Genomic DNA, 115,343 nt, shown 5'->3' with positions numbered 1-115,343 from the left:
TACCGACCAGGTTCAGAAAGTCGTAATACTGATCGACACTGACCAGCGGCCCCGTGCCCAGATCGTAATTGAGCGTGACGGCTTGAACGCCAGGCGAATGCACAGCAGCACACACAGAAAGCGCCAGCAGAGAGCGGCGCAGGCAAGACGAAATCACTGAAGAGTCCCTTCCGAAACGAAAAAAATTCGGGCAGGGCTCAACGTTTCAATCAGGCATCCCTACCACCCGCCAGCTCGCCTGGTTCGGGCGCGGAGAATTTACCTGAGCCATCACTTTGACACCACTAAAAAGTCAAAGCCATGACGTCAATTTTTCGATGGGTGTGAAAGGACGTATTCAGGTCCACGTTAAGAAACGTTGACCTTGGGCTTGGGAAACAGGTTGTCCAGCGTCTCCAACAATCTCACGTGGTAAATCGGCTTGCGGAACAGATCCAGAACCTGCAGGCGCAACATATCGCTGACATCCTCCATATCGGCATGGCCCGACGTCACGATCACCGGCAAATGCTGGCGCGACGTGTGCTCGCGCAACCGCTTGATCAACGACATGCCCGACTCCTCCGGCATGCGCAGATCAGTAATCACCAGGGCAATATCCGGATGCCGCGTCAGATGATGCAGAGCGAGCTTCACCGACGTCGCGGTGTGACAGACAAAGCCCTCGCCTTCCAGCAACTCCGCCAGTTCCAGCAACGCGTCCTCCTCGTCATCGACCAGGAGCAATTGTTGACGGGAACTGGCTGAGGAATTCATGGGCAATACCTGCAATGGACTAAGCCCTGACGTTAGAACCCCTTGGGTGCATGCGCAAGTTGCCGGCCATGCCAGCTCACCCGTTCAGAGTGCGTTCTGGATGGTGGTGAACATGGTTGTAATGGCGGTGGAAATCGGTGTCACGAATGCCGCGAGCGCCACTGCGACCATGCCGGCGATGATGGCGTACTCGATGCCTGACGCCCCTTCGGTGTCTTTGGCCAGGCCTTTATAAAAGGCGATTTCCGATTTGATTTTCAGCAATGCTTTCTTTGCGAAGGACATGTCGACTTCTCCTTGAAGGCCCGGGTGTTGCGCGCTCGCAACATGATTCCCCTGTGCCAGCATCAGCATTGTCGGCATTCCCGGCACCTACAACTGTAAGAACGCATTAACACTTAAGTAGTAGTTGCCCGAATAACGGCAAAAAACCCTGTTTGGCGCTTTAGCCTCCTACTTTGGCTAGTTATTTGCGCGGCGTTAATGGCGTTTTGTTCGGCCTGCGCTACCGTCAAATAGCGAAATAGTTACTTGTTCATAGCTGCCTGATTGCGAAGTTGTCTCGTTGGAAGTTACGGGTCATTGCAGAGACAGAAAGCACAGCTGGAAAGGGAGAGCCGTCATGAACAGTCGCGTCACCCTGGGCCTGGCCGGCGTGTTGTTGCTGGGTGCCATTCTCGCCGGTTACTGGGGCCTGACACTGAGCCGCCAGGCACCGGCCGCCGAACCCGTGGCGCCTGCCCCCGTTGCCGAGACACCCAGCGCCGTCGCCCCGGCACCGGTGGACGATCCGACCCGCCAACCGGTGGTGGTGCTGGTGCGTGACATCGCCCCGTTCGTGACCATCACCGCCGCCGACGTCGCCGTGGAAAAACTGCACATCGCCCCGACCGGCAGCCTCGGCAACGTCGATCAGGTGATCGGCCGGACCCCATGGCGCGCCCTGTCGGCCGGAAGTTGGCTGAGCGAAGACAGCTTCGCTGCCGGCAGTCCGCTGGCGCGCATGATCCGCCCTGGCGAGCGCGCGTTGGCAGTGGCGGTGGATGAAGTGATCAATGCCGGCGGGCAACTGGCGCCGGGCGATTACGTCGATGTGCTGCTGTTTCTGCGCAAGGACGACAGCAACCCGCAACCGTCCGCGCAACTGGTGGTGCCGGCGGTGCGCGTACTCGGGGTCGGCAGCCAGATGGGCCTGACCAACGACGGCCAACCGGCCAGCCCGGCGCACAGCGAAGAAGAAAAACTCAAACAGGAACAGTTGCGCAACGCCGCGCGCAGCGTGGTGCTGGCGGTGCCCGAGGCACTGACCAACCGCCTGATGCTGGCCTCCAGCGCCGGCGTGTTGCGCCTGGCCGTGCGCAGTGCCGACGAACAGCAACTGGCGCGGTACTGGGCCGGTGACAACAACGTCGCCGCCGGGCTCGACACGCCGCGCCGCGAACTGATCGAGTTCAGCCAACTGTCGCTGACGGCGCCGCCCCGGCCCCTCACCGTGGCCAGCCAGCCGGCGCCGCGCAAAACGCCGGTGGAAGTGATCCGCGGCACCGAAACCGTCCAACCCACTCCCTGAAATTCCGAGCAAGGACGCACGTACATGCGCAAACGCCTCACGCCCCTGTTCCACGGTTTGCTCCGGGTCACGTTGCTGAGTGTCGCTTCCATCGGCAGCGCCGTCGCCGCTGCTGGCAATTGCAACGCGCTGGCGGCGCTGCCGGCGGTCCTGGAAGTCGGCGAAGGTCTGCAACAGGCGCTGCAGTCACCGGTGGCGATCACTCGGGTGGCGGTGGGCGATCCGAAAATCGCCGACGTGCGGGTGACCGGTGACCAGGGCGTGCTGCTGACCGGTGTCGGCCCCGGCGCGACCACGCTGATGATCTGGAGCGCCTGCGCCAGCGCCCCGCGCCAGAGCATGGTGTTCGTCCAGGGCAAGGCCAGCACGGCGATGACCCCGGTAGCGCTGCCGGCCGGCGACGACCCGACCCTGCCCTCGCAGGTGCAGACCGATATTCGCTTCGTCGAGGTCAGCCGGACCAAGTTGAAAGAGGCCGGCACGCAGATTTTCGGCAAGGGCTCGAACAACTTCCTGTTCGGCGCACCCGGCACCGTACCCAATACCGGCGTGACCCCGGGCGTGGTGCCGCTGCGCAACCTCGACCCGCGTATCGCCGTGCCGAGCATCCCCCTGGCCAACGACATGTTCAACATCGTCTGGGGCGGCGGCAGCAGCAAATTCCTCGGCATCGTCAACGCCCTCGAAGGCAGCGGCTTCGCCTACACCCTGGCGCGGCCGAGCCTGGTCGCCTTGAGCGGGCAGAGCGCAAGCTTCCTCGCCGGCGGCGAGATTCCGATCCCGGTGCCCAGCGCCAACAGCAACAGCTATTCGATCGAATACAAGGAATTCGGGATCCGCCTGACCCTGACCCCGACCGTGGTCGGCCGCGACCGTATCACCCTCAAGGTCGCCCCGGAAGTCAGCGAGCTGGACTACAACAACGGCGTGACCATCGGCGGCACCACCGTGCCGGCGTTCACCATTCGCCGCACCGACACCAGCATCTCCCTGGCCGATGGCGAGAGCTTCGTCATCAGCGGCCTGATCAGCACCAACAACGCCTCCGAGGTGAACAAATTCCCCGGGCTGGGCGATATCCCGGTGCTCGGCGCGTTTTTCCGCAATTCCTCGATCAATCGCCAGGAACGCGAGCTGTTGATGATCGTCACACCGCACCTGGTGCAGCCGCTGGCGGCCAACGCACCACTGCCGTCGCTGCCGGGGGAGAAACTGCGCAACTACGATCCGAACTGGTATCGCCTGTACTTCCTGGAGAACGGCAACTTCGATAAACGCAGCGGGTTATCGCAATGAGCCAGAGCCTGAGCCAGACCTTCCTCGCCATCACCCGCAACAGCACCGACCTGGAGTGGCTGCAAGGCGCACTCGCGCCCCTGGGCCAGGTGGTCAGCGCCGGTGGCGGCAGCCTCGACGAGTTGCTGGCGCTGGTCGACGTGACCTTCGCCAGCCTGGTGTTCGTCGGCCTCGACCGTGAACATCTGGTCGCGCAGAGCGCGCTGATCGAGGGCGTGCTCGAGGCCAAGCCGATGCTGGCGATCGTCGCCCTCGGCGACGGCATGGACAATCAACTGGTCCTCAACGCGATGCGCGCCGGTGCGCGGGATTTTGTCGCCTACGGTTCGCGCTCCAGCGAAGTCGCCGGGCTGGTACGACGCCTGAGCAAACGCCTGCCGGCCGTGACGCCGAACACCCAGCTCGGCGGCCTGACCGTGCTCTACAGCACCCAGGCCAACGCCGACGGCGCGTTGCTGGCCAACCACATGGCGCTGGTGGTGCAGAAGAGCGGCCAGCAAACCCTGCTGCTCGACCTCGGCCTGCCCCGCGGCGACAGCCTGGCGCTGCTCGGCCTGGAAAGCTCGTTTCATTTCGGCGACGCCCTGCGCCACTTGCGCCGGCTCGATGCAACCCTGATCGACAGCGCCTTCACCAGCGCCGAAGCCGGCCTGCGCATCCTCGCCTATGCCCCCGGCGACGAACCGCTGGAGCGCACCAGCGCCGCCGAGCTGTACATGCTGCTCAGCGCCTTGCGCCAGCACTTCCAGCACATCGTGGTGAACCTTACCGGGCAACCGGACAGCGAAGCGCTGCGCACCTTCGTCAGCCATTGCGACAAGCTGCTGTGGTACACCGACCAGAACGTGCTCGATTGCCGGCGCAACCTGGCGGTGCTCAATCTGTGGCGCGAGAAAGGCATGAAGCTCGATCACGGTCGCCTGCTGGTCGATCGCTATCTGCGCAACGTCGCGCCGGATTCCGACACCCTCGGCAAGACCTTCGGCCTGGAAGTCATCGCCGTACTCGCCTACAGCCCGGAGGTGCGCCTCAATGCCAAGAACCAGGGCGTGAGCCTGTTCGAACTGGCCCCGCGCGAAGCCATCAGCCAGAGCCTGCGCACCCTCGGCGAGCGCCTGGCGAAACGCTCCGAAGGCCTGGCCAAACCCAAGGTCACCTGGTTCGACCGTCTGCGGGGCAACTCATGAGCAGCGAACAACTGTTCGGCGGCCCGCAGCGCCAGGCCACCGGCAACAGCGATCACGACGGTCTGAAACTGGTGCTGCACCGCTACATCATCGACGCCATCGAAGAGTCGGGGAAGAACCTGCTCGAGGGTTCACGGCAGGTGCTCTCGCAGTTCGTCATCGACAAGGTCGGCGAATACATCGCCCGCCTGCACCTGGCGATCTCGCGTTACGAGATGGAGCGCCTGGCCGAGGAAATCGTCGATGAGCTGACCGGTTTCGGTCCGCTGGAAGTGCTGCTGCGCGACAGCGCCGTGACCGAAATCCTGGTCAACGGCCCGCACCGGGTGTTCATCGAGCGCGATGGCGTGCTGCACCTGAGCGACCTGCGTTTCATCGACGCGCACCATGTCGAACGGGTCATGCAACGCATCCTCGCCCCCCTCGGTCGACGCCTCGACGAGTCATCGCCGATGGTCGACGCGCGCCTGCCGGATGGCAGCCGGGTCAACGCGATCATCCCGCCGATCGCCCTCGACGGCCCGTGCCTGTCGATTCGCAAATTCCGCAAGGACATGCTCAAGAGCAGCGACCTGATGGCGATGCAGACCATCGACCAGGCGATCTTCGACTTCATCGCCGAGGCCGTCGGCAAGCGCTGCAACATCCTCATCAGCGGCGGCACCGGCACCGGCAAGACCACCCTGCTGAATATCCTCAGCCAGCTCATCAACCCTCATGAACGCCTGGTGACCATCGAAGACGTCGCCGAACTGCAACTCGGCCACCCGCACGTGGTGCGTCTGGAAACCCGACCGCCGAATGCCGAGGGCCACGGCGAAGTGAAGGCCAGCGACCTGATCCGCAACGCCCTGCGGATGCGCCCCGACCGCATCATCCTTGGCGAGATTCGCGGCGTCGAAGTGGTCGACGTGCTCACGGCGATGAACACTGGCCACGATGGCTCGATGAGCACCGTGCACGCCAACAATGCCCAGGACGCCCTGCTGCGCCTGGAAACCCTGGTCGGACTCACCGGCCGCACCATCGCCGAACGCACCCTGCGCCAGATGATCTGCGCCGCGCTCGACGTCATCATCCAGTTGACGCGCCTGCCCGATGGCCGCCGCTGCGTCAGCGAAGTGGTGGAAGTGGTGGGCGTGCGCGACGACGTTTACGTGACCAACACCCTGTTCCGTCTCGACCGCCGCAGCGGCTTCGGCTTCCTGCGCGAAGCGGTGAACCCGGCCGGCGACAAGCTGCGCCGCGACAGCGTGCTGGCGCACTGAGGAACGGCCCATGCTCAAGCCATTGCTGTTGATCCTGGTCTGCCTGGCACTGCTCGGGCTGTCGCTGCGCCTGTTCTACAACGGCTGGCGGCAGAGCGGTTCCGAGCGCGTGCTGGAGCGTTTGAATGAGGGCCAGCCACAGCTCGCCCCGGCCACACCGCGCTGGGCCGGACTGGAACGGGCATTCCTGCGCGCCGGCCTCGGCCGTCCGACCGAACGCCTGGGCCTGTGGCTGATGCTGTGGGCCCTGGGCATCGTGCTCGGGTTCGTCCTCGGCAAATGGCTGGGACTGCTGCTGTTGCTGGTGCTGCCGCCACTGGCCGTGCGCCTGTATGTCAGCTGGCGCTACCAGCGCCGGCTACGGCGGATGATCGAACAACTGCCGCAACTGCTCGACCATACGGTACGCAGCCTGAAATCCGGGCGCACCCTTGCCGATGCGGTGCTCGGCGCCATCGAGGCCAGCGAGGATCCGCTGAAAAACGCCATGGCCCGGGTGCAGCGCAACGTGCAATTGGGCATCAGCCTGGCGGACGCCGTGTCGGACATGGCCGAACTCTATGAAAAGGACGAACTGCGCCTGTTCGCCCTCGGTTTGAAGGTCAATCACCGCTATGGCGGCAATGCCAGCGAGCTCCTGGAAAACCTGATCAAGATGATCCGCGAGCGCGACCAGGCGTCCCGCCAGCTACGCGCCATGACCGGTGAAACGCGCATCACCGCGTGGGTCCTGGGGCTGCTGCCGATCGGCCTGGCGGGCTACTTCCTGTTGTCCAATCCGCGCTACCTGGTCGCCATGTGGAACGACCATTCCGGGCAGATCATGCTCGCCACTGCCTTCGGCTTGCAGGTGCTCGGCAGCCTGCTGCTGTGGCGGATGTTACGCAGCCTATGAGCACGCCACTGGTGATCAGCGCCCTGTTCCAGCTGGGGGCCGCCGCGTTGCTGTTCAGCAGCCTGTTCGAGCAGCGGCGGCGGGCGCGGCAGGTCAGTCGTCGGCTGGACGGCGACCTGGTGCGCAGCAATCGTCTCGGCCATCTGCTGCGCTTTCTTGGCGAAAGCAAGGTCGGCCAGCACAGCGTCAGGCTCGACAACGAAACCCAGACCCTGCTCAACCGTCTCGGCTGGCGCAGCGCGCGCCAGCGCTCGCTGTTCGCCGCGTGCCAGATCGGCTCGCCGCTGCTGTTGCTCAGCGTGGCGCTGCTGTTGCAAGGCGTGCTGTTCCCGCATGCCGAACGGCAATGGATCGCCCCGCTGTTCGCTGTCGGTCTCGGTTATCTGCTGCCCAAGCGCCTGTTGGCGTGGGCAGCCCAGCGCCGGCAGAAACAGCTGGCCACGGAAATTTCCACGTTCATTCCGCTGCTGCGCATCCTGTTCGAATCGGGCATGGCCGTCGAGCAGGCGCTGCGCGTCCTGAGCCATGAAGCCAAGGCCTTGTTGCCGGTACTGACCCAGGAATTGCGCCTGGTGCTGGCCCGGGTCGACTCCGGTCTGGAACTGGGCGAAGAGCTGAACAAGGCCACGCGCCTGCTCGCCGTGGACGAGTTCACCGACACCTGCGTGATCCTCCAGCAACTGTTGCACCAGGGCGGCGGCGCGATGAAATCGCTGCTGGCGCTCAAGCAATTGCTCGATGACCGGCGCCTGACGCGCCTGCAGGAATACATCTCGAAAATGTCCGCGAAAATGTCCGTCGTGATGATGATGTTTCTCTTCCCGGCGCTGTTGATCGTCCTGGCCGGCCCGGGCTTCACCGCCCTGGCACGGGCCCTGGGTTCTTAGAGGGAGTGGTATGAAAGCACTGATTGCCGGTTTGACCTTGCTGATGCTCGGCGGCTGCGCCAATACCGGGCAGACGCCCTGGGCAGCCCTGACCAACCAGGCCAGTTGCGCCAAGCTGAGCGCGGATCAGCAACTGTCGCTGAACCTGGCCGACGACATGGCCAAGGACGGCAAACTGCACGCCAGCCTGGCCAACCTGCAGAGCCTGCCGGACAACCTCGCCGACGTGCGCCTGCGCAAGGCCAGGGTCTATCGCCTGCTCGGCCGCAGCGAAGCCGAACCGCTGTACCGCGGCCTGCTCGGCAGCTGCCTGGCCGCCGAAGCCGAACACGGCCTCGGCCAGCTCGCCGCCGCCCGCAACGATTTCGGCCAGGCCCAGGCCCACCTGCAACGCGCCGCCCGTCTGGCGCCGACCGATGAAAAAATCCGCAACGACCTCGGCGTGGTCTACCTCAACCAACTGCGCATCGAAGATGCCCGCTTCGAATTCCTCACCGCCATGGAGCTCAAGCAGAGCGATCAACTGGCCGCCGTCAACCTGGTGACGCTGCTGCTCTACCAGGACGACTGGACCCGCGCCGCCGAACTGGTCAGCCGCCTCAACCTCAGCCCCGAACAATTCAGCGAGGCCCAGGCCCGCGCGGAAAAACTCAAGACCCCGGGCCCCGCCAACCGCCTCGCCGCTGCCACGCTCAAATAAGGAGGCCCGCGATGAAAACCACCCTGCTCTGCCTGACCCTCCTGACCCTGCCACTCACCAGCCATGCCATCGACGCCGGCCCCGCCTCCGCGCAACAACAGGAAACCGAAGGCTGGCTGCTGCTGCAAAGCCGCAACAAAGTCGCCTCGCCGAAACCCCAGACCAGCACCCCGACCGAACGCGAATTGAGCCTGCAACGCTGGCTGAAAAGCTACACCCACGAAATCCCCGAATTCTTCGACCAGCAAGAGGGCGGGAAAGTGGACAGTGGCACGGGCGGGTAAGCGCAAGCCTGCGAGATCGGCAGCGCGAGGAGGCAGTGGGGGATGGCTGACAGAGGCGCGCCGGTGGTCAGCTCGCTGCGCCGGCAAGCCGGCTCCCGCAGGGGAATTGGATGATAGGTTCGGCCGGCTGTGAGGCCACCAGCCGGCCGCTACGCCGGGATCACACCCGACAGGTCGGGCCGGCTGTCAGGCCGCGCAGGCAGGTCAATGCGCCGTAACCCGCTGGCGCCCCGCCGAAGCGCTGGGCGACAAGGCCAACGCCAACTGCGTCCGATTATGCATATGGGTCAAGCGCAGAACCTGCGACACATACAACTTCACCGTGTTTTCGGTAATGCCCAACTCACAGGCGATCTGATAATTGGTCTGGCCCTTGCCCACCAGCCGCGCAACGTCGAGCTGGCGCGGCGACAGCTGATTGAAAATCGCCGGCATCTCCAGCCCGTCCACGTCACCCGGCGCCTCGTCACTCGCCGGCGCAGGCCCGCGCCGTACCTTGTCGAGGTCCTGGTACAGATCATCGATCGACTCGGAAAGGTATTGCAGCTTCTGATTCAGATGCCCCAGTTGCAGAGTCTTCTGCCGCTCCTGCAACGCCGCTTCCTGGCGCTGCAGGCCTTCGAGCAATTCGTCCAGTTCGATGGGCTTCTGGTAATAGTCGGCAATCCCTGCGCGCAACGCCTTGATCACATCCTGTTTGTCGGCGCGGCCGGTGAGCATGATTGCTTCGAAGACCCGCTGCTTGCCCGCCAGCCGCTGCAGCTCCTGGACCAATTGAATGCCGTCCATCTCCGGCATGTGCAAATCGCACAGCACCAGACCGATGCCAGGGTCTTCCACGAATTGCTCGATGGCCTGCCGACTCGATTCGCAAGGCACACACCGGTACCCGCTGCTTTCGAGAAATTCGCACAGTTCTTCGACAATCAGCGGCTGATCATCGACCACCAGCACTTTCACAGCAGACATAAGCTTGTTCACTTGCCACTCCATGCTCGATCAAAGCTGACCGTTCCTGTACTGACAGCTCTAGGCTGTATAACCCTTGAATTGAAAGTAGACCCACTTTCCGACTATGTACATAGCAGTAGTGACAGCCTGCGACTAATGGATCCAAAACAGCGTCAGGCCCATGCCAATCAGCACGAACGGCGCAAATGGCAGCTTTTTTGACATTCCTGGCGCGAAGTTGTGCAGAGGCCGCCTAAGCCCTTGACGCATATGCAGCCAGAGTTTTGGCACCAGCAGCGACCACAGCGCCATACTCAACCCGGCCCCGATAAAGGCGCCGAGCAGGTGCATACCGTCCGTCGCAAGAGCCAAAGCTGTCATTAGTTTCACATCGCCGCCGCCCATGCGCCGCAGCGCGTAACCGGGCAGAGTGAACGCCAGCGCCAGCAGCAGGGCGCAGGCCGCCTGCACCGCGTCGGCGCCCAGCCAGGTGTTGCCGGTGCCGAGCAGATAACCGAGGGCCAGGCCGCCGCCGCCGAGGGTCAGGCTGTTGCCGATATGCCGCTGGCGGGCATCCTGCACCGCGCAGAGCGACAGCCAGAGCAGTAGGACAAAGCTGTGCATCCGGTAAAAAACGTCCGTTTTGGCTGAATGATTCTATGCTGATATTACGTAGTGATTGTCAGGGTAGACGCACTCATGAAAACCGGCCTGCCGCGCAAACAAAAAGGCGCCGTCGCGATCGAGTTCGCGCTGGTCTTCGTCATTTTCTTCGCCGTGTTCTACGCACTGGTCAGCTACAGCCTGCCGCTGTTGCTGATGCAGGCGTTCACCCAGTCGACTGCCGAGGCCGTACGCCGCAGCGTCGCCCTCGACCCGGCGACGGCCAATTACGCCACGGCCATCCAGACGGTTGCGCGCAACGAACTGAGCCTGCGCCTGGCCTGGCTGCCACCGGCGCTGAACTTCAACGCGGCCACCGATGCGAACGTCACCTACGCCGGCGGCCTGCTGACCGTGAGCGTCAATTATCCCACCAGCAAACTGAACCAGGCCCTGCCGTTTCTGGTGCTGCCGGGCATCGGCGCGGTCCCTCGCCTGCCCGCCAACCTGAGCGCCAGTTCGAGCCTGCAATTTTGAGTGCCGGAGACAAGTTGTTCGATCGCCTGCTCAATCGCCAATCGTCCGCCCTGTCGGAAAACTTCGACAGCCCCAGCGTGCTGAGCGTCGGTTTGCAGCTGTACCTGGATGACGCGGGCCAGGTCAATCACCTGACCGGGCCGCTGCGCCATTTGCTGGCGCTGCAACTGCCCAGCGCACGGACGACGCATCTGCTGACGTACCTGCTGCCGCACAGCAGCCTTGTCGTCGAAGGTCGCCCGGCTGACTGGCAGGGACAACTGCTCGACCTCGATTTCTTCACCCAGGCCGGGCCACCGCTGCACCTGCGCGGCTGGGTGCAGCCGCAAGGCGACGGCTGGCTCCTGCAACTGCTGGATATCGGCGATCTGCTGGTGGAGCGGCGTCAGGGCCTCGTTCGCGAGCAGTGCCAGTTGCTCGCCGCACAGATCCGCGATCACCTGCGCCTGTGCAGCCTGGTGCGATTGCCGCAGGTGCTTGGCGAACAGCTGGAACGTTTGGGCCAGCGCTACAACATTCCGTGCCTGGCCGTGGCGCTGCTCGATGAGCAGGAACAGGGCTGGCTGGTCCATCAGCATTACGCCGCCCATGACGCGCCGAAGTTGTGGCACACCGCGCAAGCGTTGGGCACCGGTCTGGACAGCCTCAACGGCGCCGCGCCGCAACGCCTGCGCGCCAACGAACAGCCGCGCCTGGCAGCCATTTTCGGCCCGGCCGACGGTTTTGCCGTGCCGTATCGCGATGCCCAGGGCGTGGCCGCGTGGCTGCTGTGCGGTTGCTATGACGCGCATCTGCAGGCCGCCGACCTCAGCGAGCACGACTGGCTGCAACTGGCTGCGGCCGTGGCCGCGCCGCTGCTGGAGCGTCTGCGCGAACATCGTCATCACCTGCAACTCGAGCGCCTGGAAACCCTGCAGGCGCTGCTTGGCACCGGCTGGTGGGAAGTGCTCGGCGACAGCGCCGAAGTGCTGCTCGCGCCTCGCCTGGCGCAAAGCCTCGGCCTCGCCACGCGGTTGCCCCTGGCGGACTGGTTCAATCGCGCCCATCCCGCCGACCGCGAAGAGCTGCGCAGCCGCCTGCAAGCGTTGCAGGACGAAGGCCAGCCGCTGGAACTGTGCGTGCGCCTGGAGGATGCCGGGCACACGCCGCAGTGGTATCGCCTGCAGGGCCAGTCGCTGGGCATCGGTGCCGAACGGCGACTGGTGGGCTTCATGCTCGATATCAGCGACATCAAGCAACAGCAGCAACAGGCCGCCGCCGCCCATGCGCGGCTGGACAATCTGATCGCCAGCTCACCGGCGGTGATCTATGTGCAACGCTACGTCGAGGGCGCGCTGCAGCCGGTGTTTTTCAGTGCCAGCCTGCACGCGCTGCTCGGCTGGAGCCTGGCCGATTGCGCCGACGACGGCCTGGTCCGGCACGTGCACCCGGACGATCGGCCGGTGTATTTCGCACGCACCCGGCAGTTGCTGCGCGACGGTGCGGTGAGTGTACGTTATCGGGTGCTCGATAGCCGCGGCGACAGCCACTGGCTGCTCGACGAAGCGCGGCTGCTGCGCGACGACCTCGGCCTGCCGGTGGAAGCGGTCGGCCTGTGGCTGGACGTGACCGAGGCGACCCTGGCGGCCGAGCGCATCCGGGCCAGTGAAGAACGCTACCGCATCCTCGTGGAGGACTCGCCGGCGATGATCTGCCGCTATCGCCCGGACCTGACCCTGACCTTCGGCAACCGGCCATTGGCGACCTACCTCGAATGCGCGCCGGAGCAACTGCCCGGGATCAACCTCGGCAGCTGGATGTCCGACGAACAGCGCGCAGCGTTCCTCCAGCGGCTGGCGCACCTGACCCCGCAGCAACCGCTGAGTACCGCGGAAATCAATCTGCGCCTGCCGGGACGCGAGCACGCATGGTGGGTGTGGGCCGATCGCGGCGTGTTCGACGAACACGGCCAGTTGCTCGAAGTGCAGGCCGTGGGCCGTGACAACACCGACGTGCGCCGCTCGCAACAACAACTGACGCAGAGCGCGAAAATGGCCACCCTCGGCGAAATGGCCACCGGCCTGGCCCACGAGATCAATCAGCCGCTGAACGTGATGCGCATGGCCATCGTCAACGTGCTCAAGCGTCTGGGCAACGGTGACGTGCAAATCGACTACCTGACCGACAAGCTCAAGCGCATCGACGCCCAGGTGCAACGAGCCGCGCGGGTGGTCGATCACATGCGCGTGTTCGGCCGGCGCTCGGAGATCGAGCAGCATCCGTTCGACCCGCTCGAGGCCATCGAAGGCACGCTGTCGCTGCTCTCTGAAGGGCTGCGCGGCAAGGGCGTCGAGCTGCGGGTCAAGCAGGCGGATTTCCACGTGCAGGTGCGCGGCTATGTCGACCAGCTCGAGCAGGTGCTGATCAACCTGATGGTCAACGCCCGTGACGCCCTGCTGAGCAAGCGCGAGGCCGACCGCGACTTCCAACCGTGGATCGCGGTGCGCGCCGAGCACGACGAGCATGTGGTGCGGCTGTGGGTCGAGGACAACGGCGGCGGCATCGATCCGCGCTTGCTCGAACGGATTTTCGAACCGTTCTTCACCACCAAACCGGTGGGCGTCGGCACCGGGCTGGGGCTGTCGGTGAGCTACGGCATCGTCGAGAACATGGGCGGTCGCCTGAGTGTGCGCAACGGTGACGAGGGCGCGCGATTCTGCATCGAGTTGCCGGTGGCCATCGACGATCAGATCACCAGCGTCGCCCGCCCCGACTGACAGCTGAGGTTGGCACCGACATCGACCTGGTTGAGGTTGATCCCCAGCGCGCTCAGCAAGGTGTTGATCAGCGTGTCGAGCAACGGACTGAGCACGCTGTTGATCGCCGTGACCAGCAGGCTTTTCACCGACGCCAGCGTCGCACCCAGGCCGCTGACCAGCGTGCCCGACGGGCCGTGCATGTTGAGGTTGATGTTGGTCAGCGTGTCGCTCAGGCTGCTGACGATATTGCTGGTGCTGTAGCTGTAATAGAACGGCGCCTGATTGATCTCCGGCAGGCTGGCCGCCGGTGGCGCGGAATAGACGTGGGACATGCCGGCGTTCTGACCGACCGTGGTGTCGGCGGAAATATCGATGCCGCCGCCGACCCCGGGCGTGCGCGGGCCGCAGTTGAACGGCAGGATGATCAGCAGGCGCGAACAGGTCTTCACCCCGATATCGATCAACTTCAGCGGCTGCACCACCACGTTCGGCGGCGCGGAGTTACTGCCGAATACCGCTGAGGGGGGATCGATGGTGCCCATTTTCAGGTTTGCCACCGAGGTCGTGGTGCTGGTGGTCAGGGTCTTGTTGGTCGGCGTCAGGCAGCTGTAGGCGGTGACGTAACTGTTGGCGGCGGCCACGTCCAGCGCCACATCGAGGCGGAACGAGCCCGGCAGCAGGATCACATCCGGTGTCTGGCACGGCACGCCCAGGGCGCAGGTCAGCGAGTCGAGCACGCCCTTGATATCCAGGTGCAGCAAGGAACTGAGAATGCTCGCCAGGGGGGCCGCCAGACCGGCCACGTCGCTGACCAGCGAGGCGATGCCGTCGAGCACCGGCAACTGCACCGACAGCAGCGTGCGGACCTGCGCGGTCTTCACATAAATCCGGTTCGGCCCCAGCGGGTTGTTCGGTGCCATGACCTTGCGCGGATCGCCGATGGCCGACAGTTGCGGCGGTTCCAGCACCTGCACCCGCGCGCTGATCTGCGCCACGCCAAGGTTGATCGTCTGGTTGGCCACCAGACCGTTCTGTTTGTTGGCCAGTTGCACGAAGCCCTGGATCAGGTCGAACGCGCGCAGATCCACCGCCAGCGCCGTAGCCTGGGTGCCGGCCTGGACGTTCAGCAGATTGCCCAGCACCACTTGCGTGGTGCCTGCCGCGGCCTTGATCGCCTGCAGGCCGACGATGGTGGCCGTGGCGCCCAGCGTGCCATTGGGATCGAGCACATTGATCGTCGTCTGCACCAGTTGGCTGACCGCGATGGTGTTGCCCAGCACCTGTTCGTAACCCGCGGCGTTGAGACCGATATCGAGCTTCAGCCGGTTCAGGTAACTGAGCAGATTGATGTTGCTGTTGACCAGCCCGTTCCAGCTCACCGCGCTGAGGTTGAGGCTGCCGCCCAGCAGGCCGCCGAACAGCGCGTTGAGTGTGGCGGATTTGCTGCTGTCGATGTTCAGCGCGGTGCTGCGCAGGGTCAGCGAGGCCAGCGGGGGCGGCAATGCGGCGACGGCGGTCGCGGTGAGTGTGACGGTCGCTCCACGGCCGTCGCCGCCGAACAGGGCGCCGATTGCACCGGCAACGCTCTGTTGCACGGCATGGCTGACCACCACCCGGATCGCTTCGCTGCTGGCGGCGTTGGCGGTGAAGACACGCAGGTTGTTGGCACCCACTGTCAGTCCGCCACACGCCACCGCCAGGGCGCGGCCAGCGCTGGGAATCGGGAAGTTGTTGCGCGCCACGCTGGCGAGCGCGAAGGCGTTGGCCGTCGCCCCGGCGCCACAATTGCCGCCCCGTGACGCCGCTTCGAGGGCCGCCATGTCGGCGACCCGCTGCAAGTCGCGTTTTTCCAGGTACAGGCGGCCACTGTCGACCACGATCAGAATCAGCACCAGCGCCATACCCAGGGTCAGTGCAGCCATCATCCCGATAGCGCCGCGCTGGCGGGCCGGGCCGTTGAATGGCGAACGGGGCGACATGGCGCACTCCTTTGCCGGCGCACGGCCGGGCGCAACCTCCATTGGTGCCATTGAGTGTAGACACGCCTGGGCCACGCTGCTGGCAACCCGCCAGCCTTCGGCAGAGAAACGTCAGGACAAAAAAAGGAGAGCCATGGCTCTCCTTGGTTTGCCGCCGATCAACGCGGCGGGTAGTTGGCGAGGATGCGGCTGACGGTTTCGCGGATGGCGTTGCTGCGATCCTGCGGATTCGGCTTGCTGGCGAGCATCTGCTCGTCGCTGCCGCGCCACACCAGTTTGCCGTCCTTGCCGTCGAGCAGGTCGATCTGGATGGTCGCCACCTTGTAGGTGATGTTGCGCGTTTCGTTGTACATCGGGCCGCCCCAGTAGCCGTTCCACGGGCCGCCCCAACCGCCGCCGTAGTTGGTGGTCACCTGTTGCTGGCGATCCTCGACGATCAGGTAGGCCTGCACATTCACGTCACCCCTGGCACCCGCGGCGGCGGGACGCAGGCCGCGCTGGTCGAGCTGATCGGCAACGGCCTGGCGGATGCGTTGCTCGGTCAGGTCGCTCTTGATCCGCGGATCGTCGGGGCGGTACTGCAGGGCGGGTTCTTTCCAGCTCCAGCTGCGATAAGCGGCAAAATCGCGGCTGGCGTCGAAGTCATGATTGACCTGGTTGGCGGCGCAGGCACTGAGCAGCACGGCCACGGCCAGTAAAGCGAGACGGCGCAACATGATGATTCTCCGATGGAAGGCATGTACCCGTGGGAGCGGCTGACTGGCAGCCCACTAACTGGGAGGATACGCCGACATGGCCTTTTCCACAGCCTCGCGGATGGCGTCGCTGCGTTCGATCTGATTGCCCTGGGTGCCGGTTTCCGCGCTGGCGCTCCACACCGGCTGGCCCGTGCCGGCGTCGAACAGATCGACGCGTACCACCACGACCTGTTCCTGGTAGGTGCGCACGATCGGCACCGTGTTGTACATGCCGTAACCACGACCATAACGATCGTAGCCGCCGTAACCGCCGTAGTAGCCGTAATCGTCCTGGACCTGACGCAAGCGGGTTTCCAGGCGCAGGTCGGCGCTGACCAGCAGGTCGGCCGGGCGGTTGTCGCGCGTCGGGCGCAGGCCGCGCTGGTCGAGGGCATTGCCGACTGCCTCGGCCACCTGCGCCGAATCCGCCCAGGCCGTGCCCGGCGGCAGGCGCCCGTTGAGCCAGGTCCAGCTGCGATAGCGCCCGTAGTCCCGCGGCGGCGCCGGGTAGGCGCTGCGGTCGAACGTGCTCGCCGCTTGCGGCGGGGCCGGCGGCAGCGGTCGCGACTGCGCCACATAAGGGTTGCTGCCCTGGCAGGCGGCCAACCCGAGACAGATCAGCAATAACCCTGAATGACCTTTCATTTCACGCTCCGCTCAGATCGGCCGGCAGATCCAGTGCAAGTAGCGCCCGAGCCCGGCGAAGCTCGGGTGACGACGGTGGGCCAGCTCCATTTCGAGCAGGTCCGCCAGTTCGGCGCGGGCCTGGAATTCCACCGGCATGTAGTCGTGGAAAACCCGCACCCCGCTCTGGCTTTCGACCTGCCACAACCCGGCGAGTTGCGTCGCCAGTTCCCGTGGATCGAGAGGCTGCTGCGGCGTCAGGCTCTGTTTTTCCCCGGCCAGGCTGTTCTTGCGCATCTTCTTGAAATGGCCTTTGAGCAGGTTGCGGTAGATCAGCGCGTCGCGGTTGTAGAACGCCAGCGACAGCCAGCCACCGGGCACGGTCAATCGATGCAGCACCGGCAGGATCGCGTGGGGTTCGGCCAGCCACTCCAGCACCGCATGGCAGATCACCAGGTCAAAGCGTTCGTTGAGCAGGCCGGGCAGTTCCTGCCATGGCGCCTGAATGAACGTTGCGGTTTGTCCGGCATCGGCAAAGCGCTGGCGCGCGCCCTCGAGCATCGGTGCGGCCGGTTCGGTGAAGGTCACGGCGTGTCCGCGTTCGGCCAGCCACAGCGCCATGTGGCCGAGACCGCCGCCGATGTCGAGCACCCGCAGCGGCCGCTCCGGCAGGGCCTCGGCAAGATCGGCCTGCAACACCGCCAGACGGATCGCCCCTTTGGCGCCACCGTAGATTTTTTCCGCGAAACGAGTCGCCAACTGATCGAAATGCCGGTCGCTCATCAGCTGAACCGCCGTTCGCTGTCGGCGAGCTTGCTGCGCACCACTTCATTCATGTCCAGCCCCAGTTCGCTGCACAGCAACAGCAGATAGAGGACGATGTCGCCGATTTCCTGCCCGGCGTGGGCGAGTTTGTCCGCCGGCAACTGGCGCGACTGGTCTTCCGTCAGCCACTGGAAGATCTCCACCAGCTCGGCCATTTCCACACTGGCGGCCATCGCCAGGTTTTTCGGGCTGTGAAATTGCCGCCAGTCATTGCGGTCACGGATGGCGTGCAGGCGTTCGGTCAGTTCAACAAGGTTCATCGGGCTCTCCTGAAGGCGTATAGCTTCGGGGGGATGCCCGGCGAAGGCAAGAGGCGCACGGCCACAGTTTTGCGGCGAAACACTCTATGCTTGCAGGGAACTCGGCCGCCCCCGCTGCGGCCCAAGGCTCAGCTCTTTCATCAGGATGAACACATGCAGGTAGAAAGCTTTTTCGAATGGCTCGGCCAGGCGCTCGGTTCGATCATCCGTTTCATCGTCGACGGCCTCAGCGGCCTGTTCAATCTGCTCAGCCACGCGGGCGGCAACTTTGTCGATGGCCTGTCCAAGGCGTTGGGCATGGACACCTCGATCATCAGCATCATTGCCCTGATCGTCGGGCTGATGCTGCTGTGGTCGGCGATCCGTGCGTTCATGAACGCGTCGATCATCGCCGGGATCATCTGGCTGCTGCTGGGGTTGTGGCTGTTGAGCTGGATCATTCACTGAGCGCACAGCAAGCCCCTCTCCCCAGCGCTCTCCCGAGGCAGAGGGCTGGGGTGAGGGCTCGGCGCTGTCAGTCACGGCAAATCCGCAACGAATGGCTACAATGCCAGCTCCCCAAGGAGCCCGCATGTCCACTCTGATCGCCGACTGGCGCGACCGTCCGACCCACCGCCGGGTCTGGGCCCTCGCCGCCCCCATGATCCTCTCGAACATTTCCGTACCGCTGGTGGCGCTGGTCGACAGCACCGTCATCGGCCACCTGCCCCACGCCCATCAACTCGGCGCAGTCGCCGTCGGCGCCAGCCTGTATACCTTTCTCGCCTGGGCGATGGGGTTCCTGCGCATGGGCACCACCGGGTTCGCCGCGCAGGCCGCCGGGCGCAGCGACGGCGCGGCGTTGCGCCAGATTCTGCTGCAGGGCCTGCTGCTCGCGCTGGGGCTGGCATTATTGCTCGGCGCCGTGGGCGTGCCGCTGAGCAGCGTCGCCCTGCACTTCATGCAGCCCTCGGCGGAACTCGACCAGTTGACCCGCGACTTTTTCCATACGCGCCTGTTCGGCTTGCCCGCGGCGCTGGCCAGTTACGCCCTGGTCGGCTGGTTCCTCGGCACCCAGAACGCCCGCGCGCCGCTGGCGATCCTGCTGAGCACCAACCTGATCAACATCGTCCTCAACCTGTGGTTCGTGATGGGCCTGGACTGGGGAGTGGTCGGTTCCGCGCGCGCCTCGGTGATCGCCGAATGGAGTGGCGCCCTGCTCGGCCTGCTGCTGACCCGCTCAGCCCTGCGCGCCTATCCCGGGCACATCGTCTGGGCCGCCCTCAAGGTCTGGCAGAGCTGGCGGCCGCTGCTGGCGGTCAATCGCGACATCTTTATCCGCAGCCTGGCGCTGCAATCGGTGTTTTTCCTGATCACCGTGCAAGGCGCGCGACTCGGCGATGCCACGGTCGCGGCCAACGCCCTGCTGCTCAACGGCCTGTTGCTCACCGCCCATGCCCTCGACGGCCTGGCCCACGCCATCGAAGCGCTGTGCGGCCACGCCATCGGCGCCCGTGATCGCCTGGCCCTGCGCCGCTCGCTGGTGGTCGCCGGCGGCTGGTCATTGCTGGCGAGCCTCGGTTTCGCGGCGTTGTTCCTGTGCGCCGGGCACCTGTTCATCGAAATGCAGACCGACATCCAGAGCGTGCGCGATACCGCGTTCATCTACCTGCCGTACCTCGCCGTGCTGCCGCTGATTGCCGTCTGGAGCTACCTGCTCGACGGCCTGTTCATCGGCGCCACCCGCGCGCGGGAAATGCGCAACGGCATGCTGCTCACGGTGCTGCTGTTGCTGCCCGTGGCGTGGGCGCTGCAAGGCCTGGGCAATCATGGTCTGTGGATTTCGTTTCTGCTGTTCATGGTGCTGCGCAGCCTGTCCCTCGGCGGGTTGGCCGTGTGGCTGCGGCGCAACGACGGCTGGTTCAGCGGCACCGCTCACTGAGGCGGCGGATGGCGGATGAACGCAACCACCTGATCGAGCACCGGCGCTAGGCTGCGCAACGGTCGCGACAGCGTGGCCACCAGGGTGATGTGGCTGGGCCGCGCGTAATACAACTCCTGCACCGGCACCCCGGCGGCGCGCAGGCGGCTGGCGAGGCCGCCGGTATTGCGCGTCGGGTTGACCAGATCATCGCGCGTCGCAGCAATCAGCAAGGCCGCTGGCGCACCCTGGCTGACATGGTTGATCGGCTGCGACTGCGGTGGTGAGTCCGGCCAGAAAAACACCGGGCGTACATCCGGGTTCTTGATCGGCAGAAAATCGTAGGGCCCGGCGAGGCCGATCCAGCCGCGCAGATCAGCGGGCGTCAGGCCGACTGCGCCGAGCAATTGCGGATCCAGGGCGAGCATCGCCGCGTTGTAGGCGCCGGAGCTGTGGCCCATCAGGTACAAGCGCTGCGGGTCGCCGGCAAACTCGCGGATGTGGGCCTTGGTCCAGGCCACGGCGTGCGCCGCATCCTCCAGAAACAGCGGATAGCGCACCTGTGGATACAGTCGATAGTCGGCCAGCACCGCGACAATCCCCCGCGACGCCAGCGCCTCACCGACAAAGGCGTAATCCTCGCGGGCGCCGCTGTTCCAGCTGCCGCCATAGAAAAACACCACCACCGGCGCCGGCGTCGCAAGTTGCCGGGGCACATAGACATCGAGTTTCTGTCGCGGATCGGCACCGTAGGCGATGCCCGCGGTTTTCGTGTAGGTCGCTGCGGGCGTCAGCGCGTTGAGCACCTTGACCGGCGAGCAGGCGCTCAGCAGCAGCGAAAGAAATACGCCAAGCATGGCGCCGAACCGTTGCCGCCAGGGTAGTGCCATGGGTGCCGAACCTCGCTTCAGGGTGGATCGTCCTGCCATTGCCGACGCAGATGCTCGAGCCGTTCGCGCGGGCTCAGGCCCGCCGGTGGCGGCTGCCATTCGGCCCGCGGATGCTGCAAGCGTAGCCACAACCAGCCGTCGAGTACCGTGCGTTCACTGAAACCCAACGCCAGGCCTTGTTGCACATGGGAGGCGAGCACCGGGTAATCGGTTCCCGTCGATTGGCTCCAGCGCCAGATATGCTGGTCCAGCAGGCAGGCTTGCAGGCGCTCGCGCTGGCGCGACGTCAGGCTTTCCTCGACCCGCAACGGCTCCACCGCCAGCCGCGGATTGCGCAGTTGCTGCCAGCCCTGACAACCCAGCGCCCGATCGGCCCAGGTGCCGCCGAACCAGCGCAACTGGCGGATCGGCCCGAGCCAGCGGCTCAGTTCGGCGGCGTCGCAGGCATCGAAGAAATAGCTGGCGGTCTGGCGGTTGTAGTAGGTCAGCAAGGCCCGGTGCTGCAGGCCGAACGACACCGTGAGCATGCGCCGCAGGTGTTCGAGCAACACCGCCGCCGGCGCTTCGCAGCCAAGCAGCAGGCCGCTCCAGGTCTGCGGGTCGTGCTGACACAACGCGCTCAGCGCCGGATTGCCATGCAGTTCGACCAGCAGCGGCCCCTGCTCGGCCACCGGCTGAAACTCGGTGCCCTCGAACAGGCGAAAACAGCGCACCGCCGCGAACCCTCGATGCAAGGTCAGCAGCGCCTGCGGGGCCTGCGGTACATCCAGCAGCAGCCATTGCGCGAGCGGTGCCGGCGTCGTAGCGCTCATCGGCCATGGCTCTGGTCGACGGCCGCGAGCAAGCGGCAACTGCACGTCGCCGGCGGGCAATGGTTGAAGCTGCCGCCACCGGGGATCAGGCACAGCAACAGCAACGGGGCGGCAGAATGCAGAAACCCGGCCAGGCCTTCGCTGCTGAGGCTGTGCGGCAACTCCGGCGGCGCCTCGTCGGGCATCTCCGTGTGCAGCGCCGGCGCCTGCAGCACGCCGCTGATCATCGGCTGGTCCGGATCGCCCTCGGCGAAACTCACCACCACTTCGACGCCATCGGCCAGCGTTGCCAGCGGCACATCGGCCAGGCTGGGCGCCAGGGGCAGCCAGCAATGGCTGGGCGCTGCACCTTCGCCCTGATACAGCCAGTCGAATTGCACCGCCACCGGTCGCGAGCGGTCGGGCCACGGCTCATCGACCGCCACCACCCAGGCCCGTTGCAGGCTGTGCATCCGCGGCCGGAGCGGCGTCGCGAACGGTATGTCGCCCAGCGTGCCAGCGATGCGGTTGGCATACACCGGGTCGCGGGCGTGATCGCCCTCGTGCTCCACCCGGGTCACCAGCCATTGCCGATTGCACGCGTCGAACGGATGCCCGGCCATCGCCAGCCAGTGGCCGCAACGCACTGCCGCCAGCTGCGTGTGCCCCTGCACCGTGTGCACCTGGCGCGCGGTTTTCACCGGCACCTCGCCCTGCACCTGCCAGCGCCGCACTGCGCCGATCGCGGCGTCGTCGACCCAGGTTTCGGCGGCACGCGGCAACCGCTGTGGATCGTCGCCAAACACCAGGCAATGCCCGTCCGGCCCATGCTCGAAGTGGTAGTGGATACGGGCCTGCGCGCACAGGCGCTGGACGAATTGCAGGTCCGACTCGCGGTACTGGGTGCAGAACACCCGGGGCGGATAGTCGCCCTGCAGCTCGAACCGCCGCTGCGTCCCGGCAATGCCGTGCTCCTTCAACACCTGGGCAAGGATCTGCGGCACCGAGCGCGCACTGAACACGCGCTGGCTGAAACGCAGGTCGAGGCAACCCAGCTTCGGCCCCAGCCGCACCCGGCACAGGCGGAAGAACTGGCCATGCTCCTGCTGCACCAGGCACTGCAGTTGCCCGTGGACGCCATTGCCCGGCGGCCCGAAACGCAGAAACGCCGCGCGATGCAGCAACCCGGCAAGGTCCAGTTGCGAATCGTCGATCAACACGTCGATCTCGAACGCGAACGGCTCGTTGATGGCTTCGCTACCGGTAAAGGCCAGGACCTCGAAGGAGGCGGACAGGCCCGCTACATCGAGATGAAACGACGGCTCGTCGGCTGGATCGAACATGGGCGATTCTCTACAGGAGGGGCGGCCGGGGATTCTCGCCGAGAGCCATGGCCGAGTAGAGGGCCGAAGTACAACTTAGGAAATGACCTACGCGAAAAGCAGACGACATCACTTTCCCGGCTGGGCGCCAGGTCGTTTCGCGCGAAAAAGAAGAGGTTTCGCACCGGGTTGTCTGAAACTTCCGGTCCAGCCGGAACAATTTCAGACAACCCGAGGCGACTCAGGAATCTGTCAGGAAGACAGGTAGGAGGAACGGGTCAGGCCCAGGCGCAATGCATCGAGGAACTGCGTGCGCTCGGTGGCGCTGATGCGGGCACTGGCGCACTTGTCGCGGTAGTGGGTCATCAACTCTTCCGGCGACAGGTGCACGTAGCGCAGCATGTCTTCGATGGTGTCGTGGGTCTCGATCCCGGCGTGGTACACGCTGCCGTCGGCGTTCTGGTAGATGTTCACCGAGTCGGTGTCACCGAACAGGTTGTGCATGTCACCAAGGATTTCCTGGTAGGCACCGACCAGGAACACGCCCAGCAGGTAGTCTTCACCCTCGTTCAGCGCGTGTACCGGCAGGCTGGTCTCGATGCTCTGCTCGTCGACGTACTGGTTGATCTTGCCGTCGGAGTCGCAGGTCAGGTCCTGCAGCACCGCGCGGCGCAGCGGCTCTTCGTCCAGACGGTGCAGCGGGATGATCGGCAGGACCTGGTCGATGGCCCAGGTATCCGGCAGGCTCTGGAACACCGAGAAGTTGCAGATGTACTTGTCGGCCAGCTTGTCATTGAGCTCGTCGAGCACCTGACGGTGCGAGCGCTGGCGCGCCTTCAGCGAGTTGTGCAGGCGTCGGCACACGGCGAAGTAGCACTGCTCGGCCAGGGCTTTCTCGGCCAGGGTCAGTTTGCCGTCGGCGTACTGGGCAGCCACGTCGCTCATGTAGTGCGTGGCGCGCCAGTAGGTTTCGGTGACCATTTCAATGTCGGTCGGGCCGAGCAGGTCCACCAGCCACTGCACGGTTTCCGGCAGCGCTTCCTTGTTTTCGATCAGCGGGATTTCGTCGTTGTGCTTCTCGACGTCGGTCACCTGCACCACCAGCATGGCGTGGTGCGCGGTCAGCGAGCGGCCGCTCTCGGAGAAGATGTGCGGGTGCGGCAGGCTCTGCGCATCGCAGAATTCCTTGAGCATGCCGACCACGACACCGGCGTAATCGTCCATGTCGTAGTTGATCGAACTGGCGTTGCGCGAGTGCGTGCCGTCGTAGTCGACACCCAGGCCGCCGCCGACGTCGATGTGATCGACCGGCAGACCGAGGTTGCGCAGCTCGCCGTAGTAACGGATCGCTTCCTTGAAGCCGTGCTGGTAGTCGGCGAGGTTGGCGATCTGCGAGCCCATGTGGAAGTGCAGCAGACGAATGCCCTGATCCAGGCCGGCGGCGCGGAAGCGCTCGACCACCGACAGCAACTGCGCCGCCGACAGACCGAACTTGGATTTCTCGCCGCCGGTGTCCGCCCATTTCGACGAGGCCAGCGACGACAGGCGCACGCGCAGGCCGACCTGTGGCTTGACCTTCAGCGAGGCGGCTTCTTCGATCACCAGGCCCACTTCGGATTCTTTCTCGATGACGATGAACACATTGTGGCCGAGCTTCTGGCCCATCAATGCCAGACGGATGAACTCGCGATCCTTGTAGCCGTTGCAGACGATGGTGCCGCCCTTCGGCGCCAGCGCCAGCACTGCGAGCAGCTCAGGCTTGGAGCCGGCTTCCAGGCCGATGGAAACGTTCTGGGTGGCGATGATGTTCTCGATCACCGCTTCCTGCTGGTTGACCTTGATCGGGTACAGGGCGGTGTACTTGCTCTGGTATTCCAGGCGCTCGATGTTCGAGTCGAACGCACCGGTCAGCTGGCGGACGCGGTCTTGCAGGATGTCGGGAAAGCGCACCAGCAACGGCAGGGACAAGCCGCTCTTGCGCAGTTGGTCGACCTGTTCGAACAGGTCGATAGGCGAGCTGGTCGGGCCGTTCGGACGAACTTCGACGCGACCGGCGTCATTGATCGCGAAATACCCGGCCCCCCAATGGCGAATCCCGTAAACACTGCGGCTGTCCGCAACTGTCCATTGGCTGCCATCGTCTTTGCGTGTGCGTCGTACGGACATCGAAGTCCCCTATAAAGAAGTCATAGAGCGTCGCCTGACGTTCAGGCCGGCGCAGTCTAAAGAATGAAAATGACGATTCGTCAGCGCGGCGGTAGACCGCGCTGACAGCTACGAGTTTAGAAACCGGTCATGAACAGGCTCTGTGAAAACCATGGAGACGACGCCGGAACCGAAGACTTTCAGCGCCGGATCAAGCCGCAGGTGGTTTTCACAGAGGCTGCTAGCCGCCGGACTTCTTCGCTTTGAAACCGTGCTTGATCAACTCGGCCAAGAGTAGCTCGACATGATCGCCCTGGATTTCGATGATTCCGTCTTTCAACGCACCGCCGGTGCCACAGCGCTTCTTCAGCGTTGTCGCCAGCTCCTTGAGCGCGTCTTCGGCCAGGGGCACGCCGGTGATGGTGGTCACCGTCTTGCCGCCACGGCCCTTGCTCTCGCGACGCACGCGGGCAATGCCGTCACCGGCCGGGATCACGGTTTGTTTGCAGATACAGGCGTCCACCGGCTTGCTGCATTCCGGACAATGACGACCTGCGTCGGTGGAAAATACCAGGCCGCCCAGGGCGGCGAAGGATGCGGCTTTTTTGGCCACCGGCAATCCTCTCGGGAGGACAAAGACTGATCGCGACCTTGGGCAAGGTCATCGACCGCGAAGCCCCACTCAGGCAGGGGCAGCGCTACGGCACCGATAACATGGCCGGTGCCGCTTGAAAAGGTCGCGCAGTGTAACGGCAAAAACGCCGATTGCTAAGAGCCAATCGGCGCCAATTTACTGCTTCTTTGCGACGTCGCTTTGCCGGGCCTTCAGATAGCGCTGCAACGCGGCCAGAGAGTCCGGGCAATAAGGCTTGTGCTCGATTTCCCGCATCACCTGTTCGACCGGAATGAAGCGCGCTTCCAGGACTTCTTCCGGCTGCAGGATCAACGGCCCGTCCCACACCGCGGAAAACGCCGAGCACCACAGACGGTTGCCGGTGTCCTCGAAGTAGAAATGGTCGTGGGCGGTCAGTTCCACACCGCTGACGCCCAGTTCCTCTTCGAGTTCGCGGGCGGCCGATTCGGCATAGGTTTCGTGCGCCTGGACCATGCCACCCGCCGCGACGTCCCAGTAACCGGGATAGATGGCCTTGCTCAAGGTGCGCCGGTGCACGCACAGCTCACCGGCAGAATTGAACAGCATGATGTAGGTGCCCCGCCCGATCAGGCCGCGCTCGCGCAGGTCGGCGCGCACCAGGGCACCGAGCAGATTGTCCTGCTCGTCGACCCAGGCGATCTGTTCGGCATCCGAGGCCGCGCGGTGCGCAGCCTCCTTGGCGTTGTGGCTCATGGCTCAGCCCTGGTTGAGCAGTTGACGCAGATCGATGACCGCGGCGTTGGCCCGGGAAATATAGTTGGCCATGACCAGCGAGTGGTTGGCCAGCACACCGAAACCGCTGCCGTTGAGAATCATCGGACTCCACACCGGTTCCTGCGAGGCTTCCAGTTCGCGAATGATCTGGCGCACGCTGACAGTGGCGTTCTTCTTCGCCAGTACGTCGGCGAAGTCGACTTCGATGGCGCGCAACAGATGCGACAGGGCCCAGGCCTGGCCGCGAGCCTCGTAGAACACATTGTCGATCTGCATCCACGGGGTCTCGACGATTTCCTCGTCGACCTGCGGCACTTCACCCACCGCCGGCACTTCGGTTTTCAGCGCGGTGTTGAGCTTGACCCGGCCGACACTGGCCGACAGCCGTTGCGACAGCGAACCGAGACGAGTGCCGACATCGCCCAGCCAGTTGTTGAGGTTGTCGGCGCGGGCGTAGAACAGCGCATTTTTCTGCGACGGATCAGACAAGCGCGCCTGATAACGGCTCAGGGAATTGATGCCTTCCTGATACTCCGACTCGCTCGATGGCAGGATCCAGCTCTTGTTGTCGAAGTTGAAGCGCGGTTCGGCCTTGGCCAGGTCGGCGTCTTCCGCCGACTGCGACTGCGACCGGGCAAAGTCCTTGCGCAGGGCCCGGGTCAGGTCACGCACCTGCACCAGCACGCCGTATTCCCAGCTCGGCATGTTGTCCATCCACAGGCCCGGCGGGAAACGGTCGTTGGAAATGTAGCCACCCGGCTTGTCCAGCAGAGTGCCGGCGACGGTCTTCAGGGTCTCGACGGTGGTGTAGCCGACCACCATCTGCTTGCCTTCCTTCTCCGCTGCGACCTGAGCGTTCTGCGCCACCGGGAACAGCGCCGGCTCCTGGCTCCAGTACCAGCCCAGGCCAATGGTCACCAACAGGTAAAGGCCGATCAACGTCGCCAGCGCGCGGCTCAACAGCAGGCCGCCGACGTAACTGCGGGTGGCCGACTTGGGCTCGGCGGCACGTTCAGGCGCGCTGCCCGCGCGGTTCTTCCAGTCCAGCATGGCGATATCCTTTCAATCACTTGGGTTCAACGGTTCGACAGCAACCATACAACAACGTGCCTTGGACTCGCATCCGCGAAAGGCGATAAGCCGCAAATCGTGCCGGCGCATGACGCATCCGGAGATTGTAGGGGATTCCCCGATAGCTGCCGCCCCGCAAACACTCCCGCTAGACGCGGGCAAACACCGCCAGGCTCATTCAGCGCAGTGATGTACAGAGCGGGGAAAACTCACGCGGCTGAACATCGCCCTGGCGGCCAGCGCCCGGTTCCCGGGCACGAGAGCGACGAGCAGGTCGAATTCAGCACTGACCGGTCGAAAACTGAATGATCTCCGACCGCAGATTATTGACGTGCGACACTCATGTAAGGGAAAAGAGGTGCTAGCATAGAGCCACCAGTCGATCTCAGCATGCACCCTAACTAGTAGTCAGGATATGACCGAGCCAGAAGACCCCAGCCGTGAGCGCCTCAAGCACCACTTTGCCCAGCGGGTAATTCATCAGGCACGTCAGATTCTTGAGATATGGCAGCGCCTGCAACGCAGTGAGTGGTCCACTGCCGACCTCGCCGAACTGAGCGAGGCCAACCTGCGCCTGCTGCGTTTTGCCGAGCGTTTCGAACAACCCGAGCACACGCAACTGGCCCATCACATCAGCCAGTCGCTGGACGCGGTGGATGCCAATCGCGGGCGCCTGAGCAGCGGCCTGATCACTGACCTCAATCGCCTGATGCAGCGTCTGTCGCGCACCGGCCTGCGCCACGGCGACCAGCTCGACCAGACGTTCCTGCCACCGTTGCGCAAACCGATCTACGTGATGCTGCAGGATCACGACCGCGCCGAACGCCTGGCCAAGCAACTGGAATTCTTCGGCCTCAGCGCCCAGGCACTGGACAGCGTCGCGGCGTTTCGCTCGTCGATGGTCGAGCGTTTGCCGGCGGCGATCGTCATGGACGTCGACTTCAGTGCCCCCGGTGTCGGCCTGAAGCTCGCCGCCGAAGCCCAGCAAGGCCTGGAAGAACCGCTGCCGCTGCTGTTCTTCAGCCTGCATGAAACCGACACGCCGACGCGCCTCGCCGCCGTGCGCGCCGGCGGCCGCGAATTTCTCACCGGCACCCTCGAAGCCTCGAGCCTGCTGGAGAAGATCGAAGTCCTGACCTGCGTCGCCCAGTACGAACCCTATAAAGTGCTGATCATCGACGACTCCCGCGCCCAGGCCCTGCATACCGAACGCCTGCTCAACAGCGCCGGGATCGTCACCCGCACCCTGATCGAACCGATCCAGGCCATGGCCGAGCTGGCGGATTTCCAGCCGGACCTGATCATCCTCGACATGTACATGCCGGCCTGCACCGGCACCGAGCTGGCCAAGGTCATCCGTCATAACGACCGCTACGTCAGCGTGCCGATCATCTATCTGTCGGCCGAAGACGACCTGGACAAGCAGCTCGACGCCATGAGCGAGGGCGGCGATGACTTCCTGACCAAGCCGATCAAGCCGCGTCATTTGATTACCACCGTGCGCAACCGCGCTGCCCGCGCACGCAATCTCAAGGCGCGGATGGTTCGCGACAGCCTCACCGGCCTGTACAACCACACGCACATTCTGCAATTGCTCGAGGACTGCTCGTTCCGCGCCCGTCGCGAAAACAAGCCGCTGAGCTTTGCCATGCTCGACATCGACCACTTCAAACGGGTCAACGACAGCCACGGCCACCCGATGGGCGACCGAGTCATCAAGAGCCTGGCGCTGTTTCTCAAGCAACGCCTGCGCAAGACCGACTTCATCGGCCGTTACGGCGGCGAAGAGTTCGCCATCGTCATGCCCGACACCGATATCGAAGCGGCGCACAAAGTCCTCGACGAGATCCGCCAGCGCTTCGCCGAGATTCACTATCCGGCGCAACCGCAGGACCTCTGGTGCACCTTCAGTGCCGGGGTGGTGGAGATGCGCGACGACTCCGACAGCCTGATGATGGCCAGCCAGGCCGACGAGGCGCTGTACCGTGCCAAGGGTGCCGGACGCAATCGCGTGCAGACGGCGCGCGACTCAAAGCAAAGTGCCACTTTTTCATCGGAATCCACCGATTCGGTCATAACCCTGTAACAGAACCGCAATAAATTCAGGCGCTTACCATTTCTGCCGTTGGTAGCCGTCATGCGCCTGAAGTTGCTCACCAATCTCAACACGCTGTTACTGGTCGCCGTATGCGTGGCCCTTGGCGCCACGCTGTGGTGGTCGCAAAAAGCCCTGGAACGCCCGTATCTGTTGATGGAGCGTTACCTGGGCCTGTCGCAGCAATTCCAGAATGAGGTCGCGCGCAATGTCGAGGACTACCTCGCCAGTGGCGACGCCCTGCGCCTGAGCAGTGCCAGCCAGGCCATCGACGGCCTGCAGAAAGAACTCGGCGAACTGCCGCCAGCGCTGGCCGACACCCTGCGCCCGAGCCTGTCGAGCCTCGACGACTTCAGCAAGACCGACCTGCTGGCCGCCGGCAAACTGGCCGGCGACCCGCAGGCGCTGCTGGTGCAGGCCGAGCGCGAACTGAGCGCCAGCCTCGATCAGCTCAGTACCTACGCCAATGGCAACGCGGCCTATCTGACGCCGCTGCTCAACGCCGCCCAGCACCTGGGCAAACTGTCGTTGGCGCGGGACAAACTGGTCAGCAGCGGGCGCAGCGAACTGGCCGCCGATGTCGAGCGCGAAGTCAGCAATATCCGCACCCAGGCCGAAGCACTGGACGCCCTGCCCTTGCTCGGCGTGGTCGCCACCAATGCATCCGGCAGCGACGATTTCGCCGCGATGATGGGCATCGAGAGCAGCACCAAGGCCGTCGCCGAAGATGCCGGCGTCGGTCTCAAGCGCGAACTCAACAGCCTGCTCGGGCGCTACCCGGCGGAGCTGGCGCGGACCCGCGAGCAAATCCAGAAACGCACGGACCTGAGCAGCGCCACCCACCTGAAAATCGCCGCAGTGCAGCAAGCCATCGCCGGCCTCGAACCGGTGGTGCGCGCTCAGCACGGGCAGATCCAGGGCGAAGTGCGGCTGATGCAGGGGGTGATGATCGGCCTGATCCTGCTCATCGCATTGCTGATCGACACCTTGCAGCGGCGCCTGGCCCGCACCCTGACCAACCTGGCGCCGGCGCTGTCGACCTGGGCCGAGGGCGACTTCAGCCACGACATTCACCTGGGCAAGACCAACCGCGAGCTGCACGACATCGAAGCCTCGCTCAATCGCCTGCGCGCCTATCTGGTGGATCTGGTCGGCACCATTCGCAGCAATGCCGAACAAGTGGCGGGCAGCAGCCGCACCCTGGCCGAGCTGAGCAACGACCTGCACAGCGGCGCCGAACACCAGGCCGGGGACACCGCGCTGATCCGCGATTCCCTCGGCGAACTGGAAGCGACCATCCAGCAAGTCGCCGGCGATGCACGGCAGGCGGCGGACGCCAGTCGCCATGCCGGCCTGGCGGTGGAACACGGGCAGCAAGTCATCGGCCAGAGCCTCACCGGTCTGCATGCGCTGGTTGGCGAGGTGCAGGGCAATGCGCAGATGATCGAGCACCTGGCCGAAGAGTCGGCAACCATCGGCGGCGTGTTGACGGTGATCCGCTCGATCGCCGACCAGACCAACCTGCTGGCGCTCAACGCCGCCATCGAAGCGGCCCGGGCCGGGGAAATGGGCCGCGGCTTTGCGGTCGTGGCCGAAGAGGTGCGCTCGCTGGCACAACGCACCGCGGGGGCCACGGCCGAGATCCAGACGCTGATCGCCGGCCTGCAGACCGCTGCGCGGCAATCGGTCGAAGGCATGCGCGCCCAGGTCGAACACGCCGAAGCCACGGCCAATCAGGCGCAATCGGCGGACGGCGCGCTGGACAAGATCGTCGGCGCGATCCAGACCATTTCCGAAACCGCGATCCGCATCGCCGACATCACCGCCCAGCAGAGCGGCGCGGTCAGTGAAATCCGCGATCACAGCGAGCGCATTCACCAGTTGGGCGGCGCCAACCTGCTGCGCATCGGCGAAGGCCGCGAGCAGGGCGAAAACCTGTTGCTGCTCGGCGGCCAGCTGCACACGGCCGTACAAGCCTTCCGTGTCTGAAGCCAAACCTCAGACGCTGCAAGCTCCCAGTAGGCGCGAAGCGCGGCCGCGATCCTGTACTGGTGACCTTTCACGGGATCACACGCCTACAGCCGCGGCCCGGCTCAGTTATCATGCGCGCACCCCTGCTACGCGAGATTGTCATGCGCCGTCTGCTCTGCCTGCTGTTCCTCGTCCTCGCCCTGCCGACCCACGCTGCCGGGCTGTTCGACAACCAACCCAGCGCCACGCTGGGCTCGGTCAACAACAGCGCCGACTTCCTGCCGGTGGGCGAAGCGTTCCAGCTGAGCCTGGTCGACAGCACGCCGCAGTCGATCAAACTGCGTTTCGTCGCCACCGAGGGCTACTACCTCTATCGTCATCGCCTGCAGTTCCGTGCCGAGCCGGCCGAGGTCAGCCTCGGTGCCGCGCAACTGCCCGCGGGCGAGCAGAAGCACGATGAGTATTTCGGCGATGTCGAGGTCTACCACGGCATTCTCGACGTCGAGCTGCCGCGCCATGATCCACGCGCCCTGACCCTGGTCGTCAGTTACCAGGGCTGCGCCGACAAGGGCCTGTGCTATCCACCGCAGACCGAACGCCTGAACATCGACGGCAGCGGCTCGACGGCCACCGCGCCGGCATCGACCCCAGCGTGGGACTGGCGCGATCTGGCGCTGTTCTTCCTCGCCGGCCTGGGTCTGACCTTTACCCCCTGCGTGCTGCCGATGCTGCCGATTCTTTCCGGGGTGGTGCTGCGCGGCCAGGTTGGCGGGCTGCGCGGCTTCAACCTGTCGCTGGCCTACGTGCTGCCGATGGCGACCTGTTTCGCCTTGCTCGGGGCCTTGATGGGGCTGTTCGGGGCGCAGTTGAATCTGCAGGCGCGGCTGCAATCGGCCTGGGTGCTGGTGCCGTTCGCGCTGTTTTTCGCGGTGTTTGCCCTGGCCATGTTCGGTGTCTTCGAGCTGAAACTGCCGCATTTCATCAGCAGCCGTCTCGACCGGATCGCCGGGCGCACCGAAGGCGGCTCGCTGTGGGGCGCGGCAGTGCTCGGCGTGGTGTCGAGCCTGCTGGTGTCCCCGTGTGTATCGGCACCGCTGGCCGGAGCGCTGCTGTACATCAGTGCCAGTGGCGACGCCCTCGGTGGCGGCCTCAAGCTGTTCATGCTCGGCCTGGGCATGGGCGCACCGCTGCTGCTGGTGGCCACGGGTGGCGCGGCCTGGCTGCCGAAAAGCGGGCCATGGCTGCTGTACGTGAAAAATGCCATCGGCGTGTTGCTGCTTGGACTGGCCATCGGTCTGCTCAGCCGCGTGCTGCCGGGGCAGGTCACGCTGCTGCTGATTGGCCTGCTGGCCGCTGGCGTCGGGCTGTTTCTCGGGGCGCTGGAATTCGTCTACAAGCCACCGCGCAAGCGCCTCGGCCAGTTGCTTGGGCTGTTCCTGCTGTTTTATGCGCTGGCCTGCTGGTTCGGCGCTTTCAGCGGCCAGAGCGATCCGTTCAACCCGCTGGCGCCACGCCTCGTCCACAGCACTCCGGCGGCGCCGACCAGCGGCCAATGGCAGACCGTCAGCACCCCGGCCGAGCTCGACCGCGTGCTGCTGGAGGCAAAAACCGCCGGCACCCCGCTGTTGCTCGACTGGTACGCCGACTGGTGCATCAGCTGCAAAGTGCTCGAACACGAAGTGCTGAATGACGCCACCGTCGTCGAGCGACTCCAGGGTTATCGGCTGATCCGCTTCGATATCACCGCGAGTACCGCCGAACAGCGCACCCTGCTCGACCGCTACAACCTGTTCGGCCCGCCGGCGCTGATGTTCTTCGGCAAGGACGGCGGTGAACGACGTGAAGTGCGGGTGATCGGCGAAATCAACGCCGCGGACTTCGCCGAACGTGTCGCCACGGCGAATGACTCGATTTAATCACTCGGTCACATATTTTGCGCAAACATCGGTCATCGTGCTGGCTATTGCAGAGAACTGGACAGTCACAAAGTCTTTGCGGCATAGTCGCCGGGTTCTGACGAAGGCTCACTCATAACAAGGAACACGCAGATGGCAACGCTACTGGTGCTGCACGGCCCCAACCTGAACCTGCTTGGCACCCGCGAACCGGGCACCTATGGGTCGACGACCCTGGCGCAGATCAATCAGGATCTGGAGCGCCGCGCCCGCGAAGCCGGCCATCATCTGCTGTATCTGCAAAGCAATGCCGAGTACGAATTGATCGACCGCATCCACGCCGCACACGGCGAAGGGGTGGATTTCATTCTGATCAATCCAGCAGCTTTTACACACACAAGTGTCGCATTACGTGACGCGCTGCTGGGAGTGAGCATCCCATTCATCGAAGTGCATTTGTCCAACGTGCACAAACGCGAACCTTTCCGCCATCACTCTTACTTCTCCGACGTAGCGGTGGGAGTGATCTGCGGCCTTGGCGCCAGCGGTTATCGACTGGCCCTGGAGGCTGCACTAGAGCAGCTTGAAAGCCAGGCAAAAGCTTGAACTACAAGCGTTAAACGCCCCTGACCGACCCTTGGGAGTTGATGATTCATGGATATCCGTAAAGTTAAGAAACTGATCGAATTGCTGGAAGAGTCCGGCATCGACGAGCTCGAGATCAAGGAAGGCGAAGAGTCCGTACGCATCAGCCGTCACAGCAAGACCCCGGCGCAGCAGTACTACGCTCCGGCGCCGATGCAGGCTCCGGCCGCCGCACCCGCCGCCGCTGCTCCAGCCGCTGCCGCCGCGCCGGCTGCCGCTGCAGCGCCAGCACTGAACGGCACCGTGGCGCGTTCGCCGATGGTAGGTACGTTCTACCGCAAATCTTCGCCAACCTCGCCAGCCTTCGTTGAAGTCGGCCAGACCGTGAAGAAAGGCGACACCCTGTGCATCGTCGAAGCCATGAAGATGATGAACCACATCGAAGCTGAAACCAGCGGTGTGATCGAATCCATCCTCGTCGAAGACGGCCAGCCGGTTGAGTACGACCAACCGCTGTTCACCATCGTTTGAACTGCGGAGAGCCTTTGATGACTGCGAAGTTGGAAAAAGTTCTGATCGCTAACCGCGGTGAGATCGCCCTGCGGATTCTGCGTGCCTGCAAAGAGATGGGCATCAAGACCGTCGCCGTTTACTCCAAGGCCGACAAAGAGCTGATGCACCTGGGTCTGGCAGACGAATCCGTCTGCATCGGCCCGGCTTCCGCCGCTCAGTCCTACCTGCACATCCCGGCCATCATCGCTGCCGCTGAAGTGACTGGCGCCACCGCCATTCACCCAGGCTACGGTTTCCTCGCGGAAAACGCCGACTTCGCCGAGCAGGTCGAGAACTCCGGCTTCGCTTTCATCGGCCCGAAAGCCGAAACCATTCGCCTGATGGGCGACAAGGTATCGGCCAAGCACGCGATGATCGAAGCCGGTGTGCCAACCGTTCCAGGTTCCGACGGCCCGCTGCCGGAAGACGAGGAAACGGCACTGCGCATCGGTCGTGAAGTCGGCTATCCGGTGATCATCAAGGCCGCTGGCGGCGGCGGTGGTCGCGGCATGCGCGTGGTGCACAAGGAAGAAGACCTGATCGCCTCGGCGAAACTGACCCGCTCCGAAGCGGGCGCGGCGTTCGGCAACCCGATGGTCTATCTGGAAAAATTCCTGACCAACCCGCGCCACGTCGAAGTCCAGGTACTGTCCGACGGCCAGGGCCACGCCATCCACCTGGGCGACCGCGACTGCTCGCTGCAGCGCCGGCACCAGAAGGTTCTCGAAGAAGCGCCGGCACCGGGCATCGACGAGCAGGCTCGCCAGGAAGTTCTCGCCCGCTGCGTCAAGGCGTGCATCGACATCGGCTACCGTGGCGCCGGCACCTTCGAGTTCCTGTACGAGAACGGTCGTTTCTACTTCATCGAAATGAACACCCGTGTTCAGGTGGAGCACCCGGTTTCGGAAATGGTCACCGGTATCGACATCGTCAAGGAGATGCTCAGCATCGCCGCCGGCAACAAGCTGTCGTACACCCAGGATGACGTGGTGATCCGCGGTCACTCGCTGGAGTGCCGGATCAACGCCGAAGACCCGAAAACCTTCATGCCGAGCCCGGGTACGGTCAAGCATTTCCACGCCCCAGGCGGCAACGGCGTTCGCGTCGATTCGCACCTGTACAGCGGTTATGCAGTGCCACCGAACTACGACTCGCTGATCGGCAAGCTGATCACTTACGGCGCGACCCGCGACGAAGCCATGGCCCGCATGCGCAATGCCCTGGACGAAATCGTGGTCGACGGGATCAAGACCAACATCCCGCTGCACCGTGACCTGACCCGCGACGAAGGCTTCTGCAAAGGGGGCGTGAACATTCACTACCTCGAGCACAAGCTGGCTGGCGAGAAGCACTAAGCGCTGGCCCGCACCTGACAAAGCCGCCTTCGGGCGGCTTTGTTGTTTCTGCACATTTCACATTTCCCCTGTGGCAGCGGGCTTGCTCGCGAAAGCGCCGTATCAGATACATCTATTTGTCTGGCACAGCGCTTTCGCGAGCAGGCTCGCTCCCACAGGGTGCAATGCAGCTCCCACAAACCGCGCGCGCTCGCGTAAACTTGCGCGCTTCTCGCTGGCCGCTAGGCTGCAATCATATTTTTTCAAAGGTGCCCGCCATGCCTTGGCTGCAAGTACGTCTGGCCATCAGCCCGGAACAAGCCGAAACCTACGAAGACGCTTTCCTCGAAGTGGGCGCCGTCTCGGTGACGTTCATGGACGCCGAAGACCAGCCGATTTTCGAGCCGGAACTCAACACCACCCCGCTGTGGGCGCACACCCACCTGCTGGCCCTGTTCGAAGGCGGCACCGAGCCGGCCCCGGTGCTCGCGCACTTGGAGCTGCTGACCGGCAGCCCGCTGCCCGAACATCACAGCGAAGTCATCGAAGACCAGGACTGGGAACGCAGCTGGATGGACGGTTTCCAGCCGATGCGTTTCGGCCAGCGCCTGTGGATCGTACCGAGCTGGCATGCCGCGCCGGAACCGGACGCGGTCAACCTGCTGCTGGACCCGGGTCTGGCGTTCGGCACCGGCACCCACCCGACCACCGCGCTGTGCCTGGAATGGCTCGACGGTCAGGACCTGAAAGACTGCCACGTGCTGGACTTCGGCTGTGGCTCGGGGATTCTGGCCATCGCCGCCCTGCTGCTCGGCGCGAAAGAAGCGGTCGGCACCGACATCGACGTGCAGGCGCTGGAAGCCTCGCGCGATAACGCCGGACGCAACAACATCGCCGACGAACTGTTCCCGCTGTACCTGCCGCAAGACCTGCCGCAGGTCAAAGCCGATGTGCTGGTGGCCAACATTCTCGCCGGGCCGCTGGTCTCGCTGGCGCCGCAACTGTCCGGCCTGGTCAAGTCCGGCGGGCGTCTGGCGCTGTCGGGGATCCTCGCCGAACAGGGTGACGAAGTCGCCGCCGCCTATGCGCAGGACTTCGATCTCGACCCGATCGCCAATCGCGATGGCTGGGTGCGCATCACCGGCCGTCGGCGCTAGAATGACCGCCTGCTCAATCCGGATCGCCGCATGACCGACAGCTTCGTCACCCAGTGCCCGCATTGCCAAACCAGTTTCCGTGTCAGCCACGCTCAGTTGAGTGTGGCCCGCGGGGTGGTTCGTTGCGGCTCCTGCCTGCAAGTGTTCAACGCAGCCAAGCAGCTGCTCGAGCAACGCGCCGGCAAGGACTCGGTCACGACCCCGGCAACCCCCGTGGTGCAACCGGCGGCCGGCAGCGAAGCGTCGGCACTGGCGCCTCCCCCGGTGATCGCCCGGCCGCTGCCCGCCGCCGAGCAGCCGGGCATGACCGAAGCGCCAGCCGCGCCGCGCGCCATCAGCCAGAAGCAATGGAGCGCCACCGAACTGGATCTGGACAGCCTGGATCTGGACCAAGAGCTGGCACGCCTCGAACAACGGGAAATCCAGCCGACCACCGAATTCGGCCGGCCCCGCGAAGACGCCCTGAGCGCACGCCGCGACAGCCATGAGGCGGAAGACGCGCCCTGGTCGGACAGCCTGTTCAGCGCGCCCGCGGACGACCACGACCACGACATCGAGCCCGACGACGAGCCGCACGTACTCGAACCCGAGCCCGGCAAGCCGGAGCGCACCGAACCCTCGCTGTCGCTGGAACCGGTCGACCTCGATGACGAGCCGCCGATCCCGCACCTGCGCCTGCACGATCCGATTGATCCCGCCGCCCGTCACGAACGCCTGTCGGCCAGCGAAGCACTCGATGACGACCTGCCAGCGATCGAGGCGCCGCGCAAGAAACGCGAACGCGCCGAAGTACTGCAGGACCTGACCGACGACCCGCTGCAGCTGGACTGGCAGAAGCGCCGTTCGCCCTGGGGCCGGCGCCTGCTCTGGCTGCTGCTGATCCTGCTGGCGGCCGGCGGCCTGGGCGGGCAATACATTGCCTATCACTTCGATGAGCTGGCGCGCCAGGATCAGTACCGTCCGTGGTTCCAGCAGCTGTGCCCGCAGATCGGCTGCACCGTGCCGTCCAAGGTCGACATCGGCAAAATCAAAAGCAGCAACCTGGTGGTGCGCAGCCACCCGGAATTCAGCGGCGCCCTGGTGGTGGACGCAATCATCTACAACCGCGCGCCGTTCTCGCAGCCGTTTCCGCTGCTGGAGCTGCGCTTCGCCGACCTCAACGGCCACTTGATCGCCAGTCGGCGCTTCAAGCCCGGCGAGTACCTCAACGGCGATCTCGAAGGCATGGCGGAAATGCCACCGCAGACGCCGATCCACATTGCCCTGGACATCCTCGACCCGGGGCCGAAAGCGGTGAACTACAGTCTGAGTTTCCACTCACCCGAGTGAAGTGCCCCACCGCTCGGCGATTGACGGCGGTTTTCTGACTTTGTCCCTCACGACCAAACCTCTGGCAATAACAGAATAACTGTTCAGATTTTGTTCAATTCAGCCTTTATCCAGTCATCGAGAGCGGGTATCATGCCAACCCTTTTTCGAACTCTCATGATCCGGCCCCACTTCAGGGAAGTCCTATGTCGGCGGTACGCATCGGCCCATATACATTGCAGAACGGCTTGATCCTCGCCCCGATGGCGGGCGTCACCGACCAGCCCTTTCGTCAGCTGTGCAAGCGTCTGGGCGCAGGGCTTGTAGTCTCGGAAATGGTCACCAGTGACATGAGCCTGTGGAACACCCGCAAGTCGCGCATGCGCATGATCCACGAAGGCGATCCCGAGCCGCGCTCGGTGCAGATTGCCGGTGGCGACGCGCAGATGCTGGCGCAGGCGGCCCGGGCCAACGTCGAGCTGGGCGCACAGATTATTGATATCAACATGGGTTGCCCGGCGAAGAAGGTCTGCAACAAGGCCGCCGGTTCCGCCCTGTTGAAGGATGAAGCGTTGGTGACCGAGATCCTGCACGCCGTGGTGGCGGCAGTCGATGTGCCGGTCACGCTGAAGATCCGCACCGGTTGGGATCGCGAGAACAAGAACGGCCTGAATGTGGCGAAAATCGCCGAGCAGGCTGGGATCACGGCGTTGGCGGTGCATGGCCGCACCCGCGCCGATCTGTACACCGGCGAAGCCGAGTACGACACCATTGCCGCGATCAAGCAGGCGGTGTCGATTCCGGTATTTGCCAATGGCGATATCGATTCGCCGCAAAAGGCCCGCTACGTGCTCGACGCGACCGGTGCCGATGGCCTGTTGATCGGCCGGGCGGCCCAGGGGCGGCCATGGATTTTTCGTGAGATCGAGCACTTCCTGCGTACCGGCGAAATGATGCCGGCGCCGGAGCTGGTCGAGGTGGAACGCATTCTGCTAGAGCATCTGGCTGCCCTTCACGCTTTCTATGGGGACGTGATGGGCGTACGCATCGCTCGAAAGCATGTGGGCTGGTATCTCGCAACCCTGCCGGGCGCCAGGGAGTTTCGCGCCCGTTTCAATCGTTTGGATGGTACGGAAACACAATGCGCCAACGTTCGGGAGTTCTTCGCCGAGCGTTACAAGAGCCTGACAGGGGACGGAGAAGGGGTGGCCGCATGACGATGATGACCGAGACTTTAGTGAGTGGAACAACACCCGTGAGCGACAACGTGAATTTGAAACAGCACCTCAATACACCGAGCGAAGAAGGCCAGACCCTTCGCGGGAGTGTCGAGAAGGCGCTGCACAATTATTTCGCCCACCTTGAGGGCGCGGCCGTCACGGATGTGTACAACCTGGTGCTCTCCGAAGTCGAGGCTCCCCTGCTCGAAAGCGTGATGAACTACGTCAAGGGCAACCAGACCAAGGCCAGCGAGCTGCTCGGACTCAACCGTGGCACGCTGCGCAAGAAACTCAAGCAGTACGATCTGCTGTAAGCATTCAATCAAACCAGAAAGGCGCCCGCGTAAAACCGGTCGCCTTTTTTGCTGACTTCCTTTGCTTTTGATGGAAATTGAGATGACCGACCAGACTACCCGCCTGCCGATCCGCCGCGCCTTGATCAGCGTTTCCGACAAGACCGGGATCCTCGAATTCGCCAGGGAGCTGGAAGCCCTGGGCGTGGAAATCCTTTCCACCGGCGGGACCTTCAAGCTGCTGCAGGACAACGGCGTGGCCGCAGTGGAAGTCGCGGATTACACCGGTTTCGCAGAAATGATGGACGGTCGGGTGAAAACCCTGCACCCGAAAATCCACGGCGGGATCCTCGGTCGTCGCGGTATCGACGACGCCATCATGAACGAGCACGGCATCAAGCCGATCGACCTGGTGGCAGTCAACCTGTACCCGTTCGAAGCCACCATCAGCAAGCCAGGCTGCGACCTGCCGACCGCCATCGAGAACATCGACATCGGCGGGCCGACCATGGTCCGTTCGGCGGCGAAAAACCATAAAGACGTAGCGATCGTGGTCAATGCCAGCGATTACGCCAACGTCCTGGAAAACCTCAAGGCCGGCGGCCTGACCTACGCCCAGCGTTTCGACCTGATGCTCAAGGCGTTCGAACACACCGCCGCCTACGACGGCATGATCGCCAACTACATGGGCACCGTGAACCAGGCTGCCGAGACCCTGAGCACCGAAGGTCGCAGCGAATTCCCGCGCACTTTCAACAGCCAGTTCATCAAGGCCCAGGAAATGCGCTACGGCGAGAACCCGCACCAGAGCGCGGCGTTCTACGTGGAAGCCAAACCGGCCGAGGTCGGTATCGCCACCGCCACCCAGCTGCAAGGCAAGGAACTGTCGTACAACAACGTGGCCGACACCGACGCCGCGCTGGAATGCGTGAAGAGCTTCGTCAAGCCGGCCTGCGTGATCGTCAAGCACGCCAACCCATGCGGCGTGGCCGTCAGCCCGGACGCCGAGGGCGGTATCCGCCAGGCCTACGAACTGGCCTACGCCACCGACACCGAATCGGCGTTCGGCGGCATCATCGCCTTCAACCGTGAACTGGATGCCGAGACCGCCAAGGCCATCGTCGAGCGTCAGTTCGTCGAAGTGATCATCGCCCCGAGCGTCAGCGCAGAAGCCCGCGCCATCGTCGCTGCCAAAGCCAACGTGCGCCTGCTGGCCTGCGGCGAGTGGTCGGCCGACCGCGTGCCGGCCTGGGACTACAAGCGCGTCAACGGCGGCCTGCTGGTACAGAGTCGCGACATCGGCATGATCGGCGCCGACGACCTGAAAGTGGTGACCAAACGCGCGCCGACCGAACAGGAAGTCCACGACCTGATCTTCGCCTGGAAAGTGGCCAAGTTCGTCAAATCCAACGCCATCGTCTACGCCAAGAACCGTCAGACCATCGGCGTCGGCGCCGGCCAGATGAGCCGCGTCAACTCCGCGCGTATCGCCGCGATCAAGGCTGAACATGCCGGTCTGCAAGTCGCCGGTTCGGTGATGGCATCGGATGCGTTCTTCCCGTTCCGCGACGGTCTGGACAATGCGGCCAAGGTCGGTATCACCGCGGTGATCCAGCCAGGTGGTTCGATGCGTGATGCTGAAGTCATTGCTGCTGCCGATGAAGCCGGCATCGCCATGGTCTTTACCGGCATGCGCCACTTCCGTCACTAAGTACACGATCCACTGTGGGAGCTGGCTTGCCAGCGATAGCATCTCCTCGGCCTGACTGATCAACCGAGTCGCCTGCATCGCTGGCAAGCCAGCTCCCACAGAAAAGCATCTCTGCGATGCTCAACAGAATTAGCGTCATCCGAGGTTTTTGAAATGAATGTTTTGATCATTGGCAGCGGTGGCCGTGAACACGCCCTGGCCTGGAAAGTGGCGCAGGATCCGCGTGTGCAGAAGGTTTTCGTGGCCCCGGGCAACGCCGGTACCGCCATCGAAGCCAAGTGCGAAAACGTCGCCATCGACGTGCTGGCCCTGGAGCAACTGGCCGACTTCGCCGAGAAAAACGTGTCCCTGACCATCGTCGGCCCGGAAGTGCCGCTGGTCGCCGGCGTGGTCGATCTGTTCCGCTCCCGCGGCCTCGACTGCTTCGGTCCGACCGCCGGTGCCGCGCAACTGGAAGGCTCGAAAGCCTTTACCAAGGATTTCCTCGCGCGCCACAAGATCCCGACCGCCGACTATCAGAACTTCACCGAGATCGAGCCGGCCCTGGCCTACCTGCGTGAAAAAGGCGCGCCGATCGTGATCAAGGCCGATGGCCTGGCCGCCGGCAAAGGCGTGATCGTCGCCATGACCCTGGCCGAAGCCGAAGACGCCGTGCGCGACATGCTCGCCGGCAACGCGTTCGGCGATGCCGGTTCGCGCGTGGTCATCGAAGAATTCCTCGACGGCGAAGAAGCCTCGTTCATCGTCATGGTCGACGGCAAGAACGTCCTGCCGATGGCCACCAGCCAGGACCACAAGCGCGTTGGCGACGGCGACAGCGGCCCGAACACCGGCGGCATGGGTGCGTACTCCCCGGCCCCGGTAGTGACCGCCGACGTGCACCAGCGCGTGATGGACCAGGTGATCTGGCCGACCGTGCGCGGCATGGCCGAGGAAGGCAACGTCTACACTGGCTTCCTGTACGCCGGGCTGATGATCGACAAGGCCGGCAACCCGAAAGTCATCGAGTTCAACTGCCGCTTCGGCGACCCGGAGACCCAACCGGTGATGCTGCGTCTGCAGTCGAGCCTGGTGCTGCTGGTCGAAGCGGCTCTGGCGCAGGCGCTGGACAAGGTCGAAGCACAGTGGGACCCACGTCCGAGCGTCGGCATCGTCCTGGCCGCTGGCGGCTACCCGGGCGACTATGCCAAGGGCGCAGCGATCAACGGTCTGGATGCAGCAGCCAGCCTGGAAGGCAAGGTCTTCCACGCCGGTACCGCGCTCAAGGATGGCAACGTGGTGACGGCCGGTGGTCGCGTACTCTGCGCCACCGCCATGGGCGCCAGCGTCGGCGCCGCTCAACAGCAAGCCTACAAGCTGGCGGCCGCGATCGACTGGGAAGGCTGCTTCTACCGCAAGGACATTGGCTACCGCGCCATTGCCCGTGAACGTGGCGAAACCCAGGAGTAGGCTGTCGATGACGTCCGGCGCGGGATGCCGTCCCTCGCCGGGCTGTTCCGGCGCCGCGCATCGTTATATTCTGGCTTCAACCTACGAAGGGATTTCGCCGTGCGCTGGCTCAGGATTGCCATAGGCTTCACCGTCACGCTGTTGACCTTGCTCTGCACGCTCCCGGCCCAGGCCGCGCAAGGCAGTGGCTGGGCGGTATTGCTTGACGATCAGGGCAATCTGCAACTGAGCGATATCCGCTCCCCCCGCTACACCAATCAATTCAGCCCCGTCGACCTTGACCGCCTCACCGCGGCCGAGCCCGATGGCGCGTTGTGGCTGCGTTTCAAGCTCAATCCCGGCAAGCACGAACAGGTGCTGCGCATCTTCGCTCCCGACCTGTCGCACCTGAACCTGTATGTGCTGGACGGCGACCGGCTGGTCGAGCAACGGGAAACCGGCACCACCCAGCCGCAATCCGAACGGCCGCTGCCGAGCAGCGATTTCATGCTGCCGCTGCCGCAGAGCGACAAGGCCCTGGACGTCTACCTGCGCCTGGTGTCCGACCATCAGTTGCGCCCCTACATCACCCTGCAGTCGGCGGTGATGAGCGCAGCCAGCCAGAACCAGACGCTGCTCTACGGCCTGCTGTTCGGCTGCCTGGCCATGCTGATCCTGCACAACCTGATCCGCTACGCCTACACCCGCTCGCGCAGCAGCCTGTGGCTGGCGGTGTGTGAGGGCCTGTTGAGCCTGAGCCTGTTGCTGCTGCTCAACCTCGCCGGGCCGTGGCTGCCGAACTGGCACGCGATCCAGACCCCGGGCGCCTACCTGGCCCTGCTGCTGACCGCACCGGCGGGGCTGATGTTCGCCTACCGCTTCTTCGCCCCGCTCGGTGCGCACCCGCTGAACAAACTGTTGCTCGGCGACATCCTGTTCATCGTGATCTGCAGCCTGCTGCTGTTGTTCGTCAATACCCTGCCGCTGAACATCATCACCTACGCCCTGGTCGCACTCGCGGGCCTGAGCATGTTGCTGGTCGGCTTCTATCACTGGCAGAAAGGCTACCGCCCGGCGCGCCTGTTCGTCGCTGCCATGGTGGTGTTCAACATCGGCACGCTGATCATCCTGCCGGCCCTGCTCGGCCTGACCCTGGTCGCGCCGCAGGGCCTGATCATGACCCTGATGGGCTTCATCTGCATCAGCGGCCTGCTGATGAGCATCGCCCTCGGCGAGCGCCAGCGCAGCATCACCGAAAGCCGTTTCAGCATCAGCCGCGACCTCGCCGCGAGCAACGCCGAAATCAATGCCAAGGCCGAGTTCCTGGCCAAGATCAGCCATGAAATCCGCACGCCGATGAACGGAGTCCTGGGCATGACCGAACTGCTGCTGGGCACGCCACTGTCGGTCAAGCAGCGCGATTACGTGCAGACCATCCACAGCGCCGGCAACGAGCTGCTGACCCTGATCAACGAGATTCTCGACATCTCCAAGCTCGAGTCCGGGCAGATCGAACTCGACGACGTGCAGTTCGACCTCAACGCGCTGATCGATGATTGCCTGAGCATCTACCGGGCCAAGGCCGAGCAGCAGAACGTCGAGCTGATCAGTTTCATCCAGCCGCAGGTGCCGCGGGTCATCAGCGGCGATCCGACGCGCCTGCGCCAGACCCTGCTGAGCCTGCTGGAAAACGCCCTGAAGAAAACCGACGAAGGCGAAGTGCTGGTAGTGGTAGCCCTCGACGAGCGCAGCAGCAAGCCGCGCCTGCGCATTGCCGTGCAGGACAGCGGCCAGCCGATGGAACAGGAAGAACGCGACGCACTGATGCACGCCGAACTGCACAGCAAGCACTTCCTTTCGGCCAACCGCCTGGGCGGCAACCTCGGCCTGGTGATCGCCCGGCAACTGATCCGCCTGATGCAGGGCGAATTCGGCATCAAGAGCGGCACGAACCAGGGCAGCACCCTGTGGCTGACCCTGCCGCTGGACCCCGATCGCCTCGAGCACCCGACCTCCGACCTCGACGGCCCGCTGCAAGGCGCGCGCGTGCTGGTGGTCGACGACAACGACACCTGCCGCAAGGTGCTGGTGCAACAGTGCAGCGCCTGGGGCCTGAATGTCAGCGCCGTGCCGTCGGGCAAAGAGGCGCTGGCCCTGCTGCGGACCAAGGCGCACCTGCGCGACTACTTCGACATTGTCCTGCTCGACCAGAACATGCCCGGCATGACCGGCATGCAACTGGCGGCCAAGATCAAGGAAGACCCGAGCCTCAACCACGACATCCTGCTGATCATGCTCACCGGCATCAGCAACGCCCCGAGCAAGATCATCGCGCGCAACTCGGGGATCAAGCGCATCCTCGCCAAACCGGTGGCCGGCTACACGCTCAAGACCACCCTCGCCGACGAACTGGCCCAGCGCAATCGCGGCCAGGTGGTGTTCCAGCCGCAGGTTGCCAACCCGGCCACGGCGGCGGTCAAGGTGCCGAGCGACTTCCGCATCCTGGTTGCCGAAGACAACACCATTTCCACCAAAGTGATCCGCGGCATGCTCGGCAAGCTCAACCTGCAGCCGGACACCGCCAGCAACGGCGAAGAAGCCTTGCAGGCGATGAAGGCCCAGCGCTACGACCTGGTGCTGATGGACTGCGAGATGCCGATCCTCGACGGTTTCTCCGCGACCCAGCAGCTGCGCGCCTGGGAAGTGGGCAACCAGCGCGTGCGCACGCCGATCGTGGCGCTGACCGCGCACATCCTTGCCGAGCACAAGGAACGCGCCCGCCAGGCCGGCATGGACGGGCACATGGCCAAACCGGTGGAGCTGTCGCAACTGCGCGAGCTGATCGAACACTGGGTGGCGCAGCGCGATCAACAGAATCGCGCCACGACCCAACCGTCGTGAACCGACAGGCCACAGCGCCTGATAGACTGCCCCACGACTTCCCTCGCCAGTGAGCCTGCACCATGCTCCATGTGTTGTTCAGCGTTTACCTGAAGATGCTGGTGCTCTACAGCCCGTTCTTCGTGTTGTCCTGTTTCATCAGCCTGACCCGCGGTTATTCGCGCAAGGAACAGCGACGCCTGGCGTGGAAAGTGGCGATTGCCACGCTGGTGTCCAGCGTCCTCCTGTACCTGTTCGGGCGGGTGATTTTCGACGTGTTCGGCATCACCGTGGATGCCTTCCGCATCGGCGCCGGCAGCGTGCTGTTCATTTCCGCGCTGGGCATGGCCCAGGGCAAGTCGGTGGTGCAATCGGACAATGTGCAGCAGGACGTGACCATCGTGCCGCTGACCATTCCGCTGACGGTCGGCCCCGGCACCATCGGCGCGCTGCTGGTGATGGGCGTCAGCCAGCCGCACTGGGACGACAAGCTCACCGCGATCATGAGCATCGCCCTGGCCAGTTTCACCGTCGGCGTGGTGCTCTACCTGTCCAACCGCATCGAACGGATTCTCGGCGACCAGGGCCTGCAGATCGTCAGCCGGCTGATGGGCCTGTTCGTCTGCGCCCTGGCGGCGCAGATCATCTTCACCGGGGTCAAAGGCTACCTGGTGCCGTGATCGCCCATGAAAAACGCCGACGCGGGGGTCGGCGTTTTTTGCTTCAACGCACAGCAGGCGTGCTCAGAGCGGAGGCGCTCAGGCACCCGCCGCCTGCATGTCCGCTGCGTCGAACAGCGTCACCAGCCTGACGCAGTCAGTCCCGTCCTCGCGCTGGCGCAGACGCTCCACCAGGTGCGAGACCGGCCAGCGACCGAGCCCCTGCACGTCGAGCAGCACATCGCCGCGCAAGGCCGGGTCGGCCGCGCAGACATCACGACAGATCAGGCAATGCTCACTGTCGGGATCAACCAGCACCAGGTGCTCGTCGACGATCCCCAGCTCGATTTTCTGCGTCTGCAGCGGTGACCAGAGCAGCCGGGAAGTGACCACCGGCACCTCGCCGAGCGGATAGCGGCAATCGACCACCACCGAATCCAGCCTGCGTCCGAGGGCGGGGGTCAGATGACATTTCATGCCGCCCTGGCCCATGCGCAGCACCAGCGTGCGCACGTCATCCGGAATCAGCGGCAGGATATCGTGCTTGCCCAGGTCGCCCTCGACCACCAGCACGTCGTCATGGCGCTTGATGTAGTCGAGCGCGCCCACCTGCCGCTCGCCGGGGTAGGTCTTGACCGCACCCTGCGCCGGTTCATGCAGCAGGACATCGGTGTACGCGTGGGTGCCGAGCATGTCGAACTGCTTGGGCAGCGCCGTCGCCGCAATGCGGATCAGCCGCGCACTGTCGGCGATGTACCACTGGCGGCTTTCCGGCCCCGCGTCCACCGAAATGAACGCCTGGTGCTCCTCGGTTTCGAGCAAGGCGCGCAGATGGCCGCGCACGTCGTCGCTGTACACATTCACCCACTGCGAATTGACCCCGGTGATCCGCACCGGTTGCTGATAGTGCAGCGTCATCAGCACCCCGTCAGTCGACGTGGCGCGCAGGCCGGCAGCGTCAGCCGTGACATCGGCAAACTGCCAGTGCGCCCACTCCCGCACCGCCGCCGGCAGCAGATCGGCCACCAACAGTTGCGCGCCGTCGGCGAAGGCCTGCTCGAGGCGCTGCGGATCGATGAACGCCTGGCGACAGATCTCGCCACGCGTCACATCGAACAGCCACACCGCCTGGTTGTCCGGCGTCAGGCCGAGCATGCGCACCTCCTGGCCGGCACCGACCGCACTCAACAGCAAGCGGTTATCGACGAACCAGGCAGAGATCCGCGCCGCCCCCTCGACATCGCGCACACCGACCACGGCGAAGTGCTCGACGGCATATTCCCGGGCGACCGCCGCCAGTGCCTGCCACCATTGCGGGCGTCCTGCGAGCCACGGCGCGTCCAGCCCACCGAGGCGCAACTCGCCCGCGGCGGTGATATTGAAGAACAAGCCGTCCGCGGTAATGGCCAGGTAGCCGTTGCCGTGAGCCGTCACCTGCTTGAGTCTGTCCGGCTGCACAAAACGCGAGGTCCAGCTGCGTTCGCCTTTGGCGTGGGTCAGTTCCACCCGACACAACTGCTGGCGCAGACGGTCGTAGACGACAAACACATTGCTGTCTTCGGCGATGGTCAGCAGGGTCAGATCACGCTGGTCCTGGATCGAATCGGCCCAGCCACGCGCGTGATGACGGCGCGGTACCGGGCGCACGATCAGGTTGTCGCGGGTGCGTATCCAGGCCATGTCGCGCCACTGTTTATCGATCTTCCAGCTCACCGAGACATACCCCGCCAGCTGCCAGTCGACCGTGCTCGAACCATCGGCCTTGTGCACCGGCGCCAGGGTGAAGAACTTGCCCAGTACGGGTGACCAGTCGGCCAGGGTCACGTCCTTGCTGAACACCTGTTCAAAGGTCGGTTCGTGATCGCAGACAATCGCGGTCAACCACAACTGGCTGTCCTGAATCTGGTACAGGCAGCGCTCGACCGTGGCGTCTTCGTGCACGAACTCCTGCACCACGTGCACCATCCCGTGCGCGTCGGCTTCAACGCTGCGAATGCGGCTCTGCACCTGCGCCTTGACCAGCAGGCGATAGCGATGCCTGAGCCAGCCGGTGGTCGCGTCGACCTCGAAGACGTCGTAGCTTTCCGGGTCATAGAAAAACGCCGAGCCGCCACTCACTGCCCCGAGCAGCGCATCGTCGCCCATGGCATCGCTGTTGCGGATATACAGCATGCGATCCTCGTGGGCGTCATACCAGCCGCTGGTGTAGCGCGGTGTCGCGGGGTCTTCGAAGGGCACCAGATAGTTGTGCACCTGGGTGTAGCGCATCAACAGCCGATGGTCGCGGGCCATGGCCTGCAAGTGATCCTGCAACACCTGGCCGTCCAGCCCGTCGGGAGCGGCGGCTTCGGCAATCAGCAGGTGCCCGGCGAGATAATCGACCTGGAACACCGCCCCACCGGCGAAGCGCACGAACAGTCGATGCGCTCCGGTGCCGCCCAGCGTCACCTTGACGTCGCCGACGAAGAACTGCCCAGCCTGGTCGAAACGCACCTGGTCTTCATTGGCCCACGGTGCCAGCAACATCCACTGGCTTCTGTCCAGCCCGGAGGATTCGAGTCGGACCTCGACCCCGGGGTTGAGCCCCAGCGTGCACTCCGCACCCACGCCCTGGATGCGGTACGAGACCAGACCTTTCCAGACCTTGGGCAGAACCGGCACGGTCAGCATCCGATGCTGGTCATCGAGTTTGACCGTGATGTCGACCGGCCGGTAATCGGGGTACATGCGGTGGATCACGTAATGGCTGGGGAACGAGTAGAAGCTGAACAGGAACAACCACTGGCCGTCCGCCTTCTTCTTTTCCAGGCGCCGCGCGATGTCGAAGCCCTTGTCGTGGCGCTGCGAGGCGAACGGCAGGATCTGGTATTCGTAGCGGTAGCAGACCTGCGGTGTGCAGGGCAGGACGATGGTCTGCCCGGCGTCCACGGTAAAGTCCATCTCGGCGGGGTAACCCAGCTCCTGGCTGAGGTTGATGGCGCGAGCGTAGTCGGTCTCGAATTCCGGTACACCGAAGTGATCGCGTAGCGGATACAGGCGCGTGCTGTCCAGGTGCAACTTGCCCGCCGCCAGGTCGACGCCGTCGATGATCAGCGCCGAGCGCGGCAACCAGGCTTCACGGGCGCCGTCATAGCGGTAACCGGCGCCGTGATGCGCCTGCTCGAGGTCATCGAAAAACAGCCCGACCGCCTTCGCCTCCTCGGCAATCCGGGCGAACGCCTGCGCCAGTGCGGCCGCGCCGATTGCCAGGCCGCCGACGATCACACTCGCCCCGCCCAGCGCCACCGACGTGGTGGCCGCTCCCGTCAACGAAGCGATCAGGCTGGCACTGCCGAGCACCACGCTGGCGGAATCGAACGCCAGTTGCGTGCCGTACTGGGCTTTCTCGACATCGTTCGTCGCATTGGCCAGCTGATAGATATCGAAGCCGACGTTGGCCAGGCCGAGCAAGGTGCCGACACCGCCCGTGGCGATGTGTCCGGCCACCACGCCGACCGTACTGCCGGCCAGTGGCTGCAACGCTTCGCCAACCACCGGTCCGCAGGTGCGGGCGATGAGTTTTTCATCGCGGATCGCTGCCTGCACCAGCCCGACCAGCCCGGCCACGTCCACGGCATTGCCGTGCAGCAGTTGCGCATAGTTGATGTAGGCGTGCCATTGCACCGCCGTGGTCAGCGTGCGGTCGTCGCCTTCGCGTCCGCGCAGGGCATTGAACAGCGCCTGAATCGCAAACGCGGCATTGAGCGTATGCACCGCGCCGACCTCGGCCGGCTCTGCGCTGACATCGCTCGCGGCGCGCTTGCGCCCCAGCGTGGCGAACAGCTCGGACAGATAATTGCGGATCCGCAGCAGACGGCTGTCGGCGCTGGTCACCTGGACCACATGCTCGGCATTTTTCGGATCGAGCAGACTCAGCCGGTAGGTACCTTCGGCGGTCAGTTCCAGCGAGTCGAACAGTGGCACCAGCGGTGTCACCGCCGCATGCCCCTCCTGTAGGCGCGAGGTGGCCAGGGCGATCTGCTCTGCCCACCACTGGCTGTCGATTTCCAGCAGCGAACTGCCCAGCTGCGGGTTGGCGACCAGACTTTTGCCATGGGCACTGTTGAGGCGTTGGCGGATGCGCTGCGCCGGCATCTGCGGCAAGGCTTCGTCATCGAACAACAGGTCGACCTTGAACCCGGTGGACAGGTCGAGTTGCGCCACCCGTTCGCCGTGCACATCGATCAGGTCGAACTGCGGCCGCTCCGGCGTACCGAACGCGGCATAGTGGCGGGCCAGGCCGGTGACCTGGAAAAACTGCTTGAGCGCCGCGCTGAAGACCGCCGGTTGGCTGAACTCGAAGAGGCCGAAATTCGGGTCATAGAAGTGGTAGCCGTTTTCGGTGCGGGCCACCACCATCGCGTGGTTGTCGGTGTTGAGCATCAGGGTTCGCGGGCCGGGCGAGCCCTCGAGCAGACCGACAGCCATGTCCAGATCGACGCGGCCCATGGCCTGACCGGACTCTTCGAGCTGCACGCCGCGCAGTTCTTCAAGCGCGCTGAGGAACGCCACCGAGTCCGCCTGCTCGGGCTCGATCACGGCGAGGTAGAAGCGCGCCCGCAATTGCCGCGTCGCCGCCTCGCCCCTGGCCAGCGCGGCACTCATCGCCAGCGCCAGCGGCACGCAGCGGCCGGCGGCGGTGTCGCCGGGACCTTGCATCAACAAGTCCTGCGGCACCAGTTTGACGTTACCCTCGGCAAACTGATCGAGCACCTGCACCACGCGATCGCGCACCTGCTCACGATGTTCCTGGGTGGCCAGGTGCTGGATCTGCGCCACCTGACGGCCCCACTCGAACAGGGTCGCGGTCTCGGACAACGCTTGCTTCTTCAGTTCCAGCGCGCTCATTCCGGGAGCCGAAAGCGGCTCGTCGTCGCTGGCCAGGCCGGCCATGAACGCTGGCGCCCGCTGCCGCAACAGATGCTGCTCGATCGCCACATAGCGCGCGGCGGTGCCACGGTCGCCGAGACTGTTGGCAAGGCTGTCGAGCTGCGCGCGCCGCTCCAGCAGGCTGTGGTCATCCAGCGTTTCGGCGCCGAGCAGGCCACCGAGCTTCAAGCGTTGCAAGGGCGTCAGCTGGAACGCTTGCAGGGTGCCTTTGGCCAGGCGGATCAGCACTTCGTCCAGTGGCAGAAAGCGCGTCTTTTCGTCGCTCAGCGCGACAGGCGTACCTGCCCCACCGGGCTGCTCGCGGATGGCCTGGCGATCGTCGAAACTCAGCGGCAGTGGTTCGGCGAAACTGATCGGCCCATCGTGGCCGTCCTGCAGGGCGTCGGTGAAGCGTTCGCCGAGGGTCTGGGCCATGCGCTGCAGCAACTCAGTGTGCACCACATGGCGCCCTTCGATCAGGGGCCAGCCCAGTTCGAACTCGACGGTCGAGTGTTTCAGCAGCTCATCGATATTGCCGGCGTAGCGGGTCTTGAACTGGCCTTCGTGCCAGAGCCGCCATTCGCGTTCGGCCCACAACCGGCGGTGCTCGAGATTCTCTTTCCAGGAGTGATCCAGCTCTTCTTCCGTCGCGCGATTGACCGTACCCAATGGCGGGATACCCGCTTCATTTTGCGAAGCCTCGGCCCCTTCGGGAGTGAAATGGGCTTTCTCGTAATCCGCCATGGCCGTGCGCATCGCTTTCGGACCGGTCAGATGAATCGTCGTTTCGGTTTGCGGGTTGAGCCCGTCACCGTAGTAATTGACCAAGTGCGCCGCCATTGAGGCAATAGCATCGCTCTCCTCGACCGACATATCACTGGAGAGGCCGAGCGCCCGTTGCAACGTCTGGATTGTCAGCTCCAGCAGAGCCTCGGAGCCGTGCCGGGGGATGCCGCGCTGCGCCGCTTCACGTTCCACACTGGCGAGCACCTGATAGTTGAAGCGAATGCGCTGCAGCACACTGTTGGTCATTGCCGCGCCGGGATGCGCCATCAGATAGGCATTGCTCAGTGAGCCCCCCTCCACCACGGCACGCAGCATGTAAGGACGGGCCAGCCGGTCCGCCGGCGCCTGGAAAACCTGGTCCAGCGCCGGTGCGCTTTTGGCGAACGCTTCCAGCGCCGCGCGATGTTCCTCGGGAATGACCCCGGTGTGATCGGTGTATTTCCCGCGCAGCGCTTCCCGCCCCGGCATCCAGTGCCGATTGTGCTCGAGCAGAAGCTGCAGAATTCCCAGGCGCGCGTCCTGGTGCAAGCCACTGATGTCGACACCGCCCAGCTCTCGCAACAGCGGCGGCAGGTTGTCGATGTCCGAATACATGCCGCCCTCGGCATCCACCGCTTCCAGACGCACGACATCGGAGGCCGCCGCCAGATTGCCGCGCAGGCGCATTTCCTGATCGTAGATCGCGCGCAACTGCAAGGACTCGGCCGGGCTGGCCAGATCGCGCAACTGCAGATCCTCGCCCTGCAGCGACTCGAGGCTGTGCAGATTCGCCTGCTTGAGCGCCCGTAGGTCGTCGGCCTGCTGGCCGTACGCCCGACTCAGCAATTGCACCCGGGCTTCATCGGCCAGTTCGCCGTCGAGCACGGCCTGGTTGATATGCGCGAACATCTGCTGTTTCAGGACAATGGCCCGCGCTTCATACATCTCGATCAGGTCCCACTCCGAATCACTCGCGGCGCCGCCCTGCAACATGGCATCGGCCTTGGCCGCCTCGACGATCAAGCGATTGCTCTGATAGGCCAGCAACGCATCACTGTCATACCAGAGATTGATCGTGTAACCCTGCCCGGCGAGCACTTGCCGCCAGATATTCAGATAATCGCGCTGTATATCGCCGATGCCGCCGCCGAGCCAGACAAAGTGCAGGATCTTGGGCACTTCGGTGGCGGCGATTTTCATTTGTTCGACACTGTATTGCAGGCGCGACTGGAAACGGTCGACCCGGCCGATAATCTGCGAAAGTTCCGGCGCCGTTTCGCCGTCGGGACTTGCTGCGGTTTTCTTGCCGGTTTCCCGGCGTACCCGGCGCGCACTCAAATCCCCCAACGCCTGGCGGAACAGCGCCAGCGGCTGCAACAGCCGCGGCGAATCGAGCAGGCCGATACAGGCGAAGTAATAACGGATAATCGCGTCATATTGCGCGGTATTTTTATAGGGCAACAATGCCTGTTCCAGATCGGCCAACTTGAACAGATTGACAAACTTTTCATAGCCGTCATCGCGACGGGCAATCTTTGCATCCAGCATAAGAACAACTTCCTTGTATGGACTGATTAATCAAGCAGAGTGCAAACCCTGCAAAGACCCGGCGAAACTAGAATAAAAAATCGCCACAGACAAACAGGAAGATATTCAAACAATGTCAAAGGCAACATTGCATTACATCCGGACATTCAAGCAGACAAAGTTGTGATTAATCGAAACTAGAACCGCCAATAAAAAAGGGCGGCGAACTGTAAGTTCGCTGCCCTTTTTACATATTGATAGTCAATCGCCCGGTGTCGCGAGCGCTATCAACCCGACGGTTTTTCACCGTACCAGCGCGGCGTGTAGACCCACTCGCCGCCGCCACTGCGGGCGAAGGTGCACGTGGTCGACGAACCGACCAGCACCATGGTGCGCATGTCCACCTGATCCACCGTCAGCGCCCCCAGCGTGGTCACTCGCAGGGTCTGCCCCGGCCGGCCGATGTCCCGGCCCAGCACCACCGGGGTTTGCGCCGTGCGGTGTTGCCCGACGATTTCCAGCGCCCGCCCCAGCTGCCATGGCCGCGCCTTGGAAATCGGGTTGTAGAAGGCCAAAGCGAGGTCGGCCTGCGCCGCCAGACCCAGGCGTTTCTCGATGATCGACCACGGCTTGAGGTTGTCCGACAGCGACATCACGCAGAAGTCATGACCCAGCGGCGCGCCCGCCTGGGCCGCCGTGGCCAGCGACGCAGACACCCCCGGCAGGATTTCCAGGTCGACGCTGTGCCACGTCGGATCATCCGACTCGTGCAGCGCTTCGAGCACCGCCGCGGCCATGGCGAACACACCCGGGTCACCGGACGACACGACGATCACCGAACGCCCCGCCGCCGCCAGGCGAAAGGCATGCCGGGCGCGCTGCATTTCTTCGCGGTTGTCGGTGCAGTGCTGCACCTGATCGTCGCGGAACGGGCCCGCCATGCGCACGTAGGTTTCGTAGCCGAGCACGTCGGTGGCGCGGGCCAGCTCGGCTTTCACCGCCGGCACCATCAGTTCCGCCGCCCCGGGGCCGAGGCCGATGACCGCCAGGCGTCCGCGCGGGCGGCCGATCCGTGAAACATCCAGTGGCTGTGCGGCCACAGCGACGGCCATGTCAGCGGCGCTGACAATGATCTGCGCTGGCGCGAGCGCATTGTGCGCCAGCTCGGCGATGTCCGCCGCCGCCGGCACGAAGCGCAGCGGCACGGCCAGCTGCAGCGCTACTTCACGCAGCGCCGGGCTGGCCATTTGCGTGTCGGCCGCCACCAGGCAGGCCAGCGATTGCACGGCCACATCGGCCTGGTGCAAGGCGCTGCGAATGCGCGGCAGCAGATCCGCCGTATCGGCATTCACCGCCACCGCCACACTGCGCGGATAAATGCGCAGCTCATTGGCCGCAACCTGACGCGCATCGCTGGCGACATGAATCGCGCGCTGCGCCTGCGGGTCTTGCGGCAATTGCGCCTGATCCAGCCACGGGGCGGCGCCGTCAATGCGCACGCTGTGCCCGGCGAGCAGATCAGAGACAAAGCGCTTGCCCGTCTCCAGGTCAGCGAGGGCATAACCGGCGGGCGGATTGAGCAGGCAAGTGCCGAAACGCAATTCGCCGCTGGTGGTGATCGCCGCCGCGACCTGCAGGTGCGCCGCGATCTCGCGGGCCATGCTGTTGACCCCACCCAGGCCGCCCAGCAGCGGCACCACGGCGGTGCCATCCTCGGCGACGGCCAGCACCGGCGGTTCGGCGCCTTTTTCCAGCAACAGCGGCGCCAGGGTACGAATGACGATGCCGGCGGCGCACAGGGCAATGATCGGCGTGTCCTGCTGGTACAGCGCGCGCAGGGTCGCGCCGAATTCCTGATAGCTGCAGTCGGCGCCGTCGACCCGACCGGCAAGACCGTGGATCTGCGCCGCCGGATAGACCTGCTGGAGGCAGCGGGCAGTGGCCAGGCTGCCCTGGCCGAGAATGACGATGGCCGGAGTCGATGAGGTCATCAGCCTTGCCACCGTTCGCCGGGCACGATAATCAGCGAGAAGTACGGGGACGACATCGGCTCGACCTGATCCAGCGGCACGATCTTCTGATTGGCCATGGTTGCGCGCTCGACGTACAGCGCGCGCTCGGCGAGGCCGAGTTCTTCCAGCACCGCGCGGACTTTGGGGAAGTTGCGCCCCAGCTTCATGATGACCGCCGCGTCGGCATCGGCCAGGCGCCGCTTGAGGTCTTCGTGGGGCAGCACGCCGGACAGCACCGACAGGCTCTGGTTGCGATACACCAGCGGCGCCCCGAGCACCGAGGCGCCGCCGAGCATCGAGCACACGCCCGGCACCACTTCGGCCTCATAGCGCGTCGCCAGGCGATCGTGCAGGTACATGTAGGAGCCGTAGAAGAACGGATCGCCTTCGCAGATCACCGCCACGTCGCGACCGGCATCCAGATGCGCCGCCAGCTCTTCGGCGGCACTGTCGTAGAAATCGCTGATCACCTGCTCGTAGGACAGCGGTGCCGGCAGCGCTTCGGTGGTCACCGGGTACACCAGCGGCAGCAGGTTCTGCGCCGCCTGCAGGTGCGCTTCGATGATGCCGAACGCGTTGCCCTTCTTGCCCTTGGCGACGAAATACGCCACCACCGGCGATTCGCGCAGCAGGCGCAGGGCCTTGACGGTAATCAGTTCCGGATCACCAGGGCCCACGCCGAGGCCGATCAGACGTCCTTTGGCCTGCATCATTCGATCTCCGTAGCCAGGGCATTGACCGCAGCGGCCGCCATGGCGCTGCCGCCGAGCCGGCCCTGCATGATCACGAACGGCACGCCGCGGCTGTCCGCCGCCAGCGCCGCTTTCGACTCGGCAGCGCCGACGAAACCGACCGGGAAGCCGAGGATCAGCGCCGGTTTCGGCGCGCCGGCGTCGAGCATTTCCAGCAGATAGAACAGCGCGGTCGGCGCATTGCCGATCACCACCACGCTGCCGGCCAGGTGCGGCCGCCACAGTTCCAGCGCCGCCGCCGAGCGGGTGTTGCCCAGCTCGCGGGCCAGCTGCGGCACGCTGTCGTCGCGCAGGGTGCAGATCACTGGATTGTTCGCCGGCAACCGGGCGCGGGTCACGCCTTCGGAAACCATCCGCGCATCACAGAGGATCGGCGCACCGGCCGCCAGCGCACCGCGCCCGGCCTGGCCGGCGCCCGCGGAAAATTGCAGACCGTCGACCGCCTCGACCATGCCGCAGGCGTGAATCACCCGCACCGCGAGTTTTTCCAGGTCGGCCGGGATGCGTGCCAGGTTGGCCTCGCTGCGAATGATCGCGAAGGAGTTGCGATAGATCTCCTGACCGTCGCGGATGTAATCAAGCATCAAGGGGGCTCCGTGAGCGGGCAGCGAGCAGGGCCGCCGCCGCTTCGATAGTAAGGTAGTGAGCGTGCAGCGCGCCGAAGCCCGGCTGCGTTGCGTCGCGAAAATACAGGTCATAGCGGCCGGGGCCGACCGCCAGCAAGGTGACCGCGGCCCGGTGCGCCGCGGCGCAGGAACGCGGGCAACCGGACAGGTGCACATCGAGTGCCTGCGGCAACAACGTCGCCAGCCGACGGGCATCGCCCTTGGTGTCGGCCAGGCCTTTGCCGCAACCGAGGCTGCCGGTGCAGGCGATCAGCCGTGACAGTGCGGCGTCGGGGTCGGTCTGCAGGCCCAGATCGGCAAGCCCCTGGCGCACGTCGGCGGCATGCGCCGTGGTCACGTTGGGCAGCAGCAGGCTTTGCCACGCGGTGCAGCGCAGGGTGCCGTCGCCGTACTGCCGGGCCAGGCGGGCCGCACCGCGCAGCTGCGGCGGGTCGAGACGGCCGAGCACCGGCGCGGCGCCGACGTAGTGCAGGCCGACGCTGTTTTGCCGTTGAATGCCCAGGTGCAGCGTTGGCGCCGCCGAGGCGCGTCGCCAGTCATCGATGGGCCGCACCGGCACCCGCGCCGACAGCTGTTGGAGCAGGGCCGGCAGCGGCATTTCATCGAGCAGATGGCGCATCCGCGTCTGTTGCGGCTGCGCCCGTTCGAGAAACAGCTCCAGCACCGCGGCTACCAGGGCCACGCCGTGTTCCAGCGCGACGGCACCGAGCGCAGGCTCCGTCGGGCATCCGGCCAGACCGAACGCCAGCAGTGTTTCAGCGTCGCGCTCGCAGGCTGACAGCCACAGATCGTGGGGATGTTCGAGCATTGCCAGCGCCTCGCCGCCATCCAGCTGCACGGCGAACTTGGCGCTCAGTTCATGGAAACGTGGATGGCTTTGCAGCAGATCGAGGATCTGCCGTGCCAGCGGCCGGGTGTCGACCTGCATCTGCCGGTCGATGCCGGCGGCAGGGCTGAGCATCAGGTTGCGCACATCATCGGCGGCGGCGTTGCGCGGGCCGAGGCCGGCGGCCAGCAGGTGCTCGATCAATGCGGCAGATTGCACGCCGATCCCGCGAATCTGCAGGTTGCCACGATTGGTTGCCTCGATCGCGCCGCCGGCAAAGCGTTCGGCCGCCTCGGCTACCGCGTCGGCCTGAGCGGCGCTGAGCAAGCCGCCATCGAGCTTGATCCGACAGATGCCGCCATCCAGTGCCTGGACGATACGCAGCAACCCCGGGCAGGCCGAGGGGCGTATGGCGGTGGACATCGGGTGATCGTTCAAGGGGCTGGCCGGCTGAGTGGATAGACGCTTCGCGGGCGAAGGCGCGGTATTATGCCTGCTTTGTCCGGCGGCATGAAAAGTCTGCCCGTCGGAACGCCGCGTTTGCGGACACTTTTTTGAGAGGCGACAGATGTCCCCCTGGCTGACGGTAGTAGGAATCGGTGAAGACGGCTTCAAGGGCCTGGGCAAAAACGCCCGGCGGGCCCTGCTGGGCGCCTCGCGGATTGTCGGCGGCCAGCGCCAGCTGGACCTGCTGCCGGTGTGTATCCGCGGCGAGCGCCAGTTGTGGCCGAGTCCGTTTTCCCTCGCCCCGGTGCTCGAGCGGCGCGGCGAGGCGGTGTGCGTGCTGGCCAGCGGCGACCCGATGTTCTACGGCGTCGGCGCCAGCCTCGCCCGGCAGGTGGCGAACGCCGAGATGCTGATCCTGCCCGCGCCGTCTTCCTGCGCACTGGCCGCCGCACGCCTCGGCTGGCCGTTGCAGGACGTGGTCACACTGTCGCTGGTGGCGCGGCCCCTGGCTGCACTCAATGCCCAGCTGTTCAGCGGCGTGCGCCTGTTGGTGCTGAGCAACGACGGTCAGAGCCCGGCGGCAGTCGCGCAACTGTTGCGCGAGCGCGGTTTTGCGGCGAGCCGCATGAGCGTGCTGGAACATCTGGGCGGCGTCGCCGAGCGCCGGGTCGATGGCACCGCCAACGATTGGGACAGCGCCGCCATGGCCGACCTCAACGTGATCGCCATCGAATGCCGCGCCGACGCGCACGCTCCGCGCCTGTCACGCCTTGCCGGGCTGCCCGACTCGGCGTTCGTGCATGACGGCCAACTGACCAAGCGCGACGTGCGCGCCATCACCCTCGCCCGCCTGGCACCGATCCCCGGTGAGCTGCTGTGGGACGTGGGTGGCGGTTGCGGCTCGATCGGTATCGAATGGATGCGCGCGCACCCGAGCTGTCGCGCCATCGCGATCGAGGCGGATGCGGGGCGGCAAGCGTTGATCGAACACAACCGCGATGCGCTGGGCGTGCCCGGCCTGCAACTGATTCGCGGCACGGCCCCGCAGGCCCTCGCCGGCCTGGAACGCCCGGATGCCATTTTCATCGGCGGCGGCGTGACCCGCGCAGGCGTGTTCGAGGCGTGCTGGGAACAGCTCAAGCCCGGCGGCCGGCTGGTCGCCAACGCGGTGACCCTGCAAAGCGAAGCCGCCCTGATGCACTGGCGCGAACGCCACGGCGGCGAACTGACCCGCATCCATGTGGCCCAGGCGCAACCGCTGGGCGAATTCGACACCTGGCGCCAGGCGCTGCCGATCACCCTGCTGGATCTGGTCAAACCCCTCGATGCGTGACGAAACCGCCGAACAACCCGCACCCCTGCGCAGCGGCCTGACCACCGGCAGCTGCGCCACGGCCACCAGCCTCGCCGCCGCCCGCCTGTTGCTCGGCGGCGTTGCCGCGGATGCCGTACAGATCGTCTTGCCCAAGGGCAAGCAGGTGCAGATGCGCCTGGAGTTCTGCCGGTTGAGCGCCGACGGCGCCGAGGCCGGGACCCTCAAGGATGCCGGTGACGACCCCGACGTGACCCACGGCGCCCTGCTCTATTCGCACGTGCGGCTGCTGGCCGAGTCGGGCATTCGCTTCGTCGCCGGCACCGGCGTCGGCACCGTGACCCGCCCGGGGCTGGTGCTGGGCGTCGGCGAACCGGCGATCAACCCGGTGCCGCGCCGGATGATCGGCGAGCACCTCGCACGCCTCGCCGAAGAAACCGGCTATCGCGGCGGCTTCGAGGTCACGGTCAATGTCGAGGGCGGCGCAGCCCTGGCGCTGAAAACCATGAATCCGCGCCTGGGTATTCTCGGCGGTCTGTCGATCCTCGGTACCAGCGGCATCGTCCGGCCGTTTTCCTGCGCCGCCTACATCGCCTCGATCCACCAGGGCATCGACGTGGCCAGAACCAACGGCTATCTGCACATCGCCGCGTGCACCGGCAACGCCAGCGAAGACACCATGCGCCGGGTCTACGACCTGCCGGAAATCGCCCTGATCGAAATGGGCGACTTCGTCGGCGCGGTGCTCAAGCATCTGCGCAAAGTGCCTGTGGATAAACTCAGCCTGTGCGGCGGCTTCGGCAAGATCAGCAAACTGGCGGCCGGGCACATGGATCTGCACTCGCGCCATTCGAGCATCGACCTGCCGCAACTGGCCGACTGGGCGGCGGCGATTGGTGCTGACGATGCGTTGCAGCAAGCCATTCGCGGGGCGAACACCAGTCAGCAGGCGTTGGCGATGGCCACTGCGGCGGGCGTGGCGCTGGGTGATGAGGTCTGCCGTCATGCGCTGCAGTTCGCACGCAGCGTGGTGCCGGCGCAGGTGCAGGTCGAGGTGTTCGCGATTGATCGTCAGGGCGGCATCGTCGGCCATGCGGGGGAGTTTGCATGAAACGGATTCTGTTGCTGGGCGGCGTGACGGAAGCGTTGGCGATCGCGCGTACGTTGGGGCCGGAACACGTTTACAGCCTGGCCGGGGTGGGCCGGGTGCCGACCGACCTGACGTGTCAGGTGCGCGTCGGCGGCTATGGCGGCGCCGCAGGTCTGGCGCAGTTCATTCGCGACGAAGGCATCAACCTGCTGCTCGACGCCACCCACCCTTACGCCGCCCAAATCAGCCAGAACGCCGCCACTGCTGCGCAACTCACCAGCATCCCCTGCTGGGCCCTCCGCCGCCCGGCGTGGCAGCCGCAACCGGGCGATGACTGGCGTGAAGTCGCCGACTGGGCCGAACTGATCAACGCCCTCGAACCCTTCCGCCGTCCCCTGTTCACCCTTGGCCGCGAACCGCTGCAACACCTCGACGAAATCCCTGCGCACCAGTTCTGGACCCTGCGCGCCCTCGACGTTTATCCCGGCAACGAACGCTGCGAAGTCATCGGCGCCCGTGGGCCGTTTCAGTTCGAGGATGAACGGGCGCTGTTCGCACGACGGCAGATCGACGTGCTGATCAGCAAGAACAGCGGCAGCACCGCGACCGAGCCGAAACTGGACGTGGCGCGAGAGCTTGGGGTGCCGGTGATTGTTTTGAGGCGACCGGAGTTGGCGGGGGTTGATCGGGAGTTCAGGAATACGTCTGAAATCCTGGAAGCCCTCTCTACGTCAGATAATTCCTGATTTCGAGCTAATCCTTGATTTGACCGGCAAATTTTCAGGAAACAGCTGACTGTTCGCTCTTGTTACTTCACGTCAAGATTTCGATTCCTTTTATCCCCACAGATTTGCAGCGAGCAAATTCTTGAAGCGCACTGCAGCGCTCAAGAAAAAAGCGGCTTGTCAGTCTGTATCCCAAGGAATACGATTTCGACATGATCGAATTTGAACGATCCCCTGCATTTGCCGATTGGCTCGACTCGATGAAAGACACCAATGGCAAAGCTCGCATCATCGCCAGAATTCGAGGCGCAGAGCATGGAAACATGGGTGATTGCGAGTTCGTTGGCAGTGCCGTTTATGAAATGCGTGTTCATTACGGTCCCGGCTACAGGATGTACTTCACACGTAAAGGCGAAGTGATTTATCTGTTACTGCTGGGGGGCGACAAGTCGACACAAAAACGAGATATCAAACGCGCCATCCAGTTGGCGCAAAGCATCGGTAATGAGGAGTAAGTCATGACCGAAAAATTCACCCGCTTCGACGCTGCAGAGTTTCTTAAAACGCCGGAGGAAATGGCGGCTTACCTGGACGCTTGTTTTGACGAAGATGCTGGCGACGGCGTTCTCATCCGTGCAGCCCTTAATGACATTGCCCGCGCCCAAGGCATGACCCAGGTTGCACGAGATGCAGGGCTGGGTCGTGAAAGCCTTTATAAAGCGCTGAGCAGCAATGGAAATCCGGAATTCGCGACTATCATGAAAGTTATGAAGGCGCTGGGTTTGCGGTTGCATGCCGTAGCAGGGTGAATCCTCTGCGACACCAAACCGCACTACGCTTTTTTACTTATCGGCCCTGATCAGGCTAAATAGCCGCGCCTGATCGCCCACCCGACGGATCTGTCCCATGAACCGACACCGGCTTGCCATTGCCTGGATCGCCTGCTTTGCAGTGCTGTTCAACATGCTCGCCATGCCGATGACGGGAGCGATGGCGCAGGCGGCGCAAACGCCGGCCGAGCAGTTGCTGTGGAGCAGTTTCTGCACCGGCAGCGGGACGAAGATGGTGGCGATCGACATCGGCACCACGACACAGAAAACCCCGCTCAACGACACCCATTCGACCATGCAGCATTGCTGGTGCTGCTCGGGCTCGGCGCCGGTGGTGGCATTGCCGGGGCATTCGCCGCAGCTGTATTTCGCCCAGTACGCAAGCAATCGCAGCGTGGCGCCCACCCTGCTGCAAGCCCCGACACCGCGCCAGCAATGGCCGAGCCTCAATCCCCGCGCCTCTCCTCTGGTCTGATTTGTTCGCGCAATTGACCTGCGTTTCAAATCGTTCTGGAGAACCGCCATGTTGAACAAATTCATCGTCATCGCTGCGCTGTTGCTGCCGGCGTGCTTCGCCCATGCCCACGAATACAAGGCCGGCGAGCTGGAAATCGCCCACCCGTGGTCGCAGGAACTGCCGCCCAATGCGCCGACCGTCGCCGCTTATTTCGTCATCAGCAATCCCGGCAAGACCGACGACCGGCTGCTCAGCGTCGACTCGCCGATCACCGCTGAAGCGCAACTGCATGAGCATGTGATGCAGGGCGACCTGATGAAAATGCAGCAGGTGCCCAACGTGGTGATTCCTGCCGGTGGCAAGGTGACGTTCGCGCCGATGGCGTATCACGTGATGCTGCTCAATCCGACCGACCGTAGCCTGCTCAGCGATGGCAAGCGCTTTCCGCTGACCCTGCATTTCGAGAAGGCCGGTGACGTCACCGTTGAAGTCGCCGTGCAGAAGAAACCGCCGGAAACCACGCAGGCCCACGCGCACGCTCAGTAACCGATCCGGCTGACTTCGCCCATGCGCCCGCTGAGCGCCAGGCCCTCCCGGCATCGCCGTCAGACTCAATACCTGACGCGCGGCAGCTGGATCGCCCTGTTCGCCATGTTGATGATCTTCATCGGCCCACTGATTTCTCAGTCGATGCCGATGGATCAGCACGCCTCGCCCTCCATGCCAATGCGCATGGACATGGCGATGGACATGCCGGGCATGGATCACTCCGCGCATGAAGCAACCCCTTCGGCCGAGCACTGCCCGCCGCAATCCTCACACCATGTGCTGTGGGAAAAATGCGGCTATTGCAGCCTGCTGTTCAATTGCCCGGCGCTGACCGGCGGGGGCGATAGTGTCGCCTTCAATATCCCGCCGCTAAACACCTTCACCCCACCCTCCCCGCGCCTGGGCCACGCCCGGCAGACCTTCTTCCCCGGCGCCCGCACCCGCGCCCCGCCCGTCGCAGCGTAGACACCCACCTCTGATTGCACACGGTTGAGAAGACAGCTCCAGGCTGCCGGCCGTGTCGTTTACGACTGTTTGATGGAAATTGTCATGTCCAGGTTTGCTGCTGTTCCACGCCCGGGCTGTGCCCCGGCCTCCTTTGCCCTGAACGAATCCCGCGTTCGCTTCAGGCACGCTAGCGCCGTCCTTTGCGGTGTCCTGCTGGCCCCGCTGGTCCACGCCGACGAACACGTCGGCCACGCTGACGAACTGAGCCCGACGGTGATCACCGCCGTTGCCCCGAGCTCGCCGCTGACCATCGTCACCAACCCGAAAGACCCGCGCCAACCGGTGCCGGCCAGCGATGGCGGCGATTATCTGAAGACCATTCCCGGCTTCGCCCTGGTGCGCAACGGCGGCACCAACGGTGACCCGGTGCTGCGCGGCATGTTCGGCTCGCGCCTGAACATCCTCACCAACGGCAGCCTGATGCTCGGTGCCTGCCCCGGCCGGATGGACGCGCCGACCTCGTACATCTCGCCCGAGACCTACGACAAGCTCACCGTGATCAAGGGCCCGCAAACCGTGCTCTACGGCCCCGGCGCATCCGCCGGCACAATCCTCTTCGACCGCGAGCCGGAACACTTCGGCGAACTCGGCAGCCGCGTGAACGCCAGCGTGCTGGCCGGTTCCAACGGACGCTTCGACAAAGTCGTGGATGCCGCCGCTGGCGGGTCGCTGGGCTACGTACGGGTGATCGGCAACACCGCGCATTCCGACGACTACCGCGACGGCAACCACGACAGCGTTGCCTCGCGCTACGACAAGTGGAACGGTGATATCGCGGTGGGCTGGACCCCGGACGCCGACACCCTGATCGAACTCACCGCCGGCAAGGGCGACGGTGAAGCACGCTACGCCGGGCGCGGCATGGACGGTGCGCAATTCCTGCGCGAAAGCCTCGGCCTGCGCTTGGAGAAATCCAACCTCAGCGAGGTGCTGGAGAAACTCGAAGCGCAGGTCTACTACAACTACGCCGACCACGTGATGGACAACTACACCCTGCGCACGCCATCCGGCACCGGGATGATGGCCGGGCCGATGGCATCCAACGTCGACCGCCGCACCCTCGGCGCACGGATCAAGGCGACCTGGCGCTGGGCCGACATTCAGCTGATCAGCGGCCTCGATGCGCAGACCGACGAGCATCGTCAGCGCAGCGCCATGGGCATCGATACCTACAAGGACCTGCCCTACAGCAAGGATGCCGATTTCCATAACTACGGCGTGTTCGGCGAGATGACCTGGTACGCCGCCGACCGCGACCGGCTGATCGGCGGTGCCCGGGTCGACCGCGCCTCGGCCAGGGATTTCCGCCAGAGCAGCGGTTCGGGAATGATGTCGCGGCCGAATCCGACCGCTGGCGATACCCGTGCCGATACCCTGCCGAGCGGCTTCGTGCGTTACGAGCATGACCTGGCCGACAGCCCGACCACGCTCTACGCCGGCCTCGGCCACGCGCAGCGGTTCCCGGATTACTGGGAGCTGTTCTCGCCCAATTCCGGCCCGGCCGGTTCGGTCAATGCGTTCGATTCGATCAAGCCGGAAAAGACCACCCAGCTCGACTTTGGCGTCAACTACAAGAGCGCCGACCTTGAAGCCTGGGCTTCGGGCTACATCGGCCAGGTCCGCGATTACATCCTGTTCGACTACACCCCGGGGATGATGGGCATGAGCACTTCGCGCGCCGAGAACATCGACGCGCGGATCATGGGCGGCGAACTCGGTGCCGCTTACGCACTCACCGATAACTGGAAAGCCGATGCGACCCTGGCCTACGCCTGGGGCAAGAACAGCAGCGACGGCAAGGCCCTGCCGCAGATGCCGCCGCTGGATGCGCGCTTCGGCCTGACCTACAGCGAAGACAACTGGAGCGCCGGCGCCCTGTGGAGGGTGGTTGCCGCGCAAAACCGTATCGACCAGAACAAAGGCAACGTGGTCGGCAAGGACTACGACAAGAGTTCGGGCTTCGGCGTGTTCTCACTCAACGGTGCCTATCGGATCAACAAAAACTGGAAGGTCAGCAGCGGCGTCGACAACCTGTTCGGCAAGGCTTACGCCGAGCACCTGAACCTGGCGGGCAACGCCGGGTTCGGCTACCCCGCCAACGACCCGCAAGCCATCAACGAACCGGGGCGCACGCTCTGGACCAAGGTGGACATGAGTTTCTAACACCCACCCATGTGGGAGCGAGCCCGCTCGCGAAGGGGACGGCACATCCAGCATGGATGTCGTCTGGCAGGACGCCTTCGCGATCAGGCTCGCTCCCACAGGTAATGCGGTGCAGCAACTTGAATGAACAACTAGAAGATCCAAGCCAAGCGGAGCACACGTGATGAAACAGCCCAAACCGAATTTCTACAACCTGGCCTGGCGTTGGCATTTTTATGCCGGATTGTTCGTCGCGCCGTTCATGGTGATGCTGGCCCTGACCGGCATCATTTACCTGTTCAAACCGCAACTCGATGCGCTGATGTACAGCAGCCTGCTCAACGTTCCGGCGGGGCATCACACGGTGCCGGCCGACGACTTGCTGCAAAAGGTAAGAAGCGCTTACCCACAGGGTCAGGTCAGCCAGTACCTGCCGCCCGTGAACGCCGAACGCAGCGCGCAATTCGTGGTGAAAAATGCCGGCCACGAACTGAATGTGTTCGTCGATCCGTACCACGGCGACATCCTCGGCGAACAGGACGCCAAGCAGAACCTGCAAGCCATCGCCCGGGCGATCCACGGCGAACTGATGATCGGCACCGTCGGTGACCGCCTCATCGAAATGGCCGCCGGCTGGGGCGTGGTGCTGGTGGTGTCCGGGGTTTTCCTGTGGTGGCCGCGCGGTCAGGCGGCGGGGATTCTCTGGCCACGCCTGAGCAGTCGCGGCCGCGTGCTGTGGCGTGACCTGCACGCCGTCACCGGGTTCTGGGGCGCGGCGTTGCTGCTGGTGATGCTGCTCAGCGGCATGACCTGGACCGGCTTCTGGGGCAAACAGTACGCCCAGGTCTGGAACGTGTTCCCGGCGGCGATGTGGGACAACGTGCCGACCTCCGACGTCGAGGCCGGCAGTCTCAACAACGCCGCCCGCCAGACCGTGCCCTGGGCGATGGAAAACACGCCGATGCCGATGTCCGGCGACCACGCCGAACACATGGCCCACGGCGGCATGCAACATGGCCCCGCCGCGCCGACGATCAGCCTGCAGGACGTGCAGAACATCGCGCTGCAACGCCAGGTCGAACCGGGCTACAGCATCACCCTGCCGACCACCGCCACCGGCGTGTTCACCATCGCCGTGTTCGCCGACGATCCACGCAACGACGCTACTCTGCATGTCGACCAGTACACCGGCAAGGTCCTCGCCGATGTGCGTTTCGAGCAGTACGGTGCAGTGGCGCGGGCCACGGAAATCGGCGTGATGCTCCACGAAGGCAAGATGTTCGGCACTTTCAACCAGATCATCGTGCTGCTGATCTGCCTGATGATCCTGCTCAGCGCTGTCAGTGGTGTGGTGATCTGGTGGAAGCGTCGTCCGCAAGGCAGATTTGGCGTACCACCGCTGCGCCACGACCTGCCGAAGTGGAAAACCGGCGTGGCGATCATGCTGGTGCTGGCAGTGGTGTTTCCGCTGGTGGGAGCGTCGCTGGTGGTGGTGTGGCTATTGGACCGAATCCTGTTGGCTCGTCTGAGCCGCAGGGCGTACGCCAACTGAGCGGGTGATTGACGCAGGCGCGAGCGCCGGGGGCGATCGCGCCCGCGCTTGCGCGCATTAACAATTGCCGACCTTGAGTCTGCCGCCGCAGTTGTTCAGTAACGGGATTTGAGTGATGTCCACATCCACTTTCTGAAAAAGGGGGAACCCATCGCTTTTTTGACAACTGACAGTAATCGTACACGTACGAAAACCTGCTGGCCTGGCCATGGGCACAGAGCCGCTCGAAGGGTTGCTGACTTGATTGCACGTCTTGCGTGCACCCGTGTTGGCTTCCCATTCCTGCATGCAATCGCGAAACTCGTCAGCCGCCAGCACGGCCCGGCCCAAGCCGAGCCCCGCCATCAGGATGAACAGGATTGCCGTTGTCGTGACTTTCATTGCGCTGCTCCTTGTCTGCTGAACACGCGAGCGCGTGCGCCCTCAATCTAATGCCTGCGGAGCCCTCAGCAGCACTGTCATAAATGACAGTTATTCAGAGTGTTTTGCTATAGCGCAGCTAACTTCTCGGCATAGTCTGGTCTCACAGGCTATTGATCGATCCTGGATTCCGTTCATGTTCATCATGAAACACGCGAGATGCGCGAACTAGACAGATCTTTAAACTGCCGGGGCTTAAGCTCCGGCAGTTTTTAGTGTTACTGTATAACGCAAATATGCCGCCCGACCCGTCGCCTCGCGCTACGGGTTTTCTTTTGCAGAAGTGATTCTCCGGTCCAATGAACAAGTATTTCCTGTCCAGTCTGTGCCTGCTCGCGTGGCACCAGGCGCAGGCCGACGGCACTGCCCTGACGCTGCCCGCCGGCACCATCTCCGCGCCGGCGATCGACGCCGAAACCGTCAGCCTGACCACCCCGACCTCCGCCGGTTCGCGCCTGAACCTCACGGCCATGGACACCCCAGCCAGCGTCGAAAGCCTCAGCGGCGAACAGGTCCGCGCCCGTGGCGATCGCAGCGTGCAGGACGCGGTGTCGCGCAGCACCGGCATCAGTCGCACCGGCACGCCGGGCGATGGCGGCACGTCGTTGCAGGCTCGCGGCTTTACCGGGCAGAGCTCGGTGATGCAGCTGTATGACGGCAACCGTCTGTACAGCGGCATGGGCACTGTGACGTTCCCGGTCGACACTTGGGCGGTGGAGCGTGTCGACGTGCTGCGCGGCCCGGCCTCGGTGCTGTACGGCGAAGGCGCGACCGGCGCGGTGGTCAACGTGATCCCGAAGAAGCCGTTCGCGGGCGACATCGAAAACCACGTGCGCGTCGGCTACGGCTCGTTCGACAGTCAGCAGCAGGCGTTCGACAGCGGCGGTTCGCTGACCGACACCCTGAGCTATCGCCTCAACCTCAATCGCCTGCGCAGCAACGGTTGGGTCGATCGCGGTGATGCGTCCAGCGACTTCATCAGCGCCGCCCTGCGCTGGCAGGCCAGCGATGACCTGACCTTCACCCTCGCCCACGACTACGGCGACCAGCGCCCGCAGAACTACTTCGGTACACCACTGATCAATGGCCAGTTGAAGGACAGCCTGCGCAACAGGAACTACAACGTGCGCGACGACAAACAGCACTACAACGATCAATGGACGCGCCTGACCACGGATTGGCAGATCAACGATGCCGTCAGCGCCAGCAACGAGCTGTACTACCTCAAGGCCCAACGTCGCTGGCAGAACGCCGAGAACTACAACTTCGATACTGACAGCCAGCAACTCAGCCGCAGTGGTTACTTCGGCATCGGCCACAAACAGGAACAGGTCGGCGACCGCCAGATCTTCACCTTCAGGCACTCGCTGTTCGGCCTCGACAGCCAGACCGTGACCGGTGTCGACTACAACCGCATCCGCTTCCAGCTCGACAGCAACTCGCCGTTCAACGATGTGCCGGGCGGCCAGCCGCTGGATCGGTATCACCCGCAAAGCGGTTATTTCCAGAGCGCCGATCCGTATCGCGATCAGTTCGACAGCACCACCAAACAGATGTCGGCGTTCGCCGAAAACCGCACGCAACTGAGCGAGCGCTGGTCGCTGGTGACCGGCGTGCGCCGCGACTACGTGCATGTGGACCGCAACAACCTGGTCGACGGCAGCCAGAGCGACAAGACCCTGACCGGCAACAACTGGAAGGCCGGCCTGGTGTTCGCGCTGACGGCGGACACCTCGTTCTACGGCCAGGTCGCGACCAGCACCGATGGCATCGGCGGCCTGATTTCCCTGAGCCCGAGCCAGCAGCAATATGACTTGTCCACCGCGCGGCAAACCGAGATCGGCCTGAAGCAACTGTTCTGGGAGCAGCGCGGCGAGTTCACCCTGGCCGCGTATCGCATCGTCAAGAAGAAGCTGCTGACCGACGATCCGGGCAATCCGACGCTCAAGCAACAGGTCGGTCAGCAATCGTCGAACGGCCTGGAAGCCAGCCTCGATCTGCAACTGCCACATGCCTGGCAACTGCAAGCCAACGCCGCGCTCGTCAAAGCCAGGTACGACGATTTCGAAGAAGTGGTCGGTGGCGTGCCGGTGTCGCGTAATGGCAATCGTCCGGTGGACGTGCCGCGGCGCACCGCCAATCTGTGGCTGAGCAAGGCGCTGACCGATGACCTGAAAGCCGGCGCCGGTGTGCGCTATGTCGATGCGCGCTACGCCGACATGGCCAACCGCAACGAGCTGCCGAGCTACACCGTGGTCGATGCAACGCTGTCGTGGCAAGCCTTGCGCAACACCACGCTGGGTTTGCAGGTGAACAATCTGTTTGACCGGACGTATGCGCAAAGCCAATACAATGAGGGCCAGCAGTGGATTCTGGGTGAGCCGCGTTCGTTCTTTGTCACGGCTGACTACGCCTTTTGAGGTACTGGACCCTTTCGCGGGCAGGCTCGCCCCCACTTGCGCAATGCATTTCCCGGTGGGCGCGAGCTGCTCGCGAAAGCGCCACCGGCAGCACCGAAAATTTCAGAGTAGACGCATGACCTCACTGACCCTCGCCAACCTCGCCTGGACACCCCTGGGCCACGGTCACTGCCATCACCAGTTCCAGCTGCGGGACGCCTCGCTGCACGTGGCCGCCGGGGAGTTCGTCGGGCTGATCGGGCCCAACGGCAGTGGCAAGACCAGCCTGTTGCGCTGCGCCTACCGGTTCAGCCAGCCCGAGCATGGTGAGGTTCGTCTCGATCATCACAACGTCTGGAAGCAATCCTCGCGCTGGTGCGCGCAACGTATCGCCGTGGTCCTGCAGGAGTTTCCCGACGCCTTCGGCCTGACCGTCGAGGAAGTGGTCGCCATGGGCCGCACGCCGCACAAGGGCCTGTTCGACGGCGACACGCGCGAAGACCGCCAGCTCGCCACCCAGGCCCTGCAATCGGTGGGCCTCGAAGGTTTCGAAGACCACGCCTTCGCCACGCTCTCCGGCGGCGAAAAGCAACGGGTGATCCTCGCCCGTGCCCTGACCCAGCAACCGCAACTGCTGATCCTCGACGAGCCGACCAACCACCTCGACCCGCGTTATCAACTGGAGCTGCTGCAACGGGTCAAGCGTTTGCAGATCGGCACGTTGGCGAGCATCCACGACCTCAACCTGGCGGCCGCGTTCTGCGACCGTTTATATGTGATCAACCACGGCCGCATCGTCGCCAGCGGCACGCCACAAGACGTGCTTACCCGCGACCTGCTGCGCGACGTCTTCGGCGTCGAAGTGCTGATCGATGCCCACCCCCTCCACGGCTACCCGCGAATCACCTGGATAACCCGACCATGACTGTGCGCTCCCTGCTTTGCCTCGCTCTGTTGCTGGGCACCACCCAAGCCTTCGCCGAGGCCACGAAATACCCGTTGACGATTACCAGCTGCAACCGCGAAGTGACCTTCAAGCAAGCTCCGCAGCACGCACTCAGCCACGACATCAACATGACCCAGATGATGCTCGCCCTCGGCCTCAAGGCGCAGATGGTCGGCTACAGCGGCGTCAGTGGCTGGAAGGCGGTGACGCCGCAGATGCAGTCGCTGCTCGACGGTCTGCCGGAGCTGGCGGCCAAATACCCGTCGGTGGAAACCCTGCTCAACGCCAACGTCGACTTCTTCTTCGCCGGCTGGGACTACGGCATGCGCGTCGGTGGCGACCTCACGCCGCAGACCCTGCAGCCGCTGGGCATCAACGTCTATGAACTGACCGAGTCCTGCGCCTTCGTGATGAAGCGCCCCGCCGCCACGCTGGATGACACGTACAACGACCTGCGAAATCTCGGCAGGATCTTCGACGTGCAGGATCGCGCCAACGCGTTGATCGCCGACATGCAGAGTCAGGTCGCCGCAATCCGCAAAAACCTGCCCGCCGAGAAACCACGAGTGTTCCTCTATGACAGCGGCGAAGACCGCGCCATGACCTCCGGCCGACTGGGCATGCCGCAAGCGCTGATCGATGCCGCTGGCGGGCGCAACATTCTTGATGACGTCGAGGCGAGCTGGACCCGGGTCAACTGGGAAACCGTGGTCGAGCGCAATCCGCAAGTGATCGTGATCGTCGACTACAGCGAAATCACCGCCGAGCAGAAGATTGAATTCCTGCTGAAGAACACGGCGCTGCAATCGGTAGACGCGATCAGGAACCAGCGCTTCATCGTCATCCCCTACGTGCAGGCCACGCCGGGGATCGACAACGTACTCGCGGTCGAGACCCTGGCCAAAGGTTTCCACGGCGAATGATCAATCGTCGCTACTGCTGGCTGCTGCTGGCCCTCGGCGCAGTGCTGCTGGTGTCGTGCGTGGTGTCGCTGGGCTTCGGCCCGGCGCGGGTGCCGGTGGACGTGGTGTGGCGGATTCTGCTGCATAAACTGTTCGGCCTCGGCGTGCCGGACTGGAGCGCCGGCCAGGAACACATCGTCTGGCTGATCCGCGTGCCGCGCATGCTTCTGGGTGCGCTGGTCGGTGCCGGGCTGGCGCTGATCGGCGCGGTGCTGCAAGCGGTCACACGCAATCCGCTGGCTGATCCACACCTGCTCGGGGTGACCTCCGGGGCGACGCTCGGCGCGGTGATCGTGGTGCTGCATGTCGGTGAAATCGTCGGTCTGCTGACCCTGCCGATCGCCGCATTCATTGGCGCGCTGCTGAGCATGCTGGTGGTGCTGATGATCGCCAACCGCCACGGCCGTCTCGACAGCGACCGCTTGCTGCTGTGCGGAGTGGCAGTGTCGTTCGTGATGATGGCGATTGCCAACCTGCTGCTGTTCATGGGTGACCATCGCGCCAGCTCCGCGGTGATGTTCTGGATGCTCGGCGGTCTCGGTCTGGCGCGCTGGGAGTTGCTCGCGGTGCCGGCACTCAGCGTGCTGCTCGGACTGCTCTTGCTGCTGGGCATGGCCCGCCCGCTGAATGCGTTGATGGCCGGTGAACAGACCGCCGTCACGCTCGGCCTGAACGCACGCAGCGTACGCCTGCGGGTGTTCGTGATCGCCTCGCTGATGACCGGCGTGCTGGTGTCGATCAGCGGCTCCATCGGCTTTGTCGGGCTGATGGTGCCGCACATCGCCCGTCGGCTGATCGGCGCCGAACACCGGCGGTTGCTGCCGGTGTGCGTGTTCCTTGGCAGCGTGTTCCTGGTCTGGGTCGACGTCGCCGCGCGCACGCTGATCGCCCCCGAAGACCTGCCGATCGGCGTGGCCACCGCGGCACTCGGCGGCCTGTTTTTCATCGGCCTTATGCGCCGCAGATAACCCGGCGCCTCACAGTTCTTCACGATTGCGCACGATGCCCGTCGCAATCGCCTGCCGCCGACGCTCGCGCCAGCGCGTGCCCATGCGCCCGGCCTGGAGCCAGTAATGCCCGGCGATCAGCACGCGGAAATCGCCGAGGTCGATCAGCCGCGAAATGAAGTCGCTCGGGGCCAGCCCTGCCTGCCACTTGCCATCGATGAACTGCGCCGGCCGGGTACGCAGCAAGGCCTGCTCGGCCTGGGTGTAGGTCGGGCTGTAGCGGATCAGCACTCCGTGCGGCGTCGAGTAGTAGTAATCCTTGACCTTGAAGCCCTGGCTGACCAGCGCATGGGTCTGTGCATACATCTGCCCCGGTGCGGCGAAATTGGCATAGACCTGATCGGTATCCACCACCAGCAGGTTATTGCCCGACAGGTACATCTGATGGGTCGCCACCAGGATGAAGTCGCGCGGCAGTTTGCCCGAGCCGGTCGCGGCGTCGCCGACATGACGTAGGATCCGCGGCAGCGGATTTTCCCCCAGCGCCGAATAGGCCAGCGGCTCCAGCGGGACAAAGCCGTACGTCGAATTGAGCAGCGACGCCGTGCGCGCAAGAATCGCGCTGACGAACCCGGTATCCAGCACATAACCGCTGCCGGCCCTCTGCTGGGCATAGCGCGCGGCATCGTCGGCATGCTCAAAGAGCGGCCCCGGCAACGGGTCGGCGGGCATCTGCACGGACATCTCGACCATCCGCGGCTGCCAGGCCACATCGACCACGCCGCGCCGTGACCAGTAGGCGCTGGTGACGATGACTTCGAGCTTGCCGGCACGCGCCATGCGCAGCACATAACTCTGCAGATCGATGCGCCGGCGCTGATATTCGAACTCGTCCACTTGTGCCCGCTCCTGCGAGGCGAACAGGTTGCGGCGCAATTCGATCTGGCCGAACCGGTCGTGAAACTCGCCGGGCTCGAATGCGTCCATGGCGAACCGCAGCAGCGCACCGTCGGCACAGGACAGGTAGATCGGCCGGTAGCCTTGCGCTGTTTCGGCAGCCGCGCAGAGCTGATTGATCGCCAGCGGCGACGGGCAGAACCGCCGCGGGTCCTCGTCGGCGGCATCCTGCGGCATGCTGGCGGCGCGCAGGTAAAGGCCGTGCACGGCGTAACCGGCAGGCACCACCGCGTCGGCGAACACCTGCTCCACGGCCATCTTCGTGCCCTCGATGGCCACGGGCAGGCTGGCAATGAACAGACCGGACCGGGCGTTCCACAGCAGGTAGCCGAAGGTCATGTCCGATGGGCTGCGCGTGCCGTCGTGGATGTACAGCGCGGTCGCGTCCGGGTGAATGAACACCGGGCTGCAGACGGCCGGTGCCAGGGCCTTGTGCTGCGCATCTGCAACCGTGGGCAGCACTGGATACGGCATCCAGCGCGTTACCGTGCCACGCTTGCCCCACAGCCGGCTGCCGCTGACCACCTGCAGATAACCGCTCTGGGCCAGCGTATCGATCCACACTCCGGGGGTCAGCGCGCCGCTGTAGATCTGCTGTTTGATCTTCGCCGCATCGAGGTCACTCGGCAGGCTTTTGAAATCGGTCAGGACATTGGCCAGATCGGCGCGCAAACGGCTGAGGAAACCGACGTCGTAACGCACCAGCGCGCCGTCGGGAGCGAACAGGTACTCACTGATCGACGTGTACTCGCGTGGACGCTGCAAGGCCGAGTACAGGGTATCGACCGAGAGCATGTTCAGGTACGTCTGGCGCTGGATTTCGGAGAGCACCAGCGGCAGCGCCGTGACCCGTCGCGTGCGGTAGCGCGCCACCACCAGACACCCCTCGGGGTATTGCCCGGCCTGGAAGCTTTCATCGGGAAAGATCCACTGCGGGTCGAAGTCTTCCTGCGGTACTTCAACCGGGTCAGTCGCCAGGAACAAGCCATCGCGGCGCTTGAGCACCACACCGCCGACCAACTTGCTGGCGTCCGTCGGCAAGCGCGAGCGGACATACGCCACGGCATCGTCCTGGGCGATGAAGGCCGGGCTCAGCCAGCGCCGCGGCAGGTTGAGGAATGGCCGCCAGTCGGCATCCACCGGCCACGGACGATCCCAGCAGGCGCTGGTGCGCATGACGCGCAGCCCACCATGGCTGGCGACGATGCGGACGAAATCCGCCGGCTGCAGCATGCCGCTGCTCAGGCCGCTGGTGAAATCTTCGAGGCCCATGCGTGGCGTGGCGTTGTCGAACAGCTTGTTGCCCTTGCGGTTGTCGAACTTCAACAGCGCACCGTCCTGGGTGCTCAGGTACACGGGAATCGGCGCCGACGATTCCCTGACCTGGCGCCGTCGCGAGTAAAATACCGCGTTGAACAGGTCGAGAGGAGGAATGAAGTAGCGCGCCAGCCACGCGGCCGAACCCTCGGTCGGGCGTTTGACCCGCTGCCGCGAGTAGATGAAGGCATGCCGGTTGAAACCTTCGGGGTAGCCATACCAGGGTGGCATCGACGTAGCGCCGAACAGGCTCTGTGGCTGGAACACATCGTTGCGCGCTTCGCTGACCGGGACCAGTTCGCTGGCGACGTACTCTTCGCGCACGTTGTGCTTGAGGATGAAGCCGAACCACGCCCGCTCCTGGTCATGCAGGCGCGTGTCGCGCGCGTACTGATCCTCGGCCGCCGCATCTGCCGTGGCAAACACCGCGCCGAACGCCACCTGCGCGGGTCGCCGCCATGGCCACGGCGCGCTGAGCGGACTCCAGAGCGCGCTGACCTGCCCGCGCGGCCCCCACCGTTCATGGTTGTTGACAATGCTCAGGTAACCGCCCGCAGCCTGTTCGCGGATGAATGCACTCGGCAGCAGGCTGCCGCTCTCAAGGGCCACGGCCATCGGCCCGGGATGCCTGGCCGTACCCAGGCTTTGCGCCAAGACCTGGGCGATATGCGTCTCTCGCGCGTCGAAGCGCAGCAGACTGCGCTGCACCCCGGAGACGTACAGCGTGATCTCGTCGAGCAACACCTGGCGCACCTCCTCGACATTCGGCATCTGCAGGCTCAGCAGCGCCTCCTCGCGATTGCGGTGCAGGCGTTGCATGGCCACCGGGTCGAGAATCGACAGCGCCTGGTGGGCCACGTAACGCGCCTGGGCGCCGTGGCCATCGGGGAAAACCGCGCGTCCGGCGTTGTCGCGTGGATAGAAATCGCCCTGCACCAACTGTTCGATGCCACCTTCGCGCGGCTCGCTGGCCACAAAGCGCCCGTCGTTGCGCTGAAAGATGTAGCCGGCATAGCGACGTTCGCGGCGGCTGTCGATCCGTGCGTGGACATAACGCGCGGCATCGTCCGCCGAGAGAAACACCGGGCTCAGTGGCGGCCAGTCGAAGTTGGCGTACGGCACCCAGCTCGGGCCCACTTCGCCAATCCGCCCCCAGAGTACGCTACCGCGCAACACGCTCAGCTGGCCGACCCGCGCCAGCAGGGCGACGAACTGCCGCGGGGTCAAGGTGCCGGCCTGTATCCCGGCCTGCAGACCACCGTCGGCGAAACTGCCATCGGGATTGGCGCGGCTCAAGCCCCTCTCGCCTTCGGAGTCGCTGAAGCGGTACTTGAGCAGCGCGAAGTCGCGGGCCTGCATGTACAGCGACAGCGGCCGGCCCGCGACGCCCAGGTGTTTGCTGCGGGCGTGGCAGCCGACCGCCAGGGCCATTTCCGCCGGGGTGAAAAAGTTTTCGTAGAGCCACGCCTGGCTGGGCGGAAACAGCGCCGGGTCAGGCCTGGAGGCGTAGTAGAAGCCTTCCAGCGCATAGTCCGGCGGCAACTGCACCTGGCCGTCGGCCGCGCTCGGGAACAGCGACTCGGGACGCCACGCCGCGAGACCGGCGGGACGCGCGCACGTGGCGACGTAATCGTTGCGCGAACGATGCTTCAGGATCAGCCCCGAGGTCTGCGCGCCCGTGGTTTTCAGCGCGGCCAGCACCGCCCGCTCGGCACTGGCGCACAGGCGAGTCAGCGGCGGCAGTTCGCGCACGGCGTTGCCGCCGAAGGCCTTGCGCGGCTGCCAGTCCGCCGGCACCCTGCCGACCGACTCGCCCCAGTCGGCGTTCGACACGATGACCTTGAGTTCGCCCAGCGCGGCGACCTTGCGGATGATATTTTCCACCCCGTAGACCGCGATCGGATTGCCCCGCGGTGCCCCCGCCCGCAGCCAGTTGTAGTAGCTGAGTTCATCCTTCGAGCCGCTGGGCGAATACTTCAGCAGCACGCCGTCCGGCCCGGACAGATAAGCGCTGGCGAAGAAGGCGCGCTCGCTGACGTCGGAGACGAAATCGATGTCGGAAAAAAAATTCAGGAACAGCCTGAGGGTGGCCTCGTCCTGACCCGGATTGGCCTGGCGGATGATGTCGTGGGCCGGTGGATGCGAATGCACGTTGGCCACGCAGGTATAGCCCGGCGGATGCACGTAGTTGCCTTGGGCATCGACGTCGAGCAGGGTTCTGAGGTCAAAGCGCTGCACTTCTCCGGGTTGCGGTCGGGTGGCGACAAAACCTCCCTGCGGCAACCGCAGGATCACACTGCCGTGCTCCAGCCCCGAGGTGCCGGGGATCTGCCCATGCACCCAGCGGGCCGCATCGTCCTCGGTCAGGAACGGCTGGCTCAGCTTCGGCAATCGGCCTCTGGGCGGCGACACGGCGGCACGCGGTGGTCGGCCTGAAACATCATTCATGATCAACTTCCTGTTAACGAACAATCGGGAAAACGATCAAGTGAGTGTGTTTCTGCCGCGTCGCCACTCAGAGGTACATATTTATCGTTTGTGTTTCCTTTGTTGTGCTGCGGTTCAGGCGTCGACCGCGCGGCGGCTCATCTCCAGCAACAGCCTGGCGGTGAGCGGCCCGCGCGGCTGCCAGAAGCCGTCGGGTTCAAGAATCTGCAGGCGGCCGCTGAGGATCAGGGTGTTGAGCACCGCCGTCAGCTTGGACCGGGTAACGCCATTTTCGACGTCTTTCCAGTCATTGAGCAGCACCGTACTCTCGGCATCCAGATAGCTCGGCGCATAGGCCAGCAGCGCGCCGTTGCGCGGCGTCAGGTAGTAACGGCTGTCCGCAATGGCGTAGTTGCCGAGCAAGGCGATGCAGGCGCGGATCTCGTCGTGGGCGACGAAGTTGCGGTACAGCGCGGCTTCGAACGGGCTGCTGAACGACTGGGGCGTGTCGTCGACTTTGTAGATCTGCTGCACGCCCATCAGCGTGTAGCCGGGCGGGTATTTTTTCGAGTGGCTGGGGGCACCGCGCACCAGCACGCCAGCGAACAGTCGGCTGTAGGCCGGCGTGCCGGTGCGCGGCCCGAGCGGCACCGTCGGGCCACTGTCATCCAGCGGCTCCGTGGCAGCAAAGTTGGTCTGCCCGGCATCGCGGACAATCGCGCCGAGCCAGGCCTTGTCGCGAGCGTGACGCACGCGCTGCCACATCCAGCGCGCGGCATCGTCCGGGTGCGCGCACAGCGGGCCGAGCACCAGCGGCCCGTCGTCAGCCGCCGGGGCCGGCGCGACCTTGCCCGGCGTCCAGTCCGCCCCCACGCGTCCTGCCGTGGCCCACGTCGCACTGCGCTCCAGCACCTGCAACTCACCGCTGCCGGCGACCTTGCGAATGTACTCGGCAGGATTGCCGGCGCCCTGCAGCGACTGCACGTAGGCCGTCATCTGCGCGTGGGTGGGCAGATCACTGGCCCAGCGCTCGCGGGCATCGTACTTGAGCAACGCACCATCGGCGCAGGACAGGTACAGCGACTTGTAGCGCGCGCCCGGCTGCGCCGCGATCACCTCGACCATGGCCTGGGCAGCGCTGAGCACCGACGGTGGAATGAAATTGCGATACACCGGCGATTGCGGCAGCTCCTCGGGCTGGCGCGCGGGGGCGCACAGATACAGGCCCTGCAGGGTGTACCCGGTCGGCAGCTGGCCGCGCAGGAAGACCCGCTCGTAGGGAAACTTCCCATCATCGGCACTGACCGGCAGGCTGACCACCGAGTGTGCGAAGCGCGCAGACGTCAGCACGAAACCGAAGCGCCAGTGTTCACGCGCGCCCGCCTGCGCATGGGCATGGCGTACCGCGTCGTCGGCATGACAGAACGCCGGACTCAACGCCTGGTCAGCCGTGGCGACCCGCACCGGCTCGGGGACCGTATAGCCCAGCGGGAGCGGCCGCCAGCCGGGTTGCAGCTTGCGTGGCTGCCCCCACAGGCGGCTGCCCTGCACCACGTGGAGCGCGCCGACCCTGATCAAGCGGTTGACCAGTTCGGTCGGCGTACCGACGCCATTGCGCATGCGCCGTTCGAGCAGGTTGCTCCACGGGTCATGGGCCGCGTCCGTGGAAGGCGCGAGCTGACTTTCAAGCAGTGCCACATCGGCAGCCAGACGGCTCTTCTGCGCCGTGGCCAACAGGTCATGCTCGGCATCGCGCAGGCTGAAGCCGAGGATCGAACCCTCGGCGCCCAGCAGGTATTCGTGCGTCCACAAGTGATCCGACGTCAGCGCCGTGGCCAGCACCTCGGTGGAAAACAGATCGCGATACACCGGGCGCTCCAGGCTCGGCAGCAGGAACGGCAGTTCGCTGGCCACGCGGCTGCGATAACGGCCGACGATCTTGCAGCCCGGTGCCAGCAGGTTCAGCTCGACATCTTCATCGGGAAGGATCCACTTCGGATCGAAGTCCTCGGTGAACAGCGGCAGCGGTTCGGTGGCCATGAACAGGCCGTCGCCACGCTTGAGCACCAGGCCGGCGTGGATCTGCTCGCGCGCCGCGCCGAGCAGGCGTGCGACGTGGCGGATCGCATCGACCTGACAAACGTAGGCCGGGGTCAGCGCGCGGCGCAGGAAGCGCGGATAGGGTTTCCAGTCCGCCGCCAGTCGCGCAGGGCTCGCCTCGCCCCAGAGTTCATTGCCGACCACCACGCTCAGCCAGCTCTGGGTGATCACCTGCGTGACGAATCGCTTCGCCGACAATTGCCCGCTGCGCAGTTGCGTGTGCACATCCTCGGCCACGCCCGAGGTCTGGATCCGCGGGTTGAACAGCGTCGTCGAGTTCGGTGCCTGGTATTTCAGCAAGGCGTGATCGAGGGTCGAGAGGTAGACCGGCAGCCCGGTCTTGGCACCTTCGGGCCGCAGGCGCCGGGCCTCGAAGAACGCCGTGTACAGCTCCTCCGAGGAGAGGAAGTGACGGCCCAGCCACTGCGCGGCCGTGGCGAGTTTTTTCGGCAGCCACTGTCGGGCGTAGAACAACCCGTGCAGCTTGAACGCCGGCGGAAATTCCACGGCCCCGCCGTCGTCGCTGCGGAACAGGCTGGCCTGGGCGAACAGCGGTTGTTCGGCGCTGACCGGCACCGTTTCGCTGACGACGTACTCGTCGCGGCTCACGTGCTTGAGGATGAAGGCAAAGCAGGTCTGGTGCGGGCCACAGCGCTGCACACGCTGATGGGCTGCGCTGGCCGCCGCGTTGGCATCGCTGAACAACGCCCCGAAGGCGACTTGCTCGGGCGTCTGGAACGCCTTGGCGGGCGCAAAGGCCTGCCAGTATTCCGGCACCACGCCGCGTGCGCCCCACAACGGATTGCCGATCACCACCCGCAGGCTGCCGGCGCTGGCCAGTTGCTTGACCACGTCCTCCGGCGTCATCGCACCACGCGCCAGGTCCTCGGCCATACGGCTGCCCTTGGCCGTCGGCGTCACCTCGCTCAACAAGACGTTCTCCGCCTGCGTGCCGCTGCTGTCGTAGGCGATCAGGGCATCTTCGGCGCAGGACAGATAGGCCAGCGGCGCATGCTGGCGGTTGCGCAGAATGGCGTACAGATCGGCGTCGGAAAACAGCTGCGCATCGAGGCTGGCCTGCTCGCGGTTCCAGGCGTGACGCTGCATGCGTTGCGGGTCGTACAGCGACAGTGCCAGGCGCGAGGCGTACGTCGCGCGCAGCACGTAACCCGGCGGCAGGATCGGCTTGCCGGCGACATCCACCGGATACACCTGCCCAGGGGCAAACCGCGCCGACTGAGCGACCACCTGCGGTTCGGTGACGACAAACCTGCCGTCCTCGCGCTCCAGCACACAGCCGCGAAACTCGTAGTCACGCTGGGTGCCGATGCGCTCGTGGGCATAACGCGCCGCATCGTCCGCGGCGAGAAACGCCGGGCTCAGCTGCGGTTTCGCGAGGCTGGCAAAGGGCTGCCAGGTCAGGCCGACAGGCCCCTCGACGTCCCACAAGCGACCCGCGCGCAGCACCGTCAAGGCGCCGGCCGCCGCCACGCGCCGGACAAAGGCCTCGGGGCTCAGCGTGCCGGCCTCGAGCTCGGCCTGCTCGCCGTTGTCGGCGACCACGCCATGAGGATTGACGCTGTACAGCTGGCTCTCCTGCGCCGACCCGGAAAACGCGTAGCGCAACTGCGCGCCGTCGCGGGTACTGAGGTAGAGCGCCAGTCCAGGCGTCTTGCGCACGCGGGACGTGCCGATGGCCTGGGCGAAATCCGTGGCCGAGAGAAAACTTTCGTACAGCCACGGCTGTTCGGTGATCCGCCGCTTGTCCGGCAACGCCTGGTAGCAGAGACCGTGGATCGCCAGGTCCGGGGGAAGGCGCGGCTGGCCGGCATCATCGACCGTGAACACCTGCAGTGGCGAGAACAGCGGCAAGCCCCTGGCCGCATCGTGGTCGAGCGGTTCACTGACCACGTACTCGGCGCTCCTGGTGCTTTTCAGCAGGAACGCCAGCTGCCTGACGGCAGGTTTTGCCTGCATCCGGTCGTGGGCCCATTGCGCGGCCGTGGTCGGGTCCTGGAACACCCAGCTGAACGCAGGCTCAGGGGGGGCGGCGGCGGTGAACGGCTGATAGGCAATCCACGAACCCGGAACCTTGCCGCGCGAACCGCGCCAGACGTTGCTGGAAATCAGCACCTGCAACTCACCGAGCCGGACGAGCTTCTTGACCATCTGCATCGCTGTGCCGTCAAAGCCGTCGAGGCCGATGATGACGGCGCCGGTGCTCAGGCCATTTTCCAGGAACACACCAAAGTTGCGTTCCTCCGGCGAACTGCTGCAGGTGTACTTGACGAGTGAGCCTTCGGCCGACGAGTTGTAGACCACCCTGAGCGGATCCTTGCCTGACATGAGCGCCGCGAGGGTGGCAAAACCCGGGAGGCTGGTCAGCAAGTCGATGCGGTCCTCCGACCAGTTCGGCTTGTCTCGCCGATGTTGTTCCTTGTTATCGGCCAGCGTCTTGTACATTGCCACGTAGCGCAAACCCGGCAGCTCGATATAGTGCTCCGACAGGCCACCGGCATACGGCAATCCCCAATCCTTGGCCCAGTTCGACGCGGTGATCGGCGCCGTGGCGAAAAAGCGGCCGTCGCTGCGTTCGAGCACGAAGCCCAGGTGATCGCTGTCGCGTCTGTCGCGCATCTGATAATGCACCCAGCGGGCCGCATCGTCAGCGGTGACGAAGGCCGGGCTCAACGATTGGTGAATCCGTTCGAACGGGCGCCAGTCCTGCCCGACGGGGCCGGCCCGGTCCCACAGCTCGCCGGGTTGCACAACCAGCAACCGGCCGGCCGCCGCGACCTGCAGGACGAACTCATACGGACTCAGGGTGCCGGCCTTCAACGCCTTCTGCAGCGTGGCGCCGGCCAGCAGATCGGTTTCGGCAGCGGAGCCGGAGCAGGTGTAGCTCAGCAAGGCCTTGCCCTGGGTGCGCATGTACACCGTCAACCCGCGCTGGGGGTCTTGCAGGTAGATGTCCTTGCGTGACTGGGCGATGACCGTCGCCAGCGCGGCGGGACTGAAGAAGTGCTTGTACAGCCAGGCCTGGTTTTTCGCTGACATCCCCGGTTTGACATGTTCCACATAGTAGATCCCGTCGAGGCGAAACCCGGAGGGCAGTCGCGGCCCACCCGCCTCGCGTCGCGGGTAATCATCCAGCGCGGCAAACAACGCCACGTGATCGCGCCACGGGTAAGTCGCGACGTATTCGTCCTTGCCCGAAGCCTTGAGGACGAACCCCATGAAATCGAAACCGAGCGCGGCGCTGCCCGCATTCATGATGGCACCGAGTGCCTCGGCCGGATCATCGAACACCGGCGAACAGAACGGCTGCTCCGTGGCCACCTGCAGGGTGTTCGCCGGCTCCCTGATGGCCCAGTCACCGTCAAACTGGCCCCGCCGGTTGCCCCATAATTCATCGGGGAACACCAGGCTCAGCGCACCGACCTTGGCCAGTTCGTCGATCGGTTCTTCGCTGTAGGTGAAGGTCCCTTCGGCACGCCCCTTGGCAATTTCCAACGCCAGCAGCAACTCGGCCGGCGAACCGCTGGGCACGTATTTGAGCAGGCTGGTGGGGCTGCCGGAGAGGTAATAGGCCGGGGCGAATGCGCGGTGCTGAAACATGAACAGCTTGTCGAATTCGGAGTAGAAACTCACCACCAGCGCAACCTGGTCGTCGCTCAGGCCCGGGTTGTTTTTCTTCACCTCGGCATGACCGGCCGGGTGCGAATGGTAGAGCGCCTGGCACGTGTACCCGGCGGGGTGAAGGAAATTGCCCTGCGCATCCATCGCCAGCAGTTTCTTGAAGTCGAAGTGCATCTGCTCGCCAGCGACCGGCCGGGTCGCCACGAAGCGACCGTCCTCGCGCTGCAGAATCAGCCCACCGTATTCCTTGTCGCGCTTGTCGCCGATGGCTTCATGGGCGAACCGTGCGGCGTCGTCCGCACTGATAAATGGCGGGCCCAGTGCCGGCAGCTCGATACGATTCAATAAGTTATCCATAACGCACCCATCCGTGGAGATTGAAAGTCGTGGTGGCGTCCCCGCGCAAGCGCCGGGAAATCGCCCGCTCCATGATCGACATTCGCCCTGCGCGCCAGCGGTACATATGTATTGCCCGGCAAAAATCCACCTCGGCACCACATCGGCGCATCGCGCGCACCGAGCGCGACATTCAGCGCCAACGTGGTGCGCGGCGGACGGATTTGTCGGCATCGAACGCCCGAAACAGAGCCACCGCGGCCGTGGGCACAACCCTTGCTAAAGCTGCTTCAGCGTCCGTATCTGCCAACCAGAAAAATTAAACGTTCATGGAGATCGCACAATGAAGCGTCGCAGTTTGCTCAAGGCTTTCACACTATCGGCAAGCATTGCCGCGATGGGCATGACCTGGACTGTCCAGGCGGCCGAGACCATCAAGGTCGGGATCCTGCATTCGTTGTCCGGGACCATGGCGATCTCTGAAACCTCGTTGAAAGACATGGCGTTGATGACCATCGACGAAATCAATGCCAAGGGCGGCGTGAACGGCAAGATGCTTGAACCGGTGGTGGTCGACCCGGCGTCGAACTGGCCGCTGTTCGCCGAGAAGGGCCGCCAGTTGCTGACCCAGGACAAGGTCGCGGTGGTGTTCGGTTGCTGGACGTCGGTGTCACGCAAATCGGTGCTGCCGGTGTTCGAGGAACTCAACGGCCTGCTGTTCTACCCGGTGCAATACGAAGGCGAAGAGATGTCGCCGAACGTGTTCTACACCGGCGCCGCGCCGAATCAGCAGGCGATCCCGGCTGTTGAATACCTGATGAGCGAAGAAGGCGGCAGCGCCAAGCGCTACTTCCTGCTCGGCACCGACTACGTCTACCCGCGCACCACCAACAAGATCCTGCGCTCGTTCCTGCATTCCAAAGGCGTCGCCGACAAGGACATCGAAGAGGTCTACACGCCGTTCGGTCACAGCGACTACCAGACCATTGTCGCCAACATCAAGAAATTCTCCGCCGGCGGCAAAACCGCTGTCATCTCCACCGTCAACGGCGACTCCAACGTGCCGTTCTACAAGGAACTGGCCAACCAGGGCCTGAAAGCCACTGACGTACCGGTGGTGGCGTTCTCGGTGGGCGAAGAGGAACTGCGCGGCATCGACACCAAACCGCTGGTGGGCAACCTCGCGGCGTGGAACTACTTCGAATCCGTCGAGAATCCGGTGAACAAGAAGTTCGTCGATGACTGGAAGGCCTACGCGAAGAAACACAACCTGCCGGGCGCGGACAAAGCCGTGACCAACGACCCGATGGAAGCCACCTACGTCGGCATCCACATGTGGGCGCAAGCGGTGGAGAAAGCCAAGTCCACCGACGTCGACAAGGTGCGTGAAGCCCTCGCCGGCCAGACCTTCGCCGCCCCGTCGGGCTACACCCTGACCATGGACAAGACCAACCACCACCTGCACAAACCGGTGATGATCGGCGAGATCCAGAGCGACGGTCAGTTCAACGTGGTGTGGCAGACCGAAGGCCCGATCCGCGCGCAGCCTTGGAGTCCGTTTATCCAAGGTAATGACAAGAAGCCGGATTATGCGGTGAAGAGCAACTGAGCCACTGGATGTCAGTCCTGCGCCTGGCGTGAGACTGACGCAATTCCCAGTGGGAGCGAGCCTGCTCGCGAAGACGTCGGCACATCAAGCATGCGTGTGACTGACAGAACGCTTTCGCGAGCAGGCTCGCTCCCACAATGTCCGCGTCAAGGCGACTGACTATGCCCACTGCCCTCTACCGTTTGCTTCTCGCCCTCGCACTGTTGCTGCCGATGGCCGCCCACGCCGGTGATGCCGAAGACTTCGTCGCCGCCAATCCCGTGCAGCAAGCCAAACTCCTCGAAGCCTGGGCCGCGCAGCCTGATCCGCAGCGCATCGAACTGCTCGGCGCCTTGCAACAGGGTGAGCTGAGCGTCGACGGCCAAGCGAAAACCCTGCGCCTGAACAATCGCCTGCGGGGTCTGATCGACACCGCCATGGCCAGCCACCAGTTGCTCGCCGCCGACGCCAGAATCCGTCTGGGTGCCGCGCAGCAACTGCAGAAAAGCGCCAAACCGGCGCAGCTGAAATTCCTCGACCAGCAACTGGCTGGCGAAAAAGACGAGCACGTCCACGCCGCCCTGAGCCTGGCGCTGGCCAACCTGCAACTGGTCGACAGCGACCCGGCCGTACGCCTGGCGGCCGTGCGTCTGCTCGGCGAAACCGGCGACCCGCTGGCCCGTACCCGCCTCGAAGGCCTGCTCGAACCCGGCGTCGAAGCCGACGCCAACGTGCGTACCGCCGCCGAAACCAGCCTGGCCCAGGTCAAACGCAAACTGCTGGTCGGCGAACTGCTCGGCCAGGCGTTCAGCGGCATGTCCCTCGGCTCGATCCTGCTGCTCGCCGCCCTGGGTCTGGCAATCACCTTCGGCCTGCTCGGGGTGATCAACATGGCCCACGGCGAAATGCTCATGCTCGGCGCCTACTCGACCTACGTGGTGCAGCTGATGTTCCAGCGCTATGCGCCGCAAGCCATCGAGTTCTATCCACTGATCGCCCTGCCGGTGGCGTTCTTCGTCACCGCGGCCATCGGCATGGCGCTGGAGCGCACGGTGATCCGCCACCTCTACGGCCGGCCGCTGGAAACCCTGCTGGCCACCTGGGGCATCAGCCTGATGCTGATTCAACTGGTGCGCCTGGTGTTCGGCGCACAGAACGTCGAAGTGGCGAATCCGGCGTGGCTGTCGGGCGGCATCCAAGTGCTGCCGAACCTGGTGCTGCCGTACAACCGCATCGTCATCATCGCCTTCGCCTTGTTCGTGGTGGTGCTCACCTGGCTGCTGCTGAACAAGACACGCCTGGGCCTGAACGTGCGGGCGGTCACCCAGAACCGCAACATGGCCGCCTGCTGCGGCGTGCCCACCGGCCGCGTCGACATGCTCGCCTTCGGCCTTGGATCGGGCATCGCCGGCCTCGGTGGCGTGGCGCTGAGCCAGATCGGCAACGTCGGCCCGGACCTCGGCCAGAGCTACATCATCGACTCGTTCCTGGTGGTGGTGCTCGGCGGTGTCGGGCAACTGGCCGGCAGCGTGTTCGCCGCCTTCGGCCTGGGCATCGCCAACAAGATTCTCGAGCCGCAGATCGGTGCGGTACTGGGCAAGATCCTGATCCTCGCGCTGATCATTCTGTTCATCCAGAAACGTCCGCAAGGCCTCTTCGCACTGAAAGGACGGGTGATCGACTGATGAACCAGCCAATGATGCTGACCGCCACACAAAAGGCCGGACCGAAAATCACCCTGGCCATCGGCGCCGTGGTGCTCGCGGTGCTGATCGCCCTGCCGCTGCTGTCGCTGCTGCCGGCCGACAGTGCACTGCACGTCTCGGCCTACACCCTGACCCTGGTCGGCAAGATCCTCTGCTACGCCATCGTCGCCCTGGCGCTGGACCTGGTCTGGGGATATGCCGGATTGCTGTCGCTGGGCCACGGGCTGTTCTTCGCCCTCGGCGGTTATGCGATGGGCATGTACCTGATGCGCCAGGCGGCCGGTGACGGCTTGCCGGCGTTCATGACCTTCCTGTCGTGGACCGAGTTGCCGTGGTACTGGAGCGGCACCGGCAGCTTCCTCTGGGCGCTGTGCCTGGTGGTCCTGGCGCCTGGCCTGCTGGCGCTGGTGTTCGGTTTCTTCGCCTTCCGTTCGCGGATCAAGGGCGTGTACTTCTCGATCATGACCCAGGCCCTGACCTTCGCCGGCATGCTGCTGTTCTTCCGCAACGAAACCGGCTTCGGCGGCAACAACGGCTTCACCAATTTCCGCACGATCCTAGGCTTCGGCATCACCGAACCGGGCACGCGGGCGGTGCTGTTTCTGGCCACGGTGCTGTTGCTGGTGGCGAGCCTGTTCATCGGCTGGCGCCTGGCGCAAAGCAAGTTCGGGCGAGTCCTGACCGCGCTGCGCGATGCAGAAAACCGCCTGATGTTCTGCGGCTACGACCCGCGCGGCTTCAAGCTCTTCGTGTGGGTCTTGAGCGCGGTGCTGTGTGGCCTGGCCGGAGCCTTGTATGTGCCGCAGGTCGGCATCATCAACCCCAGCGAAATGTCACCGACCAACTCCATCGAAGCGGCCGTGTGGGTCGCGCTCGGCGGCCGCGGCACGCTGATCGGGCCGCTGCTCGGCGCCGGCGTGGTCAATGGCATGAAGAGCTGGTTCACCGTGGCGTTCCCCGAATACTGGCTGTTCTTCCTCGGTGCGCTGTTCATCGTGGTGACGTTGTACCTGCCCAAGGGTGTGATCGGCCTGCTGAAAAAACGAGGTGAATCATGAGAGTCACGGCGAGCGCTGAATTCATGCTGGAGCCGGCGTTTTTCCCGGTGGAACCGAACAAGGACGAGGGCACCAGCCGCGACTCGATCGGCCTCGGCCAGCGCGTCGGCCCGGGCCTCGATACCCGCCACGGCACGATCCTGACCCTGGAAGACATCAGCGTCAGCTTCGACGGCTTCCGCGCCTTGAACAATCTCAACCTGTACATCGGCGTCGGCGAACTGCGCTGCATCATCGGCCCCAACGGCGCGGGCAAGACCACGTTGATGGACGTTATCACCGGCAAGACCCGCCCCAGCCACGGCAAGGCCTGGTTCGGCGAAACCCTCGACCTGACGCAGATGAGCGAAGTGCAGATCGCCCAGGCCGGGATCGGCCGCAAGTTCCAGAAGCCGACGGTGTTCGAAGCCCTGAGCGTGTTCGAAAACCTCGAACTGGCGCAGAAAACCGACAAGTCGGTGTGGGCCAGTCTGCGCGCGCGGTTGAGCGGCGAACAGAAAGACCGCATCAGCGAAGTGCTGGACACCATTCGCCTGACCACCTCGGTCAATCGCCCGGCGGGGCTGTTGTCCCACGGCCAGAAACAGTTCCTGGAGATCGGCATGCTGCTGATGCAGGACCCGCAATTGCTGCTGCTCGATGAACCGGTGGCGGGCATGACCGATGCCGAAACCGAGTTCACCGCCGAGCTGTTCAAGTCACTGGCGGGCAAGCATTCGCTGATGGTGGTGGAACACGACATGGGCTTCGTCGGCTCGATTGCCGACCACGTCACCGTGCTGCACCAGGGCAGCGTGCTGGCCGAAGGCTCGCTGGAGCAGGTGCAGGCCGATGAGCGAGTTATCGAAGTCTATTTAGGAAGGTGAGTCGGCCAGCTCCAAGCCGCAAGCTTCAAGCGGCAAGCCAAAAACAAAGGCGTACCCCTCCCGCTCTTACTTGCAGCTTGAAGCTTGCCGCTTGAAGCCCAACCAACGGAGTTCCGATGCTACAGGTCGAAAAACTGCACCAATACTACGGCGGTAGCCACATCCTGCGCGGCCTCAGCTTCGAGGTGAAGGTCGGCGAAGTCACCTGCCTGCTCGGGCGCAACGGCGTCGGCAAGACCACCCTGCTCAAATGCCTGATGGGCCTGCTGCCGGCCAGGGAAGGTGCGGTGAACTGGGAGGGCAAGCCGATCACCACGTTCAAGCCGCATCAACGCGTGCACGCCGGCATCGCCTACGTGCCCCAGGGGCGGGAGATCTTCGGCCGGCTGACGGTGGAGGAAAATCTGCTGATGGGCCTGTCACGGTTTCCAGGCAGCGAAGCGAAAGAAGTCCCCGGTTTCATCTACGAACTGTTCCCGGTGCTGCTACAAATGAAGCAGCGGCGCGGCGGTGACCTGTCCGGTGGTCAACAGCAGCAACTGGCGATCGGCCGCGCACTGGCCAGCCGCCCGCGCCTGCTGATCCTCGACGAGCCGACCGAAGGCATCCAGCCCTCGGTGATCAAAGAGATCGGCGCTGTGATCAAGCAGCTCGCCGCGCGCGGCGACATGGCGATTCTGCTGGTGGAGCAGTTCTACGATTTCGCCGCGGAACTGGCCGATCAATACCTGGTGATGTCCCGTGGCGAGATCGTGCAACAGGGCCGCGGTGAAAATATGGAGGCCGAAGGGGTACGCGGGCTAGTCACGATCTAAGCCGACGATCTAATCTGTAGCTTCCTAACGATAATCACAACTCATGAACTCGACTGTCTCACCTGCCCTGTTTACCCCGAGCTGGCACGCCGAACTGGAATTGGCCTACGCGCGCCGCGGCGACTGCACGCGCCCGGTGCAGCGCCGGCATCTCGGCCCGCTGCGCGTGCAGAAGCATCTGTACGCCGAAGGTCCCGAGGTCTGCCAGCACATCATCGTCCATCCGCCCGGCGGCATTGCCGGCGGTGATCGGCTGGCCATCAGCGCCCGCGTCGAGGAGCACGCCTGGGCGCAGATCACCAGCCCCGGCGCGGCCAAGTGGTATCGCGCGGCGGGCCCCGCTTATCAGGCGCTGAACCTGCAGGTCGCCGCTGGCGCGACACTGGAATGGCTGCCTCAGGAAACCATCGTCTACAGCGCCGCCCAGGCCGAACTGACGACCTCGATTGATCTTGAAGGCGATGCGCGACTGTTCTACTGGGACGTGGTGGCCCTGGGTCGCCCGGCCAGCGGCGAGCGTTTCGACCGCGGGCATTTCCAGGCGCACCTGGATATTCGCCGTGATGGGCGGTTGCTCTGGCACGAACGCCAGCGCATTGTCGGCGCTGACGGTTTGCTGGATTCGCCGATTGGCCTGGATGGCCATCCGGTGTTCGCCACGCTGTTGGTCAGCGGTGAAATCGATGCCGAGTTGCTGGAGCGTTGTCGCTCGCTGGACCATGCAGTGCGCGGCGATCTGACCCAGTTGCCCGGCCTGCTGGTGGCGCGGTGTCTGGCGTCGGAAGCACTGCTCGCCCGTGCCTGGCTCATTGATCTATGGCGTTTGTTACGCCCGGCTCTGCTAGGCCGCGAAGCCCAGCCCCCGCGAATCTGGAACACCTGAAATGCAATCCACCTGTGGCAGCGGGCTCGCTCGCGAAAGCGCTGTGTCATTCACACAGAGGCTGGCTGACCTAGCGCTTTCGCAAGCAAGCCCGCTGCCACAGGAGATTTGTGCACATTGTTCAATCTGCCCTGATGGATACCCGCAATGGACCTGACCCCACGCGAAAAAGACAAGCTGCTGATCTTCACCGCCGGCCTCGTCGCCGAGCGCCGACTGGCCCGCGGTGTGAAGCTCAATTACCCGGAGGCGATGGCCTACATCTCGGCGGCGCTGCTCGAAGGCGCCCGTGACGGCCAGACCGTGGCCGAACTGATGCACTACGGCACCACCCTGCTCAGCCGCGAACAAGTGATGGAAGGCATCCCGGAAATGATCCCGGAGATCCAGGTCGAAGCGACGTTCCCCGACGGCACCAAACTGGTCACCGTCCACCAACCGATCGTCTGAGGCTGCACCATGACCTACTCCATTCGCGATGCCCTGCACGCCGATCTGCCGGCGATCCGCGACATCTACAACGACGCCGTGCTCAACACCACGGCGATCTGGAACGAAGCGGCCGTCGACCTCGGCAACCGCCAGGCCTGGTTCAGCGCGCGCCAGGCCCAGGGTTATCCGATCCTGGTGATCGTCGACGCCGACAACACCACCCTCGGCTACGCTTCGTTCGGTGACTGGCGGCCGTTCGACGGCTTCCGCCACACCGTCGAGCACTCGGTGTACGTGCGCAGCGATCAGCGTGGCAACGGCCTCGGCCCACAACTGATGAGCGCCCTGATCGAGCGGGCGCGTGCCTGCGACAAGCATGTGATGGTCGCCGCCATCGAGAGCGGCAACGCGGCGTCGATCCGCCTGCATGCACGCGCCGGTTTCATCACCACCGGGCAGATGCCGCAGGTGGGCACCAAGTTCGGCCGCTGGCTCGACCTGACCTTCATGCAACTGACCCTCAATCCTGGCGCGGAGCCGCCGCCCGCCAACAAGGAGTGACACCCGATGAACCCCGCACAGCTGCGCCGCGTCAACGTTGAAAGCTTTGCGCACTATCGTCAGGGCCTGATCGATCTGCTGCTCGACGCAGTGGGTTACGGCGCCAGTGTCGGCTTCATGGCCGACCTCGACGCCGCTCAGGCCCGTGCCTATTTCGATGAGGTTCAGGACAACCTGAACAAGGGCAGCGTGCTGTTGTGGGTGGTGGTCAAGGACGAACAGGTCCTGGCCAGCGTCCAGTTGAGCCTGTGCCAGAAGGCCAATGGCCTGAACCGCGCCGAGGTGCAGAAACTGCTGGTGCGCGAACACGCCCGGCGGCGCGGCCTCGGTCAGCAGTTGATGCAAGCGCTTGAGCTGGCAGCCCGCCAATACAAGCGCGGTCTGCTCTACCTCGACACGGAGGCGGGTTCGCCGGCCGAAGCATTCTATGAAGCCCTGGGCTTCATTCGCGTCGGGGAAATTCCCGACTACGCCTGCGATCCGAACGGCACTTATCGCCCGACGGCGCTCTACTACAAGATCCTGCAAGGAGCCCAGTCATGATTCCCGGCGAGTACCAGATCCAGCCCGGCGACATCGAACTCAACGTCGGCCGCCGCACCGTCAGCCTGAAGGTGGCGAACAGCGGCGACCGCCCGATCCAGGTCGGCTCGCACTACCACTTTTTCGAAACCAACGACGCCCTGACCTTCGACCGCGCCGCCAGTCGCGGCATGCGCCTGAACATTCCGGCCGGCACCGCCGTGCGCTTCGAACCGGGGCAGAGCCGGGAAGTCGAGCTTGTCGAACTGGCGGGGTTGCGTCGGGTTTTTGGGTTCGCGGGAAGAGTCATGGGCGACTTATAGGTCGACTTCAGCTGCAGGTTACAAGCTTCAAGCTGCAAGAAAGAGCCTCTTGCGGCGCCCCTATCTGCTTTTTCTTGAGGCTTGCAGCTTAAAGCCTCCAGCTCAATTACGAGGAACGAGTGATTGAAGATTTCCCGTCAAGCCTACGCCGACATGTTCGGCCCCACCGTCGGCGATAAGGTGCGCCTGGCCGACACCGAGCTGTGGATCGAAGTGGAAAAGGACTTCACCACCTACGGTGAGGAAGTCAAATTCGGTGGCGGCAAAGTCATCCGCGACGGCCAGGGCCAGAGCCAGCTGCTGGCTGCCGAAGTGGTCGACACGCTGATCACCAACGCGCTGATCATCGACCACTGGGGCATCGTCAAGGCCGACGTCGGCCTCAAGGACGGCCGCATTGCCGCCATCGGCAAGGCCGGCAACCCGGATGTGCAACCCAACGTCGACATCGCCATCGGCGCCAGCACCGAAGTGATCGCCGGCGAGGGCATGATCCTTACTGCCGGCGGCATCGACACGCATATCCACTTCATCTGCCCGCAGCAGATCGAAGAAGCGCTGATGAGCGGTGTCACCACCATGATCGGTGGCGGCACCGGCCCCGCCACCGGCACCAACGCCACCACCTGCACGTCCGGGCCGTGGCACCTGGCGCGCATGCTCCAGGCCGCCGATGCGTTCCCGATGAACATCGGCCTCACCGGCAAGGGCAACGCCAGCCTGCCGGAGCCGCTGATCGAACAGGTCAAGGCCGGTGCCATCGGCCTCAAGCTGCACGAAGACTGGGGCACCACTCCGGCGAGCATCGACAACTGCCTGAGCGTCGCCGACCAGTACGACGTGCAGGTGGCGATCCACACCGACACCCTCAACGAGTCCGGTTTCGTCGAAACCACCCTCGGCGCGTTCAAGGGCCGCACCATCCACACCTACCACACCGAAGGTGCCGGTGGCGGCCACGCGCCGGACATCATCAAGGCCTGCGGTTTCGCCAACGTGCTGCCGAGTTCGACCAACCCGACCCGGCCGTTCACCCGCAACACCATTGACGAACACCTCGACATGCTGATGGTCTGCCACCACCTCGACCCAAGCATTGCCGAGGACGTGGCATTCGCCGAGAGCCGTATCCGCCGCGAGACGATTGCCGCCGAGGACATCCTCCACGACCTCGGCGCGTTCTCGATGATCAGCTCCGACAGCCAGGCCATGGGCCGTGTCGGCGAAGTCATCACACGCACCTGGCAGACCGCCGACAAGATGAAAAAGCAGCGCGGCCCGCTGCCCCAGGATGGCGAAGGCAACGACAACTTCCGCGCCAAGCGCTACATCGCCAAGTACACCATCAACCCGGCGATCACCCACGGCATCAGCCATGAAGTCGGTTCGGTGGAAGTCGGCAAATGGGCTGACCTGGTGCTCTGGCGCCCGGCATTTTTCGGCGTGAAACCGACGCTGATCCTCAAGGGCGGCGCGATTGCCGCCAGCCTGATGGGCGACGCCAACGCCTCGATCCCGACGCCGCAACCGGTGCACTACCGGCCGATGTTCGCCAGCTACGGCGGCTCGTTGCACGCCACCAGCCTGACCTTCATCAGCCAGGCCGCACAGGAGGCCGGGCTGCCCGAGGCATTGGGCCTGAAGAAGAAAATCGGCGTGGTCAAAGGCTGCCGCGAGGTGCAGAAAACCGACCTGATCCACAACGACTACCTGCCGGACATCGACGTCGACCCGCAGACCTACCAGGTCAAGGCCGACGGCGTGCTGCTCTGGTGCGAGCCGGCGGACACCCTGCCGATGGCCCAGCGTTATTTCCTCTTCTGAAAAAACGCCCGCGGCGCGGACATGGAATTTCCTGTCCGCGCCGCGGGCGTGATTACGCGTTGCCTGCAGCCAAGGCGTTGGCTTGTACCTCCTGGCGGGACAGCTCGATCATGCGCAGATTCTTCGCGGTGGCATTTTCAATGCCGACCATGTTCAGGTCTTCGCTGTAGGCCGCGCTGTTGAGGTCGGCATGCCGCTCCTCGACAGCCGCCAGGTTGGCATCGGCGCGTTGCCGCAGTTCGGCAAACACCTGCGGATAGCGTTCCTCGAGGTACGCCACCCAGTAGTCGCGGCTGATCAGCACTTCATAGAAACGCTCGGAGTTTTCCGCGTCCAGCACCTGCTGGCGGGCCGTCGTCAACTCCTCGCCATCCAGCGGTCGGCGAAAGCTCATCGAACGCGGTTGTCCCGGCAGGGTCAGGCCATCCGGCCAGCCGCCCGTCAGGCCGATACGGTAGCGCAGGCGCACTTCCGCCACATCCGGATCCTGCCGTCCCGCCTCGCGCGCCAGGTTTTCGACGGTATCGAGACGGAACAGTCGCCGCGACAGGGTGAGCAAGGCCTGGCCTTTCTGCTCGAGGCCCGGCGCGACGTCGAGCAAGGCGTTGTACACGTAGACCCGAACCTCGAGTTCACTGAGTGCCAGCGTGCGGCCATCGATGCACGTGTCGTGGGTACGGGACTGCTCGAACAGATCCTGGCGCAAGTCGCCGTGCTGCTCCGCCGCCTCGAGGATGCCCCAGACCCGTCGGGTCAGATCGGCACGGTGCAGGCGGAACTCTTCGGTGATGCGCATCAGGTTCAATAGATGGAAGAAGTTGCCATTGCCCGGTTCCGCCGCCAGGTGCGCCCAGGTGGCGCGCCTGGCGGCGATCTCTTCGGCCGGCAGGTTCTCCAGCCACGGCCGCAGTTGCGCCAACAAGGCTTGCTGGGCCAGATCCGCAATGTCCTCCTCGACCTCGCTGGCCGTGTCACTGTCCGTGTCTTCGGCGTTGCCGGCCCCGTCTTCATTTTCGCTGTCGGTTTCACTGCTGGATTCGCCTTCGGAACCGCTGACATAGTCGTCCATCATGCGCACGATGTCGGCGAAAGGCATGCCCAGTACCAGGCCGTTTTCCTCCTCGCCGGTGTATTCGTACAGGCGTTGCAGACTCTCCAGCGACAGGCGGTTATCCGACAGGTCGGTGCCCTCGATCAATACCGGGTGCGAGCCATCCAGCGCGCCCTCGGGAATCGCCACAATGGCATTGCCACTGAGGTTCAACGACGTCAGCGAGGTGGCGTCGAGCACACCGTCCGGCCACGCGCGCAAGCGGTTGTTGCGCAGGTCCAGGCCGCGCAGCCGATCGAACAGCTCGACGCTGAAGGTCTCCAGCACGTTGTTGCTCAAGTCGAGCCATTGCAGGTTGTCCATGGTGGCCAGGGTGAAATACAGCGAGGACGGATCGACAAGGCCCACACCGGAAAGCTCCAGGCGCTCCAGCTGGCTCATTTGCGCGACGGCGCCGGGCAGCGCCTCCAACGCCTGGCCATTGAGGCGCAGGGTCGTCAGGTTGGGGAACGCCTCGAGGAAGTTGTTCGAGCCTTGGTCGGACAGGCGCACACCGGTCAGATCCAGCTCACCGACATGGCCGAACTCCAGCGGCAGCGCGGGCAAGTCGCCCAGTTGCAGGCCATCCAGGCTGAGTGCCGTGTCGGCCATCCCGCTCGGAGCGATCAACCCATCGAGCCAGCAGTCGATGATGCGTTGTGCGGCCAGCCGACGGGTATGCGAGGAGATCTGCCAGCCGTCGCCGCGGGTTTCGCGGATGTACAGCCAGTCGTTGAGGCGTCGGGTCAAGGCTTCATGGGTCGTGTACCAGCTGTCCAGGCGCCGGCCAATCTGTGCCTCGGTCATGCGCTCGTTGCGCAGGCGCTCGATGGCTTGCGTCGCCTGCTCCTCGGACAAGCGCGGATCAAGCGTTTGCAGGCGCTTGACCAGCGTCGGCTGGTCGGCCCCCTCTTCCAGCGCCGGCAGCAGCGGCAACAGTCGGCGCATGATCGAAGACCCGGTCTCGCGCGGCGGAAATTCACTCGGCATCACGTCCTGGGAAAACCGCCCCAGCGTGCCCGTCTGCAAGCCTCTGGCCTGCTCGATACGCAGCCGGGCGGCGGCCAGCTCGGCTTGCGCCGGCGCAGTCAGCGGGGCGCCGGTGAGATTGCTGTTGATCAGCAGTTCGTCGCGCGCGAGCACCGCCGCCGGGATCGTGCTGATCTGGCTGTTGCGCAGGTCCAGCAGGTTCAACTGCGTGAGGTTTTCCGTGCCACCGGGCCACTCGCGCAGCGCTGTCCGGCTGAGGTCGAGCGCCTTGAGCCCGGGCAACGCACTGACGTCGAGGGTGGTCAGCGGGTTGCCGTGCAGGTCGAGGTGCTCAAGCGCGGGCAGGTCGGCGCCGTGCAGCGGCAGCTCGCCGAGACCACAGTCCTTGAGCGACAGGGTCTTGACGTTGCTGAACGTGCGCAGGAACTCACGCAGCGCCGCGGCGGGCAGGCGAAAGCCCTTCAGGCGCAGCGTGGTGACATGGCTGAAGCCCTCGGCCGGTAGCGTCGGCAACGTATCGACCCCGACGCCGGCCAACTCCAGCACGGGCGCCTGGCCGGCAGCGAATATGTTCAAGCGGTGGCTGCCGGCCGTGTTGAAGCGTTGCAACACGCCGGCGCGCCAGTTGGACTTCAACGCCTGTGCCAGCGCCGAGCGCACATAGCCGCCATGGTGCAAATCGAACGGGTCGCCGACCCAGCTATCGAAGCGCTCCAGTGCTGCGTACTGATCGCCCAGGGCTTCGATGGCTTCGTAGCGCTGGGCCAGATCCGGCCAGCGTTCGACGAACGGCTCGGCCAGTTCCTCGTAAAAGCTCGGCAGCACCCCGCCGAAACGCTTGAACTGGCCACGACAGTATTGCTTGAGCATGCCGTCCAGATCACCGGCGCGCAGCGGCTGCTCGATCAAGTGCTGATACACCGGCCGGAAGGCGTCACGGGAGAATGCCGACCATTTCAGCGACAGGCCGCTCAGCAGCGTTTCGTGTCCCGTGTAAATCGGCGCCGGCAGCGAATCGACGCCGGTGCTGCGCAGGTCGAGGTGCTGCAGCTGCGGCAGATCGAGGACCCCGCCGGGCCATTCACGCATGTTTTCATTGCTCACGACCAGGCTTTGCAGATTGCGCAGTGCGCTGACATCGAGGACTTCGGCCGCCGCAGGTTGCCCACTCAAGGGCAGCACCAGCAGATCGAGTTTCTCCAGGCCAGGCACACGCGCCAGATTGGCTGACAGCCCCTCCATGGATGACAGGCCGATGTTCAGTTCCTTGAGTTTTTGCAACGGCGCCAATACGTCGAACAGGCTGCTGGCGTTGATTGCCGGCTCCGACAACACCAGTTTTTCCACATTGGCAAAACGCGCCAGCAGATTCGTCGCGCCGGGGGCCATCAGGGTCAATTCGCGGATGTGCGAGAAGTCGGCGGTCAACGCCGGCAACGCGTCTCCGGTGACGATGTCGAGCCGGCTGAATTGCGGGAATTGGTCGGCCACGGGCGCCATGCGCCAGCAGGTCCTGATGCGCATGGCGATGAATTCGCGGCCTCTGAGCGTGGCCGAAAGCCCTCGCGGCACGGCTTCACACCACTGCGTCAGCGCCGCGTCCAAGCTGTCCCACTCGCGCAGCTTGTTGTTGAGCAGGCTCATGATCTGCTGCTCGGTCTGGCCGGCACGCCATTGCTCAAGGACAAATGCCCTGGCCTGCTCGTCCGTCAACCCGGTATAGACGTCGCGCACCCGCGCCACCAGGGTCGGCGCCAGGCCCGGCCCCTCACCGCTGGCCGGGTAGCCAAGCTGGGTCGGCGCAATGCGCGACGGTGCCCTGGGCGTGCGCGCGCCCTCCAGCACCTGCAAGGACTCGCCGCGCTGGCCGGTGGCGTGATCGATGAGCGCCTGCTGCAACTCGGCACTGCGCCCCACCTCGGCGATGCCCAGGGCGGTGCGCGCTTCGTCCGGCAGGGCATGCATGATCGAGGCGTAGAAATTGTCGCCATAGGGCGGCAGCGAGTTCAGGCTTTCGCCGCGTTCGTTGAACGCCTGATAGGACGGGCCGCGCTTGACCAGATACTTGCGCAGCGCCGCGGAGGGGCTGCCGATGCCGTCGATCAGCGGTCCTTCGATGCCACTGCTGCGGATCTCCAGGCGCAGGTTGTCCGGCCAGCCGGGCAGCTTCGCCAGCGCATGCAGAGCCAGCCGCGCGCTGTCGGGCAATGCCATGTTTTCACTGTAGAGCCCGGCGAACGCCCGGGTCAGGCGCCCTTCGCGGGCGTAGAAGCGCGCCATTTCCTGCAGGTGCAACGGCACTTGCGCCGAGCTGTCCAGGCGCGTCAGTTCTTCGCCGCTGCTCTGCGCCAGCACGGCTTGCGCGGCAGGCTCGCTGAGCCCCGGGCAGACCCGTTGCAAGCGCTCGACACGGGCGTTCGTCGGCTCGCTGCGCTTATGCAGGATTTCAAACAGCGCCGGGCGCCGGGTACGCGCGTAATCCACCAGTTGCTTGCGCAATTCCTCCGGGCGCAGCTCGCGTACCCGCGCCGGCTCACCGCCCAGCAGGCGGAGGATCTCCGCCTCGTCGAGCGTCGCCAGCACCCGCGTCAGCAGTTCGCCGCTGCGCAGGTCGGCCCGGCTGATACGGATCGGCGCCTTTAGCGGCTCCTCCGGTACCAGGCGTTCGCCGCCGTACTTGACCGGGTCGCCCGTCAGGTCGGTGTTTTCGAACACCTCCAGCACCCGCCCCCGGGGCCAGCGCGGCATCTCCGTGAGCAACGGCAGGATGCACAGGTAGCGGCCGTCGGTGGCCTGCCCGCTGGCCACCTGTTCAATCACTTGCTCGACCCCCAGGTCGGCCTCGAACAGGCGCATGGCCTCGGTCAGTTGCGGTGGCGGCAGGGCATTGTCGACATGCATCTTGCGCAGCGCACTGTCGCTCAGGCCGCTGATTTCGCCGATCTTCAGCAATTGCTCGTCGGAATAGGCCGCGACACGGTGGCCCATGCGCCGCAGCAACTTGAGGCGGTCCCAGGTCAGCGGCCGCTCCTGGGTCAGGCGCCACGCGCCGGCGCGGTTATGCTCCAGCAGCGGCTGGTAGGCCTCGGCATCGGAAGGGTGGCGGATGCGCCACTTGGCCACCTGCGGGTCGTAGAACTGCTCGTAGTATTTGCCCTCGAGGCGCAGGTAATGCTTGCCGTTCAGCTCGTACTGGCCGCTGGCGTCGGGACTGACGTCGGCGGTGAAGCCGACGTCGGACTCGTAGCCCTGCAAGTCCGCCTTCCACAGGCGGGTCTTGCCGTTCGGCAGGGTCACCGGGTGCATGTCTTCGATCAGCGGCTCGGCCTTCACCGCCGTCAGCCTGGCCAGGCCCTTGCCGGCACCGACGGTGAGCGCCAGCACCAGCAGGTTTTCGGCAACGTCGAGCAGGTGCGTCTTGGCCGCCTTGCGATCCCCCCGGCTCCACTCGTCGATGCCGGTGAAGGCTTCCTTCAGCAGCGGCGCGAGCATCACCCCCATCATGATTTCGCCGAGTACCGGGACGAACATCGAAATTGCCGTCAGCACCAGCATGCCGATGTTGAGCAGCGAGGAGAACTTGCGCGAACGCACCCGGGCATCGACATCCGCCGTCGGCACGGCGTGGTGCCGGGCGTCATCGAGCAATTTGCTGCGGTACTGATCGAACAGGTAATTGAACGGATCGACGTTGTCGGCCCAGCGGCCAGCGCCTTTGCGCGCCATGCCCAGCGGCGCCAGATAGGGATCGTCGTTCGGCACCTGCGGCACGGCACGCGGTGGCGGCAACTCCTTGACCCCGATCCAGAAGGAGAACGGGTTGATGCCCTTGACCAGATCATTGAGCAGCGCCGCGAACGGCGCGAGCCGGTCACCGAAGCTCTGATCCGCGGTGTCGTCGGTGAACTGACTGAAATAGCGCGGAAGATCGCCATAGGCGACGAACTGGCTGAAAAAGCGCTGGTAGGCGGTCGGGCTCGGATCCCCCGCGCTCAGGCCGCCACGGGCGGTGAAGCGCTGCTTGAACGAGGCGCGCAGCGCTTTGCCCTGATAACGCTTGAGCGGCTGCTCGGGGTCGTTGGGGATGTACAGCAGGACGTCTTCGGTATTCGGGTTGTGGTGGAATTTGCGCCCGATGGAAAACCAGATGCAGCCGGTCATGCGCTGATCCATCAGGCCCAGGTCGCGGAACCAGATACGCTTGTCGCCCTGGCGCGGATCGAGCTGGCCGTCGATGATCTCCAGGATCGAGGTGTGATCCTTCGCCTCGATGTGCTTTTCCAGCACCGCCCGCTCGGCGGCCACCCGCAGGGCCGCCTTCTGCACGCCGGTGAAGGCCTCGCGCAGCGCGGTTTCGACGGCGCTGTCCTTGGGATGCAAGTGCTCCTCGAGGTAAGCCTGATATTGCTTGCCGACATCCAGCGTACGGCACAGCGTGGTGAACTGCTCGATGGTCAGCGCCAGGTCGAGCCCTTGCATCTCGCCGGAGCTGTCATGCGTTGCGCGGAATCCGGAAGACGCGTGGAACGCGCCCGGTTCGCACTCCGCGGCCTCGAAATTGTGCAGGGCCGCCTGCAACAGCGGCAGGTTGAGCACTTCGAAACTGTCGATATCGACGCCGAGAATGCCCACCTCCACGGGTTTGCGCAGCACCAGGAAAGTCTTGTCGAGGTCCGGTTCGATGTTGTGCTGCGCTTTCAGCGCCTGGCGCAGCAGCGGCGCGGCGAAGGTGTCGATGTCCTGCAGCCAGACCAGCGCCTGGTCGAGCTGATTCTGCGCACTGAAATGGGCGGTAAGGGCCGCGTCGAGGGCCTTGCGCTGCGCCGCCGAGGCTTGCCGATACCAGTCCGGCAACGGGCTGTCGGCGGCTTTCAGCGCCGCCCGCCGCTGCGGGCTGGCCTCGGTCAGCCAGTCCGGGATGGCTTGCTCGAGGATCCCGGCGTGAATGCTGCGGCTCGCCGGCGGCCTGGCAGGGCGGGTTTCGGTGGCGGTCGGCTGGCGCTCGGGCCGGCCGGAAACGGGGGTATCCGACATGGTGTCGCTCCTTTGAAGTGGAGCACCAGAACACCATTTCGCGGCCATTGGCCGGCGGTACATAGATATAGGCGAGCGGACATTTCACCGTGGCGAAACCCGCGCATCGACGGCCCTACTTTTCCGCTTCAAAGGGGCTACTATTCGACACGCCCAATGCGATTTTTTCAGGAATTCCGGTCATGCGTTTACCCGACTTCATCAGGCAACACGCGGATCACATTGTCGAAGAATGGGAACAGTTCGCTAAAACGATTACCCCGGCGGCGCAGACCATGGACCGCGCAGCGCTGCGCGATCATGCCCGGGCCATTCTGCTGGCCGCCGCGCGCGACATGAGCACCACGCAGACCACCAGCGAACAGATGGCCAAGGCGCGCGGCGAAGGCCCGGAGAAAACCCCGAGCCTCGACGAGGCCGGGGCCAGCCACGGCGAGTTGCGGCACAACGTCGGTTTCGACCTGGTGCAGATGACCTCGGAGTTCCGCCACTTGCGCGCCTGCGTGATCCGTCTGTGGGTCGACTCGCTGGAATCACCGGACCTCGCCTACTTCCAGGACATGATCCGTTTCAACGAAGCCATCGACGAGGCGCTCGCCGAATCGACGGCGGCCTACGCCGAGCAGGTCAATCGCTCGCGGGACATCTTCCTCGCCATCCTCGGCCACGACCTGCGCGCACCGTTGCAGGCAGTGACCATGTCGATCGATCTGCTGATGCGCAGGGCCACCCTGGCGGACGACGCTCTCAACTGCGCGCTGCATATCAAGCAGGGTTCACGGCACATGGCGGCCATGGTCAGCGATCTGCTCGAGCTGGTGCGCAGCCGTCTCGGCCGCAGCCTGCCGATCAGCCCGGCGCCGATGGACCTGGCCGACGCCGCCCGCGCCGCCATCGCCGAAGCCTGCGCCGGCAATCCGGGAAGCGACCCGACCCTGACCGTCAGCGGCGATACCCGTGGCCGCTGGGATGCCGGACGCCTCGACCAGCTGTTGCAGAACCTGATCGGCAACGCCTTGCAGCACGGCGCGGACCCGCGCGAGGTGACCCTCGACCTGCGCGGCGATGGCGATTCGGTGCAACTGGTGGTGCACAACGACGGCACGCCGATTCCAGAGGAAGCCATCGGCACGATCTTCGACCCGCTGGTGCGCAGCGCCGCCGAAGAACTCGGGCAGCCGTCGACCAGCCTCGGCCTGGGCCTGTTCATCGTCAAGGAAGTGGTCACCGCCCATGGCGGGACAATCGAGGTCAGCTCCAATGCTAACCAGGGCACGGTGTTCACCGTGATACTGCCGCGGACGGCGCAGCCGGCCTAGACGCCTGCACACAGGGGCCATGCAAGCCGGGGCAGGAACGAGAGCAACGAGGCTGCGGTCCTTCCAGCCACCAACCGATGCGAACAGCTCCCGCCGCGTCTGGCCCTAGACGAATGCAGGAAGGCGAGCCGCCTCAATCAACCACAAGACGCCCCAGCCGCTGCCTGAGCATGCGGTTTTCGGCCCGCAGTTCATGCACTTCTTCAAGCAGGTCGAGCGCCAGGGCGACGCCTTCCCATTCCAGCTCCAGGTCGCGCCGCAGCTTGGCGGCGCGCTTGGCCAGGGTCAGTTCGTAATCGGTGAACCGCCATTCCCGGGGCTGCGCGCCCTGAGGTTCGAGGATGCCGTGTTCGACGATTTCGATCACGTAGACGTCCGACAGGTCGGCCGCCTCACAGAATTCTGCCATGTCCAGTTGAACGATCAGGGGGCTGCTCATGATGGGCTACTCCGTCGCTGGGTTCAGAAGTTCTCTCGCGGATTGAAGGCGGCTTTCTTCGCCAGTTCCTGCCACAGCGCCTTGACCTCGTCGTCCGCCGCCTTCGGCATCACGGCCTTGAGCTGGACGAACAGATAGCCGCGCTCGCCGGCCTTGTTTTTCAGGCCATGGCCCTTGGCGCGCATGCGCTGGCCGTTCTGGCTGCCGGCCGGAACCTTGAGGTTGATCTTGCCGGTCAGGGTCGGCACAGCCACCTCGGTGCCCAGCGCCAGCTCCCACGGGGCCAGCGGCAGGGTGATGATCAGGTTCTCGCCTTCGACATCGAATTTCGGGTGCGGGGCGAAACGGATCGTCAGGTACAGGTCGCCATTGGCACCGCCACCGACGCCCGGCGCGCCCTGGCCCTTGAGGCGGATGCGCTCGCCATCGGTGACGCCGGCCGGAATCTTCACGTTCAGGCTTTTGCTGGTGTTGCTGACGTGCTGGCCGTTGGCGTTGTACTGCGGCACCTGGAAGGTGACTTTCTTCGATTCGTTGGCCAGGGTTTCTTCGAGGAAGATCGGCAATTCCATTTCCACGTCCTGCCCTCGGCGCCCTGTACTGCGTGATTGCCGGCCCTCACCGCCACCGAAACCGGGGCCGCGATTGCCAAAGATCGAACTGAAGAAGTCCGAGAAGTCGCCGGTGTCGCCACCGCCGCCGCCAAAACCGCCACGGCTCTGCCAGCCCGGCGGGCCCTGGAACGGCTGACCGTGCTGACCGTAACGGCGCAGGTCGTCGTATTCGGCGCGCTTGTCGGCGCTTTTCAGCGCTTCATAGGCTTCCGAGGCGTCCTTGAACTTGGCCTCGGCGTCCTTTTCCTTGCTGACATCGGGGTGGTATTTGCGCGCCAGCTTGCGATAGGCCGCCTTGATCGCCTTGTCGTCAGCCGTCGGCTCCACGCCGAGTATCTTGTAATAGTCTTTGAAGTCCATCGAAGGAGTCACCATCCGTTATCGATTTCGCGCCGTCTCAGCATGCGCCTGTTTGCGCGTGCCGGGTTGACCGATCTCAAGTGTGTGACCGGGTGGCGCAGCAGAAAGTTTATCGGCAGTGGTCAGCGGTTCTTGCGACCGCCGGTATGTCTGCCGGCCCATGCCAGCAAGTTTGGGGCAAAGCGGCGACTTTCAAGAAGCTTAGTCGCGAAATAGCGGATGACCGGCCTTCGAATCTGTCGCGCACTGACATACACTGCGCGGCCGTTTTTTTGACCGGAACCGAAAGACATGAAAGACGCCTCTCCAGCCCGTGCCTGCGGCATCGACTTCGGCACGTCCAACTCCACCGTCGGCTGGCTGCGCCCCGGCATGGAAACGATGATCGCGCTGGAAGACGACAAGATCACCCTGCCGTCGGTGGTCTTCTTCAATATCGAGGAGCGCCGCCCGGTCTACGGTCGCCTGGCGCTGCACGAATACCTGGAAGGCTACGAAGGCCGGCTGATGCGCTCGCTCAAGAGCCTGCTCGGTTCCAAGCTGATCAAGCACGACACCAGCGTGCTCGGCACCGCGATGCCGTTCAAGGATCTGCTCGGCCTGTTCATCGGCCAGCTCAAGAGCCGCGCCGAAGCAGCCGCCGGTCGGGAATTCGAGCAAGTGGTTCTGGGCCGTCCGGTGTTTTTCGTCGACGACGACCCGCTGGCCGACCAGGAAGCCGAAGACACCTTGGTGGAAGTGGCGCGCAAGCTCGGTTTCAAGGACGTGTCGTTCCAGTACGAACCGATCGCCGCCGCATTCGACTACGAGTCGACCATCGAGAAAGAGGAACTGGTGCTGATCGTCGACATCGGCGGTGGTACCTCGGACTTCTCCCTGGTGCGCCTGTCGCCCGAGCGGCGCGGCATGGACAACCGCCACGACGACATCCTCGCCACCGGCGGCGTGCACATCGGCGGTACCGACTTCGACAAGCAACTGAGCCTGCAAGGCCTGATGCCACTGTTCGGTTATGGCAGCCGGATGAAAAGCGGCGCCTACATGCCGACCAGCCACCACATGAACCTGGCGACCTGGCACACCATCAACTCGGTGTATTCGCAGAAGTCGACCCTGGCCCTGGGCAGCATGCGCTACGACATCGAGGACACCGGTGGCATCGATCGCCTGTTCAAGCTGATCGAACAGCGCGCCGGGCACTGGCTGGCGATGGAAGTCGAAGAAACCAAGATCCAGCTGACCCACGCCGACAGCCGCCACGTGCCGCTGGATCGCATCGAACCGGGCCTGAGCGTGGAGCTGAGCCGCGCCCTGTTCGAGTCGTCGATCGACGCCTTGCTCGAGCGCGTACGCGGCAGCGTCACGCAACTGTTGAACGATGCCAACGTGTCGGTGGGTCAGGTCGATACGGTGTTCTTCACCGGCGGTTCGAGCGGCATCCCGGCGCTGCGCAACAGCGTCTCGGCGATGCTGCCGAACGCGCGACATGTCGAAGGCAACATCTTCGGCAGCATTGGCAGCGGCCTGGCGATTGAAGCCATGAAACGTTACGGCGTTTAACGCCAGCTACAAACTACGAGCTGCAAGCTGCAAGCTGCAAGCTGCAAGCTGCAAGCTGCAAGCTACGAGCTACGAGCTACGAGCTGCAAGCAGGATCAGCAGCGGTTCCGCCTTTGCCCTTGACTTGTAGCTTGCAGCTTGCAACTCGAAGCTGTCGCTTAAACCATCCCGCCCAGCTTCAACTCGCTCTTCAGGTACGCGTAATAAATCGGCCCTGCCACCACCCCGGGCAGGCCGAACGCGGCTTCGAACACCAGCATCGCCAACAGCAGCTCCCACGACTTGGCACTGATCTGCCCGCCGACGATGCGCGCGTTGAGGAAGTATTCCAGCTTGTGGATAAAGATCAGGTAACCGAGCGCGGCCACCGCCACCCAGATCGACAGCGACAGGCCGACGATGGTGATCAGTGTGTTCGACATCAGATTGCCGATCACCGGCAGCAGGCCGAGCAGGAACGTCAGGACGATCAGGGTCTTGGTCAGCGGCAGCTTGATGCCGAACAGCGGCAGGACCACCACAAGGAAAATGGCGGTGAAGAACGTGTTCAGCAGGGAAATCTTGATCTGCGCGAAGACGATGTTGCGAAAGGCTTGAACCACCAGGTGCAGACGGTCGAACAGCGCGGCGGCCAGCGGTTTGCGCTTGGTCAGGTCCGGCACTCGCTGCAGGGCAATGATCGCGCCGAGGACCATGCCGATCAGCAGGGTGACGAACATGTGCGCCGCATCCTTGCCCACCAGTTGCAGCTCGGACAGATGCTTGCTCGCCCATTCGCCGATGGCCACGCGAAATTCCGCAGCACTGGCCGGCAGGTAGGCATCGAGAAACGGCGGCAGTTGCCCGCGCGCGCGGTCGACCACACCCATGAATTTGTCGAGCGAGGCGCCCGGATTTTCCGCTTCGTGCAGCAGGAAACTGATGGCCCCGGCAAAGATCAGCGCCAGCACACTGACCACCAGGGTACCCAGCAGCGCCACCGCCAGCCAGCGCGCCCGCCGACCTTCGATCAAGCGTTGCAGTTGCGGGGTGAGCATGTTGACCAGCTCGAACACCAGCAACCCGGCGAGCAGACTCGGCAACAAGCGCAGCGGCAATGCCAGCAGCAGGCCGCCAAAAATGATGATGCAACTGACCCAGAACACAACATGACGCTCAGAAAACGTTGGCATACAGCCTCAAAACGAACGGCGAACAAGGATGGGCAGTCTGCCAGCGATCCGAGGGGAGCACTAGGGATATGCAGGGGCGCAGAGTGTCGTCGCGCTCAATGGCGCCTTCGCGAGCAGGCTCGCTGCCACAAGGGGTGCGCATTTCAATGGGGGAGCGGACCTGCTCGCGAAGAGGCCGGCCCGTTCACCGCAAATCCTTGCTGATTACTTTTTCTTCAGGCAATCACTCATGAAGGTCTTGCGCGCATCGCCGGTCAGCGCTTTGGTTTTCGCCTCGGCGTTGCAGGTTTTCATTTTTTCCTGCTGCGGGGTCAGGGCCTTGGCATCGTTGGCCGCCGGTGCAGCCTTGAGGCAGGTGCTCATGAACGCTTTGCGCTCGTCGCCCTTGAGGCTCTTGGCCGTGGCGTCGGCGTTGCACGTGGTCATCTTGTTCTGTTGCGCCGTGGCGGCGAAACCCTGGGAGCACAGCAGCAGACCGATCATCAGCAAAGGCACACGCAACATCTTCATGGAGTTTTCTCCTTGTCGCCGCATCGATGGATGCGGCCTCTCCGGCAGTGTAGTCAAAGCTTGTTACACCTTCCTGCCTTCCTGGTGACTGCGCCGGTACTGCTCCGGCGTGCATCCGGCCTGCCGGGCGAACATGGCGATGAACGCCGAACCACTGCTGTAACCCAGATCGAAAGCAATCTCCTGCACGCTGCGCGCACTTTCCAGCGCCTCGATCGCCGCCAGGTAGCGCAGGCGCTGGCGCCACTCGCCGAAACTCATGCCCAGCTCGCGGACGAACTGCCGCGCCAGGGTGCGCTCGCTGACATGCACCTGCGCCGCCCAGTGCGCCAACGGCTGGTTGTTGCCGGGATCGTGCTGCAAGGTCTCGAGGATCGCCAGCAAGCCAGGGCTGCTGGCGTACGGCAGGTAGCACTCGTGCACGGGCGCCTGCTGCAACTGGTCGACCAGCACCTGGGCCAGGCGCTGGTCGGCGTCGAGCGCGGGGATCTTCACGTCGCGGGCGGCGAAGTCCTTGAGAATCGCCTTGAGGATGTCACTGATGGCCAGTGTGCAGGCCTGCGCCGGCAGTTCGGCGCAGACCGGTGGCGCCAGGCATACGGCCCGGTAGTTGACCGGTTGATGGCTGTAGAAACTGTGCTCGACCTGCGGCGGCACCCACACCGCGTATTGCGGCGGCGACATGAAACGGCTACCGCCGACGTCCATGTGCAACACGCCGTGGGCGGCGTATTCCAGGGTGCCCCACGGGTGGCGGTGCGGTGCGGCGTACTCATGGGTCGCGAAGTCGGCGTAGCGGAAATACACCGCCGAGGGCAGTTCGCTGAAATCCAGCAGGTCGATGTGTTTGCTGTTCATGCTGTCCGGAATCAGGGGCAGGTTGTCTGGTTCGCAGTATAGGCCTGCATCCAGACAAGCGATAATCAGCCTTCATCAACGTTCTGGTTTTCCCCCCATGCAATACGCGTTTCCCCTGCTGGCGATTTTTATCTGGGCCGGCAACACCGTGATCAACAAACTCGCGGTCGGTGCGATCTTCCCCGCCGAGATCGGCTTTTACCGCTGGCTGCTGGCCGGCCTGCTGTTTACCCCGTTCATGCTCAAGCGGGTGATTGCGCACTGGCCGCAGATTCGCCCGAACCTGGGCAGGATCTTCGTGCTCGGCGTGCTCGGCATGGCGGTGTATCAGAGCCTGGCCTACTTCGCTGCGACCCTGACCAGCGCCACCAATATGGGCATCATTCTCTCGCTGATGCCACTGATGTCGCTGGCCATGGCAATCGCCAGCCTCGGCCAGCGCCTCACCGCCGGAGCACTGGTCGGTGCGCTGCTGTCATTTGCCGGGGTGTTGGTGGTGGTATCGTCCGGCAGCCTCAGCGCGTTGCTGCAACACGGGGTCAACCTGGGCGACGCGATGATGCTGATCGCCACCCTGGCCTATGCGATCTACAGCACCTTGCTGAAGAAATGGCAGTTGCGCCTGCCGCCGCTGGTGTTGCTGTACTTGCAGGTGCTGGTGGCGGTGGTGGTGCTGTTTCCGCTGTATGCCGCCTCGCCGAAAACCGGGCTGACCGTGCACAACATGCCACTGGTGCTGTACGCCTGCCTGCTGGCCTCGATGCTTGCGCCGCTGGCGTGGATGCAGGCGGTGCAACGCCTGGGGCCGAGCCGCACGACGCTGTTCTTCAACTTGCTGCCGCTGATTACCGCGCTGATTGCGGCGCTGGTGTTGAAGGAAACGTTGGCGCTGTATCACCTGGTGGGCGGGGTGTTGACGCTGGGCGGGGTGATTCTGTCCGAGCGCTGGACCACCGTGCTGGGCCGCAAAATCAGCGTTGCCTGACCCGGCGCCATCGCGGGCAAGCCAGCTCCACAGGGTCGTGTCGAACACAACTTCTGTATACGCCACGAAACACTGTAGGAGCTGGCTTGCCAGCGGACAACGATAACGCGTCGCGCCGCTACAGCCCGGCTGCCTTGAGGCGCGCCGCGTGTTCGACGAACAGCCGCAGCGGATCGGCGCCCTTGCCCACCAGCCCCAGCGACTGGTTGACGATATCGAAGTGATCCAGCGGATAGTCATCGCCAATCACCGTGCCCAGATGCGAGCTACAGCGCCCGACCATGCCGTCGCACTGCCCCGCCTCACGCACGAAGGTTTTCGCAAACAAACGGCAGCTGCGGTCGGTGCCGTCGAACAGATTGCCGCCGCGATCGGTCTTGCCCGTCTGCAACGTCCCCGACCACGAGTAATAACGCACGCCGTTGACCTCTTCCGGGCCGTGCCCGCCCCAGGTCTCGGGCAAGCCCTGGGGATAACGCTGGTTGAACAGCGCCACGCCCGCAGTGGTCAGGGATTGATGCGAGGCGCGGATATCCACCGGCAGCTTCGGCCCGTGATAACCGGTTTCCAGCAGCGCCATCAGCCAGCCGACGAAGCGCAGCAATGCCTCGAGAAGACGCCCCTTGGCGCTGTGCGCCGGATAGTGTTGCGCCAGATAATCGGCCAGTTCCGAACCGTGATTGGGCCCGGCCACCGATGTCACCGAGGCGACCAGATCCGGCCGCTTCGCCGCCGCATAACGCGCCGTCAGCGAACCCTGGCTGTGGCCGAACAGGTTGACCCTGGCCGCGCCGGTTTCACGCAGGATTTCCTCGATCCGCAGCAGCAATTGCTCGCCACGCACCTCGCTGGAATTGAGCGGCGACACCTGTACCGCAATCACCGTGGCCCCGCCCCGGCGCAGCGCCCGACTGATCCCGTACCAGTACGGATACAGCAACAGCCGGATAAACCCGAGCATTCCCGGCACCAGCACCAACGGATAACGCGTAGCCGAACCTTGCGACATGGGGCAGACATCCTTGTGGTCAATGAGTGGACGCAAGGCGTGCAAGACGCCCGCCAAGCATCCGCCCGGATGATGACAACTCGACGAGCAGTCTAGGTCATCCTCACTTCAGCCCCACTACGCCCGCCACAATCAGCCCCACCGAGAGCAGTTTGACCAACGTCAGGCTCTCGCCGAGCAGGGCGAAACCGAGAAATACCGTGCCCAGCGAACCGATGGCGGTCCAGACCGGATAGGCGATGCTCACCGGCAGCTCGCGCATGGCCAGGGTCAGGAAGTAGATCCCGCCGACCGCCGCCACCACGGTGAGCAGCGACGGCCACGGCCGGGTGAAGCCGTCGGCGTACTTCATGGCCATGGCGAAGGTGACTTCGAACCCGGCGGCGATCAGCAGGAACAGCCAGGCCACCTAGAACTCCCGGGCGAGGTCGAGCAGACGCTGCTCGGCCTCGGCCACCGACACCGCGAAGGTGCGCTCGGCGGACTCCTCACCCTCGGCCGCGACGACGCTGACGTCATCGATGCCAATGAAGCCCAGCGCTGTGCGCAACCAGGGATCGGCGTGATTGAGCGCTGCCAGCTCCCCGCCGGGGCCGAAGCCGAAACCGCCGCGACTGGTGACAATCAATGCCTTCTTGCCTTGCAGCAGCGGCGTGTAGCGGGCCACGCCGTTATCCAGGGTGTGGTCGAAGGTCAGGCCCAGTCGGACGATCTGGTCGACCCAGGCCTTGAGGCCGCTGGGCACATTGAAGTTGTACATCGGCGTGGAAATCAGCAGCAGGTCATGCGCGAACAACTCGCCGACCAGTTGATCGCTGAGCGCCAGATCGGCCTGCATCGCCAACGGCCGCGCCTCAGGCTGTGGATAAAAGGCCGCGGCGACAAACGCCTCGTTGACCGGCGCAATCAGCGTCCGGCCAACCTCGCGACGGGTGATCTGCGCCTGCGCGTGGCGCTGTTGCCAGGCATTGAGAAAATGTTCCGCCAGACGCCGCGAATGCGAACGCTCGCCGCGCGGGCTGGCATGCACCACAAGTATTTTTCTCATCTGTGTTTCCTCCGGACTAGAATCAAACGGCTTGTGGCTTGCAGCTTGAAGCTCGTCACCGCATCCCTTCAAATGAGCAAAAATCAGTCTGGATGAATTCACTTCATCCATGGAGTTGGCCATGTTCGCCTCATTGCCGCTGACCGCCCTGCGCGCCTTCGAATCCGCCTCGCGCCTGCTCAGTTTCAAGGCTGCCGCCGCCGAACTGGCGGTGACGCCGACGGCGATTTCCCATCAGATCCGCGCCCTGGAGGACTGGCTCGGCATCGCCTTGTTCGAACGCCTGCCGCGCCAGGTGCGCCTGACCGAGGGTGGCGAGCGCCTGTTCCGCAGCCTGCACGGGGCACTGCTGGAAGTGGCGCAGAGCGTCGACACCCTGCGCCCGCAGCGCAGCAGCGCCAGCCTGACCCTGTCGACCACCGCCGCCTTCGCCGCGCTGTGGCTGGTGCCGCGCCTCGGGCGGTTTTACGCCCGGCACCCGAACATCAATGTGCGCCTGGACACCCACTGCGAAGTGATCGACCTGCACCAGGACGCCAGCGTCGACCTGGTGTTGCGCTACAGCCTCGACGATTACCCCAACCTCTATGGCGTGTGCCTGTTCGATGAGTCGTTCGGCGTGTACGGCTCGCCGGAACAAGTGGCGCTGGCCGCCCGGCGTACACCGACGCTGATCAGCGTGCGCTGGCACAACTCCAGGCTCTACGCCCACGGCTGGGAGGCGTGGTGCGCGCAGTCGGCCGAGCACTGGCTGCAGCAGCAACCGGCCATGCGCGAATACGACGAGGAACACTACGCGCTGCAGGCGGCGATTGCCGGCCAGGGCCTGGTGCTGGCGAGCAATATTCTGGTGTCGGAGAGCGTCGCCAGCGGCTTGCTGGTGCCGTACAAGGGCGAGGTGCAGGTCGACGGTGCGGGCTACAGCGCGCTGTGCGTACCGGGGCGCGAGCGGCATCCGCCGGTGCGCGCGTTCTTTGCCTGGCTGGAGGAAGAAGCCCGGGCATCGGGCCTGGTGCCGCGCTCGTCGCCTGCGCGGATTTGAAGCAGCAAAAAACATCAAACTTTTTGCCTCGCCCGTCACTCACAACCTGGGTAGCGATCACGTCCACAGAACGTGGCGCCAATCGGATTAGCCTCCAGGAGACTGAAATGAGTGACCTGCATTTGTCTGATGTACAAACCCTGCGCGAGCGCGCACGGCAACACGTGGAAAATGGCGCAGTAACCGAAAGCTACAGCGCCAACCGTGAAGAAGTGCTGCGCTTGCTCAACGAATCGCTGGCCACCGAGCTGGTCTGCGTCCTGCGCTACAAGCGCCACTACTTCATGGCCAACGGCCTGAAAGCCAACGTCGCCGCCGACGAGTTTCTCGAGCACGCGACCCAGGAAGCCGAACACGCCGACCGCCTCGCCGAACGCATCGTGCAACTGGGCGGCGAACCGGAGTTCAACCCCGACCTGCTGTCGAAGATGTCCCACGCCCAGTACGTGGCCGGCAACACCTTGAAGGAAATGGTCTACGAAGACCTGGTCGCCGAGCGGATCGCCATCGACAGCTACCGCGAGATCATCCAGTACATCGGCGAAAAAGACCCGACCACCCGGCGCATCTTCGAAGACATCCTCGCCCAGGAAGAAGAACACGCCGACGACATGGCGGACATCCTCAAAGACCTCTGACCCCGCTGACCGATCGTTCCCGCGCTCTGCGTGGGAACGCATCCCGGGACGCTCCGCGTCCCAAGCGCCGACGCAGAGCGTCCATCGCGGCATTCCCATACTCCGCGTGGGAATGCCGCGATGGACGCTCTGCGTTGCCGCGATTACTTGGTGGGTTTGACAGTCACCGGCGCCTTGCCCGCCTTCATCTGTTGCAGCAACGGCGCACACTGGTTCGGCTCGCCGCCGCTCGGTGCCACCAGCGCCAGCAAGCCCGCCGCCGGCGCCGCGATCACGCCCAACGCGACCATCCCCGCCCCGCGCAACATCAACGGCACTGCTTTCACCCCGGCGTCGGGCTTGATGAACTTGCCGCGCACATACAGCGGCGAGCGCAGGGAAATCAGGCGCCAGCCCTTGGATTCCGGGGTCACCGTGAGGTCCAGTTGCTCGGTGGCCATGTTCGCCGTGCCATCGATGTAGATGATCGCGTTCTCGGTATCGAAGACAAACAGCCGGGTGCTCGCCAGGCCCGTCTTGATGTCGAAGTCTGCGGCCGCGCAGTTGATCTTCACTTCCTTGTCGCCAAAGATCTTGCCGACTACGTAGTTGCCGACATTGAGCCCCGCCAGTTCCATCAGTTCGCGGCTGATCGCGCCGTCGTTGATCAGCATTTTCAGATTGCCATTGGCACCGCCGAGCAATTTCGCCACCGAGTTGCCGCGACCGCTGATGTCGGCGTCGCCATTGAGCTCACCGAAACTGGTCTTCATCGGCTCGAAGGTCGGGAACAGTTGTTTCAGCTTGAAACCGCGCGCCGTCAGTTTGGCCCGGCCTTCCAGCGGTTCGGTGCGACCGTTGAGACGGATCTGCGCATCGAGATTGCCGCCGGCCACACCGAAGCGCAGCGGCTCCAGGCTGAGCTCGCCGTCGTCGAGTTTCAGGTGGGTGTAAAGGTCGGTAAACGGCAGCTCCTCGCTGTGGACGATGCGCTTGCCGGTGAACTCGACATCGGCGTCCATGCTGCGCCAGCGGTCGGTCTTGAACTCTTCCACGGGCAGCACTTTGTCCGCCGGCTGCTTGCTCTCGCCGCCACGGGCCTTCTGCTTGTCGTTGGAGTCGGCACCGATCAGCGGCGCCAGGTCGGCAAACAGCAGTTGGTTGGACAGCAGCGCTCCGCTGAGCTTGGGCCGCGGCTGACTGGCGACGAAGGCCAGGTCGCCGTGGATATCGCTGTTGCCGATCTTGCCGTTGAACTGCTCATAGCGGAACTGCGCGCCACCCGGCTCGTGCAGTTTGGCGATCAGGTGCCCGTCGGTGGCATACGGTGGCGTATCCGGCAGGGTCACGCCTGTCAGCGGATACAGATTGCCGAGGCTGCCACCGGCCAGTTTCAGGCGCAGGTCGAGGGCGCCAAGGTTGAGCGGATCGGTCAGCGTACCGGCGAGTTCAACGCTGGTATCGCCAATCTTCGCCTGGGCCTGCAACGGGAACGGTTTGCGTGCGTCCTGCAATGCCAGCAAGCCGCCGATCTTGCCCTGGCCCGCAAGCTTCTGGCCGTGATATTGCCCGGTGACTTTCAGCCCGAACGCGTAATCCTGCGGCGCGGCGCCCTTGTCCTGAGCGGTTTTCGCCGCTTTGTCGCCAACGATTTCGCTGAATGGAATCGGCTTGCCCAATGGGTCGATCAGCACGTTCAGATTGGTCTTGAGAGTCTGGTCATCGAGCGTCACATGGCCCTTGTCGAAACCGATGGCGCCGATGTCGACCACCCAGTTCGACGGCTCGGCATTCGGATCCTTGGGATCGAACTGGAACGTCCAGTTGGCACGACCGTCGGCCAGCCGTTGCAGTTCGGCATTCGGTTCGGTCAGGTCGATGCGCGGGATGACCACCCGCTGTGCCAGCAAGGCCAGCGGCGAAATACGCAGTTCGACGCGCTTGAGACTGACCATCTGCGGCTGTTTC

General features: G+C 64.5%; 91 protein-coding genes (2 of these 91 only partly in view). 56 read left to right on the top strand and 35 right to left on the bottom strand.

Annotation, left to right across the window (positions count from 1 at the left end):
* From QRN70_RS21735 to QRN70_RS21725, 3 genes are all read right to left on the bottom strand, one after another.
* Positions 1–115 carry the 5' portion of an autotransporter family protein gene (locus QRN70_RS21735; protein ID WP_285419943.1) on the bottom strand. The gene continues 2,243 nt to the left of window position 1, outside the view, so only the first 115 of its 2,358 coding nucleotides appear in the window; the start codon lies at positions 113–115; the stop codon falls past the left edge of the window.
* A 233-nt stretch (positions 116–348) separates the two neighbouring features.
* Complete coding sequence (locus QRN70_RS21730; RefSeq protein WP_285419942.1) at positions 349–756, bottom strand: response regulator; 408 nt, start codon at positions 754–756, stop codon at positions 349–351.
* Positions 757–840: 84 nt separating this feature from the next.
* Complete coding sequence (locus QRN70_RS21725; protein WP_285419986.1) at positions 841–1,041, bottom strand: Flp family type IVb pilin; 201 nt, start codon at positions 1,039–1,041, stop codon at positions 841–843.
* A 337-nt stretch (positions 1,042–1,378) separates the two neighbouring features.
* Here QRN70_RS21725 and cpaB point away from each other — a divergent pair, with 337 nt between their 5' ends.
* From cpaB to QRN70_RS21685, 8 genes are read left to right on the top strand one after another with little or no spacing between them, the layout of a single operon-like run.
* Positions 1,379–2,326, top strand: a complete 948-nt coding sequence (gene cpaB, locus QRN70_RS21720; protein ID WP_285419941.1) for a Flp pilus assembly protein CpaB — start codon at positions 1,379–1,381, stop codon at positions 2,324–2,326.
* A 24-nt stretch (positions 2,327–2,350) separates the two neighbouring features.
* Positions 2,351–3,622 (top strand): type II and III secretion system protein family protein, encoded by a 1,272-nt coding sequence (locus tag QRN70_RS21715; RefSeq protein WP_285419940.1) that lies wholly within the window; start codon positions 2,351–2,353, stop codon positions 3,620–3,622.
* The gene (locus tag QRN70_RS21710) at positions 3,619–4,809 is read left to right on the top strand and encodes a CpaE/TadZ family protein (RefSeq protein WP_285419939.1); all 1,191 of its coding nucleotides are present in this window, start codon (positions 3,619–3,621) and stop codon (positions 4,807–4,809) included. Before QRN70_RS21715 ends, QRN70_RS21710 begins: the two co-directional genes overlap by 4 nt.
* Positions 4,806–6,077: a TadA family conjugal transfer-associated ATPase gene (locus QRN70_RS21705; protein ID WP_285419938.1), complete on the top strand. Its 1,272-nt coding sequence runs from the start codon at positions 4,806–4,808 to the stop codon at positions 6,075–6,077. The genes QRN70_RS21710 and QRN70_RS21705 overlap by 4 nt, the downstream gene beginning before the upstream one ends.
* Before the next feature lie 10 nt (positions 6,078–6,087).
* The gene (locus tag QRN70_RS21700) at positions 6,088–6,972 is read left to right on the top strand and encodes a type II secretion system F family protein (RefSeq protein WP_285419937.1); all 885 of its coding nucleotides are present in this window, start codon (positions 6,088–6,090) and stop codon (positions 6,970–6,972) included.
* On the top strand, positions 6,969–7,859 hold the full coding sequence (locus QRN70_RS21695) for a type II secretion system F family protein (RefSeq protein ID WP_285419936.1): 891 nt from the start codon (positions 6,969–6,971) through the stop codon (positions 7,857–7,859). The genes QRN70_RS21700 and QRN70_RS21695 overlap by 4 nt, the downstream gene beginning before the upstream one ends.
* 10 nt (positions 7,860–7,869) lie before the next feature.
* Entirely contained in the window at positions 7,870–8,559 is a 690-nt protein-coding gene (locus QRN70_RS21690; RefSeq protein WP_285419935.1) for a tetratricopeptide repeat protein, read from the top strand.
* A gap of 11 nt (positions 8,560–8,570) precedes the next feature.
* Complete coding sequence (locus tag QRN70_RS21685; protein WP_285419934.1) at positions 8,571–8,843, top strand: DUF3613 domain-containing protein; 273 nt, start codon at positions 8,571–8,573, stop codon at positions 8,841–8,843.
* A gap of 204 nt (positions 8,844–9,047) precedes the next feature.
* Here QRN70_RS21685 and QRN70_RS21680 read toward each other — a convergent pair whose 3' ends face one another.
* A complete protein-coding gene (locus QRN70_RS21680; RefSeq protein ID WP_285419933.1) occupies positions 9,048–9,824 on the bottom strand; it encodes a response regulator transcription factor in 777 nt (258 codons plus the stop codon).
* 123 nt (positions 9,825–9,947) lie between these two features.
* On the bottom strand, positions 9,948–10,418 hold the full coding sequence (locus QRN70_RS21675) for a prepilin peptidase (RefSeq protein ID WP_285419932.1): 471 nt from the start codon (positions 10,416–10,418) through the stop codon (positions 9,948–9,950).
* 75 nt (positions 10,419–10,493) lie between these two features.
* Between QRN70_RS21675 and QRN70_RS21670 the strand changes: the two genes are divergently transcribed.
* Together QRN70_RS21670 and QRN70_RS21665 are read left to right on the top strand one after the other, a co-directional pair.
* Positions 10,494–10,934 (top strand): TadE/TadG family type IV pilus assembly protein, encoded by a 441-nt coding sequence (locus tag QRN70_RS21670; RefSeq protein ID WP_285419931.1) that lies wholly within the window; start codon positions 10,494–10,496, stop codon positions 10,932–10,934.
* Entirely contained in the window at positions 10,931–13,690 is a 2,760-nt protein-coding gene (locus QRN70_RS21665; RefSeq protein WP_285419930.1) for a PAS domain-containing sensor histidine kinase, read from the top strand. The genes QRN70_RS21670 and QRN70_RS21665 overlap by 4 nt, the downstream gene beginning before the upstream one ends.
* On the opposite strand, the gene QRN70_RS21660 is transcribed toward QRN70_RS21665, so the two are convergent.
* The 5 genes from QRN70_RS21660 to QRN70_RS21640 form a co-directional block, all read right to left on the bottom strand.
* Positions 13,660–15,651 (bottom strand): pilus assembly protein TadG-related protein, encoded by a 1,992-nt coding sequence (locus tag QRN70_RS21660; RefSeq protein ID WP_285419929.1) that lies wholly within the window; start codon positions 15,649–15,651, stop codon positions 13,660–13,662. The genes QRN70_RS21665 and QRN70_RS21660 overlap by 31 nt on opposite strands.
* Positions 15,652–15,809: 158 nt before the next feature.
* A complete protein-coding gene (locus tag QRN70_RS21655) occupies positions 15,810–16,367 on the bottom strand; it encodes a DUF4136 domain-containing protein (RefSeq protein ID WP_285419928.1) in 558 nt (185 codons plus the stop codon).
* Between the two features lie 54 nt (positions 16,368–16,421).
* Positions 16,422–17,033: a DUF4136 domain-containing protein gene (locus QRN70_RS21650; protein WP_285419927.1), complete on the bottom strand. Its 612-nt coding sequence runs from the start codon at positions 17,031–17,033 to the stop codon at positions 16,422–16,424.
* A 12-nt stretch (positions 17,034–17,045) separates the two neighbouring features.
* The gene (locus tag QRN70_RS21645) at positions 17,046–17,795 is read right to left on the bottom strand and encodes a methyltransferase domain-containing protein (protein ID WP_285419926.1); all 750 of its coding nucleotides are present in this window, start codon (positions 17,793–17,795) and stop codon (positions 17,046–17,048) included.
* The gene (locus tag QRN70_RS21640; protein WP_285419925.1) at positions 17,795–18,097 is read right to left on the bottom strand and encodes a MazG-like family protein; all 303 of its coding nucleotides are present in this window, start codon (positions 18,095–18,097) and stop codon (positions 17,795–17,797) included. Before QRN70_RS21640 ends, QRN70_RS21645 begins: the two co-directional genes overlap by 1 nt.
* A 153-nt stretch (positions 18,098–18,250) precedes the next feature.
* On the opposite strand from QRN70_RS21640, the gene QRN70_RS21635 reads away from it, so the two are divergent.
* Together QRN70_RS21635 and QRN70_RS21630 are read left to right on the top strand one after the other, a co-directional pair.
* Entirely contained in the window at positions 18,251–18,544 is a 294-nt protein-coding gene (locus QRN70_RS21635) for a hypothetical protein (RefSeq protein WP_285419924.1), read from the top strand.
* A 124-nt stretch (positions 18,545–18,668) separates the two neighbouring features.
* Positions 18,669–20,018: an MATE family efflux transporter gene (locus QRN70_RS21630; RefSeq protein ID WP_285419923.1), complete on the top strand. Its 1,350-nt coding sequence runs from the start codon at positions 18,669–18,671 to the stop codon at positions 20,016–20,018.
* On the opposite strand, the gene QRN70_RS21625 is transcribed toward QRN70_RS21630, so the two are convergent.
* The 7 genes from QRN70_RS21625 to QRN70_RS21595 all read right to left on the bottom strand — a co-directional run bounded on the left by QRN70_RS21625 (position 20,012) and on the right by QRN70_RS21595 (position 27,564).
* Entirely contained in the window at positions 20,012–20,887 is an 876-nt protein-coding gene (locus QRN70_RS21625; protein WP_285419922.1) for an alpha/beta hydrolase, read from the bottom strand. The genes QRN70_RS21630 and QRN70_RS21625 overlap by 7 nt on opposite strands.
* A 17-nt stretch (positions 20,888–20,904) precedes the next feature.
* Entirely contained in the window at positions 20,905–21,699 is a 795-nt protein-coding gene (locus QRN70_RS21620) for a DUF4123 domain-containing protein (protein ID WP_285419921.1), read from the bottom strand.
* The gene (locus QRN70_RS21615; RefSeq protein ID WP_285419920.1) at positions 21,696–23,021 is read right to left on the bottom strand and encodes a type VI secretion system Vgr family protein; all 1,326 of its coding nucleotides are present in this window, start codon (positions 23,019–23,021) and stop codon (positions 21,696–21,698) included. The genes QRN70_RS21620 and QRN70_RS21615 overlap by 4 nt, the downstream gene beginning before the upstream one ends.
* Before the next feature lie 231 nt (positions 23,022–23,252).
* On the bottom strand, positions 23,253–25,166 hold the full coding sequence (gene speA / locus QRN70_RS21610; protein ID WP_285419919.1) for an arginine decarboxylase: 1,914 nt from the start codon (positions 25,164–25,166) through the stop codon (positions 23,253–23,255).
* 220 nt (positions 25,167–25,386) lie between these two features.
* Complete coding sequence (locus tag QRN70_RS21605; protein ID WP_007914613.1) at positions 25,387–25,758, bottom strand: translation initiation factor Sui1; 372 nt, start codon at positions 25,756–25,758, stop codon at positions 25,387–25,389.
* Positions 25,759–25,935: 177 nt separating this feature from the next.
* Positions 25,936–26,493: an NUDIX hydrolase gene (locus QRN70_RS21600; protein ID WP_285419918.1), complete on the bottom strand. Its 558-nt coding sequence runs from the start codon at positions 26,491–26,493 to the stop codon at positions 25,936–25,938.
* 3 nt (positions 26,494–26,496) lie between these two features.
* The gene (locus QRN70_RS21595; protein WP_285419917.1) at positions 26,497–27,564 is read right to left on the bottom strand and encodes a DUF2333 family protein; all 1,068 of its coding nucleotides are present in this window, start codon (positions 27,562–27,564) and stop codon (positions 26,497–26,499) included.
* Between the two features lie 436 nt (positions 27,565–28,000).
* On the opposite strand from QRN70_RS21595, the gene gcbA reads away from it, so the two are divergent.
* The 14 genes from gcbA (at position 28,001) to tspR (ending at position 46,694) form a co-directional block, all read left to right on the top strand.
* Positions 28,001–29,671 (top strand): diguanylate cyclase GcbA, encoded by a 1,671-nt coding sequence (gene gcbA / locus QRN70_RS21590; protein ID WP_285419916.1) that lies wholly within the window; start codon positions 28,001–28,003, stop codon positions 29,669–29,671.
* A gap of 51 nt (positions 29,672–29,722) precedes the next feature.
* Entirely contained in the window at positions 29,723–31,669 is a 1,947-nt protein-coding gene (locus QRN70_RS21585) for a methyl-accepting chemotaxis protein (RefSeq protein ID WP_285419915.1), read from the top strand.
* Positions 31,670–31,812: 143 nt separating this feature from the next.
* On the top strand, positions 31,813–33,567 hold the full coding sequence (locus QRN70_RS21580) for a protein-disulfide reductase DsbD (protein ID WP_285419914.1): 1,755 nt from the start codon (positions 31,813–31,815) through the stop codon (positions 33,565–33,567).
* Positions 33,568–33,699: 132 nt separating this feature from the next.
* Positions 33,700–34,152, top strand: a complete 453-nt coding sequence (aroQ, locus tag QRN70_RS21575) for a type II 3-dehydroquinate dehydratase (RefSeq protein WP_285419913.1) — start codon at positions 33,700–33,702, stop codon at positions 34,150–34,152.
* Between the two features lie 48 nt (positions 34,153–34,200).
* On the top strand, positions 34,201–34,662 hold the full coding sequence (accB, locus tag QRN70_RS21570; protein ID WP_285419912.1) for an acetyl-CoA carboxylase biotin carboxyl carrier protein: 462 nt from the start codon (positions 34,201–34,203) through the stop codon (positions 34,660–34,662).
* Between the two features lie 17 nt (positions 34,663–34,679).
* On the top strand, positions 34,680–36,038 hold the full coding sequence (gene accC, locus QRN70_RS21565) for an acetyl-CoA carboxylase biotin carboxylase subunit (protein WP_285419911.1): 1,359 nt from the start codon (positions 34,680–34,682) through the stop codon (positions 36,036–36,038).
* Between the two features lie 257 nt (positions 36,039–36,295).
* A complete protein-coding gene (gene prmA, locus QRN70_RS21560; protein ID WP_285419910.1) occupies positions 36,296–37,174 on the top strand; it encodes a 50S ribosomal protein L11 methyltransferase in 879 nt (292 codons plus the stop codon).
* A 30-nt stretch (positions 37,175–37,204) separates the two neighbouring features.
* The gene (locus QRN70_RS21555) at positions 37,205–38,503 is read left to right on the top strand and encodes a DUF3426 domain-containing protein (RefSeq protein ID WP_285419909.1); all 1,299 of its coding nucleotides are present in this window, start codon (positions 37,205–37,207) and stop codon (positions 38,501–38,503) included.
* A gap of 185 nt (positions 38,504–38,688) precedes the next feature.
* On the top strand, positions 38,689–39,699 hold the full coding sequence (dusB, locus tag QRN70_RS21550; RefSeq protein ID WP_285419908.1) for a tRNA dihydrouridine synthase DusB: 1,011 nt from the start codon (positions 38,689–38,691) through the stop codon (positions 39,697–39,699).
* Entirely contained in the window at positions 39,696–40,016 is a 321-nt protein-coding gene (gene fis / locus QRN70_RS21545) for a DNA-binding transcriptional regulator Fis (RefSeq protein WP_003186237.1), read from the top strand. The genes dusB and fis overlap by 4 nt, the downstream gene beginning before the upstream one ends.
* An 82-nt stretch (positions 40,017–40,098) precedes the next feature.
* Positions 40,099–41,706: a bifunctional phosphoribosylaminoimidazolecarboxamide formyltransferase/IMP cyclohydrolase gene (gene purH / locus QRN70_RS21540; RefSeq protein ID WP_085711227.1), complete on the top strand. Its 1,608-nt coding sequence runs from the start codon at positions 40,099–40,101 to the stop codon at positions 41,704–41,706.
* A 153-nt stretch (positions 41,707–41,859) separates the two neighbouring features.
* Entirely contained in the window at positions 41,860–43,155 is a 1,296-nt protein-coding gene (gene purD, locus QRN70_RS21535) for a phosphoribosylamine--glycine ligase (protein WP_285419907.1), read from the top strand.
* Positions 43,156–43,254: 99 nt separating this feature from the next.
* A complete protein-coding gene (locus tag QRN70_RS21530; protein ID WP_285419906.1) occupies positions 43,255–46,035 on the top strand; it encodes a hybrid sensor histidine kinase/response regulator in 2,781 nt (926 codons plus the stop codon).
* Positions 46,036–46,097: 62 nt separating this feature from the next.
* Positions 46,098–46,694, top strand: coding sequence for a type III secretion system genes modulator TspR (tspR, locus tag QRN70_RS21525; RefSeq protein ID WP_187678526.1), 597 nt, complete (start codon positions 46,098–46,100; stop codon positions 46,692–46,694).
* A 78-nt stretch (positions 46,695–46,772) separates the two neighbouring features.
* On the opposite strand, the gene QRN70_RS21520 is transcribed toward tspR, so the two are convergent.
* The 5 genes from QRN70_RS21520 to cobG form a co-directional block, all read right to left on the bottom strand.
* Complete coding sequence (locus QRN70_RS21520; protein WP_285419905.1) at positions 46,773–53,894, bottom strand: TcdA/TcdB pore-forming domain-containing protein; 7,122 nt, start codon at positions 53,892–53,894, stop codon at positions 46,773–46,775.
* A gap of 266 nt (positions 53,895–54,160) precedes the next feature.
* Positions 54,161–55,864, bottom strand: coding sequence for a precorrin-3B C(17)-methyltransferase (gene cobJ / locus QRN70_RS21515; RefSeq protein ID WP_285419904.1), 1,704 nt, complete (start codon positions 55,862–55,864; stop codon positions 54,161–54,163).
* Positions 55,864–56,598: a precorrin-2 C(20)-methyltransferase gene (locus QRN70_RS21510; protein ID WP_502941643.1), complete on the bottom strand. Its 735-nt coding sequence runs from the start codon at positions 56,596–56,598 to the stop codon at positions 55,864–55,866. The genes cobJ and QRN70_RS21510 overlap by 1 nt, the downstream gene beginning before the upstream one ends.
* A complete protein-coding gene (locus tag QRN70_RS21505) occupies positions 56,595–57,221 on the bottom strand; it encodes a precorrin-8X methylmutase (protein ID WP_285419903.1) in 627 nt (208 codons plus the stop codon). The genes QRN70_RS21510 and QRN70_RS21505 overlap by 4 nt, the downstream gene beginning before the upstream one ends.
* Positions 57,214–58,512, bottom strand: a complete 1,299-nt coding sequence (gene cobG / locus QRN70_RS21500; RefSeq protein WP_285419902.1) for a precorrin-3B synthase — start codon at positions 58,510–58,512, stop codon at positions 57,214–57,216. Before cobG ends, QRN70_RS21505 begins: the two co-directional genes overlap by 8 nt.
* A gap of 145 nt (positions 58,513–58,657) precedes the next feature.
* Here cobG and cbiE point away from each other — a divergent pair, with 145 nt between their 5' ends.
* The 10 genes from cbiE to QRN70_RS21450 all read left to right on the top strand — a co-directional run bounded on the left by cbiE (position 58,658) and on the right by QRN70_RS21450 (position 67,700).
* Positions 58,658–59,869 carry a precorrin-6y C5,15-methyltransferase (decarboxylating) subunit CbiE gene (gene cbiE / locus QRN70_RS21495; protein ID WP_285419901.1) on the top strand — a complete coding sequence of 404 codons (1,212 nt, stop codon included), beginning with the start codon at positions 58,658–58,660 and terminating at the stop codon, positions 59,867–59,869.
* Complete coding sequence (locus QRN70_RS21490; protein WP_285419900.1) at positions 59,862–60,959, top strand: cobalt-precorrin-5B (C(1))-methyltransferase; 1,098 nt, start codon at positions 59,862–59,864, stop codon at positions 60,957–60,959. The genes cbiE and QRN70_RS21490 overlap by 8 nt, the downstream gene beginning before the upstream one ends.
* Positions 60,956–61,684, top strand: a complete 729-nt coding sequence (locus tag QRN70_RS21485) for a cobalt-precorrin-6A reductase (RefSeq protein ID WP_285419899.1) — start codon at positions 60,956–60,958, stop codon at positions 61,682–61,684. The genes QRN70_RS21490 and QRN70_RS21485 overlap by 4 nt, the downstream gene beginning before the upstream one ends.
* Positions 61,685–61,875: 191 nt before the next feature.
* Positions 61,876–62,178 carry a type II toxin-antitoxin system RelE/ParE family toxin gene (locus QRN70_RS21480; protein WP_285419898.1) on the top strand — a complete coding sequence of 101 codons (303 nt, stop codon included), beginning with the start codon at positions 61,876–61,878 and terminating at the stop codon, positions 62,176–62,178.
* A 3-nt stretch (positions 62,179–62,181) separates the two neighbouring features.
* Positions 62,182–62,472, top strand: a complete 291-nt coding sequence (locus tag QRN70_RS21475) for an addiction module antidote protein (protein WP_285419897.1) — start codon at positions 62,182–62,184, stop codon at positions 62,470–62,472.
* A 97-nt stretch (positions 62,473–62,569) separates the two neighbouring features.
* Positions 62,570–62,968, top strand: coding sequence for a DUF2946 domain-containing protein (locus tag QRN70_RS21470; RefSeq protein ID WP_285419896.1), 399 nt, complete (start codon positions 62,570–62,572; stop codon positions 62,966–62,968).
* Between the two features lie 48 nt (positions 62,969–63,016).
* Positions 63,017–63,496 (top strand): copper chaperone PCu(A)C, encoded by a 480-nt coding sequence (locus QRN70_RS21465; RefSeq protein WP_285419895.1) that lies wholly within the window; start codon positions 63,017–63,019, stop codon positions 63,494–63,496.
* Positions 63,497–63,517: 21 nt separating this feature from the next.
* Positions 63,518–63,964: a DUF2946 domain-containing protein gene (locus tag QRN70_RS21460; protein WP_285419894.1), complete on the top strand. Its 447-nt coding sequence runs from the start codon at positions 63,518–63,520 to the stop codon at positions 63,962–63,964.
* 84 nt (positions 63,965–64,048) lie between these two features.
* Positions 64,049–66,169, top strand: coding sequence for a TonB-dependent copper receptor (locus QRN70_RS21455; protein ID WP_285419893.1), 2,121 nt, complete (start codon positions 64,049–64,051; stop codon positions 66,167–66,169).
* 163 nt (positions 66,170–66,332) lie between these two features.
* Positions 66,333–67,700 (top strand): PepSY-associated TM helix domain-containing protein, encoded by a 1,368-nt coding sequence (locus tag QRN70_RS21450; protein WP_285419892.1) that lies wholly within the window; start codon positions 66,333–66,335, stop codon positions 67,698–67,700.
* Positions 67,701–67,757: 57 nt separating this feature from the next.
* Here the strand turns inward: QRN70_RS21450 and QRN70_RS21445 are convergent, their stop codons facing one another.
* Entirely contained in the window at positions 67,758–68,081 is a 324-nt protein-coding gene (locus QRN70_RS21445) for a hypothetical protein (protein ID WP_285419891.1), read from the bottom strand.
* A 338-nt stretch (positions 68,082–68,419) separates the two neighbouring features.
* Between QRN70_RS21445 and QRN70_RS21440 the strand changes: the two genes are divergently transcribed.
* From QRN70_RS21440 to QRN70_RS21425, 4 genes are all read left to right on the top strand, one after another.
* Entirely contained in the window at positions 68,420–70,540 is a 2,121-nt protein-coding gene (locus QRN70_RS21440) for a TonB-dependent receptor (protein WP_285419890.1), read from the top strand.
* A 115-nt stretch (positions 70,541–70,655) separates the two neighbouring features.
* Complete coding sequence (locus QRN70_RS21435; RefSeq protein WP_285419889.1) at positions 70,656–71,444, top strand: ABC transporter ATP-binding protein; 789 nt, start codon at positions 70,656–70,658, stop codon at positions 71,442–71,444.
* Complete coding sequence (locus QRN70_RS21430) at positions 71,441–72,388, top strand: ABC transporter substrate-binding protein (protein WP_285419888.1); 948 nt, start codon at positions 71,441–71,443, stop codon at positions 72,386–72,388. Before QRN70_RS21435 ends, QRN70_RS21430 begins: the two co-directional genes overlap by 4 nt.
* The gene (locus QRN70_RS21425; protein WP_285419887.1) at positions 72,385–73,395 is read left to right on the top strand and encodes a FecCD family ABC transporter permease; all 1,011 of its coding nucleotides are present in this window, start codon (positions 72,385–72,387) and stop codon (positions 73,393–73,395) included. Before QRN70_RS21430 ends, QRN70_RS21425 begins: the two co-directional genes overlap by 4 nt.
* Before the next feature lie 9 nt (positions 73,396–73,404).
* On the opposite strand, the gene QRN70_RS21420 is transcribed toward QRN70_RS21425, so the two are convergent.
* Both QRN70_RS21420 and QRN70_RS21415 read right to left on the bottom strand, forming a co-directional pair.
* Complete coding sequence (locus tag QRN70_RS21420) at positions 73,405–78,096, bottom strand: DUF4329 domain-containing protein (protein ID WP_285419886.1); 4,692 nt, start codon at positions 78,094–78,096, stop codon at positions 73,405–73,407.
* Between the two features lie 114 nt (positions 78,097–78,210).
* Positions 78,211–84,171 (bottom strand): DUF4329 domain-containing protein, encoded by a 5,961-nt coding sequence (locus QRN70_RS21415; protein WP_285419885.1) that lies wholly within the window; start codon positions 84,169–84,171, stop codon positions 78,211–78,213.
* Between the two features lie 322 nt (positions 84,172–84,493).
* On the opposite strand from QRN70_RS21415, the gene urtA reads away from it, so the two are divergent.
* The 11 genes from urtA to ureC all read left to right on the top strand — a co-directional run bounded on the left by urtA (position 84,494) and on the right by ureC (position 94,728).
* Entirely contained in the window at positions 84,494–85,759 is a 1,266-nt protein-coding gene (urtA, locus tag QRN70_RS21410) for an urea ABC transporter substrate-binding protein (protein WP_285419884.1), read from the top strand.
* A 161-nt stretch (positions 85,760–85,920) separates the two neighbouring features.
* A complete protein-coding gene (gene urtB, locus QRN70_RS21405) occupies positions 85,921–87,423 on the top strand; it encodes an urea ABC transporter permease subunit UrtB (protein ID WP_285419883.1) in 1,503 nt (500 codons plus the stop codon).
* Positions 87,423–88,502 carry an urea ABC transporter permease subunit UrtC gene (gene urtC / locus QRN70_RS21400; protein WP_285419882.1) on the top strand — a complete coding sequence of 360 codons (1,080 nt, stop codon included), beginning with the start codon at positions 87,423–87,425 and terminating at the stop codon, positions 88,500–88,502. Before urtB ends, urtC begins: the two co-directional genes overlap by 1 nt.
* A complete protein-coding gene (urtD, locus tag QRN70_RS21395) occupies positions 88,499–89,368 on the top strand; it encodes an urea ABC transporter ATP-binding protein UrtD (protein WP_502941639.1) in 870 nt (289 codons plus the stop codon). The genes urtC and urtD overlap by 4 nt, the downstream gene beginning before the upstream one ends.
* A gap of 116 nt (positions 89,369–89,484) precedes the next feature.
* Positions 89,485–90,183: an urea ABC transporter ATP-binding subunit UrtE gene (gene urtE / locus QRN70_RS21390; RefSeq protein ID WP_285419881.1), complete on the top strand. Its 699-nt coding sequence runs from the start codon at positions 89,485–89,487 to the stop codon at positions 90,181–90,183.
* Positions 90,184–90,226: 43 nt separating this feature from the next.
* Positions 90,227–91,066 (top strand): urease accessory protein UreD, encoded by an 840-nt coding sequence (locus tag QRN70_RS21385; RefSeq protein WP_285419880.1) that lies wholly within the window; start codon positions 90,227–90,229, stop codon positions 91,064–91,066.
* 147 nt (positions 91,067–91,213) lie between these two features.
* Positions 91,214–91,516 carry an urease subunit gamma gene (gene ureA / locus QRN70_RS21380; protein WP_003221215.1) on the top strand — a complete coding sequence of 101 codons (303 nt, stop codon included), beginning with the start codon at positions 91,214–91,216 and terminating at the stop codon, positions 91,514–91,516.
* 9 nt (positions 91,517–91,525) lie between these two features.
* On the top strand, positions 91,526–92,059 hold the full coding sequence (locus tag QRN70_RS21375) for a GNAT family N-acetyltransferase (protein WP_285419879.1): 534 nt from the start codon (positions 91,526–91,528) through the stop codon (positions 92,057–92,059).
* 6 nt (positions 92,060–92,065) lie between these two features.
* Positions 92,066–92,602, top strand: a complete 537-nt coding sequence (locus QRN70_RS21370) for a GNAT family N-acetyltransferase (RefSeq protein ID WP_285419878.1) — start codon at positions 92,066–92,068, stop codon at positions 92,600–92,602.
* Positions 92,599–92,904 (top strand): urease subunit beta, encoded by a 306-nt coding sequence (locus QRN70_RS21365; RefSeq protein ID WP_285419877.1) that lies wholly within the window; start codon positions 92,599–92,601, stop codon positions 92,902–92,904. Before QRN70_RS21370 ends, QRN70_RS21365 begins: the two co-directional genes overlap by 4 nt.
* A 123-nt stretch (positions 92,905–93,027) precedes the next feature.
* Positions 93,028–94,728 (top strand): urease subunit alpha, encoded by a 1,701-nt coding sequence (gene ureC / locus QRN70_RS21360; RefSeq protein ID WP_285419876.1) that lies wholly within the window; start codon positions 93,028–93,030, stop codon positions 94,726–94,728.
* A 52-nt stretch (positions 94,729–94,780) separates the two neighbouring features.
* On the opposite strand, the gene QRN70_RS21355 is transcribed toward ureC, so the two are convergent.
* Positions 94,781–101,842 (bottom strand): NEL-type E3 ubiquitin ligase domain-containing protein, encoded by a 7,062-nt coding sequence (locus QRN70_RS21355; RefSeq protein ID WP_285419875.1) that lies wholly within the window; start codon positions 101,840–101,842, stop codon positions 94,781–94,783.
* A gap of 182 nt (positions 101,843–102,024) precedes the next feature.
* Between QRN70_RS21355 and QRN70_RS21350 the strand changes: the two genes are divergently transcribed.
* Complete coding sequence (locus tag QRN70_RS21350) at positions 102,025–103,161, top strand: sensor histidine kinase (RefSeq protein ID WP_285419874.1); 1,137 nt, start codon at positions 102,025–102,027, stop codon at positions 103,159–103,161.
* 133 nt (positions 103,162–103,294) lie between these two features.
* Here QRN70_RS21350 and QRN70_RS21345 read toward each other — a convergent pair whose 3' ends face one another.
* Positions 103,295–103,600, bottom strand: a complete 306-nt coding sequence (locus QRN70_RS21345; protein ID WP_285419873.1) for a chaperone modulator CbpM — start codon at positions 103,598–103,600, stop codon at positions 103,295–103,297.
* Positions 103,601–103,623: 23 nt separating this feature from the next.
* Positions 103,624–104,574, bottom strand: coding sequence for a DnaJ C-terminal domain-containing protein (locus QRN70_RS21340; RefSeq protein WP_285419872.1), 951 nt, complete (start codon positions 104,572–104,574; stop codon positions 103,624–103,626).
* A gap of 291 nt (positions 104,575–104,865) precedes the next feature.
* Here QRN70_RS21340 and QRN70_RS21335 point away from each other — a divergent pair, with 291 nt between their 5' ends.
* Positions 104,866–106,134 carry an Hsp70 family protein gene (locus QRN70_RS21335; RefSeq protein WP_285419871.1) on the top strand — a complete coding sequence of 423 codons (1,269 nt, stop codon included), beginning with the start codon at positions 104,866–104,868 and terminating at the stop codon, positions 106,132–106,134.
* A 158-nt stretch (positions 106,135–106,292) separates the two neighbouring features.
* On the opposite strand, the gene QRN70_RS21330 is transcribed toward QRN70_RS21335, so the two are convergent.
* From QRN70_RS21330 to QRN70_RS21320, 3 genes are all read right to left on the bottom strand, one after another.
* Positions 106,293–107,306 carry an AI-2E family transporter gene (locus tag QRN70_RS21330; protein WP_041065570.1) on the bottom strand — a complete coding sequence of 338 codons (1,014 nt, stop codon included), beginning with the start codon at positions 107,304–107,306 and terminating at the stop codon, positions 106,293–106,295.
* A 204-nt stretch (positions 107,307–107,510) separates the two neighbouring features.
* On the bottom strand, positions 107,511–107,816 hold the full coding sequence (locus QRN70_RS21325; protein WP_285419870.1) for a PsiF family protein: 306 nt from the start codon (positions 107,814–107,816) through the stop codon (positions 107,511–107,513).
* Between the two features lie 63 nt (positions 107,817–107,879).
* Complete coding sequence (locus QRN70_RS21320; protein WP_285419869.1) at positions 107,880–108,674, bottom strand: AraC family transcriptional regulator; 795 nt, start codon at positions 108,672–108,674, stop codon at positions 107,880–107,882.
* 97 nt (positions 108,675–108,771) lie between these two features.
* Here QRN70_RS21320 and QRN70_RS21315 point away from each other — a divergent pair, with 97 nt between their 5' ends.
* Complete coding sequence (locus QRN70_RS21315) at positions 108,772–109,659, top strand: DMT family transporter (protein WP_285419868.1); 888 nt, start codon at positions 108,772–108,774, stop codon at positions 109,657–109,659.
* Between the two features lie 118 nt (positions 109,660–109,777).
* Here QRN70_RS21315 and QRN70_RS21310 read toward each other — a convergent pair whose 3' ends face one another.
* The 3 genes from QRN70_RS21310 to QRN70_RS21300 form a co-directional block, all read right to left on the bottom strand.
* Positions 109,778–110,668: an esterase/lipase family protein gene (locus QRN70_RS21310; protein WP_285419867.1), complete on the bottom strand. Its 891-nt coding sequence runs from the start codon at positions 110,666–110,668 to the stop codon at positions 109,778–109,780.
* A gap of 103 nt (positions 110,669–110,771) precedes the next feature.
* The gene (locus QRN70_RS21305) at positions 110,772–111,077 is read right to left on the bottom strand and encodes a DMT family transporter (protein ID WP_285419866.1); all 306 of its coding nucleotides are present in this window, start codon (positions 111,075–111,077) and stop codon (positions 110,772–110,774) included.
* Positions 111,078–111,716, bottom strand: coding sequence for an FMN-dependent NADH-azoreductase (locus QRN70_RS21300; RefSeq protein ID WP_285419865.1), 639 nt, complete (start codon positions 111,714–111,716; stop codon positions 111,078–111,080). It lies immediately after the preceding gene.
* Positions 111,717–111,825: 109 nt separating this feature from the next.
* Here QRN70_RS21300 and QRN70_RS21295 point away from each other — a divergent pair, with 109 nt between their 5' ends.
* Positions 111,826–112,758, top strand: coding sequence for a LysR substrate-binding domain-containing protein (locus QRN70_RS21295; protein WP_285419864.1), 933 nt, complete (start codon positions 111,826–111,828; stop codon positions 112,756–112,758).
* 107 nt (positions 112,759–112,865) lie between these two features.
* Positions 112,866–113,396 (top strand): ferritin-like domain-containing protein, encoded by a 531-nt coding sequence (locus QRN70_RS21290; protein WP_064379129.1) that lies wholly within the window; start codon positions 112,866–112,868, stop codon positions 113,394–113,396.
* Between the two features lie 143 nt (positions 113,397–113,539).
* Here QRN70_RS21290 and QRN70_RS21285 read toward each other — a convergent pair whose 3' ends face one another.
* Positions 113,540–115,343 carry the 3' portion of an AsmA family protein gene (locus QRN70_RS21285; RefSeq protein ID WP_285419863.1) on the bottom strand. It continues 272 nt past the right edge of the window, so 1,804 of the gene's 2,076 nt are visible here — the last part of the coding sequence; the start codon falls outside the window, past its right edge; it ends in the stop codon at positions 113,540–113,542.

Origin of the sequence: Pseudomonas sp. efr-133-TYG-5 (assembly GCF_030209175.1) — a bacterium.
Taxonomy (GTDB): domain Bacteria; phylum Pseudomonadota; class Gammaproteobacteria; order Pseudomonadales; family Pseudomonadaceae; genus Aquipseudomonas.
This window is presented reverse-complemented; position numbering and strand designations above follow the sequence as displayed.

Excerpts from the sequence above, each read along its gene's own strand:
- QRN70_RS21340 (WP_285419872.1), bottom strand. The coding sequence starts at position 104,574 with ATGGACTTCAAAGACTATTACAAGATACTCGGCGTGGAGCCGACGGCT.
- QRN70_RS21345 (WP_285419873.1), bottom strand. The coding sequence starts at position 103,600 with ATGAGCAGCCCCCTGATCGTTCAACTGGACATGGCAGAATTCTGTGAG.
- QRN70_RS21440 (WP_285419890.1), top strand. The coding sequence starts at position 68,420 with ATGAACAAGTATTTCCTGTCCAGTCTGTGCCTGCTCGCGTGGCACCAG.
- QRN70_RS21710 (WP_285419939.1), top strand. The coding sequence starts at position 3,619 with ATGAGCCAGAGCCTGAGCCAGACCTTCCTCGCCATCACCCGCAACAGC.
- QRN70_RS21585 (WP_285419915.1), top strand. The coding sequence starts at position 29,723 with ATGCGCCTGAAGTTGCTCACCAATCTCAACACGCTGTTACTGGTCGCC.
- QRN70_RS21485 (WP_285419899.1), top strand. The coding sequence starts at position 60,956 with ATGAAACGGATTCTGTTGCTGGGCGGCGTGACGGAAGCGTTGGCGATC.
- urtC (WP_285419882.1), top strand. The coding sequence starts at position 87,423 with ATGAACCAGCCAATGATGCTGACCGCCACACAAAAGGCCGGACCGAAA.
- QRN70_RS21320 (WP_285419869.1), bottom strand. The coding sequence starts at position 108,674 with ATGAACAGCAAACACATCGACCTGCTGGATTTCAGCGAACTGCCCTCG.
- QRN70_RS21465 (WP_285419895.1), top strand. The coding sequence starts at position 63,017 with ATGTTGAACAAATTCATCGTCATCGCTGCGCTGTTGCTGCCGGCGTGC.
- QRN70_RS21730 (WP_285419942.1), bottom strand. The coding sequence starts at position 756 with ATGAATTCCTCAGCCAGTTCCCGTCAACAATTGCTCCTGGTCGATGAC.
- QRN70_RS21435 (WP_285419889.1), top strand. The coding sequence starts at position 70,656 with ATGACCTCACTGACCCTCGCCAACCTCGCCTGGACACCCCTGGGCCAC.
- cpaB (WP_285419941.1), top strand. The coding sequence starts at position 1,379 with ATGAACAGTCGCGTCACCCTGGGCCTGGCCGGCGTGTTGTTGCTGGGT.
- QRN70_RS21470 (WP_285419896.1), top strand. The coding sequence starts at position 62,570 with ATGAACCGACACCGGCTTGCCATTGCCTGGATCGCCTGCTTTGCAGTG.
- accC (WP_285419911.1), top strand. The coding sequence starts at position 34,680 with ATGACTGCGAAGTTGGAAAAAGTTCTGATCGCTAACCGCGGTGAGATC.
- QRN70_RS21475 (WP_285419897.1), top strand. The coding sequence starts at position 62,182 with ATGACCGAAAAATTCACCCGCTTCGACGCTGCAGAGTTTCTTAAAACG.
- QRN70_RS21425 (WP_285419887.1), top strand. The coding sequence starts at position 72,385 with ATGATCAATCGTCGCTACTGCTGGCTGCTGCTGGCCCTCGGCGCAGTG.
- QRN70_RS21420 (WP_285419886.1), bottom strand. The coding sequence starts at position 78,096 with ATGAATGATGTTTCAGGCCGACCACCGCGTGCCGCCGTGTCGCCGCCC.
- QRN70_RS21650 (WP_285419927.1), bottom strand. The coding sequence starts at position 17,033 with ATGAAAGGTCATTCAGGGTTATTGCTGATCTGTCTCGGGTTGGCCGCC.
- urtA (WP_285419884.1), top strand. The coding sequence starts at position 84,494 with ATGAAGCGTCGCAGTTTGCTCAAGGCTTTCACACTATCGGCAAGCATT.
- QRN70_RS21350 (WP_285419874.1), top strand. The coding sequence starts at position 102,025 with ATGCGTTTACCCGACTTCATCAGGCAACACGCGGATCACATTGTCGAA.
- QRN70_RS21445 (WP_285419891.1), bottom strand. The coding sequence starts at position 68,081 with ATGAAAGTCACGACAACGGCAATCCTGTTCATCCTGATGGCGGGGCTC.
- QRN70_RS21295 (WP_285419864.1), top strand. The coding sequence starts at position 111,826 with ATGGAGTTGGCCATGTTCGCCTCATTGCCGCTGACCGCCCTGCGCGCC.
- QRN70_RS21555 (WP_285419909.1), top strand. The coding sequence starts at position 37,205 with ATGACCGACAGCTTCGTCACCCAGTGCCCGCATTGCCAAACCAGTTTC.
- QRN70_RS21615 (WP_285419920.1), bottom strand. The coding sequence starts at position 23,021 with ATGTTCGATCCAGCCGACGAGCCGTCGTTTCATCTCGATGTAGCGGGC.
- QRN70_RS21335 (WP_285419871.1), top strand. The coding sequence starts at position 104,866 with ATGAAAGACGCCTCTCCAGCCCGTGCCTGCGGCATCGACTTCGGCACG.
- QRN70_RS21600 (WP_285419918.1), bottom strand. The coding sequence starts at position 26,493 with ATGAGCCACAACGCCAAGGAGGCTGCGCACCGCGCGGCCTCGGATGCC.
- urtE (WP_285419881.1), top strand. The coding sequence starts at position 89,485 with ATGCTACAGGTCGAAAAACTGCACCAATACTACGGCGGTAGCCACATC.
- QRN70_RS21355 (WP_285419875.1), bottom strand. The coding sequence starts at position 101,842 with ATGTCGGATACCCCCGTTTCCGGCCGGCCCGAGCGCCAGCCGACCGCC.
- QRN70_RS21725 (WP_285419986.1), bottom strand. The coding sequence starts at position 1,041 with ATGTCCTTCGCAAAGAAAGCATTGCTGAAAATCAAATCGGAAATCGCC.
- speA (WP_285419919.1), bottom strand. The coding sequence starts at position 25,166 with ATGTCCGTACGACGCACACGCAAAGACGATGGCAGCCAATGGACAGTT.
- dusB (WP_285419908.1), top strand. The coding sequence starts at position 38,689 with ATGTCGGCGGTACGCATCGGCCCATATACATTGCAGAACGGCTTGATC.
- QRN70_RS21670 (WP_285419931.1), top strand. The coding sequence starts at position 10,494 with ATGAAAACCGGCCTGCCGCGCAAACAAAAAGGCGCCGTCGCGATCGAG.
- purH (WP_085711227.1), top strand. The coding sequence starts at position 40,099 with ATGACCGACCAGACTACCCGCCTGCCGATCCGCCGCGCCTTGATCAGC.
- QRN70_RS21300 (WP_285419865.1), bottom strand. The coding sequence starts at position 111,716 with ATGAGAAAAATACTTGTGGTGCATGCCAGCCCGCGCGGCGAGCGTTCG.
- QRN70_RS21375 (WP_285419879.1), top strand. The coding sequence starts at position 91,526 with ATGACCTACTCCATTCGCGATGCCCTGCACGCCGATCTGCCGGCGATC.
- cobJ (WP_285419904.1), bottom strand. The coding sequence starts at position 55,864 with ATGACCTCATCGACTCCGGCCATCGTCATTCTCGGCCAGGGCAGCCTG.
- QRN70_RS21430 (WP_285419888.1), top strand. The coding sequence starts at position 71,441 with ATGACTGTGCGCTCCCTGCTTTGCCTCGCTCTGTTGCTGGGCACCACC.
- prmA (WP_285419910.1), top strand. The coding sequence starts at position 36,296 with ATGCCTTGGCTGCAAGTACGTCTGGCCATCAGCCCGGAACAAGCCGAA.
- QRN70_RS21460 (WP_285419894.1), top strand. The coding sequence starts at position 63,518 with ATGCGCCCGCTGAGCGCCAGGCCCTCCCGGCATCGCCGTCAGACTCAA.
- QRN70_RS21330 (WP_041065570.1), bottom strand. The coding sequence starts at position 107,306 with ATGCCAACGTTTTCTGAGCGTCATGTTGTGTTCTGGGTCAGTTGCATC.
- QRN70_RS21625 (WP_285419922.1), bottom strand. The coding sequence starts at position 20,887 with ATGGCACTACCCTGGCGGCAACGGTTCGGCGCCATGCTTGGCGTATTT.
- QRN70_RS21660 (WP_285419929.1), bottom strand. The coding sequence starts at position 15,651 with ATGTCGCCCCGTTCGCCATTCAACGGCCCGGCCCGCCAGCGCGGCGCT.
- QRN70_RS21385 (WP_285419880.1), top strand. The coding sequence starts at position 90,227 with ATGAACTCGACTGTCTCACCTGCCCTGTTTACCCCGAGCTGGCACGCC.
- QRN70_RS21310 (WP_285419867.1), bottom strand. The coding sequence starts at position 110,668 with ATGTCGCAAGGTTCGGCTACGCGTTATCCGTTGGTGCTGGTGCCGGGA.
- aroQ (WP_285419913.1), top strand. The coding sequence starts at position 33,700 with ATGGCAACGCTACTGGTGCTGCACGGCCCCAACCTGAACCTGCTTGGC.
- QRN70_RS21450 (WP_285419892.1), top strand. The coding sequence starts at position 66,333 with ATGAAACAGCCCAAACCGAATTTCTACAACCTGGCCTGGCGTTGGCAT.
- QRN70_RS21705 (WP_285419938.1), top strand. The coding sequence starts at position 4,806 with ATGAGCAGCGAACAACTGTTCGGCGGCCCGCAGCGCCAGGCCACCGGC.
- QRN70_RS21700 (WP_285419937.1), top strand. The coding sequence starts at position 6,088 with ATGCTCAAGCCATTGCTGTTGATCCTGGTCTGCCTGGCACTGCTCGGG.
- fis (WP_003186237.1), top strand. The coding sequence starts at position 39,696 with ATGACGATGATGACCGAGACTTTAGTGAGTGGAACAACACCCGTGAGC.
- cobG (WP_285419902.1), bottom strand. The coding sequence starts at position 58,512 with ATGTCCACCGCCATACGCCCCTCGGCCTGCCCGGGGTTGCTGCGTATC.
- QRN70_RS21675 (WP_285419932.1), bottom strand. The coding sequence starts at position 10,418 with ATGCACAGCTTTGTCCTACTGCTCTGGCTGTCGCTCTGCGCGGTGCAG.
- QRN70_RS21370 (WP_285419878.1), top strand. The coding sequence starts at position 92,066 with ATGAACCCCGCACAGCTGCGCCGCGTCAACGTTGAAAGCTTTGCGCAC.
- QRN70_RS21315 (WP_285419868.1), top strand. The coding sequence starts at position 108,772 with ATGCAATACGCGTTTCCCCTGCTGGCGATTTTTATCTGGGCCGGCAAC.
- QRN70_RS21480 (WP_285419898.1), top strand. The coding sequence starts at position 61,876 with ATGATCGAATTTGAACGATCCCCTGCATTTGCCGATTGGCTCGACTCG.
- urtB (WP_285419883.1), top strand. The coding sequence starts at position 85,921 with ATGCCCACTGCCCTCTACCGTTTGCTTCTCGCCCTCGCACTGTTGCTG.
- cbiE (WP_285419901.1), top strand. The coding sequence starts at position 58,658 with ATGTCCCCCTGGCTGACGGTAGTAGGAATCGGTGAAGACGGCTTCAAG.
- QRN70_RS21490 (WP_285419900.1), top strand. The coding sequence starts at position 59,862 with ATGCGTGACGAAACCGCCGAACAACCCGCACCCCTGCGCAGCGGCCTG.
- tspR (WP_187678526.1), top strand. The coding sequence starts at position 46,098 with ATGCTCCATGTGTTGTTCAGCGTTTACCTGAAGATGCTGGTGCTCTAC.
- QRN70_RS21690 (WP_285419935.1), top strand. The coding sequence starts at position 7,870 with ATGAAAGCACTGATTGCCGGTTTGACCTTGCTGATGCTCGGCGGCTGC.
- purD (WP_285419907.1), top strand. The coding sequence starts at position 41,860 with ATGAATGTTTTGATCATTGGCAGCGGTGGCCGTGAACACGCCCTGGCC.
- QRN70_RS21630 (WP_285419923.1), top strand. The coding sequence starts at position 18,669 with ATGTCCACTCTGATCGCCGACTGGCGCGACCGTCCGACCCACCGCCGG.
- QRN70_RS21365 (WP_285419877.1), top strand. The coding sequence starts at position 92,599 with ATGATTCCCGGCGAGTACCAGATCCAGCCCGGCGACATCGAACTCAAC.
- QRN70_RS21655 (WP_285419928.1), bottom strand. The coding sequence starts at position 16,367 with ATGTTGCGCCGTCTCGCTTTACTGGCCGTGGCCGTGCTGCTCAGTGCC.
- accB (WP_285419912.1), top strand. The coding sequence starts at position 34,201 with ATGGATATCCGTAAAGTTAAGAAACTGATCGAATTGCTGGAAGAGTCC.
- QRN70_RS21290 (WP_064379129.1), top strand. The coding sequence starts at position 112,866 with ATGAGTGACCTGCATTTGTCTGATGTACAAACCCTGCGCGAGCGCGCA.
- QRN70_RS21645 (WP_285419926.1), bottom strand. The coding sequence starts at position 17,795 with ATGAGCGACCGGCATTTCGATCAGTTGGCGACTCGTTTCGCGGAAAAA.
- QRN70_RS21635 (WP_285419924.1), top strand. The coding sequence starts at position 18,251 with ATGCAGGTAGAAAGCTTTTTCGAATGGCTCGGCCAGGCGCTCGGTTCG.
- QRN70_RS21415 (WP_285419885.1), bottom strand. The coding sequence starts at position 84,171 with ATGGATAACTTATTGAATCGTATCGAGCTGCCGGCACTGGGCCCGCCA.
- QRN70_RS21685 (WP_285419934.1), top strand. The coding sequence starts at position 8,571 with ATGAAAACCACCCTGCTCTGCCTGACCCTCCTGACCCTGCCACTCACC.
- QRN70_RS21595 (WP_285419917.1), bottom strand. The coding sequence starts at position 27,564 with ATGCTGGACTGGAAGAACCGCGCGGGCAGCGCGCCTGAACGTGCCGCC.
- QRN70_RS21325 (WP_285419870.1), bottom strand. The coding sequence starts at position 107,816 with ATGAAGATGTTGCGTGTGCCTTTGCTGATGATCGGTCTGCTGCTGTGC.
- QRN70_RS21640 (WP_285419925.1), bottom strand. The coding sequence starts at position 18,097 with ATGAACCTTGTTGAACTGACCGAACGCCTGCACGCCATCCGTGACCGC.
- QRN70_RS21580 (WP_285419914.1), top strand. The coding sequence starts at position 31,813 with ATGCGCCGTCTGCTCTGCCTGCTGTTCCTCGTCCTCGCCCTGCCGACC.
- QRN70_RS21620 (WP_285419921.1), bottom strand. The coding sequence starts at position 21,699 with ATGAGCGCTACGACGCCGGCACCGCTCGCGCAATGGCTGCTGCTGGAT.
- urtD (WP_502941639.1), top strand. The coding sequence starts at position 88,499 with ATGAGAGTCACGGCGAGCGCTGAATTCATGCTGGAGCCGGCGTTTTTC.
- QRN70_RS21455 (WP_285419893.1), top strand. The coding sequence starts at position 64,049 with ATGTCCAGGTTTGCTGCTGTTCCACGCCCGGGCTGTGCCCCGGCCTCC.
- QRN70_RS21715 (WP_285419940.1), top strand. The coding sequence starts at position 2,351 with ATGCGCAAACGCCTCACGCCCCTGTTCCACGGTTTGCTCCGGGTCACG.
- ureA (WP_003221215.1), top strand. The coding sequence starts at position 91,214 with ATGGACCTGACCCCACGCGAAAAAGACAAGCTGCTGATCTTCACCGCC.
- QRN70_RS21510 (WP_502941643.1), bottom strand. The coding sequence starts at position 56,598 with ATGATGCAGGCCAAAGGACGTCTGATCGGCCTCGGCGTGGGCCCTGGT.
- QRN70_RS21695 (WP_285419936.1), top strand. The coding sequence starts at position 6,969 with ATGAGCACGCCACTGGTGATCAGCGCCCTGTTCCAGCTGGGGGCCGCC.
- QRN70_RS21520 (WP_285419905.1), bottom strand. The coding sequence starts at position 53,894 with ATGCTGGATGCAAAGATTGCCCGTCGCGATGACGGCTATGAAAAGTTT.
- QRN70_RS21505 (WP_285419903.1), bottom strand. The coding sequence starts at position 57,221 with ATGCTTGATTACATCCGCGACGGTCAGGAGATCTATCGCAACTCCTTC.
- gcbA (WP_285419916.1), top strand. The coding sequence starts at position 28,001 with ATGACCGAGCCAGAAGACCCCAGCCGTGAGCGCCTCAAGCACCACTTT.